The organism is Mycobacterium sp. AZCC_0083 (assembly GCF_014202335.1).
Lineage (GTDB): Bacteria > Actinomycetota > Actinomycetes > Mycobacteriales > Mycobacteriaceae > Mycobacterium.
Genome location: NZ_JACHGP010000003.1, coordinates 509603 through 624945 on the forward strand (window position 1 = coordinate 509603; position 115343 = coordinate 624945).

The 115343-nt window shown below is 66.4% G+C and carries 105 protein-coding genes, 1 tRNA gene and 5 pseudogenes (2 of these 111 running past the window's edge); 45 read left to right on the forward strand and 66 right to left on the reverse strand.

What is annotated here, in order from left to right:
* From HNP02_RS09655 to HNP02_RS09675, 5 genes are all read right to left on the reverse strand, one after another.
* Positions 1-303: the 5' portion of an Hsp70 family protein gene (locus HNP02_RS09655; RefSeq protein ID WP_184437490.1), read on the reverse strand. Its footprint begins 1419 nt before the window's first position; only the first 303 of its 1722 coding nucleotides appear in the window; the start codon lies at positions 301-303; the stop codon falls past the left edge of the window.
* A gap of 41 nt (positions 304-344) precedes the next feature.
* Complete coding sequence (locus tag HNP02_RS09660) at positions 345-1850, reverse strand: dynamin-like GTPase family protein (protein ID WP_184437492.1); 1506 nt, start codon at positions 1848-1850, stop codon at positions 345-347.
* A gap of 33 nt (positions 1851-1883) precedes the next feature.
* Positions 1884-3737: an isoniazid-induced dynamin-like GTPase IniA gene (gene iniA / locus HNP02_RS09665; protein ID WP_184437494.1), complete on the reverse strand. Its 1854-nt coding sequence runs from the start codon at positions 3735-3737 to the stop codon at positions 1884-1886.
* Positions 3738-3849: 112 nt separating this feature from the next.
* Positions 3850-4851 (reverse strand): IniB N-terminal domain-containing protein, encoded by a 1002-nt coding sequence (locus HNP02_RS09670; protein ID WP_184437496.1) that lies wholly within the window; start codon positions 4849-4851, stop codon positions 3850-3852.
* Positions 4852-5115: 264 nt separating this feature from the next.
* On the reverse strand, positions 5116-5667 hold the full coding sequence (locus HNP02_RS09675) for an IniB N-terminal domain-containing protein (RefSeq protein ID WP_184437498.1): 552 nt from the start codon (positions 5665-5667) through the stop codon (positions 5116-5118).
* A 263-nt stretch (positions 5668-5930) separates the two neighbouring features.
* On the opposite strand from HNP02_RS09675, the gene HNP02_RS09680 reads away from it, so the two are divergent.
* The 3 genes from HNP02_RS09680 to HNP02_RS09690 all read left to right on the forward strand — a co-directional run bounded on the left by HNP02_RS09680 (position 5931) and on the right by HNP02_RS09690 (position 10881).
* Positions 5931-7790, forward strand: a complete 1860-nt coding sequence (locus HNP02_RS09680) for an Hsp70 family protein (protein WP_184437500.1) — start codon at positions 5931-5933, stop codon at positions 7788-7790.
* Complete coding sequence (gene iniR / locus HNP02_RS09685) at positions 7787-10282, forward strand: isoniazid response ATPase/transcriptional regulator IniR (protein ID WP_184437502.1); 2496 nt, start codon at positions 7787-7789, stop codon at positions 10280-10282. The genes HNP02_RS09680 and iniR overlap by 4 nt, the downstream gene beginning before the upstream one ends.
* Before the next feature lie 137 nt (positions 10283-10419).
* A complete protein-coding gene (locus tag HNP02_RS09690; protein WP_184437503.1) occupies positions 10420-10881 on the forward strand; it encodes a hypothetical protein in 462 nt (153 codons plus the stop codon).
* Here the strand turns inward: HNP02_RS09690 and HNP02_RS09695 are convergent.
* The 3 genes and pseudogenes from HNP02_RS09695 to HNP02_RS09705 form a co-directional block, all read right to left on the reverse strand.
* Positions 10878-12764 carry a bifunctional diguanylate cyclase/phosphodiesterase gene (locus HNP02_RS09695; protein WP_184437505.1) on the reverse strand — a complete coding sequence of 629 codons (1887 nt, stop codon included), beginning with the start codon at positions 12762-12764 and terminating at the stop codon, positions 10878-10880. The genes HNP02_RS09690 and HNP02_RS09695 overlap by 4 nt on opposite strands.
* A 4-nt stretch (positions 12765-12768) precedes the next feature.
* On the reverse strand, positions 12769-14916 hold the full coding sequence (locus tag HNP02_RS09700) for an Rv1355c family protein (RefSeq protein WP_184437814.1): 2148 nt from the start codon (positions 14914-14916) through the stop codon (positions 12769-12771).
* A 46-nt stretch (positions 14917-14962) separates the two neighbouring features.
* Positions 14963-16316: pseudogene (locus HNP02_RS09705) on the reverse strand (cytochrome P450); the annotation flags it as partial.
* A gap of 186 nt (positions 16317-16502) precedes the next feature.
* On the opposite strand from HNP02_RS09705, the gene HNP02_RS09710 reads away from it, so the two are divergent.
* The 3 genes from HNP02_RS09710 (at position 16503) to HNP02_RS09720 (ending at position 22533) form a co-directional block, all read left to right on the forward strand.
* Complete coding sequence (locus HNP02_RS09710; RefSeq protein ID WP_184437507.1) at positions 16503-18143, forward strand: Hsp70 family protein; 1641 nt, start codon at positions 16503-16505, stop codon at positions 18141-18143.
* A 129-nt stretch (positions 18144-18272) separates the two neighbouring features.
* Entirely contained in the window at positions 18273-21224 is a 2952-nt protein-coding gene (locus HNP02_RS09715; RefSeq protein ID WP_184437509.1) for a (Fe-S)-binding protein, read from the forward strand.
* A 37-nt stretch (positions 21225-21261) separates the two neighbouring features.
* Entirely contained in the window at positions 21262-22533 is a 1272-nt protein-coding gene (locus HNP02_RS09720; protein ID WP_375373649.1) for a pyridoxal phosphate-dependent aminotransferase, read from the forward strand.
* 5 nt (positions 22534-22538) lie between these two features.
* On the opposite strand, the gene HNP02_RS09725 is transcribed toward HNP02_RS09720, so the two are convergent.
* Entirely contained in the window at positions 22539-23213 is a 675-nt protein-coding gene (locus HNP02_RS09725; RefSeq protein WP_309241487.1) for a DUF4304 domain-containing protein, read from the reverse strand.
* Positions 23214-23308: 95 nt separating this feature from the next.
* Between HNP02_RS09725 and HNP02_RS09730 the strand changes: the two genes are divergently transcribed.
* Positions 23309-24544 (forward strand): YibE/F family protein, encoded by a 1236-nt coding sequence (locus HNP02_RS09730; RefSeq protein WP_184437511.1) that lies wholly within the window; start codon positions 23309-23311, stop codon positions 24542-24544.
* Here the strand turns inward: HNP02_RS09730 and HNP02_RS09735 are convergent.
* From HNP02_RS09735 to dcd, 11 genes and pseudogenes are all read right to left on the reverse strand, one after another.
* Positions 24541-25290 carry a maleylpyruvate isomerase family mycothiol-dependent enzyme gene (locus tag HNP02_RS09735; protein WP_184437513.1) on the reverse strand — a complete coding sequence of 250 codons (750 nt, stop codon included), beginning with the start codon at positions 25288-25290 and terminating at the stop codon, positions 24541-24543. The genes HNP02_RS09730 and HNP02_RS09735 overlap by 4 nt on opposite strands.
* Before the next feature lies 1 nt (position 25291).
* Entirely contained in the window at positions 25292-26608 is a 1317-nt protein-coding gene (locus tag HNP02_RS09740; RefSeq protein WP_184437515.1) for a cytochrome P450, read from the reverse strand.
* Positions 26605-26931 carry a DUF1330 domain-containing protein gene (locus HNP02_RS09745; protein WP_184437517.1) on the reverse strand — a complete coding sequence of 109 codons (327 nt, stop codon included), beginning with the start codon at positions 26929-26931 and terminating at the stop codon, positions 26605-26607. Before HNP02_RS09745 ends, HNP02_RS09740 begins: the two co-directional genes overlap by 4 nt.
* Positions 26932-26961: 30 nt before the next feature.
* Complete coding sequence (locus tag HNP02_RS09750) at positions 26962-34752, reverse strand: AAA family ATPase (protein ID WP_375373655.1); 7791 nt, start codon at positions 34750-34752, stop codon at positions 26962-26964.
* Positions 34725-34811, reverse strand: a pseudogene (locus HNP02_RS44005) (hypothetical protein); the annotation flags it as partial. The pseudogene HNP02_RS44005 and the gene HNP02_RS09750, both read right to left, overlap by 28 nt.
* Positions 34812-34929: 118 nt before the next feature.
* Positions 34930-36099 (reverse strand): annotated as a pseudogene (locus HNP02_RS44010) (BTAD domain-containing putative transcriptional regulator); the annotation flags it as partial.
* A gap of 80 nt (positions 36100-36179) precedes the next feature.
* The gene (locus HNP02_RS09755) at positions 36180-37529 is read right to left on the reverse strand and encodes a UDP-glucose/GDP-mannose dehydrogenase family protein (RefSeq protein WP_184437519.1); all 1350 of its coding nucleotides are present in this window, start codon (positions 37527-37529) and stop codon (positions 36180-36182) included.
* A 73-nt stretch (positions 37530-37602) separates the two neighbouring features.
* Positions 37603-39237 (reverse strand): hypothetical protein, encoded by a 1635-nt coding sequence (locus tag HNP02_RS09760; protein WP_184437521.1) that lies wholly within the window; start codon positions 39235-39237, stop codon positions 37603-37605.
* A 205-nt stretch (positions 39238-39442) separates the two neighbouring features.
* Positions 39443-39889 (reverse strand): annotated as a pseudogene (locus HNP02_RS09765) (ammonia channel protein); the annotation flags it as partial.
* A 312-nt stretch (positions 39890-40201) separates the two neighbouring features.
* Positions 40202-40354, reverse strand: a complete 153-nt coding sequence (locus tag HNP02_RS09770; protein ID WP_221317450.1) for a hypothetical protein — start codon at positions 40352-40354, stop codon at positions 40202-40204.
* Between the two features lie 11 nt (positions 40355-40365).
* Positions 40366-40938: a dCTP deaminase gene (gene dcd, locus HNP02_RS09775; protein ID WP_184437523.1), complete on the reverse strand. Its 573-nt coding sequence runs from the start codon at positions 40936-40938 to the stop codon at positions 40366-40368.
* Positions 40939-41026: 88 nt separating this feature from the next.
* On the opposite strand from dcd, the gene HNP02_RS09780 reads away from it, so the two are divergent.
* Both HNP02_RS09780 and HNP02_RS09785 read left to right on the forward strand, forming a co-directional pair.
* Complete coding sequence (locus HNP02_RS09780) at positions 41027-41377, forward strand: hypothetical protein (RefSeq protein WP_184437525.1); 351 nt, start codon at positions 41027-41029, stop codon at positions 41375-41377.
* 64 nt (positions 41378-41441) lie between these two features.
* Positions 41442-41515, forward strand: a tRNA-Gly gene (locus tag HNP02_RS09785).
* Positions 41516-41541: 26 nt separating this feature from the next.
* Here HNP02_RS09785 and HNP02_RS09790 read toward each other — a convergent pair.
* Positions 41542-43020 (reverse strand): NAD(P)/FAD-dependent oxidoreductase, encoded by a 1479-nt coding sequence (locus tag HNP02_RS09790; RefSeq protein WP_184437527.1) that lies wholly within the window; start codon positions 43018-43020, stop codon positions 41542-41544.
* Positions 43021-43038: 18 nt separating this feature from the next.
* Entirely contained in the window at positions 43039-43374 is a 336-nt protein-coding gene (locus HNP02_RS09795) for an SDR family NAD(P)-dependent oxidoreductase (protein WP_184437529.1), read from the reverse strand.
* A gap of 167 nt (positions 43375-43541) precedes the next feature.
* Here HNP02_RS09795 and HNP02_RS09800 point away from each other — a divergent pair, with 167 nt between their 5' ends.
* Complete coding sequence (locus HNP02_RS09800) at positions 43542-44009, forward strand: hypothetical protein (RefSeq protein WP_184437531.1); 468 nt, start codon at positions 43542-43544, stop codon at positions 44007-44009.
* Positions 44010-44275: 266 nt separating this feature from the next.
* On the opposite strand, the gene HNP02_RS09810 is transcribed toward HNP02_RS09800, so the two are convergent.
* Complete coding sequence (locus HNP02_RS09810; RefSeq protein WP_184437535.1) at positions 44276-44884, reverse strand: DUF1942 domain-containing protein; 609 nt, start codon at positions 44882-44884, stop codon at positions 44276-44278.
* 544 nt (positions 44885-45428) lie between these two features.
* On the opposite strand from HNP02_RS09810, the gene HNP02_RS09815 reads away from it, so the two are divergent.
* Positions 45429-47408 carry an OPT family oligopeptide transporter gene (locus HNP02_RS09815; RefSeq protein WP_184437537.1) on the forward strand — a complete coding sequence of 660 codons (1980 nt, stop codon included), beginning with the start codon at positions 45429-45431 and terminating at the stop codon, positions 47406-47408.
* Positions 47409-47518: 110 nt separating this feature from the next.
* Here the strand turns inward: HNP02_RS09815 and HNP02_RS09820 are convergent, their stop codons facing one another.
* The 5 genes from HNP02_RS09820 to HNP02_RS09840 are packed head-to-tail and all read right to left on the reverse strand — an operon-like array spanning position 47519 to position 52289.
* Entirely contained in the window at positions 47519-48382 is an 864-nt protein-coding gene (locus HNP02_RS09820) for a polysaccharide deacetylase (protein ID WP_184437539.1), read from the reverse strand.
* The gene (speB, locus tag HNP02_RS09825; RefSeq protein WP_184437541.1) at positions 48379-49365 is read right to left on the reverse strand and encodes an agmatinase; all 987 of its coding nucleotides are present in this window, start codon (positions 49363-49365) and stop codon (positions 48379-48381) included. The genes HNP02_RS09820 and speB overlap by 4 nt, the downstream gene beginning before the upstream one ends.
* Complete coding sequence (locus HNP02_RS09830) at positions 49362-50126, reverse strand: SDR family NAD(P)-dependent oxidoreductase (protein WP_184437543.1); 765 nt, start codon at positions 50124-50126, stop codon at positions 49362-49364. The genes speB and HNP02_RS09830 overlap by 4 nt, the downstream gene beginning before the upstream one ends.
* The gene (locus tag HNP02_RS09835) at positions 50123-50815 is read right to left on the reverse strand and encodes an SDR family NAD(P)-dependent oxidoreductase (RefSeq protein WP_184437545.1); all 693 of its coding nucleotides are present in this window, start codon (positions 50813-50815) and stop codon (positions 50123-50125) included. Before HNP02_RS09835 ends, HNP02_RS09830 begins: the two co-directional genes overlap by 4 nt.
* Positions 50808-52289, reverse strand: coding sequence for an APC family permease (locus HNP02_RS09840; RefSeq protein WP_184437547.1), 1482 nt, complete (start codon positions 52287-52289; stop codon positions 50808-50810). Before HNP02_RS09840 ends, HNP02_RS09835 begins: the two co-directional genes overlap by 8 nt.
* A 239-nt stretch (positions 52290-52528) precedes the next feature.
* Between HNP02_RS09840 and HNP02_RS09845 the strand changes: the two genes are divergently transcribed.
* Entirely contained in the window at positions 52529-53860 is a 1332-nt protein-coding gene (locus HNP02_RS09845; protein ID WP_255506406.1) for a PucR family transcriptional regulator, read from the forward strand.
* 24 nt (positions 53861-53884) lie between these two features.
* On the opposite strand, the gene HNP02_RS09850 is transcribed toward HNP02_RS09845, so the two are convergent.
* The 3 genes from HNP02_RS09850 to HNP02_RS09860 are packed head-to-tail and all read right to left on the reverse strand — an operon-like array spanning position 53885 to position 55334.
* On the reverse strand, positions 53885-54526 hold the full coding sequence (locus tag HNP02_RS09850; RefSeq protein ID WP_184437551.1) for a maleylpyruvate isomerase family mycothiol-dependent enzyme: 642 nt from the start codon (positions 54524-54526) through the stop codon (positions 53885-53887).
* The gene (locus HNP02_RS09855) at positions 54523-55011 is read right to left on the reverse strand and encodes an SRPBCC family protein (protein ID WP_184437553.1); all 489 of its coding nucleotides are present in this window, start codon (positions 55009-55011) and stop codon (positions 54523-54525) included. The genes HNP02_RS09850 and HNP02_RS09855 overlap by 4 nt, the downstream gene beginning before the upstream one ends.
* Positions 55008-55334: a helix-turn-helix transcriptional regulator gene (locus tag HNP02_RS09860; protein WP_184437555.1), complete on the reverse strand. Its 327-nt coding sequence runs from the start codon at positions 55332-55334 to the stop codon at positions 55008-55010. The genes HNP02_RS09855 and HNP02_RS09860 overlap by 4 nt, the downstream gene beginning before the upstream one ends.
* Before the next feature lie 162 nt (positions 55335-55496).
* Here HNP02_RS09860 and HNP02_RS09865 point away from each other — a divergent pair, with 162 nt between their 5' ends.
* Positions 55497-55772, forward strand: coding sequence for a hypothetical protein (locus HNP02_RS09865; RefSeq protein WP_184437840.1), 276 nt, complete (start codon positions 55497-55499; stop codon positions 55770-55772).
* 3 nt (positions 55773-55775) lie between these two features.
* Here HNP02_RS09865 and HNP02_RS09870 read toward each other — a convergent pair whose 3' ends face one another.
* Complete coding sequence (locus HNP02_RS09870) at positions 55776-56093, reverse strand: nuclear transport factor 2 family protein (protein ID WP_184437557.1); 318 nt, start codon at positions 56091-56093, stop codon at positions 55776-55778.
* A 38-nt stretch (positions 56094-56131) separates the two neighbouring features.
* Positions 56132-57124, reverse strand: a complete 993-nt coding sequence (locus HNP02_RS09875; protein ID WP_184437559.1) for an LLM class flavin-dependent oxidoreductase — start codon at positions 57122-57124, stop codon at positions 56132-56134.
* A 60-nt stretch (positions 57125-57184) separates the two neighbouring features.
* On the opposite strand from HNP02_RS09875, the gene HNP02_RS09880 reads away from it, so the two are divergent.
* Both HNP02_RS09880 and HNP02_RS09885 read left to right on the forward strand, forming a co-directional pair.
* Positions 57185-57703, forward strand: coding sequence for a PE-PPE domain-containing protein (locus tag HNP02_RS09880; protein ID WP_184437561.1), 519 nt, complete (start codon positions 57185-57187; stop codon positions 57701-57703).
* Positions 57676-58290: a hypothetical protein gene (locus HNP02_RS09885; protein ID WP_184437563.1), complete on the forward strand. Its 615-nt coding sequence runs from the start codon at positions 57676-57678 to the stop codon at positions 58288-58290. The genes HNP02_RS09880 and HNP02_RS09885 overlap by 28 nt, the downstream gene beginning before the upstream one ends.
* A gap of 63 nt (positions 58291-58353) precedes the next feature.
* On the opposite strand, the gene HNP02_RS09890 is transcribed toward HNP02_RS09885, so the two are convergent.
* Positions 58354-59367, reverse strand: coding sequence for a glycosyltransferase family 2 protein (locus HNP02_RS09890; protein ID WP_184437822.1), 1014 nt, complete (start codon positions 59365-59367; stop codon positions 58354-58356).
* Between the two features lie 24 nt (positions 59368-59391).
* The gene (locus tag HNP02_RS09895) at positions 59392-60168 is read right to left on the reverse strand and encodes a GAP family protein (protein ID WP_309241488.1); all 777 of its coding nucleotides are present in this window, start codon (positions 60166-60168) and stop codon (positions 59392-59394) included.
* 704 nt (positions 60169-60872) lie between these two features.
* Between HNP02_RS09895 and HNP02_RS09900 the strand changes: the two genes are divergently transcribed.
* Positions 60873-61553, forward strand: a complete 681-nt coding sequence (locus tag HNP02_RS09900; protein ID WP_309241489.1) for a class I SAM-dependent methyltransferase — start codon at positions 60873-60875, stop codon at positions 61551-61553.
* Positions 61554-62104: 551 nt separating this feature from the next.
* Positions 62105-63160, forward strand: coding sequence for a glycosyltransferase family 2 protein (locus HNP02_RS09905; protein WP_309241490.1), 1056 nt, complete (start codon positions 62105-62107; stop codon positions 63158-63160).
* A 44-nt stretch (positions 63161-63204) separates the two neighbouring features.
* On the opposite strand, the gene rfbA is transcribed toward HNP02_RS09905, so the two are convergent.
* From rfbA to HNP02_RS09940, 7 genes are all read right to left on the reverse strand, one after another.
* On the reverse strand, positions 63205-64068 hold the full coding sequence (rfbA, locus tag HNP02_RS09910; protein WP_184437567.1) for a glucose-1-phosphate thymidylyltransferase RfbA: 864 nt from the start codon (positions 64066-64068) through the stop codon (positions 63205-63207).
* A 31-nt stretch (positions 64069-64099) separates the two neighbouring features.
* Entirely contained in the window at positions 64100-64972 is an 873-nt protein-coding gene (locus HNP02_RS09915) for a glycosyltransferase family 2 protein (protein WP_184437569.1), read from the reverse strand.
* Between the two features lie 62 nt (positions 64973-65034).
* Positions 65035-65424, reverse strand: coding sequence for a hypothetical protein (locus HNP02_RS09920; RefSeq protein WP_184437572.1), 390 nt, complete (start codon positions 65422-65424; stop codon positions 65035-65037).
* Positions 65425-65535: 111 nt separating this feature from the next.
* Positions 65536-67218: a zinc ribbon domain-containing protein gene (locus HNP02_RS09925; RefSeq protein WP_255506347.1), complete on the reverse strand. Its 1683-nt coding sequence runs from the start codon at positions 67216-67218 to the stop codon at positions 65536-65538.
* A 143-nt stretch (positions 67219-67361) separates the two neighbouring features.
* Positions 67362-68972, reverse strand: coding sequence for a S8 family serine peptidase (locus HNP02_RS09930; RefSeq protein ID WP_184437576.1), 1611 nt, complete (start codon positions 68970-68972; stop codon positions 67362-67364).
* 73 nt (positions 68973-69045) lie between these two features.
* Entirely contained in the window at positions 69046-69324 is a 279-nt protein-coding gene (locus HNP02_RS09935) for a hypothetical protein (protein WP_184437577.1), read from the reverse strand.
* A 17-nt stretch (positions 69325-69341) separates the two neighbouring features.
* Positions 69342-69617, reverse strand: coding sequence for a hypothetical protein (locus HNP02_RS09940; RefSeq protein ID WP_184437580.1), 276 nt, complete (start codon positions 69615-69617; stop codon positions 69342-69344).
* Positions 69618-69904: 287 nt separating this feature from the next.
* Here HNP02_RS09940 and HNP02_RS09945 point away from each other — a divergent pair, with 287 nt between their 5' ends.
* Positions 69905-70252, forward strand: a complete 348-nt coding sequence (locus tag HNP02_RS09945; protein ID WP_184437581.1) for a DUF1330 domain-containing protein — start codon at positions 69905-69907, stop codon at positions 70250-70252.
* A 7-nt stretch (positions 70253-70259) separates the two neighbouring features.
* Here the strand turns inward: HNP02_RS09945 and HNP02_RS09950 are convergent, their stop codons facing one another.
* Positions 70260-70583, reverse strand: a complete 324-nt coding sequence (locus HNP02_RS09950) for an RNA polymerase sigma factor (protein WP_184437582.1) — start codon at positions 70581-70583, stop codon at positions 70260-70262.
* Positions 70584-71138: 555 nt separating this feature from the next.
* Here HNP02_RS09950 and HNP02_RS09955 point away from each other — a divergent pair.
* The 5 genes from HNP02_RS09955 to HNP02_RS09975 are packed head-to-tail and all read left to right on the forward strand — an operon-like array spanning position 71139 to position 76783.
* On the forward strand, positions 71139-72788 hold the full coding sequence (locus HNP02_RS09955) for an ABC transporter substrate-binding protein (protein ID WP_184437583.1): 1650 nt from the start codon (positions 71139-71141) through the stop codon (positions 72786-72788).
* Complete coding sequence (locus tag HNP02_RS09960; protein ID WP_184437584.1) at positions 72788-73825, forward strand: ABC transporter permease; 1038 nt, start codon at positions 72788-72790, stop codon at positions 73823-73825. The genes HNP02_RS09955 and HNP02_RS09960 overlap by 1 nt, the downstream gene beginning before the upstream one ends.
* Before the next feature lie 2 nt (positions 73826-73827).
* Complete coding sequence (locus HNP02_RS09965; RefSeq protein WP_184437585.1) at positions 73828-74790, forward strand: ABC transporter permease; 963 nt, start codon at positions 73828-73830, stop codon at positions 74788-74790.
* On the forward strand, positions 74787-75788 hold the full coding sequence (locus HNP02_RS09970; protein ID WP_184437587.1) for an ABC transporter ATP-binding protein: 1002 nt from the start codon (positions 74787-74789) through the stop codon (positions 75786-75788). The genes HNP02_RS09965 and HNP02_RS09970 overlap by 4 nt, the downstream gene beginning before the upstream one ends.
* On the forward strand, positions 75785-76783 hold the full coding sequence (locus tag HNP02_RS09975; RefSeq protein ID WP_184437589.1) for an ABC transporter ATP-binding protein: 999 nt from the start codon (positions 75785-75787) through the stop codon (positions 76781-76783). Before HNP02_RS09970 ends, HNP02_RS09975 begins: the two co-directional genes overlap by 4 nt.
* Here HNP02_RS09975 and HNP02_RS09980 read toward each other — a convergent pair whose 3' ends face one another.
* The 3 genes from HNP02_RS09980 to HNP02_RS09990 form a co-directional block, all read right to left on the reverse strand.
* Entirely contained in the window at positions 76784-77179 is a 396-nt protein-coding gene (locus tag HNP02_RS09980; RefSeq protein ID WP_184437591.1) for a hypothetical protein, read from the reverse strand.
* Between the two features lies 1 nt (position 77180).
* The gene (locus HNP02_RS09985; protein ID WP_184437593.1) at positions 77181-77462 is read right to left on the reverse strand and encodes a hypothetical protein; all 282 of its coding nucleotides are present in this window, start codon (positions 77460-77462) and stop codon (positions 77181-77183) included.
* A gap of 72 nt (positions 77463-77534) precedes the next feature.
* Positions 77535-79355 carry an Hsp70 family protein gene (locus HNP02_RS09990; RefSeq protein ID WP_184437595.1) on the reverse strand — a complete coding sequence of 607 codons (1821 nt, stop codon included), beginning with the start codon at positions 79353-79355 and terminating at the stop codon, positions 77535-77537.
* Positions 79356-79574: 219 nt separating this feature from the next.
* Here HNP02_RS09990 and HNP02_RS09995 point away from each other — a divergent pair, with 219 nt between their 5' ends.
* The gene (locus HNP02_RS09995; RefSeq protein WP_184437597.1) at positions 79575-80033 is read left to right on the forward strand and encodes a nuclear transport factor 2 family protein; all 459 of its coding nucleotides are present in this window, start codon (positions 79575-79577) and stop codon (positions 80031-80033) included.
* Positions 80034-80051: 18 nt separating this feature from the next.
* Here the strand turns inward: HNP02_RS09995 and HNP02_RS10000 are convergent, their stop codons facing one another.
* Positions 80052-80705, reverse strand: a complete 654-nt coding sequence (locus HNP02_RS10000) for a L,D-transpeptidase (protein ID WP_184437599.1) — start codon at positions 80703-80705, stop codon at positions 80052-80054.
* Positions 80706-80794: 89 nt separating this feature from the next.
* Between HNP02_RS10000 and HNP02_RS10005 the strand changes: the two genes are divergently transcribed.
* Positions 80795-82279: a bifunctional phosphatase PAP2/diacylglycerol kinase family protein gene (locus tag HNP02_RS10005; protein WP_184437601.1), complete on the forward strand. Its 1485-nt coding sequence runs from the start codon at positions 80795-80797 to the stop codon at positions 82277-82279.
* Here the strand turns inward: HNP02_RS10005 and HNP02_RS10010 are convergent.
* A complete protein-coding gene (locus tag HNP02_RS10010) occupies positions 82233-82901 on the reverse strand; it encodes a phosphatase PAP2 family protein (protein ID WP_184437604.1) in 669 nt (222 codons plus the stop codon). The two genes, HNP02_RS10005 and HNP02_RS10010, sit on opposite strands and share 47 nt — an antisense overlap.
* A gap of 106 nt (positions 82902-83007) precedes the next feature.
* Between HNP02_RS10010 and HNP02_RS10015 the strand changes: the two genes are divergently transcribed.
* The 3 genes from HNP02_RS10015 (at position 83008) to HNP02_RS10025 (ending at position 85581) form a co-directional block, all read left to right on the forward strand.
* A complete protein-coding gene (locus HNP02_RS10015) occupies positions 83008-84681 on the forward strand; it encodes a cytosine permease (RefSeq protein WP_184437606.1) in 1674 nt (557 codons plus the stop codon).
* A gap of 35 nt (positions 84682-84716) precedes the next feature.
* Positions 84717-85199 carry a hypothetical protein gene (locus HNP02_RS10020; RefSeq protein ID WP_184437608.1) on the forward strand — a complete coding sequence of 161 codons (483 nt, stop codon included), beginning with the start codon at positions 84717-84719 and terminating at the stop codon, positions 85197-85199.
* A 112-nt stretch (positions 85200-85311) separates the two neighbouring features.
* Entirely contained in the window at positions 85312-85581 is a 270-nt protein-coding gene (locus tag HNP02_RS10025) for a hypothetical protein (RefSeq protein WP_184437610.1), read from the forward strand.
* 10 nt (positions 85582-85591) lie between these two features.
* Here the strand turns inward: HNP02_RS10025 and HNP02_RS10030 are convergent, their stop codons facing one another.
* Positions 85592-86191, reverse strand: coding sequence for a YchJ family metal-binding protein (locus HNP02_RS10030; RefSeq protein WP_309241491.1), 600 nt, complete (start codon positions 86189-86191; stop codon positions 85592-85594).
* Here HNP02_RS10030 and HNP02_RS10035 point away from each other — a divergent pair.
* The 5 genes from HNP02_RS10035 (at position 86109) to cysC (ending at position 91735) form a co-directional block, all read left to right on the forward strand.
* Positions 86109-86486 carry a PH domain-containing protein gene (locus tag HNP02_RS10035; protein ID WP_184437614.1) on the forward strand — a complete coding sequence of 126 codons (378 nt, stop codon included), beginning with the start codon at positions 86109-86111 and terminating at the stop codon, positions 86484-86486. The genes HNP02_RS10030 and HNP02_RS10035 overlap by 83 nt on opposite strands.
* A gap of 160 nt (positions 86487-86646) precedes the next feature.
* Positions 86647-88026 (forward strand): sulfatase, encoded by a 1380-nt coding sequence (locus HNP02_RS10040; RefSeq protein ID WP_184437616.1) that lies wholly within the window; start codon positions 86647-86649, stop codon positions 88024-88026.
* A gap of 76 nt (positions 88027-88102) precedes the next feature.
* Complete coding sequence (locus HNP02_RS10045; RefSeq protein ID WP_184437618.1) at positions 88103-88906, forward strand: Stf0 family sulfotransferase; 804 nt, start codon at positions 88103-88105, stop codon at positions 88904-88906.
* Entirely contained in the window at positions 88903-89823 is a 921-nt protein-coding gene (gene cysD / locus HNP02_RS10050; RefSeq protein ID WP_184437620.1) for a sulfate adenylyltransferase subunit CysD, read from the forward strand. Before HNP02_RS10045 ends, cysD begins: the two co-directional genes overlap by 4 nt.
* A gap of 37 nt (positions 89824-89860) precedes the next feature.
* Complete coding sequence (gene cysC / locus HNP02_RS10055) at positions 89861-91735, forward strand: adenylyl-sulfate kinase (RefSeq protein ID WP_309241492.1); 1875 nt, start codon at positions 89861-89863, stop codon at positions 91733-91735.
* Here cysC and HNP02_RS10060 read toward each other — a convergent pair.
* Complete coding sequence (locus tag HNP02_RS10060) at positions 91732-92496, reverse strand: trans-aconitate 2-methyltransferase (protein WP_184437624.1); 765 nt, start codon at positions 92494-92496, stop codon at positions 91732-91734. The genes cysC and HNP02_RS10060 overlap by 4 nt on opposite strands.
* Positions 92497-92505: 9 nt before the next feature.
* Here HNP02_RS10060 and HNP02_RS10065 point away from each other — a divergent pair.
* From HNP02_RS10065 to HNP02_RS10075, 3 genes and pseudogenes are all read left to right on the forward strand, one after another.
* Positions 92506-93403 (forward strand): annotated as a pseudogene (locus HNP02_RS10065) (amidohydrolase family protein).
* Between the two features lie 31 nt (positions 93404-93434).
* A complete protein-coding gene (locus tag HNP02_RS10070) occupies positions 93435-95288 on the forward strand; it encodes a glycosyltransferase family 39 protein (RefSeq protein WP_309241493.1) in 1854 nt (617 codons plus the stop codon).
* Positions 95289-95348: 60 nt separating this feature from the next.
* On the forward strand, positions 95349-96554 hold the full coding sequence (locus HNP02_RS10075; protein WP_184437628.1) for a S9 family peptidase: 1206 nt from the start codon (positions 95349-95351) through the stop codon (positions 96552-96554).
* A 70-nt stretch (positions 96555-96624) separates the two neighbouring features.
* Here the strand turns inward: HNP02_RS10075 and HNP02_RS10080 are convergent, their stop codons facing one another.
* The 4 genes from HNP02_RS10080 to HNP02_RS10090 all read right to left on the reverse strand — a co-directional run bounded on the left by HNP02_RS10080 (position 96625) and on the right by HNP02_RS10090 (position 99524).
* On the reverse strand, positions 96625-97167 hold the full coding sequence (locus HNP02_RS10080; RefSeq protein WP_184437630.1) for a hypothetical protein: 543 nt from the start codon (positions 97165-97167) through the stop codon (positions 96625-96627).
* Between the two features lie 277 nt (positions 97168-97444).
* Positions 97445-97579 carry a hypothetical protein gene (locus tag HNP02_RS42600; RefSeq protein ID WP_255506351.1) on the reverse strand — a complete coding sequence of 45 codons (135 nt, stop codon included), beginning with the start codon at positions 97577-97579 and terminating at the stop codon, positions 97445-97447.
* 135 nt (positions 97580-97714) lie between these two features.
* Positions 97715-98632 carry an SAM-dependent methyltransferase gene (locus HNP02_RS10085; protein ID WP_184437632.1) on the reverse strand — a complete coding sequence of 306 codons (918 nt, stop codon included), beginning with the start codon at positions 98630-98632 and terminating at the stop codon, positions 97715-97717.
* A gap of 40 nt (positions 98633-98672) precedes the next feature.
* Positions 98673-99524, reverse strand: coding sequence for an oxygenase MpaB family protein (locus tag HNP02_RS10090; protein WP_184437633.1), 852 nt, complete (start codon positions 99522-99524; stop codon positions 98673-98675).
* 75 nt (positions 99525-99599) lie between these two features.
* Between HNP02_RS10090 and HNP02_RS10095 the strand changes: the two genes are divergently transcribed.
* Positions 99600-100232 (forward strand): TetR/AcrR family transcriptional regulator, encoded by a 633-nt coding sequence (locus HNP02_RS10095; RefSeq protein ID WP_375373650.1) that lies wholly within the window; start codon positions 99600-99602, stop codon positions 100230-100232.
* Between the two features lie 16 nt (positions 100233-100248).
* Here the strand turns inward: HNP02_RS10095 and HNP02_RS10100 are convergent, their stop codons facing one another.
* Both HNP02_RS10100 and HNP02_RS10105 read right to left on the reverse strand, forming a co-directional pair.
* A complete protein-coding gene (locus tag HNP02_RS10100; protein ID WP_184437637.1) occupies positions 100249-100797 on the reverse strand; it encodes a hypothetical protein in 549 nt (182 codons plus the stop codon).
* A gap of 8 nt (positions 100798-100805) precedes the next feature.
* Positions 100806-101387 carry a VOC family protein gene (locus HNP02_RS10105; RefSeq protein WP_184437639.1) on the reverse strand — a complete coding sequence of 194 codons (582 nt, stop codon included), beginning with the start codon at positions 101385-101387 and terminating at the stop codon, positions 100806-100808.
* Positions 101388-101489: 102 nt separating this feature from the next.
* Between HNP02_RS10105 and HNP02_RS10110 the strand changes: the two genes are divergently transcribed.
* Positions 101490-102119 (forward strand): TetR/AcrR family transcriptional regulator, encoded by a 630-nt coding sequence (locus tag HNP02_RS10110; RefSeq protein WP_184437641.1) that lies wholly within the window; start codon positions 101490-101492, stop codon positions 102117-102119.
* Complete coding sequence (locus tag HNP02_RS10115) at positions 102116-103258, forward strand: alpha/beta hydrolase (protein ID WP_184437643.1); 1143 nt, start codon at positions 102116-102118, stop codon at positions 103256-103258. The genes HNP02_RS10110 and HNP02_RS10115 overlap by 4 nt, the downstream gene beginning before the upstream one ends.
* A gap of 37 nt (positions 103259-103295) precedes the next feature.
* Here HNP02_RS10115 and HNP02_RS10120 read toward each other — a convergent pair whose 3' ends face one another.
* Complete coding sequence (locus HNP02_RS10120) at positions 103296-103628, reverse strand: zinc-binding dehydrogenase (RefSeq protein ID WP_309241494.1); 333 nt, start codon at positions 103626-103628, stop codon at positions 103296-103298.
* Here HNP02_RS10120 and HNP02_RS10125 point away from each other — a divergent pair.
* Both HNP02_RS10125 and HNP02_RS10130 read left to right on the forward strand, forming a co-directional pair.
* Positions 103522-104109, forward strand: a complete 588-nt coding sequence (locus HNP02_RS10125; RefSeq protein WP_184437647.1) for a TetR/AcrR family transcriptional regulator C-terminal domain-containing protein — start codon at positions 103522-103524, stop codon at positions 104107-104109. The two genes, HNP02_RS10120 and HNP02_RS10125, sit on opposite strands and share 107 nt — an antisense overlap.
* Before the next feature lie 13 nt (positions 104110-104122).
* A complete protein-coding gene (locus HNP02_RS10130) occupies positions 104123-105067 on the forward strand; it encodes a 2-hydroxyacid dehydrogenase (protein ID WP_184437828.1) in 945 nt (314 codons plus the stop codon).
* A gap of 122 nt (positions 105068-105189) precedes the next feature.
* Here the strand turns inward: HNP02_RS10130 and HNP02_RS10135 are convergent, their stop codons facing one another.
* Entirely contained in the window at positions 105190-105858 is a 669-nt protein-coding gene (locus tag HNP02_RS10135) for a TetR/AcrR family transcriptional regulator (RefSeq protein WP_184437650.1), read from the reverse strand.
* Positions 105859-105894: 36 nt separating this feature from the next.
* On the reverse strand, positions 105895-106137 hold the full coding sequence (locus HNP02_RS10140; protein WP_221317347.1) for a fumarylacetoacetate hydrolase family protein: 243 nt from the start codon (positions 106135-106137) through the stop codon (positions 105895-105897).
* A 183-nt stretch (positions 106138-106320) separates the two neighbouring features.
* Here HNP02_RS10140 and HNP02_RS10145 point away from each other — a divergent pair, with 183 nt between their 5' ends.
* Positions 106321-107286, forward strand: a complete 966-nt coding sequence (locus tag HNP02_RS10145; protein ID WP_184437652.1) for an amidohydrolase family protein — start codon at positions 106321-106323, stop codon at positions 107284-107286.
* 295 nt (positions 107287-107581) lie between these two features.
* Here HNP02_RS10145 and HNP02_RS10150 read toward each other — a convergent pair whose 3' ends face one another.
* The 6 genes from HNP02_RS10150 to HNP02_RS10175 are packed head-to-tail and all read right to left on the reverse strand — an operon-like array spanning position 107582 to position 110891.
* A complete protein-coding gene (locus HNP02_RS10150) occupies positions 107582-107785 on the reverse strand; it encodes a hypothetical protein (RefSeq protein WP_184437654.1) in 204 nt (67 codons plus the stop codon).
* Positions 107782-107907: a helix-turn-helix domain-containing protein gene (locus HNP02_RS44015; protein WP_184437832.1), complete on the reverse strand. Its 126-nt coding sequence runs from the start codon at positions 107905-107907 to the stop codon at positions 107782-107784. The genes HNP02_RS10150 and HNP02_RS44015 overlap by 4 nt, the downstream gene beginning before the upstream one ends.
* Positions 107908-107964: 57 nt before the next feature.
* Positions 107965-108915 carry a fumarylacetoacetate hydrolase family protein gene (locus tag HNP02_RS10160; RefSeq protein ID WP_184437656.1) on the reverse strand — a complete coding sequence of 317 codons (951 nt, stop codon included), beginning with the start codon at positions 108913-108915 and terminating at the stop codon, positions 107965-107967.
* A gap of 13 nt (positions 108916-108928) precedes the next feature.
* Positions 108929-109594, reverse strand: coding sequence for a VOC family protein (locus tag HNP02_RS10165; protein WP_184437658.1), 666 nt, complete (start codon positions 109592-109594; stop codon positions 108929-108931).
* Positions 109591-110031, reverse strand: coding sequence for a hypothetical protein (locus tag HNP02_RS10170; RefSeq protein WP_184437660.1), 441 nt, complete (start codon positions 110029-110031; stop codon positions 109591-109593). Before HNP02_RS10170 ends, HNP02_RS10165 begins: the two co-directional genes overlap by 4 nt.
* Positions 110028-110891 carry an SDR family NAD(P)-dependent oxidoreductase gene (locus HNP02_RS10175; protein ID WP_309241496.1) on the reverse strand — a complete coding sequence of 288 codons (864 nt, stop codon included), beginning with the start codon at positions 110889-110891 and terminating at the stop codon, positions 110028-110030. Before HNP02_RS10175 ends, HNP02_RS10170 begins: the two co-directional genes overlap by 4 nt.
* Positions 110892-111188: 297 nt before the next feature.
* Between HNP02_RS10175 and HNP02_RS10180 the strand changes: the two genes are divergently transcribed.
* Positions 111189-113360 carry an acyl-CoA dehydrogenase gene (locus HNP02_RS10180; protein WP_184437662.1) on the forward strand — a complete coding sequence of 724 codons (2172 nt, stop codon included), beginning with the start codon at positions 111189-111191 and terminating at the stop codon, positions 113358-113360.
* A gap of 12 nt (positions 113361-113372) precedes the next feature.
* Here the strand turns inward: HNP02_RS10180 and HNP02_RS10185 are convergent, their stop codons facing one another.
* A complete protein-coding gene (locus tag HNP02_RS10185) occupies positions 113373-113858 on the reverse strand; it encodes a MarR family winged helix-turn-helix transcriptional regulator (protein ID WP_184437664.1) in 486 nt (161 codons plus the stop codon).
* An 82-nt stretch (positions 113859-113940) separates the two neighbouring features.
* On the opposite strand from HNP02_RS10185, the gene HNP02_RS10190 reads away from it, so the two are divergent.
* The gene (locus tag HNP02_RS10190; protein WP_184437666.1) at positions 113941-114585 is read left to right on the forward strand and encodes an FMN-dependent NADH-azoreductase; all 645 of its coding nucleotides are present in this window, start codon (positions 113941-113943) and stop codon (positions 114583-114585) included.
* Positions 114586-114653: 68 nt separating this feature from the next.
* Positions 114654-115343: the 5' portion of a LysR family transcriptional regulator gene (locus tag HNP02_RS10195; protein WP_255506353.1), read on the forward strand. It continues 213 nt past the right edge of the window; 690 of the gene's 903 nt are visible here — the first part of the coding sequence; its start codon is at positions 114654-114656; its stop codon lies off the right edge, out of view.

Below are 115343 nucleotides of genomic sequence, written 5' to 3' on the forward strand. Positions count from 1 at the left end.
AAGCAGCGCGCGCATTCGATCGACGAGGGTTGCTCCCCAGTGCGCAGGCACCGCCACACACGTCGCACCGGTGCGGCCGTGAGCGCGGCTGAGGTCGGCCAGTGCCTCGACCACCAGACGGTCGGCGGGGTGCGCCGAACCGTCGGCGGCGACGATCGGCACCGGGTCGCCGAATCGCTCGACGAAGCCGGTCAGGACGGTGCCACGCCAGGTCACCGCCGCCTGCCGGACGGTCGCGCCGCCGTCGGCGCGGGCGGCAACCAGATTCGTCGCGCCGACCGACAACCCCACACAATCACGCATGTCCGGTATGTCGTCGAACGGACCCGAATCGTTAGCCGGCGTCAGCGACCCCGGGCGGCGTAATCGGCCACCATCGCCTCCGCGCTGCGCACCGCGGCCCGGCAGGCACGTGTGGTGAACGGATCGTTGAGCGGGTGGTCGGCCCTGCGCCGCCAGCGCTGCGCCGCCGCGAACGCCGCTCGGGGCCCGTCGTAGGGCGCGTCGGGCTGCAGGCCCAGCCTGCTGGCCGCGTCGGTGCCGGAGCCGCCGATGATGCGCCTCAACGAGGTGATCTCGTCGTCATTCAACGTCGTTGCCCGCGAACGCAACTGGCTCAACAGCCGCAGTTCCTCGAACGCGTGGGTGTCGGCGAGCAGCGGATCGATGTCGGCCAGGATGTAGGGCGTGGCGTAGATCGGATTGGCCTCGACGAAGCGGCGCAGCGACAGCAGCGCCGTGTGGGCCTTGAGCAGGTCGGAGCGCTGCGCGAACTGCTGGTCGATCACGTCGCGCAGGGCGATCAGGCCGCTGCGTTCCAGCAGCTCGTCGGCCAGAGCCACCGAGTCGCTGATGCCCGCCCGCAGCACCGCGATCGAGATCCTGATGCCGAACATGCCGAACCGGTCAAGCAGCGCGGTGCGGGTGGCGGCGTCGACCGGCAGTGCCGGGCCTTCCGTACTGTCCTCGCGGACGAAACGGTCGACCGAGAGCATCGCCTTGGTGAGCTCGGCGGCGTCCACCCCTGCGAGTTTCTCCAGCGCGACGAACTCGCTCTGCCGCAACGTGCGCGCGGTCAGCGCAAGCAGGCCCGATACCGGGACGACAGCCTGGCAGATGCCGGTCTTGTCCATCTCTGCGGTGAATCTGGTGGCGACGTCCTTGGCCGACAGCATCGCGTCGATCCGGCCCGCGCCGATCTCGTCGGCCCGCGATGCCACCCCGATGACGCCGAGCGCACCGGCCGAGCCGCCGACGAGGGTGCCGATCTGCTTGAGCAGCGCGATGTCTGCCGCGTTCAGCGTGCGCAGCAGGAACACCACCGCGTCGACCCGAGGCACGCCGTCTTCGGGGACGAGCAGCCGCAGCGTGCGCTCGGAGACGTCGCGGGACAGCGACGACGTGCCGGGGGTGTCGATGATCGTGGTGTCGATCAGCTCGGCGGCGGGCCACTCGACGTCGAGGTCGACGACGTCCTCGGGGTCGAGGCTGGCGAAGTCGAACGTCAACGCCCGGTCGCCGGGATCCCTGGCGATGGGCACGTTGGAGCGGCGCCCGCCGCGGTGATTCGCCGTCACCTTGGGGGTGGGCCCGTTGCGGAACCACGTCACGATGCGGGTGGCCTCGGTGGCGTCGGTGGGCGCGATGTCCTCGCCGACGAGCGCGTTGACCAGCGTCGACTTGCCCGCCTTCAGCGTGCCCGCCAGGGCGATCCGGATGGGCTGGTTCAGCCGCTTGCCGATCCACTCCAGTTCGTTGTGCACGTCGGGACGTTCGCGGTACGCCGGATCACCACGGTAGGCCTGAATGGTCCCCCCGAGGATCCCGCGCACTCGATCGCTGGTGCTCATCGGGTAACCAGCTTAAGCACTACGGCTGCGAGGTCACCTGGCGACGGGCTCCGGCTGGGCTTCCGGCTGGGGCGACAGGTTCACGGCGTGCTCGGTGACCTGGCGCAGGATGTTGAGTTGACGCTCGAGTTCCTTGACCCGCGTGGCGCGTTCGTTCTCCTCGAGTTTCGCCGCAGCGAGCGAGGCCTGCAGCGATTCGTTCAGTGAGCGGGTGGTCTGGTTGGCGATGCCACGGTAGTGGTCACGCAGCTGGCGTTGAATCCCCTTGAGCCGGTCGCGCGACTCCTTGCTGACGATGAAGGAGACGTCGTCGACGAAGCGGCGCATGTTGCCCTTGGCCTCGTTGCGCACCCGCGCCATCCGGTTCTCCATGTCCTCCTTGTAGGCCTTGCGGCCCATCACCAGACCGGCGCCGAGCGACAGCGGGTTGAACATGCCAAGCCCCGCGAAGGACGTGATCATGCCGAACATCAGCACGCCGCCGTAGGACCCGCGCATGCCGGTAACCACCTTGTGGCCCTTACCGATCGGCTTGGCCTCCAGTTTGGCCACGGACTTCATCTCACCGAAGCCCGCGCCCATCTCCCGCGCGTCGATCTGGGGCATGTCGACGGCGTCGATGCCTGCTTCCTGGAAATTGTGCGCCACCTCTTCGGCGAGTGCCCCCGCACGCTGGTAGGCCCAGACGAAGTTGTCGCCGACGGCGGTGGCGATAGCGTTCTCGAGTTCGGCGCCGATCTCGGCCCAGTGTTGCGTCGGGTCGCATCCGTCGATGACCTTCTCGGTGTGCTGGGTGATCGCCCGGAACCGGCCCCGCAGGTCGTGGTCCACGTCGGCGGTCAGGTCGGTGATGCCGTCGTTGAGCACCTGCTGCCACAGCGCGGTCTGCGCGAGCGCATCCATGGCTTCCTGCTTGCGCCGCTCCAGGTCGGCGGTCAGCCGGTCACGGGCCTCGGGGTCGTTGATCGCCGAAAGCTCAGTGGTGACGGCGAGGGTCAAATGCTCGGCGGCGGAACGCACTTCGGCAAGCACCTGGTCGCGTACCCGGTCGTTCTCCCTTGACAGCACCTTCTCGCTGAGGAACTTGACGATGGCGGGGAAGTTCGACTCCTCGTTGAGTTCCTTGTCGTTCATCTGGATGGCGTGGCTGCGCAGTACCGAAGAAACTGGAGTGACCGGAACACTCACGCCCACCCGCTGCAGATGCGCCTGATTGGCCGCGACGATCTCGCGCCAGTGCGGGTAGAGATCGGTCTTGGTCGCCAGAATGGTTGCCAGCGGGCAGATTTCGAGCGCCTGCCGGATGAAGATCATCTCCGGTTCGGTGAACTCCTGGCTGGTATCGCTGATCATCAGCATCGCGTCGGCGTCGGGCAGCAGGCCCAGGGTCGACGAGAGGTGCGGTTGGCCGTGACCGCCGACCCCTGGGGTGTCGACGAATGCGAGGCCGTTCTTCAATAACGGGCTTGGCGCGGTGATCTCGACGCGCAGCACCTCGCGGCCACCGGCCTGGGGTGCGCGCCGCAGATCGGTCTGCACCTCACTCGGCGGGATCTCGATGACCTCGGGCTCGGCGCCGTCGCCCCGCGACACGATCAGCCGCGCCGATGCCTTCTCGCCGTAGGACACGACCGTGGCCAGCGCCGTGGTCTCGTCGTCGCCGACGCGGGCGACGGGCACGTTCAGCAGCGAGTTCAGCAGCTGACTCTTGCCCTGCTTGAGCTGGCCTGCGATCACCACCCGGATCTGCGGGTCGGAGATCCGCTCCTTGGCCTTGCCGAGGCGTTCCACCAGGTCGCCGCGATCGTAGGTGGCCGCGATCTTGGTGCTGTGGTCGATCAACTCGACGATGACCTTGACCTTGCGGGGATCGTTCGGTTGCGTCATTTCCGTCCTTCTTCTTCCCGCTGGGTTGTCTCAACGGTAGGCGCGCGAACTGGCGGGGACCACCCCGATCAGAGGGAGTCCCCGCCAGTTGGTGTTATTCGGTTGTCTCGGACTAGAACAGGCCCACGTCGTTGCTGACGTCGACGTGCGTCTCGACGGTGGCGTCGTGGCTGTCGTGCGTCGAGTTGTCGTCGTGGCTGTCGTGCGTCGAGTTGTCGGAGTTGTCGACCGAGTTGTCGTCGTGGCTGGCGTCGACACCGCCGGACACGTCGTGACCCGCATTGACCGTGGTCTGATCGCCACCGACGGTGGTGCTGCTGTCGTGCGAGGAGGCGTCGGTCAGGATGATCGACCCGCCGCCACCGCCGCCGCCGGCGTTGGCCTCGGAGTCGTTGCCGATGCCGAGCAGGCCGCCACCACCGCTGGAGCTGGCGCTGCCGCCGTGTCCGCCGGACATGTCGTTGTCCTTGATGATGTTGCCCTCGTTGCCGGTGATGATGTCGCCACCGGAGTGCTGCGAGCTGTCCGAGACCTCGGTGTCGTTGCCTTCGCCGACGATGACCGGCGAATGGTCGCCTGCCTCGATGACGCCGGTGTTGGCGTTGTTGTCGTCACCGACGACGTTCCCGTCGCCCTCGACGTTGGTGGTGTCGATGTCGCCGGCGTTGCCGGTGTTCACCACGCCGCCATCGGTGGCGGTGTTGGTGGTCTTGTCACCGAACGTGATGTCGCCGAAGCCCAGGTTGAAGGCGCCGTTCTGGGCGTTGGCCCCTGCCGCCTGATCCGGGCTCATGAAGTCGTTGTTGCTGGCGACCTGAGTGGCGTTGTGGCTGGCGAAGTCGGTCTGGGTCTGCGGCGCGAACGTCGTCTGCGGGGAGAACGGCGAGGCGATGCTGTGGTAGTCGGACACTGCGCGCTGCAGGCCGTGTACCGGATCGCCGCCGCCGAGGGCGAGACCCGCAGGAGCCGCGGTGGCTGCCACGGAGGCGAACTGCGCCGCGCTGACGTTCGGCAGGCCGGCGTCACGCATGGCGCCTTCCGGGTCCTGGACGAAGGACGCTGCCACGTCCGGGCTACGGAACAGGTCGAGGATGTAGTCGAGCAGAGTGGTCATCGGAGTGCCTTTCGGTTGTCTGGTTCTTGAGTCTGTCGCTGGAGTGTCCGGCGAACTGATGACTACGTTATGGACCCGCGAACCCCGGTGAAACGGGGCCGACGCCCCTCACTCCACCCCCCGATGCAGGGGTATAGGGGGATCCCCCATTAGGGGGTTAGGGGATGACTTGGGGCATGGGCAAAATTCGGGTTCTACCTGCACAGATACGATAACAGCGCGGCCCGTGTCGGGCCGCGCTGTTCATCGATGCAGAGCTCGGAGCTAACTGAAGATGTCGAATCCCGGGTCGTCGTGCTGCGGGAGGTGATCGTCGACCACCGCATGGCCCCAATCGTCCTGCGGGCCGTCGTCCGGCACGGGTGCGTCGTCGATGACGGGGCCATCGAAATGCAACGACGGATCGTCGGCAAGGGCGACCGCAGGCACGGCGCCGTCCCCTGACGGGTCGTCACCGCCGTCGATACCGGTCGTCAACAGATCGTCATGGGTGTCCACGACGTCGGTCGCGATGGTGTGCGCGTCGTCGACGCCCTGCAGCGGCAGATGGTCGCCGAACGCGTCGAACGCGGCCGTTGCCGCACCGCTGGCCCACACGTTGCTTCCGGCATCGGTGTCGAACGAGTCGAACCCCGTCGATGGCACGGCCGCGGACAGCGACTCGGCGACGACGGGGATCAGATGGTTGACGTCAGCACTGGTGACGTCGGTGAGATTCGCGTCGGCAATGGCCTGAGCGGGGTTCGCCGCATAGTGAGCGGCCGCGTCGGGATCACGCACGACCGACATGACGAAGTCGAGGAGCGAGTTTGCCATGACACACCTCCCTTTCGAATCGGCGATACGTGGATGAAGCGTCTTTGGTTCGACTTGAATGGTATCGACGCAGGACGCCGACGAGATCGGTGTCGAGCCCACCCCCGTGAGGACGCCGTTAGGGGATAGTCCATTAGGGGATACACGCCGTTAGGGGGAATGCCGGTGCGGCCCACCACGGGCGGTTAAGGTGAGCACTTGCCTTCTCGACCCAATGCGGTCCAATTCGCAGTATCCGATACGAGCATGGGATGTGGGTGTCAATGAGCGACGCACTGGGGTTGTCCGTCGGGACCACCAATCTGGTGGCGGCCCCGGGCAATAACCCCCCGCTCACACGTCGGTCGGTGCTGACGCTGTTCAACGACCGCGGTCCGGAGGTTGGCGATTACGCCGGTCCGAACCCGCCGCGTCTGGTGTTGACCGGATTCGTCGAGCGCGTTGGCGATCCAGTGCCCCTGGTCGCCTCGGACGGCTCGTCGCATCGTGGCGAGATCGTCCTCGTCGAGGCGCTCGACGGCTTGGCCCGTGCCGTCGGCGGCGGCTCGCCCGTCACGATCGCCGTGCCCGCGCACTGGGGACCCGGAGCGGTCGGAGCGCTGCGCAGCGCATTGCGCGCCAAGCCCGGTCTGTCGCCCGGCGGTGTTCCGCCCATCCTGATCCCCGATTCGGGGGCCGCGCTTGCAGGCCTGCGTGCGGCGCCGGGGCTGCCGAACGAGGGCGTTGTGGTGTTGTGCGACTTCGGCGCAAGCGGCACGAGCATCACCCTGGCCGACGCCGCCGCGGGTCTGGCGATCATCGGCGAGACGGTCCGTTCGGTCGACTTCTCCGGTGACCTGATCGACCAGTCACTGCTCAACCACGTCGTCGCGGGCATTGCCGACGCCCGGAGCGCCGACCCCGCGGCAACGGCGGCGGTCGGATCGCTGACCCACCTTCGCGACCAATGCAGGCAGGCCAAGGAACGGCTCTCTGCCGACGCCGCGACGGTCATCCCCGTCGAAATGCCCGGCTTCGCCTCGGACTTCCGGGTCACCAGGGCCGAACTGGAAAGGCTCATCGAACAACCGCTCGCGGGTCTGGTCGCCGCGGTCGACGACACGTTGCAGCGTCACCGCATTCCGATGGCGAGCATCACCGCGGTGGCGACCGTCGGTGGCGGCGCCGCGGTACCGCTTGTCACGCAGAGCCTTTCGGAGCGGTTGCGGGCTCCGGTGGTGACCACTCCCCAGCCGCAGCTCGTCATCGCCGCGGGCGCGACGGCCGCCGCCGCAACGGGTTTCGCCGCAGAGGCTCCCACCGGCATGGGGCCGGTCGCCGACGCACCGACGGGCCTTACCCCGACGATGGGTTGGGTCGCGGGCGCACAACCGCCGCCGCAGGACGCGCCGCCGCAGGATGCGACGGCGCTCGCCAACCAGCTGGCGTGGTCGCAGGATCAGCCCGGCGGTGGTGAGCCGGTGCCCTACGCAGGCGCGGAGTACCAGTCCGAGTACGTCGGTCCCACCGACGCTCGCCCAGAGGTCGCGTTCGCCCACGAGGAAGAGGACGATCGCCCCGACAACGAGCCACTGCCCTGGTACAAGCGGCCGCCCATCCTGTTCGGCGCTGCCGCGGCGGCGGTCCTGCTGTCCATCGGCGGGTACGCCGCCGTCACGCTCACCAGCTCGGACAGCCCGTCCACCCCGGTCACCGAGAACGTCACGCTCACCAAGACCGGATCCGACGGCTTGATCACCACGACGGTGGTCCCGGCGTCGTCGTCGACCCAACAGAACACCGGAGGGTCGGCCACCACCACCACCACCACCACGGCGTCGAACTCGGATTCACCGACCAGCACGACGACCACCACCTCGCCCACCACGACGACAACGACGACGACGACCACCACCACCACCACCACCACCACGACTACGACGACGACCACCACCACCACCACCACGCCGACGACGACCACCACGACAACGACGGTGCCCGTCACCATCACCACCACGACGGTCGTGCCGCCGCCCACGTCGCAGGCGATGATTACCGGGCAGACGGCGCCGGCGTCCCTACCGTCTTCGGCGGCATCGGTTCCGTCGGTGCCGGTAGCCGAAGTGGTGCCCGTCAGTCCGTGACCGTGCATGACGTCGTCGCGGCGTTGACGGCTCGGGATCCGACGAAGCCGGGAGAACCAGCCAAGGTGCTGGTGTCCGGAGGGATCGGCACGGGGAAGACGTCTGCGCTCGGTGACATCCGCTCGGCGCTGCGGGATGCGGGCATCACCGTGATCGCGCGACCACCGCGGGATGGCGATCCGGCCGGCGCCGCGGTCGTCATCGATGACGCACACCTCCTCGGTGGGTCCGATCTCGACGAATTGGCCGACCTGGTAAGCGATCCCGTCACCACGGTGGTGATCGCGGCCGAACCGCTTGCACATCATCCGGCGCTTGCGGCGCTGTCCACCGCGCTGGCGCGGCAGAACCCCGTCGTGACGCTTGGCGCGTTGGCGCCCGCCGAGGTGAACCGATCGCTTGCCGAGACCCTCGGTGCGCCACCGCCTGTCGAGCTCGTTCGGGCGGTGATGTCGACGACGGCGGGGCTGCCCTTCCTGGTGCGCCCGGCCGTCGCGGCGCTCGGATCGCCGGATGGCGACTCGCAGGCGGGAGCGGTCGCTCAGGCGGCCCGCGTAGCCCTCATCGAACGGTTGCGCCGCGTCGATGAGGCGGTCCTCGACACGCTGTTGGTGTCATCGCTCAATCCCGAGCTCGGGCCCGACGACGTCGCCGCCGCGCTGCGCACCGACGTCGAGCGCGCCCACACGCTGGTGGACCGGGCGCGGGCCAGTGGCCTCATCGCGCCGTCGCACAGCCAGACCTTCCTTGGTTCGCTGCACGAGTGTCTGTCGCAGATCATCGGCGCGACCCGGCACTACGACATCGAGGTTGCACTACTCCGCACACAGGTCGAGAAGTCCACGCTGTCAATGGATCTCGCACTCAAGCTGGCCGACCATGGTATGCGTCATCCCCAACTCGCCGATGCGCTCACCGACCTCGCCGCACGTAATCAGGGCCATCCGGGGCGGTCCGCCCGGCTCTACCGCGCAGCCACCGAAGTCGGCGCGACCGCTCTGACCGCGCGACTCGCCGATTCGCTTGCTCTGACTGGAGACTGTGGCACTGCTGGACGGCTGGCCGACGAACTCCTGACCTCCGAGGACCCGGCGGAGCGGGCCGCCGCGGTGCGGATCGCGGCCAGCGTTTCGGCGCACGACGGCGGCGCGGCACAGGCCGCCGAGCTGTTTCGCTGGCTGGGCTCCTACCCCGACGCCGTCGTCGGCGCGGCAGGGGCGATCGTCGCCGTCGGTGTCGGTGACGCCGCAGCGGCACGCACGGCGGTCGACATCGAGAATGCGGGGCCGCCGACCTCGACCGCACGCGCCGCACGCAGTCTGGCGGAGGGCCTGATCCAGACTCTCGACTCGCCGTATCCGACCGCGATTGCCCGTCTGGCCCAGTCGATTACGACCGATCAGTCGGCTATCGGCGTCTCCCCCGACACGCCGGCCGCACTGGTGACACTGGCGGCGTTGCACGGCGGCGACCCCGTCCGCGCCCGCAGCGTCATCGCCCGCGCGGTCCGCGCCGCAGGTGACGACGAGGGCTTCGTCGCACCCCGGCATCGACTGCTGCTCGGGTGGGTCCGGATGCAGGAGGGGCAACTGGCCGCGGCGGCCGCCGACGTCACGATGGCGAGCACCGGGGCCGAGCTGCACCGCAGGGATGCGCTGTGGGCCGCGGCCCTGGAGACCGCCATCGCCAGGCGCGGCGGTGACAGTGGGTTGGTGCAGAAGCATTGGTACACCGCGATGGAGGTGCTGACCGAGTACTCGCTGGATCTGTACTCGCTGCTACCGCTGGGCGAGCTGTGGGTTTCGGCCGCCCGGCTCCGACAGGTCGACCGGTTGCAGCACACCATCGACGAGGCGTTCAATCTGCTGGGCGCCCTTGGCAATCCGTTGTTGTGGTCGTTGCCGCTGCATTGGTCGGGCGTGCATGCGGGCATCCTGGCGAACTCGCCGGAGGATGTGGCACCGCACGGTCAGGCGCTGACCGCGGCCGCCGGTCACAGCGCGTTCGCGAAGGCGCTGGCCATCGCGGGACGCACGTGGCTGCGGGTGCTCGCCAACCACGTCGACGTCGATGAGGTGACCGTCGCCGCGCGGGCGTTGGCGCAGTACGGGCTGGGCTGGGATGCGACGCGGCTGGCCAGTCAGGCTGCCCTGCACACCCCCGACGGGCGGATCTCGGGGGCGATGCTGCAGTTGGCCCGCGACCTCAAGCTCGCCACGACGGGTCAGGACGACGTCGACGTACCGGCCGCGGTGGCCTCGACGCGTCAGCCAGGATCGTCGATGCCGCCATCGTCGCGGCTGTCCGACCGGGAGCGCGAGGTCGCCGAACTGCTGCTGCAGGGTCTGCCCTACCGCGACATCGGTAGCCAACTCTTCATCTCGGCCAAGACCGTCGAGCACCACGTCGCGAGGATCCGCCGCCGGTTGGGCGCCGAATCGCGGTCCGATCTGCTGTCGATGCTGCGGGCGATCCTGGGCTCACCGGCCTGAGCGATCCCCGCCGCCGGCGTCGAGATTGCGTCCACGGTCGTGAATCCGCGACCCGCACAGCCCTCAACGCAATATGAGCGGCTCCGCACACCGCGGCGGTCACAGGTAGTGTCCATTCACATGCCTGACGTGATGGATTGGGATGCGGCCTATCGCAACGAGATCTTCGCGGGTCCACCGCGGAGCGTGGGCTCGGTACGGTCGAGTTCCTCGAGCGCGACGTCACCAAGCTGGCTTACGACGCAACGTTGAACACGGTGCTGGACCGCACGCTGTTTCACTCGCTACCACTCGAGGCGCGCGATGAGTACCTTCGCGTGATTCACCGCAGCGCCGCACCGGGCGCGTCGCTGTACATGCTAGTCTTCACGACCGACGCGCTACCGGCCGACTCGCCGTTCCCCGTGCCGAACCTGGTGACCAAGGACGAACTGCAGCAAGCGGTTTCGGCTCATTCGGACATCGATTCCATCAACCCGGCGTTCGTCTCCGTCCAGCTGCCCGACGTGCCGAACCTGCCTGCCCACGATTTCGAGGTGGACCCGCGTGGCCGGGTGAAGCTGCCCGCGTTCCTGCTCGCCGCCCACAAGCGCGGTTAGGAGCGATCCGCCACGGGTCGCTCGCCGTTGACCGCAAGTGTGTCATCGGGCCCACCCAGCGAGAACGGGATGAACCCTCGCGCGAGTAGGTCTCCCATCGCGGTTCCGTCGAGCGGGTGTGACAGCAAGAAACCCTGTGCGCGAACGCAACCCAGGCTCAGCAGCGTTCTGGCGGCTTCCTCGGTTTCGACGCCTTCGGCCACCACCTCCAACTCGAAGGCGTCGGCCAGGGCGACGATCGCGCGCGCGATCGCCAAGTCCCCTGCGTTGTTGCCGAGCTCGCTGACGAAGCTGCGGTCGATCTTGATGGTGTCGACCGGGAGTGACTTCAGGTGGGTCAGCACGCTGTGCCCGGTGCCGAAGTCATCGACGGCCACCTTCACCCCGACGGCCTTCAGCCCCGCGAGCGTGACGCGGGCCGCCTCGATGTCCTTGACGACAACGCTCTCGGTGATCTCAAGGCACACCGAACCCGGGTCGAGGCCGAACTCGTCGATGGTGCGGGCGACGCTGTCGACGAATCCCTCCGCGACGAGTTGCACGGGTGACACGTTGACGCGCAACACGATGTCCTTGGCCAGCCCGGCTAACCGCCATCTGCTCAACTGCGCGCACGCCATCTTCAGCACGAGCCGTCCCAGTTCGCCTGCGAGGTTGGTGGATTCGGCGACGGCGATGAACGAGTCGGGTAGGAGCAGTCCCCGCGTCGGATGATTCCAGCGGACCAGCGCCTCGGTCGCCACCACCGCCCCGGTCCGCAGGTCGACCTCGGGTAGGTAGTGCAGAACCAAACCGCCGCTTTCGATTCCGCCGCGCAAGTGCAACTCGATGTCGTTGCGGAACTCGCTCTTCAGGGCCAGGTCTTCGGTGAACACGGCGACGGCGTCACCGCCGGCACTCTTGGCCGACATCAGCGCCTGGTCGACTTGGCGCATCAGATCCGACGCAGCGTCGCGACCGGGAACACCCACCGCCACGCCGATGCTGACGGTGCGGTTCAGGATCTCGTCGTTGATCGTGACCCGCCCGCGCAGACCCGCCTGCACCCTGTGGGCGTAGGACTCGGCCTCGGCCAGCCCCATCGGTGCGGCGGGGATGACCATGAATTCGTCGCCACCAAGTCGTGCGATCAGATCGGGCTCGCCGACGGGTTCGCGCAGTCGGCCTGCAAAGAACGCGATGAACCGATCCCCCGCGTGATGGCCGAGGAAGTCGTTGATGGCCTTGAGCCGGTCCAGGTCGAGGAACAGCGCCGCAACCGGACCCGGCTGACCGGCCGCGAGGCGGCGTTCAAGGTGGGCGATCAGTGCCCTGCGACTGTAGAGACCGGTCAGGTCGTCGTGCTCCGCCAGGTACTTGAGCCGGTTCTCAGCGAAGATGCGCGCCTGCAACTGCGCGAACAGGGTTGCGATCATCTGCAACGCGTTCAGTTCGTCGACGGTCCATTCACGGTCACCGAACTTGACGAAACCCAGTACACCCGTGGTGACGTCGCCTGAGAGCAGTGGCACGCACGCCAGCGAGATCGACGGGACGGTAGTGCCCTCTTCGATGCGGCGCTGGTATCCGTCGGTCGCCGGCTCCGGCCGGATCACCAGGGGCGCCTTGAGGTGTTCGGCCGCCGCGAAGACCGGATCTGCGTCGGCGAAGTACACCACTCCGATGGGGTCGGGGTCGGGAACGTACGCCCGTACCGGCCCCTCTGCGATCAGCTTGGTGGCATGGAGCTCATGATCGTTGTGACGCAGGAAGCAAGTGTCGAGTACGAGATAATCGGCCAGGTCGGTCAGCACGTGCTCACTGATCGCGATCGCGGTGTCGACGTTCGCCGCCATCAGTTCTGACGCGACCTTGGTGACGACCTCTTCGAGGCTGCGCGGCATGCCCTTACGGTAACCAAGGTGAATTTTTACGCAAACGCAAACGATTCGTGTCTCTGCGGCTCTTCACCGATGTCGGCGCGCTGCTGGCCAGGCGCAACACCAAGATCTGAGCAGCGCCGGGCTCGGTACCGACGAGTGCACGGAACTGCGATTGCAGTGTCGCCAACTCGTCGCAGAAGGCGCCCGACAGCTCCTTGAGCTCCTCGGGCGTGCGGGCGTAGAGGAAAACCGGTGATACGGGTTGGACCGCCAGGCCGTGTTGTTGCGCGGTGATCCACACCGCCTCCATGGCCGATCCGCCGCGTACGAAGTCGGCCAATTCGTGGCCGGTCACCGACACGACGGCGAGCCCAGAGCTGGCCTGCACCCGATCCCTGGTGTCGTCGCCGAGCGCCGAGCCTGCGTTCCATTCGGCGAGGTGGGCCATCACTTCCGGACGACGAAGGATGCCCATGACGGCGTAGTCGCCCGGATCGAGTTCGAGGCTGCGCACGTCGATACCGGCGTCCGGGTCAGGGTCTCCCGGCCAACGAAGCTCGGAGAACATCTCCGCGTGCAGCCGAGGGGTCAAATACCGGGTCCGGTCTGCGGCGGCGAGGATCGTGGCGGCGGCGTCGATGTCTGACCGGTCGGTCACCACACTGAGCCGGGCCCCGTGCCGGTCGGCGACCGCGTGCATAGCCGCGACGGTCTCCGCGCTCAGTGCCCCCGGTTCGCCGTGGCGCCGGTTGGTTTCGCGCTCCAGCATGGGCTGGTACAGCGCGGCGAGTTCGGGGGCGGCGTCGTGACCGAAGCGCAGCGTCGCGGCCAGTCTTCCACCGTCCTCGCCCACGCTCACCGGTCCGAGACGGCCGTACGCGGCCGCGGCGACAGTGGCGTTGAACAACGCGGCGCCGACGGCGACGGCGCTGCCCCTCAGCTCGACGTTCATGGCCGAGGTGAACTCGGGAGCCACGCGGATCGTTACCGATTCCTCGTCTACGTCGACGTACCAAGGCTGCACGTTTCCCCCGGATGGGGCGCGGATCGCTGCCGCCGCAACGACTTCCGGCAAGTCGCTGGGCGCATGCTCGGCCTGCGACTCCGCGTCGGCCGGGGTACCCGCACCAGCCATCTCTGGCACGCGGAGGTTGTCCAGCGCCCATCTCACATCGATCCGGGTCCGGCCCGACCCGAGGGGCTCACCAAGCCCGATGCGGCGCACGGCCTCGGCCAGCGCGGTGGCACCGAGCGTGACGTCGCCGGCCAGTTGGGGCCAGGTCGACAGGGAATGGTCGACCTCGACCAGCGATGCCGCCATCCGTGGGGACAGACGTTCGGCGTCCAGGTAGCGCAGGATGTGCGGGATCTTGTCCCGGTTGCTCATCCCCGGAAGCAATGCGAGGTCGATCTCGCCGAGCAAGCCGTGCAGGATGGGTCGCTGCGGGTCCAGGTCGAAGCGTTCGACGTCGACCAGGCCGCGGTCACTGGTCGCCATCAACACCGGAATTCCGCGGGCCTTTGCTCCTTGGCGCACCAGAGCCTTCATGTCCAGCGAGTCGCACTCTTCGACGACGATGTCGAGTCCGTCGAGGAACTCGTCGACGGTGTCGTGGGTCAGTCCGGCGTCGAGCACCCGAACCGGAAGGTAGGGGTCCAGTTCGGCGATGCGCCGAGACGTGACCGTCGCCTTGTTCACCCCGAGATCGAACAGCGTGGCCGGGACCCGGTTCAGGTTGGACAGTTCAAGGCCGTCGAAGTCGGCGAGCCGCAGCTCGCCGCACAGCCCTTGCGCGGCCAGGGTGTGCGCGATGACGTGACCGACACTCAGTCCGGCGACGCCGATCCGCAGGGTAGCGAGGCGGGCTTGTTCTGCCGCGGTGATCATGTTGCGGTTGCGGTCGAGGCGGAGCGCGCGGAATCCCCGCGGCCCGAGCACCGCGACGACGGCTCGCCGCCACGGGTAGTAGGCCCACCGAATGCCCTCTACGAGCAATGCGTCATCGGGCTCTGGCGGCAGCCGGCGCAGGGCGTTCTCCTGTGCCTCGTGTTCGTCGAGGAACGCCACCCGCTGGTCGGCGCGCAGCTCGTAGATCATGTCCTGGTCGGACGCGTCGCGTGGGTCCAGCAGCACCGCCGCATGGGCTCCTGCGTCGGTCCCGGCTCGGTCGATGCTCACGTCGCTGTCTCCAAGTCGTTGGCACCCAACGGGTTCCGGTCCGGATGCGGGCCCGAATCGGGCCGCCCGCGACCATCCTGAACGGAACGGCGAGCGGGAATTCGTCGTCGAGTGAACATATCCCGACTCGGCGGATGAACTGGCCAGGCCCAAAGGTCGCTTCGAGCATCGCGAAGTGATCGCCGATGCAAGCCCGGGGTCCACCCCCGAACGGGATGTACTGCCAGAGGTCTCGACTCTTCATGTTGTCCGCGCTGAACCGGTCGGGGTCGAAGGCCAACGGCCGGTCCAGAGTGTGGGATCGAGCTGCACTGCCAGCCTGCGAAGATCAGCAACGTGCCTGCGGGGACCCGGTATCCACCGACCTCGACGTCGCGGGTGGCCAGCCGGGTTCCCGTCGGCCCAGGGGGACACAGCCGCAACGCCTCTCGCAGCACCTGCACCGTGTAACCCAGGTGAGCGACGTCATCGGGTTCCAGTTCGCGGTCGGGCAGGGCGGCGACTTCGGCGGCCACCCGGTCCTGAATCTCGGGGTGACGCCCCAATTCCCACATCGCGTAGGTGAGCGTGGTCGCCGTGGTGTCGTGCCCTGCGAAGAGGAACACGATCAGCTCGTCGGCAATCTCGCTGTCGGACAGGCTATTTCCCGACTCCGGATCGGTCGCCGCGATCAGCGCCTGAACCAACGGGGCGTCCGTGGTCGGGTCGGCGCGACACCGGGCCAGGATGTCGCCTGCGAGGCGATGCAGCGCGTCGCTCCCGGCGAACGCGCGCCGCCGAGCCGGTGTCGGCAGCCAGCGGGGCGCACGCACGGGGCGCAGCGATCGATCGGCGACGTAGGTCAGCGCGGTGCGCAACGGCTCGGCGATGTCGTCGACATGATCGGTGAGGTCCAGTCCGAGGACCGAGCGGCCAAGCGCCCTCAAGGTCAGGGTTCGGCATTCGGCATCGAGGTCGACGACGTCGCCGTCCACCCAGCCCGCGGACACCTTCTCCGCGGCTTCGGCCATGTGGCCGCCGAATTGCCGCACGTGTTGTTTGGTGAAGACCGGTTGCAGCGTTCGCTTGCGCGGCAGCCACTGCTCATAGGGGAGGTTGAACAGGTTTCCGCCGAGCACCCTGCGCAGCTCGGAGAGGATCAGCGACGTCTTGTCGACGGCACCGTCCTTGACGGAGAGGATGTCGCGGATCGCCTGCGGGGACGTGGCCACGACGATCGGGGGCATCAGCCAGTTTGGGCCAAGCCGGAACCGGGTCACTGGCCCGCCTGCGTCGCGGAGCTCGTCCATCCCAGTGTGGAACGACCGCAGCGCGCGGGCCCGCTGCCGGTAGGGCAAGGGGTTCTTCGGTGGTAACGGCAGCGATGCCAGATCGGCGGATGCAGTGTCAGTCACCGGGCCCCCTTCCGGATTGGTTAGTCAATGCAAGGACTCTATGCCAGCGTGCGCAGCGGCCGCCGGATGGAGATGTGCCGTCCCCTAAACAACCCCCATCCCCTAATCGAAATCCCCTACGGGGGTCGCGATCGCGACGGGTCGGGCACCGATCCGCGTGGCGCTGAATCGCCTTAGCGTCGATTCATGATCACGAACCGACACGCCGCGGCACACACGCTGGGCATCTCCATCGGCGCCACCAACCTGGTGGCTACCTCGGGATCGCAGGCCGTCGTGCACCCCGCCGTACTTCGCACCGCACAGGGCGGCTGGCTCAGCGGCTTCGTCGACCGCATCGGCGATCCGGTGCCGCTGGTCGCCTCCGACGGCTCCACCCACCGCCCCGAAGCGCTGCTGACCGAGGCCTTGGAAGTCGTGACCAGCGCGCTGCCCAACGCCGAAATGGTGTCCGCCGTGGCGGTGACGGTGCCTGCGCACTGGCCGTCATCCGTCGTCGATGTGCTGCGGACGAGCCTGCCGCGCACCACGCGATTGGTCCCCGACACCACGGCGGCGTTGCGGGCGCTGCGGGCAAACCCCGGCCTGCCGTCGCGCGGTGTCGTCGCGGTCTGCGACTTCGGTGGCAGCGGAACCAGCATCACGCTGGTCGACGCGACCGCAAACTACGCCCGCATCGGCGACACGGTCCGGCTCGGCGACTTCTCCGGCGATCTCATCGATGGGGCGATTCTGCGCAAGGTGGTGGCCGAGCTCGGCGACGCCGCGCAGACGGACCCGTCCGGCACTGCCATGGTGGGATCGCTGACCCGGTTGCGCGAGGCGTGCAAGCTGGCCAAGCACCGGCTTTCGGCCGACACGGCGGCGGCGATCGCCGTCGACCTGCCGGGCCAGCGCACCAGCATCCGGTTGACCAGGACCGAACTCGAGCAACTCCTCGACGAGCCGCTGGACGGTTTCCTCGCCGCTCTCGACGACACGCTGGACCGCAACGGCGTCCAGCCTGCGCACGTCAGCGCGGTCGCGACCATCGGCGGTGGCGCGCGCATTCCGCTTCTCACCCAACGGCTCTCACAGCATCTGCGCACCCAGGTCGTGACCACGCCACATCCCCAGCTGACGGCGGCCGCGGGCGCGTCGCTACTGGCGACCAGCTCGCAGTCCGACGAAACGGCGACCACGCTGACGCCGACCGCACCAGCCGTGGCTGCGGCGCCGCCCACCGTGGCCGCCGCCTTGGCACCGGCCGCGCTGGCCTGGTCAGAGGATTCCGGTGACGTGACGGATGTCGTCGCGCCGCCCGCACCCGTGGAGCTCAGCCGGCCGGCCGTCGAGTTCGGCGAGCACGATTGGGACGACGTCGCCCCGCGCAGGCGCGGGCCGCTGGTCGCCTTCGGGGCGTCCGCAGCAGCGGCGATCGCCGCACTGGCGGTCTTCGGCATGACCCAGTTCGACGGTGAAACGGCTCCGGCGAGTTCGGCGAGCAGCATCGCCGTGTCCTCAGCACCGGTAGCGCCGGCCACCTCGCAGCCGGTGGTGGCGCCCGTCGCCGAGACGTCCACAGTCGTCGTGACGCCGCAGCCCCGGCTGATCCCCGTTGGGGGTCCCCGCCCCCAGCAGCCGCCGCCCCAGACCGTCACGGTCACTCCGGTCACCACCTCAGCAACGCCGACCACCACGACGCCGACGACCCCCGCAACAACGTCGAAGACCACCCCAACTACGACGTCTCCGACGAGTACCACGACCCCTTCGCCGCCGACGTCGACACCGGAGATGACGATCAAGACGATTCCGATCGATCCGGGCCCGGGGAACGGAAAGTAGTGACTTAGGTCAGCCTTCGTAGCGTGGCTCAACCCCTAGATGCAACTATGAGCAGGCATCTAGCATAAGTTACCCGTCAGTAACCACGATCAAGTTACTGGCTGGTAACTTGGAACGGGGAGGCCCGCGGTGGATACGCAGACGTTGATCAGGCTGGTCATCGGCCTACTGATGACGGCCGTCGTACTGGTCTTCGCCGCGAAGCGCGTGCTCTGGCTGACGAACCTGATCCGGTCGGGGCAGCCCACCCTTGACGAGGACGCACGCAAGGACAACATCCCCACCCGCTTCCTCACGCAGATGAAGGAGGTGTTCGGGCAAACCCGGCTGCTGCGCTGGTCGATCCCCGGCATCGCCCACTTCTTCACCATGTGGGGCTTCTTCATCCTGGCGAGCGTCTACCTCGAGGCCTACGGCGTCCTGTTCGACCCGAGGTTCGCCATTCCGTTCGTCGGCCATTGGGACGCGCTGGGCTTCCTGCAGGACTTCTTCGCGCTCGCCGTGCTGCTCGGCATCACCACGTTCGCCATCATCCGGCTGCGCTCGGAGCCCAAGGAGTACGGCCGTGACTCGCGGTTCTACGGCTCGCACACCGGTGGCGCGTGGCTGATCCTCTTCATGATCTTCAACGTCATCTGGACCTACGCGCTGTTCCGCGGCGCGGCGGTGGCGACCGGAAACTTACCGTACGGCTGGGGAGCGTTCTTCTCACACGGCATCGGCACGCTGCTGGCACCGCTCGGGCACAACGTCAACGAGATCATCGAGACGGTCGCCCTCATGCTGCACATCGGCGTGATGCTGGTGTTCCTGCTGATCGTGCTGCACTCCAAGCACCTACACATCGGTCTTGCGCCCGTCAACGTCACCTTCAAGCGGCTACCCAACGCGCTTGGCCCGCTGCTGCCGATGGAGTCGGGCGGCCAGCTGATCGACTTCGAGGATCCCGCCGAGGACGCGGTGTTCGGCCGCGGCAAGATCGAGGACTTCACCTGGAAGGGCTATCTCGACCTCACCACGTGCACGGAGTGCGGCCGTTGCCAGTCGCAGTGCCCGGCGTGGAACACCGGAAAGCCCTTGTCTCCCAAGCTCGTCATCATGGACCTGCGCGATCACCTGATGGCCAAGGCGCCCTACATCCTCGGCGAGAAGCCGCGTGCGCTCGAAGGCATGGACCTGGAGACCCCGCACGAAGAGGGCCACCACGTCCCGGAATCCGGCTTCGGCCGCGTGCCCGGCTCGGGTCCGGCACAGGACCTCCGCCCGCTCGTCGGCACCCTCGAGCAGGGCGGCGTCATCGACCCCGACGTGCTGTGGTCCTGCACGAACTGCGGCGCGTGCGTCGAACAGTGCCCGGTCGACATCGAGCACATCGACCACATCGTGGACATGCGCCGCTACCAGGTGATGGTGGAATCCGAGTTCCCCGGCGAGCTCGGCGTGCTGTTCAAGAACCTCGAGAACAAGGGCAACCCGTGGGGTCAGAACGCCAAGGACCGCACCAACTGGATCGACGAGGTCGACTTCGACGTCCCGGTCTACGGCGAGGACGTCGACAGCTTCGAGGGCTACGAGTACCTGTTCTGGGTCGGTTGCGCCGGCGCCTATGAGGACCGCGCCAAGAAGACCACCAAGGCCGTCGCCGAACTGCTGGCCACCGCAGGGGTGAAGTTCCTGGTGCTTGGCACCGGGGAGACCTGCACCGGCGACTCGGCCCGTCGTGCGGGCAACGAGTTCCTGTTCCAGCAGCTCGCCGCCCAGAACGTGGAGACCATCAACGAGCTGTTCGAGGGCGTCGAGACGGTCGACCGCAAGATCATCGCGACCTGCCCGCACTGCTTCAACACGATCGGGCGCGAGTACCCGCAGCTCGGCACCAACTACACCGTGCTGCACCACACTCAGCTCCTGAACCGGCTGATCCGCGACAAGAAATTGGTCCCCGTCACTCCGGTTTCTCAAGACGTCACCTACCACGACCCCTGCTTCCTCGGCAGGCACAACAAGGTCTACGAGCCGCCGCGTGAGCTGGTCGAAGCCTCGGGCGCCACGCTCAAGGAGATGCCGCGGCACGCCGACCGCGGCCTGTGCTGCGGCGCGGGCGGTGCGCGGATGTGGATGGAAGAGCACATCGGCAAGCGCGTCAACCACGAACGCGTCGAGGAGGCGCTGGACACCGGCGCATCGAAGATCGCCACCGGGTGCCCGTTCTGCCGCGTGATGATGACCGATGGCGTCGACGACGTCGCCGCCGCAAGGGACGTCGAGAAGACCGAGGTCCTCGACGTCGCCCAGCTGCTGCTTGCCTCGCTCGACAAGAGCGCCGTCACGCTGCCCGCCAAGGGCGCCGCCGCAGAGGCTGCGGCAGCGCGGGCGGAAGTAGCCGCCGCCAAGGCTGAGACCGCTCCCGCCGAGGCGAAGCCCTCCACGGACGACGAAGACCACGAGGCCAAACCCGCTGCAGCGGGCGACGCCGCGGCAGATGCCAAGCCGGTCACCGGCCTCGGCTTGGCGGGCGGCGCCAAGCGCCCAGGAGCCAAGAAAGCCGCAGCTCCTGCCGCCGAGACTACGTCGGCCGCGCCGGCGCCGGTGAAGGGCCTCGGCATCGCAGGTGGCGCCAAGCGTCCCGGCGCCAAGAAGGCCGTCGCTCCGGCGGCTGCCGAGACCGCGTCGGCCGCACCTGCCGAGGCGACGCCCGCGGCGCCTGCCAAGCCAGAACCCGAGGTCAAGGGCCTCGGCATCGCCTCAGGCGCACGCCGGCCCGGTGCCAAGAAGGCCGCTCCGGCCGCCGCGCCCGCTGCGGAATCCGCTCCCGCGGCACCCGCCGAGACTGCTCCTGCGGCGCCCGCCAAACCCGAACCGGAGGTCAAGGGCCTCGGAATCGCTGCGGGCGCGCGCCGTCCCGGCGCCAAGAAGGCACCCGCTGCGACGCCTGCCGCGAAACCAGCTGAGCCGGAAGCGGAACCGGAACCAATCGAAACCGCTTCTGCCAACGGCGAATCCGCTGAGCCTGCCAAGCCGGAGCCACCGGTGGTGGGCCTGGGCATCAAGCCGGGTACCCGGCGCCCCGGCAAGCGGTAACGGCGGAATTACTAATTCGCTGGACGGTAATGGGACGATGAAGCACGTGAGCACCCAACAGGTTCCGTGGCACACCGGCCACCAGCCGCGACAGCGCACGTTCACGCAGTCGACCAAGTTGCAGGACGTCCTGTACGAGATCCGCGGTCCGGTGCACGATCACGCCGCCCGGCTCGAGGCCGAGGGGCATCGCATCCTCAAGCTGAACATCGGCAATCCCGCGCCGTTCGGGTTCGAGGCGCCGGACGTCATCATGCGCGACATGATCCAGGCGCTGCCGTACGCCCAGGGGTACTCCGACTCCAAGGGCATTCCGAGCGCGCGCCGCGCAGTGTTCACTCGCTACGAATTGGTCGACGGTTTCCCACGTTTCGACATCGACGACGTCTACCTCGGCAACGGGGTGTCCGAGCTCATCACGATGACGCTGCAGGCGCTGCTCGACAACGGCGACCAAGTCCTGATCCCCGCACCCGACTACCCGCTGTGGACCGCATCGACGGCGCTCGCCGGTGGCACCCCCGTGCACTACCTGTGCGACGAGACGCAGGGCTGGATGCCGGACATCGCCGACCTCGAGTCGAAGATCACCGACCGCACCAAGGCGCTCGTCGTGATCAACCCGAACAACCCGACCGGCGCGGTGTACAGCCGCGAGGTGCTTGAGCAGATGGCCGACCTGGCCCGCAAGCACCAGCTGCTGATCCTGGCCGACGAGATCTACGACAAGATCCTGTACGACGAGGCCAAGCACATCGCCATGGCGTCGGTCGCGCCCGATCAGCTGTGCCTGACGTTCAACGGGCTGTCGAAGGCCTACCGGGTCGCCGGTTACCGGGCGGGCTGGCTGGTGATCACCGGCCCGAAGGAACACGCCACCAGCTTCATTGAGGGCATCAGCCTGCTGTCGAACATGCGGTTGTGCCCGAACGTGCCCGCGCAGCACGCCATTCAGGTGGCACTCGGCGGGCATCAGAGCATCGACGACCTGGTGCTGCCCGGCGGCAGGCTGCTGGAGCAGCGCGACGTTGCCTGGAGCAAGCTCAACGACATCCCGGGGGTGTCGTGCGTCAAGCCCGAGGGTGCGCTCTACGCGTTCCCGCGGCTCGATCCCGAGGTGCACGACATCCACGATGACGAGCAGTTGGTGCTCGATCTGCTGCTGCAGGAGAAGATCCTGGTCACCCAAGGCACCGGATTCAATTGGCCCGCACCGGATCACCTGCGCATCGTGACGCTGCCGTGGGCCCGCGACCTGGCCAACGCCATCGAACGGCTCGGCAACTTCCTGGCGTCCTACCGCCAGTAGTTCGTTCAGCCTTGCGTTTCGTCGACGAGGTCGAGCAGGCCGAGACGTACCAAGGTCGACGTCCACGCGCCCGTCACCTGGCTAATCCGGCGGTTGAAGATCGACCACCGCTCCTGGTGTCCAAAGTTGTCATGCAACAACCCGACATAGGCGATCAACGAGTCTCCGTCGTCGACGGCTGCCAGATAACAGCACGTCCGCTCGTACTGAATGAGCAGATTGTTCTCGACTGCGTAGCGCACCAGCGTTGACGTGCAATCGAATTCGTCGAAGACGGCGACCACGTGACCAAGGCCCTCGCAGAGGGCGTCGGCGAACGCGACCATGTCGGTGGCATGACCGAAGCGAATCTCGTGCGGAAGATCAGGCACCACCGACTCCCAACGTCTGTCGAATAGGCAACCAAAGAGCGGCCAGCCGCCAAGGTTCTCGTGCGGCCACGTCGAATCAACCTCGGTGGACCCAATGCCCACGTTGATGAAGTAGCCGTGTGACGGGGTGTTGCCGTTGTGCCAATTCTCTTGGAATCCGATCACGTCGTACAGAGGCCCGCGGCTCCGACGAAAGGCACTGTCGCGCTGAGTGAAACCGCGCGTCCCGAGAAACGGACGAACATCCGTTGACAGCATGAGCTCGAACGCCCGCTTCAAGGGCGACTGCTCGATTTCGCGTTCATCCACGCCGTTTTCCTCCCCACGACCCCGTTCAGAAAAGACTAAGCCGCCCGGACGCGTGCTCCGCGCGGCAATTCAGCGTCGCCCTCTACCCTGTCCGGGTGGCGCATTCACACTCGCACTCGCAGCCGTCCGGACCTGCGCCGCTTGGCCCGCTGGCCGCCAAGATCGTCGTCGGCCTGCTGATCGCCATCGGTGTCGCGGTCATCGCAGGAGCCGCGCTGCTGTGGCCCCACCAACAGAGCGTCGACATCCCGCTGCCGTTCCAGAACGCGGCGGGTGGAGCCGTCACCACCGAATCCGCCCACGTCATCTCGAGCGGGTTCGCGGACTGCGGAAGCACCTCGGTGGGCACGGTCCTCACCGCTCCGCCCGTCGCGGCGCCGCCCGGCGGCGGTCAGTGCGTGCAGTCACTGGTCACCATCGACTCGGGGCCGAACGACGGCGCCAACACCCTGCTGGAGTTCAGCCCGGGACCCGGGCAGCCCAGCCTGGCAGTCGGCGACGACATCCGGGTCAGCAGGCAGGTGGATCAGAACGGCGCCACCAGCTACGCGTTCTTCGACTTCGAGCGGACGTGGGCACTCGTCGGGTTGGCCGCCGTGTTCGCGGTGGTGATCGTGGCCGTCGCGCGGTGGCGTGGGTTGCGGGCGATGGTCGGCATCGTCGTCGCGTTCGGAGTTCTGACGGTCTTCCTGCTGCCCGCCCTTCGCGACGGCGCACCGGCGGTTCCCGTCTCTCTGGTGGCATCGGCGGCGATCCTCTATGCGGTGATCTATCTGGCGCACGGGGTGAGCCTGCGGACCAGCGCGGCACTGCTTGGCACGCTGGCCTCGCTGCTGCTTGCAGGCGTGTTGTCCTGGGGTGCAATCGAACTGGCGCATCTGACCGGGTTATCGGAGGATCAGAACAACGAGGTCGCTGCCTACCTCGGCAACGTGTCGATCACCGGGCTGCTGCTCGCCGGTTTCATCGTCGGCTCGCTGGGCGTGCTCAACGATGTCACCGTCACGCAGGCGTCGACGGCGTTCGAACTCGCCGAGCACGGGGCGTCGCGCACGGCGATCTTCCTTGGCGCGATGCGGGTGGGCCGCGACCACATCGCGAGCACCGTCTACACGCTGGTGCTGGCCTACGCGGGTAGTGCGTTGCCGCTGCTGCTGTTGTTCAGCGTGGCCAACCGCTCCCTTGGCGACGTGCTGACCAGCGAGAGCGTGGCCATCGAGATCGCACGGTCGGCGGTTGGTGGCATCGCGTTGGCGTTGTCGGTGCCGTTGACGACGGCCATTGCCGCCATTCTGGCGACGCCCGCCAACGTTCCCGGGGATGCCCGCTAGAACGGTGTGTGGCTGAGCCAGCCGTCCCAGACGGTGGCGTCGCCGAACACCTCGATGCCCGCCTCGGCGGACGTGCGCCGCCGCGTGATGGTCAGCAGCAGATCCACCGCCCTGCCGCGCACGGCCGTCTCGCCCTTGACGTGGTCGTGCGACCAGTTCACGCCGTCCTCGTCGTTGGTGATCGTCCATTCCCCCGTCGGGCCAAGGCCGTCGTCGGTGGCGTGCAGGTGCAGCGACGAACCGCGGGGCAGCGGGGACGCGTGCGGGTCGGCCTGGAGGGTGCACCGGTCGATCCACTCGGTGACGCCGTCGGCGGCCAGTTCGGGTGACAGCTCGAAGTCGGCACCGAGGGCCAGCGCCGCATCGGCGCGGTGCACGGTCGCCTCGTGCAGGCGGCGCCGGATCCACCACCCCGCGGGCCGCGAGCCGAGAAACGTCCACACCCTGGCTTCCGGACCGACCTGGTCGACCGCGGACAGCAGCAGTTGGACGCCGCCGTCGAGCCACTCGATCGCGGCGTCGGGGTCGTCGGGGGGCTTGCCGTCGGTAACCGTGCGGGGGTCCAGCTCCTCCTGGCGTCGTTCTGCGACGATCTGGGCGCTCCACCGGTTACCGCGGCCGACGTGCTTGAACAGCTGGTTGAGCGTCCAGCCCGGACAGGTAGGCACCGGTATCGCAGGATCACCGGCACGAATCTGGGCGCCGAACGCCTTGGTCTCCTCGATCAGGGCTGACCTGAAATCCACCCTACGAACGTACCTCGCTGCGCGCCTTGCCAAGTGCGATCGGCAGGGACGACCAACCGCGCAACACCCTGGTGTCGCGACGGCTCCCCGCGCCTGCCAGCGCGGCGTCGGGGTAGCGCTCGAAGAACGTGCGAAGGCCGACCTCGCCCTCGGCGCGGGCCAGTGCGGCGCCGAGGCAGAAGTGCCTGCCTCCGGAGAACGACAGGTGCTTGCCTGCGTTCTCGCGGGTGATGTCGAAGCGGTGCGGGTCGGGGAACACCTTGGGATCGCGGTTGGCCCCAGCGAGGTAGAGGATGACGAGCTCGCCGCGTTCGACGGTCCGGCCCGCCACCTCAGTGTCCTCGCGGGCGACCCTGGCGCTCAGCTGCACCGGTGATTCGAGCCGCAGGATCTCCTCGACCGCGCCTGGCCACAGATCGGGGTCGTCGAGCAGCATCGCGAGCTGGTCGGGATGCTCGAGCAGGATCCGGATGCCGCTGCCGAGCAGGTTCACCGTGGTCTCGAAGCCCGCGGCGAGCACCAGTCCGGCCGTGGCGCGCAGTTCGTCGTCGTTGAGCCGTGCGCCGCCGTCGCTCGCCGCGATGAGCTGGCTCATCAGGTCGTCACCTGGGGCGCGCCGCAGGCGGCTGATGTGGTTGGCCAGCCATTCGTTGAAGCCGTCGAGGCCAGCCTCGACGCGCAGGTACTGCTCGAACGGCAGGCCGATGTCGAGGCTAGGCGCAGCGAGCTCGCCGAACTCGAGGATGCGAGGCCGTTCGTCGTCCGGCACGCCGATGATGTCGCCGATGACGGTGACCGGCAGCTGCGAGCAGTACCGATCGACGACATCGACGGTGCCGTCACCCAAGTCGTCGATCAGCGCGGCTGCGGCCTGCTGTACGCGTTCCCGCAGTGCGGCAACGGCTCTGGTGGTGAACACCGACGACACCGTCTTGCGGTAGCGGGTGTGTTCGGGGGGTTCGACGGATAGCAGCGACGGAGGAAGCAGTGGATGCAGCCGACCCTTGACCGCGGTCTTGCCTTCGAGCCAGCCCAACGGGCCCGGCAGCGTCTTGCCTATTGCCGTCACGGCGAAGTCATCGGAACGCAGCAGCTGATGCGCGAGCGCGTGATCGGTGGTGAGCCACGCGGCACGGCCGCGGACCAGCTCGCCTTGCGCCCGCAGTTCGTCGGCGAAGCCACCGGGGTCGGCCCGCACCGTCAGATCGGCGATCAGCCGGCCTTGCATCTCGCCGCGCTTGGCGCCGTAGGACGCCAGCCCCCGGATCACCCCGTGCAGGGCCAGCCAGTGCAGACGCTGTCGAACGGTAGCCCTCATCTTTCGAGCTTAAGCACCGGACGCAGATCGTCCAACCGGTCGAACAGCTGCCACACATACGCCGACGATCCGTTCTCGCGGTGGGCGTGCAGGTCGGCCAGATCGGGGTCGTTGCAATAACCGTCGAAGGCGTCCTTGGAGTCCCACTCGACCAGGATCAGCACCTGACGGGCCGCGACGTCGCCGAGGATGGCCTCGCGGAACTTGCCGAGCGCCACCACGCGGCCGCCGTGCCTGGCGACCTCGGCCGCCGACCGCTTGGAGTAGGCCAGGTATTCGTCCCGGTCGGCGACGTCGAACAGGTTCAGGGCGTAGACAGTCATGGCCGTGACGTTACGACGCGAGCGGCTCCGCTACGGTGCGGGCCGGCTGAGCTCGTCGAACCTGGCGAGCGCGGCGTCGAGGTCCGTCTCGTCGAACACCTCGCACCGGTTGAACTGGTCGCCTTCGATCGACATGAGAACGACGTCGCGCCACTCGGCCTCGAAACCCTCGTGCGAGATCCCGCGCCCCGCTTGGGTGAAGACCGCGCCGAGGTCGGTTAGACGGTGCACCGCCTCGATGTAGAACCTGATGTCCGGCGCAACGCCAAACGTGGCGCGCATGTACGCGGTCATATCGCCGGGCGCGAACGCTGTCACTTTGCGGTGGTCGACGTTGATCCAGTCCGACGTCGTCGGGGGCATCACGTGCCGGTTGAACGCGGCGGAGGCGCGCGAAATGAGCGACCACGTGTGGGAATGCTCGACCGCTTCGCCTGCGAGGTAGCGGGCTTCGAGTTCCTCGAACGCGGCATCGATGTCATCGGGGTCGTACTGGATGCCCGACGAAATCCGGTTGTCGCTGTCGATTTCGATGATGGTCAACAACTCGAGGCCGAACGCCTCGGGCAGCTGCCCGCCCGATACACAGGTCCGCATGAGCGCGACGCGCTCTCCGCGGGTCGCGATGACGACAGATTCCAAGTTCTTGACCCCGACGTCGACCACGGCCCGCAAATTCGCGGTCTGGGCATCACGCCCGCGTAGGACTCCGCTGCTTACCACCCGCCGACGATCGTCATTGCAAATGTCGTCGGCGACCATCTCCGCCATGGCGTCCCAGTCGCGAGCCATGAGGTACCCGTTGAAGCGGTAGTACATTCGGCTCGCCGCGTTTTCCAGCCGATGCGCTGGTCGATTGCGCTCGTCGAACCGCGCGAGCGCGGCGTCGATGTCCTCCTCTTCGAACATCTCGATGCGGTTGATCAAGTCGCCTTCAACGGTCGCAAGGCAGATTTCCCGCCATTCGGCGTCGAAACCGTCGGGCGAGATCCCACGCCCCCGCTGGGTGAAGACCGCCCCGAGGTTGTTTAGTCGGTGCACTGCCTCGATGTAGAACTTGATGTCCGGCGCAACGTCAATGGTGACACGCATGTATGGAGACATGTCGCCGGGAGCGAACGCTGTCACCTTGCGGTGGTCGATGTTGACCCAGTCCGGCGTCGTCGGGGGCATCACATGTCGGTTGAACGCGGCGGAGGCGCGCGCAATGAGCGACCACGTGTGGGAATGCTCGGCTGCTTCGCCCGCAATGTATCGAGCTTCGAGTTCCTCGAACGCAGCATCGATGTCGTCGAGGTCGAACGCCACATGTGATGCGATTCGCCCATCCGCATCGATCTCGACAATGTCGAGGGCATCGACGCGGAACGACTCCGGCCGCTCGCTGCCCGCAGATCGGGTACGGCCAAGGACGAGGCGCTCGCCACGGATCGCAATCACTTCTGACGTGACGTGCTTGACTCCGACCTCGGCCATTGCGGACATTGCGGCAATCACGGAATCCCGACCATCTAGGGCACCGGAGTTCACCACCCGACGACGATCGTCCGTAGCAACGTTCTGCGCTAGTAGCCGCACGATCGCGTCCCACTCGCGGCCCATGAAATGCGCCCAAAAGCGTTCGGTAACTTGGCTTGCCGCGTTCTCGAGCGGCGGCGCCGGCCGACTGAGCTCGTCGAACCGCGCGAGCGCGGCGGCGACGTCCTCCTCTTCGAACATCTCGATGCGGTTGATCAGGTCGCCTTCAACGGTCGCAAGGCAGATTTCCCGCCATTCGGCGTCGAAACCGTCTTGCGAAGTCCCGCTGACTGCGTGGGTCCAGACCGCTCCAAGGTTGCTCAGCCGATGCACGGCCTCGGCGTAGACGCTGATGTCCGGTGCGAGATCCCACGTGGCGCCTATGTATGCGGTCAGGTCGCCGGGTGGGAACCCTCTCGCTCGACGGTGATCGATGTTCACCGAATCGGGCGTGAACCCGGGCAGTTCGCGCCTGTTGAATGCGGCAAGGCCCCGCGCGATGACCGACCACGTGTGCGCATAGGGCGCCGCTTCGCCGGCGAGGTACCGGGCATCGAGTTCGGTGAAGGCGGCGTCGATGTCGTCGAGGTCGAACGTGATGGACGCCGACATCCGTTCGTCGGCCCCGACTTCGACGATGTGGAGCATATCCATATTGAACGCGTCGGGTGGCTGGTCTCGACCTGACCAACGCGCGCGGATGAAGGTGAGGCGCGCACCTCGGGTGGCAATGACGGTCGGTGCCACGTTCGTGAACCCGACGTCGGAGCCCTCGATGACCTGCAGGTTGATGATCTCTGCATCTCGACCGTGTCGGACTCCCGCGTTCACCACCCGACGGCGATCGTCACTGGAATAGTCGTCGGCCAATATCTCCGCCATGGTGTCCCAGTCGCGCGCCGCGAATTGATCTAGAAAGCGTTCGGCCACTTGGCTCGCCGCGTTTTCCAGCCGCTGTGCCAGCCGGCTCAGTTCGTCGAATCTAACGAGCGCGGCATCGAGGTCTGTCTCATCGAACAGCTCGCAGCGGCTGAACGTTTGACGTTCGACCGTCAGAATGTGAATGTCCCGCCACTCCGCGCCGAAGCCCTCTTGCGAGCTCCCATGCGCGACATGTGTGACGACACCTCCGAGGTTGCTCAGTCGATGCACCGCCGCGATGTAGATCTTGGTGTCAGGCGAGTCGTCCCAGGCAGCGTGGATGTACGCGATCATGTCGCCGGGCGCGAAAGCTGCTCCACGACGATGGTCAACGTTTTCCCATTCCGGCGTCGTCGCGAGGAGCTCGCGCCGGTTGAACGCGCCGTAGCCCTTGGCGATCACCGACCAGGCGTGCGCGTGCGGCGCCGCTTCGCCGACGAGGTAGCGCGCGTCGAGCTCCTCGATGGCGGATTCGAGGTCGTCGGCGTCGAAAAGGATGTGCGCCGTGACCCTCTCGTCAGCGTTGATCTCGACGATGTCGAGCGTGTCGATGTGGAAAGCCGTTGGCCGCTGGTCCGTGCCGGAGTAGCGGGTGCGATTGAGAACAAGCCGCCCGCCGCGGGTCGCGATCACGTCTGGAATTGCCGTTGTCACTCCAAGGTCATGGAAGGCCCGCATATTTGTGATCTCGACATCCCGACCGCGAAGGAGGTCGGCGCTCACGACTCGACGGCGATCTTCGACGAAAACGTCGGCGTCCAGCATCTCGGCCGTCGCGCCCCAGTCCTGGGCCGCGAAGCACGCCTGGACGCGCGCCGCCACTCGGCTTGCCGCGTTTTCCAGCTTCCGCGCTCGTGAACGCAGCTCCCCAAACCGGGCGAGCGCGGCGTCCACGTCGTCGTCTTCGTACACGTCCATCCGCAGTTCGTCGGGAACAAGCGAAACGATGCGAGACCACTCCAGTTTGTTCCCATGCGAGTCGGTGCCTTCGATGACGAGGCTGGCGACTGTGCCGTGGGCGTCAAGCGCTTGTACTGCCGTCGCCCGATAGCGGGCATCGGGCACGAGGGCCCACAGCTCCTCGACCGCCCGCCCGAAGTCCCCCGACCCGAACGAGACTCGTCGATGATCGACGTATGTAAGTCCCGTGATGATCGGCCCTGGCTCATGACGGTTCGCTTCGCCGAGAGTGTCCATCGCGCTCTGCCACACGTGCGCGTACGGTGCCGCCTCGCCCGCGAGGTAGCGGGCGTCGAGCTCCTCGAAGGCGGCGTCGAAGTCATCGGGGTCGAACACGACGAGCGACGAGATTCGATCGTCGGTGTTGATCGCGATGACGCCGAGTATCTCCGTGCGGTAGACCTCCGGCCCTTGATCGCGGCCTGAGTAGCGGGCACGCATGAGGGTGAGGTGTCCCCCACGGGTCGCGATGACGTTCGTCGACACGTTCGTGATCCAGAGGTCGTCGATTGCCTGCATGTTCAGGATCTCTGCGTCTCGACCCTGCTGAACGCCCGAATTGACTACCCGACGGCGATCGTCGCTGGAATATCCGTCGGCCAGGACTTCCGCCATGGCGTCCCAGTCGCTAGCCGCGAAGAACGCCAGGAAGCGTTCGCCTGCCTTGCTTGCGGCGTTTTCCAGCCGCGGCGTCGGACGGCTGAGCTCATCGAACTTCGCGAGTACGGCGTCGATGTCTGCCTCGTCGAATAGCTCGCAGCGGCTGAGCCGGTCGTCTTCAACCGTGTAGACAGCGCTTTCGTGCCACTCGGCGTGAAATCCCTCCTGCGAGGTCCCGCTTGCCATTTGGGTAACGACTGCGCCAAAGTCGGTCAGTCGATGCACGGCCTCGACGTAGACCATGACGTCCGGCAGTTGTTCCCAGGTGGCACGGGTGTATGCGGCCAATTCACCCGGCGCGAACGATGCCGCCCGTCGGTGATCTACGTTCACCCAGTCCGACGTCAACTCTGGGAGATCGTGCCGGTTCACCGCAGCGAATGCCCCCGTGATGACCGACCAAGCCTGCGCGTGGTCCGCGGCTTCGTCGGCCACGTAGCGGGCGTCGAGCTCCTCGACCGCGGCGTCGATGTCGTCGGGATCGAAATGTGTCCTGGCGACTGTCAGCCCATCGGTGTCGACCTCAGTGATCGATAATGCGTCGACTACCAGCCGCTCGGTGTCGGATGGCTCTCGCCGCGCGTCGCGTCCCTCGAACCGTAAACGGCTCAGGCAGAGGCGTTCGCCCCGCACCGCGAGCGGCGTCGCAGTGACCTTTTCGGCGCCGAGGGCCGCGATGACACTGACATTGGCGACCTCTGCCGCGCGGTCGTTGCTCTCTCGGCTGAAACCTCGCCGACGGTCCTCGACCCGGATGTTGTCGGTGAGCAGCGCACCGATCTCATCGAAGCGCCTATCCGCGAACAGCGCGCTACACCGACCATCGGCTCGGCTTGCAGCGTTCTCGAGCGGTGCTCGCGGATGTCGCTCCTCGAGCCGGGCACAAGCGGCGTTCAGTTCGGCCATTGCGGCGTCGAGGTCTTCGACGTCGAACCACAACTGATGCGCGACTCGGCCGTCTTCGTTGAGGCCGACCAATTGGAGACTCTCATCACGCGGGGCTCCGGGGCTTACGTCTGCCGTCCGAACTTCCAATCGAATGAGAGCGACGCGCTCGCCTCGGACAGCGACGGCGGTGTTGCGATGCCGAGCGCCCAACTCGCGAATGAGTCTTATTTCGTGTACCCACTCGCTCGACGTGAAAGTGCGCGGAGGAAAGCCGACTATTTTCCGCCGGTTCTCCATCGAGATTTCAGACGCAAACTGCTGTTCGAACTCTTCCCACCCGTGGCGTTCGAGAAGGTCTTCCATCCGTCGGATCGCTCGCAGGCACGCGTTGTTCGGCTCCACCGCTGGCAGTCCGTGTGCAGCCGGGCCGGCCGGTAGTTCGACGCCGAGTATGCTGCGTGCCTTCTCCGCAAGTGCCGCAGCTCCTTTCAGGTCATACAGTTCGACCGCTCGACTGGCGGCCGCCCGTGCACCCATGGTGTCGCCGGCGGCGCCCAAAACAGTCGCGAGCGCCAGACACGCGTCGCCGTGATCGACCAAGGCGTCCGTGCGCTCAGCCAGGGCGACGCCTTCCTCGGCCACCCGGCGGGCCTCGTCGTGAGCGCCGCCGCGCGCCAGTAGCTGAGCCCGAACCGTGCGCCACGCAATCGACGCTTTCAACGCGTGGCCGGCGAGACGCTCACTCTCCGAGCATAATTCGTCGGCTTCGGCGTCTCTGTCGAGCGCCAGACAGGCTCGAGCCAGCAATGCGGCGGTCTCGGCCGTGTCAACGTCGAGTCCCATGCGACGAAAGCCGTTGTACGCCCGCCGCAAATGCGGCTCGGCGGCTGCGGGATCATCGGCGACCAACTCGACGATGCCTGCGAACTGGTCGACCTCGAGCCGAGCGTGCCGCATGCCGAGCTCGGTGAGTGTGCGTCGGGCAGAGTCGATCAGCTGCCGGCCCGCCGCGGCGCGTCCGCGAAACGCATCCAGCACGCCCTGACACCTCGTCGACGTTGCCTCCACCACAGGTGATCCAGTGGTGATGCGCAGCAGTCGCACGACGTCGAGACACCGTCCGCCCGCTCGCGGAACCGGATTGGGGCCCCACAGTGCGGCAAGTGGCGCCTGCGCCAGCACGGCGTTCACTCGGCGGTGTTCACCCGCACGTCGCGCCGCGGTCAGCGCTTGGTCCAACGCGGTTTCGCAATCGCCGATGCGCCCGAGGCGGGCCAGGCACCCGGCCCGCACGGTGTGCGCCTTGGCCTCCCCCGCGGCGTCGTCCAGTCCGGCCAGCTTTTCGGCGGCCGCGCCCACCGCGGATTCGATTTCGTCCAAGCGCTCGGGATCGGTGAGCATCGAGAGCTGGCCGTCGAAACACGTGCCCCACGCCGCGAGGCGGCCGGAATCGCCCGCGGCTTCTTGCAACTGCGAGACTGCGCCCCTTGCCGGAACCACGTCACCCGCGGCCAGCAGCGCCTCACAGCGAGCGACCAGCAGCTCGGCTTGTTGATCGCCGCGATCGGGCAGCTCGTCGTCAATCTCCTCGAGTGCGTGCCACGCCCTGTCGTAGAGGTCCGCGGCGCCTTCGTACGCCAGTCGTGCCATTGCCTGGTCCGCGGCACGCCTGCAGTACTCGACGGCCTTGGCCGCATTTCCCGCCCAAGCACATTCGAAGTAGTGGTAGGCCAATTCGGCCAGGAGCTCGTCATCCGCGCCCAGTTGTGTCTCGAGTGTCGCGGCGATCTTCTGATGCAGCCGCATACGCCGCACGGACGCCAGCTCGGCGAGCAGCGACTGTCGGACGATGGCGTGGTTGAACCGGTAACGACCGCCAGGTTCTTCGATCACGATGCCCGCCTTGGACGCTTCGTCGAACGCGTCGATGAGGTCTTCGCCAACCACACTTTCGACCAACGCCAGCGCAAAGTGGCTGCCGACGACGGCGGCCGCCGCAAGTGCCTTGTTCGTCTCCGTCGGAAGCCGAGAAAGCCTGCGGCTCACGGCTTCCCGAACTCCCTGAGGCAGGGTGCTCGGATCCCAGCGGCCACCGCTTTCATCCACGTGGCGCAGCGCCTCGATGAGGAAGAACGGATTGCCACCCGTGACCGTCGCCAGTGCCCGGGCCAGCTCTTCGTCGTCGTAGCCGGCCTCGGCGAGGTATGCACTCACGTCGACCTGGTCGAGGCCGCTGAGCTGAAGGCGCGTGGCGGAGCCGTCGCGGTTGAGGTCGGCGAGCATCGCCGCCAGAGGGTGCGAGCGATCGAGGTCGGTGCTGCGATAGGTGCCGACGACTTGCACGCGGGCGTGCTCGCCGAAGCGCAGGAGATGGCGCAGGAGAAGCAACGTCGGCTTCGCCGCCCAGTGCAGGTCGTCGAGAATCAGGACAACGGGTGCGTTGGTGGAGGCGACTCCGAGCACCGCGACGACGGCATCGAAAAGTGCATAGCGCTCGGTATCCGGGTCGGCGCGCGTCGGCGCGGCGAGGTCCGGTAGGACGTCGGTGAGTCCGGGAACCAATGAGAGGAGCGCTTCGACGCCGCGCAGCCCTCGCAGCCGACTCGCACCGAGGCTGGGAAGGAGCGCACGCAGGGCTTCCGCGAATGGCTGGTAGGGCGCACCAAGGTCCTCGTCGCAACGACCGTAGAGGACGATCGCGCCTTGGTCGTAGGCGTGTCGGGACCATTCACCGGCTAGGCGCGTCTTGCCGACGCCGGGTTCTCCCGCGATCAGCACCGCATGCGCGCCGCCGTCAAGCGCGGTGTGCCATGTGGACAGAAGTCGCTCGAGTTCGCGACCACGCCCAACGAAGGGTCCAGGCCCCGCCAGCACCGCCGGCAGGGCAGGCCGTTCGATCGGTGCGTCGGGGGTGACGGCTTGGAGCTCGTCACCGGTCTCCAAGCGGAGCTCGAACACGTGCTCCGGGCGCGGGAGGTTTTTCAGCTGCCGCATCCCGAGGTCGACCAGCACGACATCGTCGGGAAGTGTGTCGATGACGAGCTCGGCCGTCGCGCCCGAGCAGAGGATCTGGCCACCGGCCGCCAGCGATCGCAGGCGGGCGGCGCGGTTGACCGCCCGGCCGAAATAGTCGCCGTCGCGAAGCTCGACCTCGCCGGTGTGCAGCGCCACGCGGATGCGCATGGGCGCCAACAGTTCCCATGGCTCATGACGGATCGCTTCCTGCAGCTCGATGGCGCTGGCGGCCGCTGCCGACGGCCGGTCGAAGACCGAGAACGTCGCGTCACCCTCGCCGCGAGTCTTGATGAGCCGCCCGCCGCGAGACGTGACGACCTGTTCGACGATTTCGTCGTGTCTGGCCAGCGCCATCGCCATGGCGTCGGCCTGCGCCTCCCACACGGCGGTTGAGCCTTCGATGTCGGTGAGTAGGAAGGTCACCGCCCGGGTCACGGATTGAAGTTGCGGCGACACAGGCATTTCCAGCGCATCGTCCTGCGCAACGATAGCGGCCTCGAGCCGGCGAAGGTCCGGCCCGGGATCGACGCCCAGCTCGTCGGCCAGCAGTGACCGGGCACGCCGGAACGCGCCCAGGGCTTCACCTTGTCTGCCTGCGCGATAGAGGGCGAGCATCAACTGCCCCCAACGCCTCTCGCGCAATGGCGCGTCGCCCACCGCGGACTCCAACTCGCCGATGATCTCGGCAGCGCGGCCCGTCGCGAGCAGGGCGTCGGCGCGGTCCTCCACCAACGCGGCGTGGCCTTCGATCCAGCGCGTTTTCTCGGACGTGCCTCGCGAGCCCTCGGGAAGCTCGGGGACCCCACGCCAGAGCGCCAACGCCTCGTTGAATCGGGCCACCGCTTGGCTGGTGTCCCCAGCGGCGATCGCGTCGCGACCCAGCCCCGCGGCCACCCTGTAGCGAGTGGCATCGATCTCGGTCGTCGTCAGGGTCCAGCCCGTCCCCGCCGTCAACACGAAGCCGTCACCCAGGGTGCGACGCAGAGACGAGACGTGAGTCTGGAGTGCCTTGGCCGCGGTCCGCGGCGGATCATCGCCCCACAGGAGTTCCACGAGCGCGTCAGCCGACACGACCGAACCCGCATGCAGCCCGAGCATCGTGAGGAGGGCGCGCGGTTTGGCGCCGGGGATCGCGACCGGCAGGCCGTACTGCCGGACCTGAAGCGGCCCCAGAACCCCCAACTCCACCTGTTGAAGCGTAATCACCTAGCCATCGTCCGGAAGGCGATTCAACGGGTGGTCAAGGTTTGGTAAAGGGTCCGCGCTCAGGCGGGGCCATTACCAAACTACGTCGAGACGGTCGTGACCAGGTTTTCGATCCGGCGCCCCAGGGCATGGACTTGCCAGCCGGCGGTCTGCCATTTCGCGACATCCAGGCAATTGCGCCCGTCGACAACGACTTTCGCGCGCACGGTCTCGGCGAGCTGGTGGGGATCGAGGTCGACGAACTCCTGCCACTCGGTGAGCACCAGCACGGCGTCGGCGCGCTCGCAGGCGTCGATCGCCGATGTCGAGTAGTTCAGCGTGGGAAAGACCCGCTGCGAATTCTCCATGGCCTTGGGGTCGAACACGTTGACGGTGGCACCGTTGAGTTGCAGCAGGCCCGCCACGTTGAGTGCGGGTGAGTCGCGGACGTCGTCGGATTCGGGTTTGAACGCCGCACCGAGAACGGCGATGTTGGCACCGAGCAGCGAGCCGCCGCACGCCTTCATGGCCAACTCCACCATGCGGGTGCGCCTGCGCATGTTGATGCTGTCCACCTCGCGCAGGAACGTCAGTGCGTGGTTGGCTCCCAGTTCGCCCGCGCGGGCCATGAACGCGCGGATGTCCTTCGGTAGGCAGCCCCCGCCGAATCCCAGTCCGGCGTTGAGAAATCGCCTCCCGATGCGAGGGTCGTACCCGAGCGCGTCGGCGAGCAGCGTGACGTCGGCGTCGACGGCCTCGCACACCTCCGAGATCGCGTTGATGAAGGAGATCTTGGTGGCCAGGAAGGCGTTCGCCGACACCTTCACCAACTCCGCGGTCTGAAGATCGGTGACCAGGAACGGCACCTCCTCGCCGAGCAGCGGCGCGTACAGTTCGCGCACCGCTGGCTCGGCGCGCACTGAATCCCGTTGCACGCCAAGCACGATGCGGTCGGGGTGCAGGGTGTCGTGTACCGCGAAGCCCTCGCGGAGGAACTCCGGATTCCAGGCCACCTCGACGTCGACTCCCGACGGCGCGAGAGCGCGGGCCCGCTCGGCCAATTCGGCCGCGGTGCCCACCGGCACGGTCGACTTGCCGACGATCACCGCCGAGCGGCGCAACCGCGGCACCAACGTGTCGATCACCGCGTGGACGTGACGCAGGTCGGCGCCGTATTCGCCCTTCTTCTGCGGGGTTCCGACGCCGAGGAAGTGCACGTCGGCGAACTCGGCGGCCTCTTCGTAGTCCGTGGTGAAACGCAGTCGTCCGGCATCCAGGTTGTCGCGCAGGACTTTTCGCAGGCCTGGCTCGTAGAAGGGGATGTCGCCCGACGCCAACTTGGCGATCTTGCCGGGGTCGATGTCGACGCCGACGACCTCATGGCCCAGTTCAGCCATCCCGGCGGCGTGTGTCGCTCCGAGGTAGCCCGTGCCGAACACTGTGCATCGCATACTGCCTTGATAGGCCGCCCCGATGTTCTAACTGCTACGGGACACTTAGCGCCAGACCAACGGCAGGTGTCCGCTAATGGCGGCCGCCGCCCCCGCCGCCGCCTCCTGGAGCGCAGAAGATCAGGAAGCAGCCGCCTCCGCCACCCCCGCCGCTACTGCCCGGCGACCCGTCCGAGCCGTGCGACCCGCCCGAGCCGCCGCCGTAGCCACCCGAGCCGCCCGAACCGCCACCACTGCCAGGCCACGGGAACTGCGGTTGTTGAGGCTCCTGCGGTTGTTGAGGTTGCTGTGGGTAGTTCGGGTACTGGGGCGACTGGGGCCAGTCGCCGCCGTCATCGTGCGACGGTCGCTGCGGCCACTGTTGCTGCCAGGGCGGCCGCTGTTGCGGGTACTGCGGGTACTGCGGATATTGGGGGTACTGCGGGTACTGGGGGTACTGCGGCTGTTGCTGCCAGGGCGGGATGAACACCGGTACCGGTGGGACCGCTGGTGGCGGTGCGGCAGGCGGATCCGGCGGGGGCGCGGCCGGCGCAGGCGGCGGCGCCTCGGGGGCGGGTGCCGGTGCGGCCTGCGGCGGTGCGACGTACACCGTGCGCGGCGGGGCGGCCGGAGCCTCCTGCACCACGGGGATCGGGGCCTGGATGGTCTCCGCCGGCGGTGGTGGAGCCGCGGGTTGCGCCTGCTCGACGGCCGCGGGAGGCGGTGGGACGGCGCTCGGGACTATCGCGGCCTGCCCTGCGTCAGGCCGCGAATCGACCGTGGGCCGGATGTTCACGGCCAACGAGATGACCAGGCCGACGACACCGAGGACGAAGATCGCCGTCAGCGCACTGCCCACGAGCATGAACGGCTTGCGGCCCTCCTCGGCGGGCTCCGGCAGGTCGAACTCGAGGTCGTCGGCCCAGGCCAGCGGTGCGGGCGCCCCGACCGCGGCCATCTCGGTCTCGGCGTTGGCGAGGACCACGTTCTGATTACCGGCCGTCGCGCCGTCCGGGTCCAGTGAATAGGCCAGGCCCGCGGTGGTCGCGTCGTACACCGGCGCGCTGGCCGCAGCGAGTGCGGCGCCGCGCGCAAGCGCCAGGCCCGATTCCTCGGGGGCGTTGACCGGCATTGCGACGAGATCGGCGAGATGCGCCTTCACCGACGCGATGTCGACGCCCGAGCCGACCACGAACATGCCCTCCGGCGGGGAGTCCTGCGCTTCCACCGCCGCGACCATGTCAGCGAGGACCGCCATGGCGTCGGTGCTGTGCAGGCTGCGACTGAGCACCTTGACGATCGAGCCGTCGTCGCTGCGGACCACCGACAGGGTCGCGGTATCGCGGTCGATGAACAGCAGCCCGGTGCTCTCGTATCCGACCGCGCGACCCGCGGCCTGCGCCAGCGCGCCCGCCGCGTGCAGTTCGGACACCAACATGACGTCCTTGATGCCGCGGGCGGCCAAGGTGTCGCGCAGCGCCGCGGCCTCGACGCGGTCACTCCACGTGACGCCGATCGCCTTGAGGACGTGTCCGCCCTCGGCGGCACTCTCCTGGGTGCCGAGCACCGCCGCGACGACCTGATCGGCCGCCGCTGACGTTGCTGAACCCTCGGTGGACGATACGTCGAAGTCATCGTGGTCAACGATCGCGCCGTCGCCCTTTTCGCCTTCGACCAGCACCATCCGCACCGTCTTTGGTGTCAACGACACACCAAGCACGATGTCCACTCGACCCCTCCAAAGTGTTTGCTACGCTACCTATGTCGACATTCCGACCCATCAACCGCGAGTCGACGACTATGTGTTTCATCGTCGCTACCAGGGCAGTCGTTACGTCCGGCGGCGTTAGCTGATGCACCGGCCGACGACCCGCGTTTCGACCCTACTCGGCTTGGCGACGAACGTCTTCCGCGATTCCCTTCGCCGCTGGTCGTCAGCCTTGTTCGGGGCGTGGGCGGCGCGACGGCATGTGCCCGTGCACTCCCTCGGCGTACGCGGTCTCGGCGTGTTGGGTGACGTCGACGCCGGTCGTCTCGTCCTCGGCGCTGACCCGGAAGCCCATCACGCGGTCGATCACCTTGGCCAACACGTACGACACGGTGAAGGCGTACACCGCGACGACGACCGCCCCGAGTGCCTGCTTCGCCAGGCCGCCGCCGTAGAAGAGGCCTTGGGGACCTGCCGTCATGACCTCGGTGGCCAGCAGGCCGATCAGCATGACGCCGACGACCCCGCCGACGAAGTGCACCCCGACCACGTCGAGCGAGTCGTCGAACCCGAACCGGAACTTCAGCCCGATCGCGAACGAGCAGACGATTCCGGCCAGCAGGCCGACGATGACGGCGCCAAGGGTTGCCAACTGGTGCCGCTTTGGGCTTATTTGGGTGCACTTCGGTGTGCTCTAGCGTCGCTTGTCGGAGGGCGACGATAGGCTGGCGGCACAAGTTAATCCCCGTGACTGGCCGGGATGCGCCAGTTGTGGTCCAGTCGGGACCACGGCGCCGCGCGTCAGAAGTTCCAGCGGTAGCGCTGGAGACGGCGGGCCAGACCTGCGGATACGGCCAGCCTGGCGAGCCCGCGTAAGACCGACCCGTGCAGAGCGGCGGCCGTGGGCGGTGAAGCCAGAACCCAAACCCCGCAAGGGGACGCCCGCACGAGCGTGTCACTAGAACACACTCGGCGGCAACGGTGTTCACGGTGCCGCAGGCGGCGGCGGCGTGATGGCGACCGCGCTGGCGACCACACCCGACGCGGCGCCGAACGTCGTCGGCCAGCCATTCCGGATCTGCTCGACCGTCAGCCAGCCCGATTCCACTTCGGGCTCCCTTCGGATCCCGAAGAGCATATGTTCAGGGTTCAGCTGGACTTGATGAAGTTCAGATACGAGCGTGACGGAGTAGGCCCTCGCTGGCCCTGATACTTCGATCCGGCCTGCGAGCTGCCGTACGGGTGCTCGGCGGGGCTGGTCAGTCGCAGCAAGCAGAGCTGGCCGATCTTCATGCCCGTCCACAACGTGATCGGCAGGTTGGCGACGTTCGACAACTCCAGGGTGATGTGACCGCTGAAGCCCGGGTCGATGAAGCCGGCGGTGGAGTGCGTCAGCAGGCCAAGCCGGCCCAGCGACGACTTGCCTTCGAGCCTGCCCGCGAGGTCGTCGGGCAGCGTGCAGCGTTCGTAGGTCGACCCGAGGACGAACTCGCCGGGATGCAACACGAACGGCTCACCCTCCTTCGGCTCGACCAGGGTGGTGAGTTCGTCCTGACGTATCGACGGGTCGATGTGCGTGTAGCGGGTGTTGTTGAAGACCCGGAACAGGTTGTCGAGTCGGACGTCGACGCTGGACGGCTGGACCAGGCCGTCGTCGAACGGATCGATCCCCAGCCTGCCGGCGGCGATCTCGGCCCGAATGTCGCGATCGGAGAGCAGCACGCGACGAGCGTATCGGGTGCCTTGGTCTCACAGCGGTTGCTTACCCCACCGCTAGTCCCCGCAAGGCAGGCGCAGCCACACTCACTGCATGCAGGGGCTATCGATGCGAGTGGCGGAGCTGCTCGCCGTCGCCGCCACACTCACCTTGTTCGCGTTCGTCGTCGCGACCCCTAGGCAGCAGGACGTGCAGATCGGGGTGACCGCGTCGGCCGGGGACGTGCAGTTGGTGGACGACACCGGCGATGCCCCCGACACCGATACCACCGACGCCGATGACGACGACTCCGCCATGCTCGAACAGGAAGAAGAAGACGAGCAGAACCGGCAGCAAGAACAACAGGACTTGCAGAACATGCTGCAGTCCGAGCAGGAAGCCGAGCAGCAGAACGAGGCTGCCCAGCAACAGGTGCAACTCGACGAGCAGCTGGCCAGCCAGTAGCCGGGTCTCACCGCTGCCGTCGGCGGGAATGTTAGCCTTTGTACTCGCCAGCCCTGCTGGTCAGGCCGATGTAGTTCAATGGCAGAACATCAGCTTCCCAAGCTGAATACGCGGGTTCGATTCCCGTCATCGGCTCCACGAAGATCGACGAGCCGTCGGATCGATCAGCTCCCTGGTCCGCGAGTCGCCGCCTCACGGACCAGGTTCCAGTAGCGCTCCTCCCGCTCGGTCAAACGCTCGTCGGTGATCGCCCCGAAAGCCGCCGCATCCCGCGCGAAGCGCTCGGCTGCGTCGGGCAGTGCGTCCGGCCCTTCGAGCCGAAAACAGCTCGGCGCCAGCGGTCCGAACAGGAGCGATCGACGCAATTCCGGCCAGCGGGCGAGCGACGGCTCGACGCCGGCCAAGCGGGCGAAAGCCAGTGCTATCACGTTCATTCGCGTCTTCTGCGGTAGCCCGCGTCGCTCCCGGTAGGTCGCCACGGCCGCACGCTGAACATCGGGAGCGAGCGACGGGATCACCCCTCCCCAGGTGTACGCGATCCAGCGGGCCTGCAATTCCAGCGGCACGAAGTAGCCACCGGACTGGTCCCACATGCCGACGAACGCCAAGCCGGGCAGGTCGGGATGGAACGTGTGCAGATCCGAGTCAAGGTGGACGGCATCGAGATCGACTGTGGCCCTGATGCCCTCATCGAGGAAGGGGATGTGCTGTCGGAATCCGGTACCAAAGAGGATCGCGTCGAAGGTCTCCGTAGCACCGTCGGCGAACGAGACGGCGCGTTCGGCCACGGACGACATCCACGGGCGCACCCGGATCCGGCCCTCCGCGACCAGCGGCAGGTAGTCCTGACTGAGGGTGACGCCGGCGGCGAACAGCGACGGGGCGGGCGCCGGCGCGCCGTACTGTTCGGGGCTGCCGCCCGCCTCGACGACGATTTCCTTGAGCTGCCGGTCGATTTCGGCGGCGGGCAGCGTCTCGGCGGCCAACACTCCGTAGCGGGTGAAGATGCGGTGGTCCGACGGAACCCCGGCCGCGAATTTCGGCAGCACGTAGCGCTGCCGGCGCTGCGTGACGACCACGTCAGCACCCGCGTGGGAGACCGCCGTCGCGATCTCGAGCGCGCTCACCGCGCAGCCGGCCACCAGCACCCGCTTACCGCGATACCGGCCGGGATCGCGGAACGCGAACGTCGAACCGACCTCGCCGGCGAAGGTGTCCAAGCCGGGAACAGCTGGAATGGCCGGGCTCTGGAATCGCCCGCTGGCGACCACCACCCGGTCGAATTGCTCTGAGCCATCGGAGGTCTCAACGATCCAACCCCGACTGAGACGCAGCACCTCGGCCCCGAACCGCGGCACCAGATCGAACATCTCCGCGTACCGGCGCAGGTAGTCGTGCACGTCGCGATTCGACGGGAAGGTCGCGGTGCCGTCGTGCGACAGGTCGCTGAATGCGGTCAGAATCCGACTGGTGTTGGCGTGCATGTCCGGCCACACGCCGCTGCGGCCGGGCGCGCCCGTCCACTGACCGCCGAGTTCGGTACCCGACTCGAAGATCGTGACCTCGAAGCCCTGAGCCGACAGCCAGCGCGCGGTGATTAGCCCACCGGGGCCGGCGCCGATCACCGCGACGCTGTCAGTCATGCGAAAACCATCGCACGATTAGGACGCGGCGCCGGCCAGCCATTCCGTGACGAAGGCGTTGAGGTCCTCGCTGCGTCCGCTGAGCAGTGCCTTGATCTGTCGGCTCTCGTCATCGGCGAGCACCTCGAAGTCGCCACGCGCCACGCCGTCGTAGGACACTGCGACGACACTGGCCGGACTCACCTTCGGAAAGTCCCAGGCTGCCGACATCGCGGTGTCGATCAGGCCGACGATCACCCCCGTGACGCCGGTGCCCTGCGGCGCCAGTTCGCCGCGCAGTGCGTTGGTCGCCGACCACGCCGCGGCCTTCGATCCGGCGTACACCGAGTTGATCGGCGTCCAGACCGAGAGCACGTTGAGGACGAACTCTTCGAGCTCGTCACTGCGCTGTCCTGGGCCGTTGATCGCTTCGGCGACGACGTAGAGCGCGCCCGCCGCCGGGTGGCGCCAGCGACTCCAGGGGTGTTCCCGCCTTGATCAATGTGACTACGCTCACACTGATCGACCGATGAGGAGCACCCATGACCGCTACAGCAGACGTCGTACCCGTATTGGACAAGCGCCGGAGCAAGTGGCTGGCGCGCGTTCAGGCCACGATCGCCGCGGAAGCCGCGCTGGCCGTGCTGGACAAGGATCTCGAAGCGAACGCCCTGCAGTGCGAGGCCAATAAGGCCGCGCTTGCGGCGGCGATCACGCGCACCGCGGAGTTGGAGAAGGAGATCAAAGCGCTGGCGAAGCAGCGCAAGCAACTGCGCGCCGACCGGACGGGCGCCAAGCGCGTCGTGAAGGATGCCCGCAGTCGAGCGAAGGTCACCGAGAAGAAGTTCGATAAGGCGCTCATTGCCGACTTGCTGCAGAAGGCCAAGACCGCAGCGTTGGCTACGAACGGCGCGCCACCCGCGAGCCGAACCCGCGCTCGCACCCCTGCCAAAGCTGCGGCGCGGCGGCGCGCCCCTGCTTCGGCGAACGGTCGCAGCGCGCGGGCCTAACGCATGCATGAGGGTGGCGCAGGTATGTCGCGCTGCGTGGAGCTTGATGTGGCGTGGTTGGCTTCGGTTCCACAGGTGTTCAGCACCCACATCACGACGGGCCGCTACAGCGTTTATGCGTTAGTGATAGCTGCCGACGAACGGTCGGTCGCTCGACTCTTGGTCGACGAGCTTCCCCGCGTTGCGGAGATACGTGCCGTACAGACCGCTGAGTCAGGGCTTACCCAACCCGAGGCCACAGTGATCGTCCGTAGGTTACGGAACAATCAGCGACGCCCGCCGGGAGTTGAATTGAACCCTGGCTGAGCCACATCCGGTTCGGTGAGCTGGAACGGGGGTGGCGCGACGACATCGGGGGCGGCCGGTGCGCTCGCTACTTCACCACCGCCGCCGTCGGTGGGGGCACCGCTGATGATCTCGCTGGAATCTCCAGGCGCTTCCGGGCCGATTCCCTCGTTTACACCGCTCGTTGGGACCCACACCATCAAGTCCTGGACACCATCGTTGTAGACGACGCTGTTGGGAGTGTCACCAATGACATCGAAGTAGATCTTGCCCGGGATTCCGCCGCCAATGATCCGATAGTTCTGCCCGCTCTCAGCGCGGGCGTTGAACAGCGCAGCTATGGGGACGCCCCCGTCGTTGGTCACGGTTGCTTCATACAACCGGCCGTTGTGAAACACGGCGTCCGAACTCGGTCTCAGCCCTTTCACCGTGTAAGTGATCATTGGGTTGCCGTAGACATCCTCGAGTGACTCCGGCACGCCGTATGGCTTGATGTTGTTGGCCGCTGAAGCCGGGACCGCCACACCGGTGGCCACGACGATCGCGACCGCAGCGATGCCGACAGGTGCCACAAGTTTCCGAATCTTCATACTTACCCCTCTGTGTCAGACGCTTCGGGGCCGAACATTACCTCGCCGTATCAGCGTGAAAGGGCTATTTGGCGCAGCAGGCCTCAGGGTCCGCGCTTGGCAAGCGCGACCCGGTGACCGCCAACACGGCGATCATCAGCTTCTTCATGATTGGTTGCCCCTCAGCTCTGCCTCGTTGGAGTTCCCCCTGGCATGTCCCCCGCACCATTCGTGCATCCTGCGACGCCCTTCCGGCGTGTCCCGTCGTCAGATTCACACAAGCCCCGCAGCGCAGCGCGCGCTTGCCAGGATCACCACCATTCAACACGTTTCTCTGATCACCGATTGAAATTGGTGCCAAGACAACGGCTTTCACCGGACTGGTCCCGCCCACTTCCTTACCGGCAACCGTTGCCCCGGAATGCAAGCGGGTCCGAAGCCCGGATTTCCGTGCACGAACGTCAGATTCGTAGGCGGGAGCCAACACCCTGAAATGCGTCGCCTCACGGATTAACATCCCCCGAGCACGGGTTCACCGCGGGGTCTGAATGGGTGGGAGACATTGATGACGCAGGTCGACAACACGGAGGCAACCACTCCGTCGGTTCGCGAACTCACCCTTCGAGGGGTGGTGCTGGGCGCTGCCATCACGCTCATCTTCACCGCAGCCAACGTCTATCTGGGACTCAAGGTCGGCCTGACGTTTGCCACCGCGATTCCGGCGGCAGTCATCTCGATGGCGATCCTGCGCTACTGCCGTGGCCACACGATCGTCGAGAACAACATCGTGCAGACCATTGCCTCGGCAGCAGGGACCCTTTCCGCGATCATCTTCGTCCTCCCCGGATTGATCATGATCGGGTGGTGGACGGGCTTTCCGTACTGGATCACGGTGGCCGTGTGCATCGTGGGCGGCGTCCTCGGCGTGATGTACTCCGTGCCTCTGCGGCGCGCTCTGGTCACCGGTTCGGACCTGCCCTACCCAGAGGGTGTCGCCGCGGCCGAGGTCCTCGAGGTCGGCGAGGCCGCCGTGGACGGCGGCGAGGGCAACAAGCGAAGCCTGCGCGCGATCGTGGTGGGTTCGCTGGTGGCAGCCGGGTTTTCACTCCTCGCCGCGACGAAGGTCATTCTCAGCGACATCGCCGTCTACTTCCGCCTTGGCGCCGGCGGTTCGACGATCGGCGCGAGCCTCTCGCTGGCACTTATCGGCGTCGGCCATCTCGTGGGTGTCACTGTCGGCTTCGCCATGATCGTCGGTTTGGTGATCTCCTACTTCGTGTTGCTGCCGACACTGACGTGGGGTGACATCGCCGCCGGCGATGTCGTGAAGACCGTCGTGTCCAGCACGTTCTCCCATGACGTCCGGTTCGTCGGCGCTGGTGCCATCGCCATCGCGGCCATCTGGACGCTCCTCAAGATCCTCGGCCCGATCGTTCGGGGAATCCGCGCGGCCGCCGCCTCAACGCGCCTGCGCCGCAGCGGAACCGAGGTGGAGCTGACCGAACGGGACCTGCCCATCTGGATCGTCGGCGGTACGATCGCGGCGTCGCTGATCCCCATCGGGCTGCTGCTCTGGTGGTTCCTCGCGAGCACGCAGATCGGCGGCAATACGCCGCTCATCATCGCGGTGACGCTGCTGTTCGTCGTCGTGCTCGGCGCGATTCTCGCGTCCGTCGCCGGTTACATGGCCGGCCTGATCGGTTCGTCCAACAGCCCGATATCGGGGCTCGGCATTCTGGTCGTCGTCGCCGCGTCGCTGACGTTGGTGCTGGTGCACGGGCGCAGCGACGACGCCAAACAGACGTTGGGATTGGTGGCCTACGCGTTGTTCGCCACGGCGATCGTGTTCGGCATCGCCACCATTTCCAACGACAACCTTCAGGACCTCAAGACCGGCCAGCTCGTCGGCGCAACACCGTGGCGGCAGCAGGTCGCGCTGGTGATCGGCGTCGTCTTCGGCGGGCTGGTGATTCCCCCCGTGCTCACCCTGCTGAACACCGCGTTCGGTTTCGCCGGCGCACCGGGCGCCGGTGAGAACGCGCTTTCCGCACCGCAAGCGGCGTTGATCTCCTCGCTCGCCAAGGGCGTCTTCGGCGGCGACTTGGATTGGGGCCTCTTGGGTCTCGGCGTCGCCATCGGTGCCGTCGTGATCGCGATCGACGAGGTGCTGAAGCGGACGACGAAGTTCGCCCTGCCGCCGCTGGCCGTCGGGATGGGCATGTACCTCCCGATGTCGCTGACCTTGATCATTCCGCTCGGCGCGCTGCTGGGCCGCTTCTACGACAAGTGGGCGGACCGCACGGGCGGCGACGTCGAGCAGAAGAAGCGCCTCGGCGTGCTGATGGCAACGGGCCTGATCGTCGGCGAGAGCTTGTTCGGTGTGGTGTTCGCGGGCATCGTCGCGGGTTCCGGCAGCGATTCCCCGCTCGCGATCGTTGGTGACGGATTCGAGAACTGGGCCGAGATCCTGGGCGTGGTCCTGTTCGTGGCCGTTCTAGCCGGTCTGTACAAGTGGACTCGGCGATTGTCGGGCGCTGAATGCTAGGGGCGCTGCCTTCTAGCCTGCCGATTTGTCGCTGGGCCCCCGTGCAAATCGATCCCTACGAGACGCCCGAGCAGCACAACCGGGGCCATTGAGATCTCTTGCGCCGTACGTTAGCGCGGCACGTCGGGTGGCGTGATCGACCGCGGTGAAAGCTGCAGTGTCCGCACGTGTTCGGCGATGGCGGCGAGGTTGGTGGTCCAGACGTCGTCGTGCTCGAGGACGTAGCGCATCAGGTCGTCGAGTTCGGCGGCGCGTGACGGCCGCCCGGTCAGGAACGGATGGTTGGTGAGCACCCAGCAGCCGCCGACCCTTCGCAGGCCGTCGAATTCGAGCTGCCAGATCTCGCGCGCCTTCCGCGGGCTCTCGATCAGCCCGCTGCCGGAGACGTCGGGCAGATAGCAGTACTGCTCCCAGTCGTCGAGCGCCCACTGGATCGGGATCTCGACGAGCGACCGGTCGGCGCCGGGGGTGATCGCCAGCTCGTAGGGGTGATCGGAGTCCATCAGGCTCGAGTCGTAGAGGAAGCCGCGCTCGGCCAGCAGCGCCGGGGTGCGCCACGACAAGTCCCACATCGGCGCCCGGTACCCCGACGGCCGCACTCCCGCGACGTCGGCGAGGGCAGCCAGACCCCGGTCGAGCACGTCGATCTCCTGCTCGAGGGTCAGTTTGGTGGGCTGCTCGTGCAGATAACCGTGGTGGGCGATTTCGTGCCCGGCGGCCACGATGCTGCGGATCGCCTCCGGATAGCGATCGGCGGTATGGCCTGGCACGAAGAACGTCGAGGCGATCTGGTGTCGCTCCAACAGATCCAGGATGCGCGGTACCCCGACGAGCGGACCGTAGGCCTGATGGCTCATCACGCTCATCCGTGCGCCGACAGCCTCGTTGTCCCACAACACGGCCGACTCGGCATCGACGTCGAAGGTGAAGGCCGCCGCCGCGGTTTTACCGTCCGGCCAACGTATTTGACTCATGCGTCGACCATAAGCGTGATCAGCTCGTAAGCAAGGTTGGCTCCTGCGACGGCAGTGATCTCGGCCTGGTCGTAGGCCGGCGCCACCTCCACCACGTCCGCACCGACGATGTCGAGTGCACGCATCGCCCGAAGCACCGCCACCAGTTCACGGCTGGTCATCCCGCCGATCTCGGGCGTCCCGGTCCCCGGCGCGAACGCCGGATCCAGCACGTCGACGTCGATGGACACGTACACCGGGTGCTCACCCACCCGGGCCAGCACCCGCTCGATCACGCCGTCGACCCCGATGCGATCGATGTCGCGGCAATGCACTGCGGTGAAACCGAGTTCGGCGTCCTCGAGCAGATCCGCCCGGTCATACAGCGAGCCGCGGATACCGACGTGCGCGGAGTGGTCCTTGACCAACAGGCCCTGTTCCGACGCGCGCCGGAACGGCGAGCCGTGAGTACAGGGCGCGCCGAAGTAGGTATCCCAGGTGTCGAGGTGAGCGTCGAAGTGCACCAGCGCTACCGGGCCATGGACCTCGTTCATGGCCTGCAGGGCGGGCAGCGCGATGGTGTGGTCCCCGCCGAGCAGGACCACTCGCTGCTCGGGTCTGGTGAGCAGACCAAGGATGCCTGCGCGGATCTCGTCGACGGCTGCGTCGATGTCGAACGGGTTGGCCGCGATGTCACCGGCGTCGACGACCTGCGCGGTGGCGAAGGGAGCCACGTCCAGCGCGGGGTGATAGGGCTTCAGTAACCGCGAGGCCTGGCGGATCGCGGCAGGTCCGAACCGGGCACCAGGGCGATAGGTCACTCCGCTGTCGAACGGCACGCCCACCACGGCGATGTCGTAGTCGCCGACTTCGTGGCGCTGCGGCAATCGCGCGAACGTTCCGATGCCCGCGTAGCGCGGCACAGCCCGCGCGTCGACCTGCCCCACGATTCCCGTCGCCGTCTGGACATGCGGTTGGTTGTGCACCTCTGCTGCCTCCCTCATGCTCTCGACCGTGTCGAGCCGCCGTTACACGAAATCACCTGACCGACCACCGCTTCCACGTCGAAGTCGGACAACAACTCGACCGCGGCGGCCACCTCATCGGGAAATCCGATCCGCCCCAAGGGGATCGACGACGCGTAGTGCCTGTGTATCGCTTCCAGTTCCACTCCGGCGGCGTCGGCGTCCACCTGCAACTGCGGGGTGTCGGTGACTCCGGGTGCGACGGCGTTCACGATGATGTGATCGGGCGCCAGCTCACGGCCCAGTGTCTTGACCAACGAGATGAGCCCGGACTTCGACGCTGCGTACGCGGTCGCCTCCGGCCACCCGGTGATTCCCCACTCGCTGCTGACCACCACGATCCGCCCGGCTCCCGCGTCACGCATGTGCGGAAGTACCGCCTGAACCAGATAGAACGTGCCACTCAGGTTGGTGTCCACCACTTTCCACCAGTCGGCGTCGTCGTGGTCGAGCAGCGGCGCCATCGTCATGTAGGCGTGGTTGGCCACCAGGACGTCGAGACGACCCGCCGCCTGCACGACGCCCGCGACCATGCGCACGCATTCGGCCGGATCGGATACATCACCGGCAGCAGTTAGCCCACCGATCTCGTCGGCAAGGGCAGCCAGCTCAGCACTGTCGCGGATGTCGTTGACCGCCACCGTCGCTCCCGCGGCCGCCAAGCGCCGGGCGTGTGCAGCGCCCATCCCCCGAGCGGCGCCGGTGACCAGAGCCACCCGGCCATCCAGCTTGGTACTCATATGACGGCTCCAGAGTTGACGTTGACGACCTCGCCGACGCTGAACGTCGCATCACAGACCAGATATTCGACGCAGCGCGCCACTTCCTGCGGGGTGGCCAGCCGTCGCAGCGGCAGCGTTCTCAGGTAATCGTCTGCGCGCCAAGGAGAATCGGTGGCCAGCAGCGGTGTGTCCGTCGGCCCGGGGGCGACGCAGTTGACTCGCACGCCGTGTCCTGCCACCTCGGCGGCGAGGCTGCGGACGAACCCGAGAATCGCACCCTTGGCAGCGGCGTAGTGCGCATCCTGATCGCCGCCGCCAACGGCGAGCTCGCTCGCCACCGCCACAAGTGCGCCACGCTGCTCGACCAGGTCGGGCAGCGTCGCCCGCGCCACGTTCACCAGACCGCCCAGGTGGACGCGCAGCATCCGTCGCCACGCATCGGCACTGATCTCGGCGACCGGCGCCATCTCGTAGTAGCCCGCCGACGTCACCACCGCACTGATGGGACCGAGCCGGTCGCGAATCTGGGATACCGCGGCAGCGACCGCGGTCGAATCCGAAACATCAACCGCAACAGCATGGTCCGAGCCAGCAGGATTGAGGTCGAGACAGCCCACGACGAAGCCGCGCCCGGCCAGTGCCTCGACGGCGGCGGCGCCGATACCGCTCGCCCCGCCGGTGACCAGCGCCACCGGACGATCACTCACCGGAGAACGCCCGATCGTCGGCCTGTTCGTCACTGGCTTCGATGTCGTCGATCACCGACGTGCCCAGGATCCGGGCTCGCACGCTCGCCAGGATGGCGGCGCCGATCACCCCAAGCACCACAACGCCGATCCACACCGACCAGTCCAGGTAACGCTGCTCGAAAGTTGGTCGCGGCCAAGCGATGTTGAGGAACTGCAGCACCGCCCACACCGCAGCAACCACCGCTACCGGCAGTGCCGCGCGACCCAGCGAGAACGTGGCGGACGTCCATGCTCCGCGCAGCAGCACCACCAGGAACCCGATCAGAGGGAAGAGGAACGCCAGGTAGAAACCGCCCGCGGTGAAGTTGACCATCAGCGTGTAGACGTCGCTGGCGACGATGCTCAACAGGAACAGAGCCGCGCCGATCACCGTGGTGACCAGGACCGCCATCACGGGGATGCGCGCCTGGCCCCGCAGCTGCGCCAACGCACGGGCCGCGGGCAACGCGCCGTCGCGGGCATAGGCCCAGATGACCCGCGATGCCGAGGTCTGCAGGGCAAGGAAACTGGCAAGGAAGCCGATGACGAACAGCACCTCAACGGGTTTGGCGATGCCTGCACCCAGCGCCGCGGTCAAGGTGTCGTACACCGGGTCGGCCACCGTACCGTCGGCCACCGCGCCCAGATCCGGGATGGCCAGGATGATCGCGAGGCTGGAGTACACCACCACCACGGCGATGAACACCAGTGAGAACAGCACAGCCTTCGGCAGGTCTCGGCGCGGTTCGTGCACCTCTTCGGCGATGGCACCGGCACTTTCGAAGCCGACGAAGGACCAGCCGATGAACGCGACCGCCATCAGGAACGGGCCGCTCAGGTACGTCCATGGGCTCACCTGTGGACCACCGCCCTCGAACAGCACCGACAGTGAGTTGTGTCGATGGAACAGCAGCAGCCAGGTACCCAGCCCGACCGAGCCGATCACCTCGGCGATGATGCTGCCGACCATGAAGATCTTCAGTGCGCGCCGCCCAATCAGGTTGACCGCAGTACCTGCCAGCAGAATCACCAACGCGATCAGCGCGAGTGTCCCCCCGGACGGCGCCTCCACCCCGACGATGTTGGCGATGAAGCCGGCCGCTCCGATCGCCACGGTCGCCATCGCGATCACCAGCGTCCACATGTAGACCCAGCCGGCGAACCAGCCGTACGTCGTGCCGAGCAGGCGGCGCGACCACTGGTAGATCGACCCCTCCAGCGGCCAGCGCGACACCAGCACGGCGAAGACCAGCGCGACGAGGAGCTGCCCTCCGAACACCAGAAGGAAGCCCCACCAGAAGCTGGGGCCCGCGGCGGAGATCGCCAAGGCGAAGATGCCGTAGAGCGCCACGATCGGCGAGATGAATGCGAAGGCGAAGGCGAACGCCGACCACAACGAGAACTCTCTGCGCAACAGCTGGGGCTGCTCGGCGGGGATGATCGATGACGACATGTCTGCTCCCACTTCTCGACACTGGTGGCAGGAACTATCACGCCCGGTCAGCGCCAGCGCCAGCTGATCTGCCGAAGACGCAGTGATCGCACCTCGTCGGTGTCCCGCATTGGAGGATCACACAACGGCATCGGGTGCGGATGTGACGGCGGCGTTACGCTCGTCCAATGGATCGGTCGTCCGGTGGGGCCCCGGCGGAGCCTGCGGCAACCGAGGACCGCGCGCCGGGCGCCCCCACCCTGCGCGACCTGCTCGACGCTTCTGGGCTGGGGCTCGCCGTGCCCGACGGCCCGGCACAGGACCTCGACCGCGCGATCAGCTGGGCCCACACCACCGAGATGCGGGATCCGGCGAAGTATCTGCGCGGCGGTGAGTTGGTCTGCACTGTGGGGATCAGCCTGCAGACACCATTGGACTGCCAGACGTTCGCCGACTCGTTGGCGCGAGCCGGCGTGGCGGGCGTGTGCTTCGGCATCGGCGACGGCCACGACGTCGTGCCGTCCGCCTTGCTGGCCCAGTGCAGGCGCCGCGGCCTTCCGGTGCTGATCGCGGCGCCGAGCGTGCCCTTCACCACGGTGAGCCGCTTCGTCGCCGAGTACGAACTCGGCGCGGAGATCGCCACCGCCCGGGCGACCAATGCGCTAGTCCCGGAGCTACTTTCGTCCCTGCGCCGACACGAATCTGCTCGTGAACTGCTGGATACAGCAGGCCAGCTCCTGGAGTGCTACTTCCTGCTCGATTCGGACGGCCAGTCGGCGGGTGAGTCGCAGGCGGTCGGGGTCGAGGTTCCCGGGCTGGGCACTCTCGGATGGGTGGGCAGTGGCGCTCCCCCGGAACCGGCGCTGCTCGAGCTGATCGCCAGGTTCGTGCGAGCGACCCAGGCCCAACGAGACGTCGAAACCGCGCTTGCCCGTGAACGCGTCGGCCAGCTGCTGTCCCTGGTCGAACGGCGGATGTTGTTGCCCGACGCGCTCAGCCAGTTGCTTCCGTGGCCCGGCTTTGCGGCAGGAAGGCTGACCTGCTCGGCATGGCCGGCGGGAGCCGGTGCGCTGCTGTCGATGGCCATCCCCGACGCGCTCGTCGGCGCTGCCCCCGACCTATGCCTGATGCTGACCACGGAATCGTTGGAGGTGGCGGACGACCTGGCCGTGCCTTCTGGACACTCGGCGCCGGTGCCGCTGACGGAGATCGGGTCGGCGATCAGTCAAGCGCGCATCGCACTGGATCTGGCCCAACGCCGGGGAAGCAGTGTCGGACCGGATCAGTTGAGCACTCTGGAAAGCCTTCTGGAGCAACTCCCCCTCGCTCAGCTCGCTCCCTTCAAGCAGCAGCTGATCGATCCGCTCGCCGAGATGGACCGCGTGCGCGGCACTCAACACGTGCGCACTCTGCGCACGTTCCTGACCGCGAACGGCTCGTTGAGCGAGACCGCTCGCGTCCTCTATCTGCACACCAATACCGTGCGGCACCGGCTTGCTCGAATCAACGAGCTCACCGGCCGAGATCCGTTGAACCACAACGATCAGGCAGCGTTCCTGATAGGCCTGCGCACGTTGGACCGGGGTGATTGAGTCCACCGAAGCGGTGATCGATTCTTAGCCGCCGGGGTTCGCGACGCGGCTCGCCAGGGTCGCCTGTCCCGGTCCCACGAGCTCGTCGACGGCTTCGTGCCGACCCGTCATGGCCATCAGCAGCGCTTCTCCGGTGCCACGGACTTCGGGACCGTTGCCGTGCGTCCAAGCTACGTCGGTCGCCGTGAGTCGTAGTCCTCGAATGCGACGCCCTGCACCCAACCGCGGATTTCCAGGCACCAGCGGCAGAATCCGTTCCAGACGATCAACGGGCACCGTGCGCGGATGGCCGAGGGCCCGACGGATGTCCTGGTGGTGGACCGTTCCATCAACGAGCGCAATCATCCCGCCGAAGCCAGCCGTCAGTCCCCGTGGACGGAGATGGCGGCCGAGGAACTCCATCAACTCTTGCGGTGACATCGGTGCGAACTCCTCGACGCCAATCTCGTTGGCACGTAAGACCCAGCCCTTCGCAAAACGCCTTGCCAAACCGGCTGGAGACAACTCCTCGTAGCTGACCACGTGCGCCACAACGTCTTTGACCGTCCATTTCGTGCAGAGACTCGGCGCGCCCCACTCCTGCGGCGTCAGTGTCTCAAGGAACGTGGCTAGGTCGACCCGCTCGTCGTATGCCATGTCCATGAGCGGTTTCTCATCGGTGCTCATCGTGACACCTCCGTCGCCGCCAGCTCGAGGTAGCGGTGAAGGTAGAGCGGCCAACCCGCCTCACCGTCGACGCCATCAGCGACGCCACGCCAGTCGGTGCCATGCCGCTCGAGGTTTCGGTGCTCCAACTCCACCCGAGTGCGGTCATCGGACTCGGCGATGAAGCGCACCTCGACCTCGCTCGTCTTGGCGGGATCGGATTCGAGTTGCCAGGTTGGTCCGATGTCCCAGGAGAACACGACGCGGTGCGGCGGCTCGAAGACGAGAACACGCGCCCATTCGCACCGACTGCCGTCAGTCCCTAGGTCGTAGATGTGTCCGCCCACTCGCGGCTCGAAGACCGTCTCGGCGATCGGAACCGCCAGCAAATTGTGTTCGCGTGGCTTGATCGCATCGAACCTGTTGGTGAACAACGCGAACGCCTGCTCAACTCCAGTACCGACCACGACGCTCTTGCGCACCGGATCAACCGCGGATGGCCTCATTGGCCTCGTCCTCCCTCGTTTTCGTCGACGACCTTCTCGAATGCAGCGAGAGCCCTCTCCCAGAACACGTCCAACTCCGACCTGAGTGCCTCGATGCCCTCCGGGTTCACCTGATAGACCCGCCGCGTGCCGACGGCGCGGTCGGCAACCAGCCCGGCGCACTTCAACACCCTGAGATGTTGAGATACGGCGGGCCTGCTGACGGGTAACCCACGTGCTAGCTCGCCAACTGCCATCGGCCCACTGGCGAGGCGTTTGAATATCGCTCGACGGGTCCCGTCGGCGAGTGCCGCCCATGCGTCGGTCGCTTCACGAGTGACCACAAACGGTAAGTCTATACTTACCGAGTCGGCCTGTACCAACGCCGACGTCAGGCAAGGGGTGCGGTCCGCCCCTGCCGATTCAGAGCAAAATCGCCCACGCGGGATTAAATTAGCTCACCTAACGTTGTAGGTCTCGTAGGAGGATTCGAAAGGAGTCTGGAAATGAACTTGAAGAAGTTTGCGGCCGGAGCCGCGATGGTCGGCGCACTGGGGTTCGGCGCCGTTGGTCTGGGTGCGGGCACCGCGAGTGCCACCCCACCTGCACCCGCCAACACCGGGTGGGCGCTAGACCATGGTTGGGGCCATGACGGCGACGGAGGCTGGGACAACCGTGGAGGCTGGGACAACCACGGCGGCTGGGACAACCGTGGATGGGACAACGGGCCCGGGTGGGGCTGCGTCACGGGTCCGTTCGGGCACATCACCTGGTGCCCCTAGCCGCTAGGCCCTGATCGCCAAGGACTCGATCCGGCCATCGTCGGTGAAGGTGAAGTGGAAGTCGAGTTCCACGGGACTTCCGGGAAAGTCCCCGGCGATCAGGGCACGCGCGACGTGCTCTCCGCCGTCGCTCCTGACATCGCGGACCTCGTAGCTGACCGTGGGAACCTCACTGCGCCAGGCGCGGATCGCGTCCACCCCATGGTGTTCGTGGCCCTCGTCTTCGACGGTGGCGTCCGCGGTGAACTGCGCGAAGTAGGCGTCGGTGTCGGATAGCGGGGCGAGCTGAAAGTAGCGATCGATGACGGACTGTGTGTGCATGCCACCAGCCTGCAACCTCCTGCAAGGGGAGAGTCAAACTAGCCGGAAAGGCCTGCGGCGGCGGCAAAGACGCGGAGCTCGCGCTCGATGTCGGACCCGGCCGGCTGGTACACGAGCTCGGTGACTCCCACCGCGGCGAGACCCGTGATCTTCTCGGGCAACTCCGCGGCCGTGCCAGTCAGGGCCATCGAACTCGCGAATGGGACGAGTTCGGCGACGTGCGGTTCGTCACGAGGGTTGGCCTTGACCAGATGCCCGGCATGGATCGCCAGATGCCGCTCGTGCTCGGGGGATGCCTCGATCGCCTCACGCCAACGCTGTCCGCCCGGTAGCGCGTCGACCGCTGCCCCGCCGCGCTCGTACATGGCGTGATAGAGCACGACCGCCGCGGGACCGGCAGCATCGATCACGCGCGGCGACGTCAAGTCCTCACCGTCGTCGAGCACCGTGCCGAACGTCAAAAGTGCTCGCCAGTCGGCGATCTGGGCGGCGTCGGGTTGCGGTACCGCGGCGGAGAACACGCCGTCGCCGAGCTCGGCCGCAACGGCCAGTCCCTTTGGCCCGTCGGCGCCGATCAGGATCGGCACTTCGATGGGTCGCTCGGCCCCGAAGCCCGGCAGGTGCAACATGCGGATCGTCGCGCCTTCCCATACCGCCGTTTCGCCGGCAAGTAGTGCCTTCAGGCATCGGACGTAGTCGGCGACCTGCCGCCACGGCATCGGTCGGGTGCCCAGCGCCAGCCGTCCAGAGAATCCCGAGCCGATCGCCACCGCGACCCGACCAGGCGCTTGGCCCGCGAGTTCGGCGATGGCGGCGGCGTTCACCATGGGATGACGCAGGCTGGGAACCAGGACGCCAGGCCCGAGGCCTATCCGCGACGTGCGCTCAGCGCACCGGCTGAGCACCATCCAGACATCGGGATAGATCGCCGGCGAGTCGTACAGCCATGCTCGCTGGTAGCCGAGTTCCTCGGCGATCTCCACATGCGCTGGAGTGTCGGATGACGTTGCGAAGGCACACGAGACGTCCATCCTCGCGACGCTACTCGGGCTTCAGCTGCGGCGAACGACGGTTCTCTGACGATCCTGCCCATGCTCCTGCTGCGCAATCCCGGTCGCGCCAACGGCGGGCTGTTCGCGCGGGCCTATCCGTTCGCGCGGATGTTCGGCATCGACACCGTCACTCCGGATACCGAGGTGACGAGCAGCGGCGGAATCCCGATTCTCGGCACCGGGCTCTCGCTCGGCGGCACCAACCTCGTCCCGATCAAGGTCGACGCGACCGTCGAGTACGACATGCTCTCGGACTTCGCGGCGTGGCCAAACCCGTTCTCGCTCGCCAACAACCTGATGGGATTCCTGCTCCCGACTTACATCCTGCGGGGCGTCGATACCTCCCGTCTCACCCCGCAGCTCACGACGCAGCTCAAGGACATCCTCGCTAGGATCGGCACCGACCCGTTGGCGCTGAACCTGTACCTCACGCTGCCGGCCGACAGCCTGCCTCTGCTCGAACCCCTGTATCTGCTCACCGACCTGACGAACATGCTGACCTTGGGGCGTTCCCGAACCCGTTGGGCACGTTGGCCAATGCGCTCGCGCCCGCGCTGACCAGCCTCGTCAACCTTGGCTACACCGACGTCGTGAGAATGCCCGACGGTACGTACGTCAGGACACGCGATCAGGCAGGCGATCCCACCGCCTTCATGTCGTTCTCCGACGTCGACTGGGCGCAGGTATCCGGCGACATCGTCAACCTGTTCGTCAGGGGATTCCAGAAGGAGTTGTTCAGCGGGAGTCCCACGCCTGGCACCCCGAATGTCCTCACCGGAGTGTTCAAGTTGCTTTCCAGCATCCTGGGCGGAGACGGCCTCGGCGGAATCGACGGCCTCATCAACGCGGCGCTGGGAGGACTGAACCCTTTGGCGGCCACCGCATTACCGGCCATCGAGGCCAAGTCGGCCACCGTGGCGCCCGATCCGGGTACATCTACTGGCAACAACGCCGCACCCGTCAGTACGCCGATCGTGGTGGATACGAGCAACGATGCCAAGGCCGACGAGGAGTCGAAGGACGCCGACGCCGACCAGGAAGCCCAGCCCACGAAGCCCGAGAAGAAGCCGTCCGGCTCGACCTCGACGACGAAGGCGGCGGGACCGTCGGCGTCGGGGGTGTCACCGGCGTCGTCGGCGGTGTGACGAGTGGCGTCGGCGGTATCACCGGCGGTGTGACCCATGCCGTCGGCGGCCTCACCGGTGGGCTCAGCGGTGCGCTTGGCGGTGGGTAGCGATCCGGTCCGGCAGGGTAGAAGCCGGCGACCTGACCTCGGTTACGCGATCATCGCGTAACCGCCGCGCGCGAGCGATCTCGTCGACGGGGGCTATGGCCCAGATCTTCAACCGTGACCACCGCTGCGGACCAAACACCGCCGTCTCCAAGAAGACCTTCAGCCATGCCGGTAACCACCACACACCTGCGATGATCCGAGTGGCGGTTGGCGAGGCGGGATCCATGACCAGCCAGGTGAGAATGCGCAGTTGGTCGAGCCAGAAACGCCGCGTGTTCATGACCCGCGTCGTCTCCGTCGCCGTCGTGTGGCTACGCACCGACAGCTCTTGGGGAACGAAACAGACCGTGGAGCGCAGCATCAAGCGGTCCCAGAGGTCCAAGTCGACCAGTTGATAGATGTCGTTGCGGAAGCCCCCCACATCCAACGCCAGTCGGTGCCGAAACATCACGCAGGTGGGCTCACCGATCCAGTTGCCGTTCGCGCCCGACAACGCCATCTGCCTGACCAACGACGGTCCATGGTTGCGTGCTCGAAGCCCACGAAAGCGGGTTTGGAGATTTCCGTAGCGTCGCTTCCACCTGCGGTCGTCGGTCATCACTCGCCGTGGCGCGAAGGCCAGGCCGACACTCGGATCGTCGAAACATCCAGACATCGTCCGCAAGGCTCCTGGAAGCAGCCAATCGTCGCCATGCACGAACTGGATGCACCTGCCGCGCGCGTGTTCCAAGCACTTGTTGTGGTTTTGGTTGAGGCCGACCCGAGTTTCATTGCATATCAACCGGTCTCCGGGCCTGAGCATCCTCGCGGCGACCGCGACACTGTCGTCCGACGAGCCGTCGTCAACGACCACGACCTCGAACTCGACGCCCTCCTGATCCAGGACGCTCCGCAGACAACGTTCAATGGTGGCGCTGTTGTTGTACATCGGTAGACACACCGAGACGGGCAGGGTCGTCGGCGATTCGTTCGCATCGCTCGGATTCATCGACGAATAGACCATCAACGGGACCTAGAGGCTGCCTACACCTTGGACCAGGAGCACCACCCCGGTGATGGCGAGCGAGATTTCGAAGATTCGCCGACGATGCGCGCGCAACCAACCGTCCAGTCGCAGCATGAACGTTTCGGTCTTCTTCGGCATCAGCAGGTACATGAGCAGCGGAAGCTCGAGGAGCGCAAGAACCAAGACGATGAAGACGGTGAATGCCACCAACTGCGTCTCGATGGCGTGTCCGGACGCCATGATGATGGTCAGGATCATGACGCACTCGACGGGCGGCGTTGCCGATCCGAGGCCCACCAGGAACGCCGGCCAAGCCCCGCCGCGCTCCAATAGGTTCTGGCTGAAGGCGGCCATTCGCGCGAATATGTTCCGCGGGCGCTCCGCCACCAAGACTGAGGACCCCAAGGACTCGTCGCCGCTGCCCATCGCTACCGGCACTCGTTGCCGTGCCCGTCGACGAGTCACAAGGACCGCCAGGAGCGTCAGGAAGATCACACCGAGGGTGATCTTGAATCCCCCACCGTCGAGGATCACGACCGCAGATCGCACTTCGTTCATCGCCGAGACCACATTTTCGATGGCCGTTAGCGCGGCTTCCCGGAAAACGATCAGAACTACCAATCCAAAGGCGATTCCAGCAAACATTCCACCGAGCCAGAAAGCCGCCAAATTCTGGATAGGCCTACGTTGCGATAGCAATACAGCGACGAGTCCTAGCCGTAGAGGGTCCAGCGCCATGCCGAACCCGACGAAAACCACGGCGGTCCACATTCCTCGAAACATTACTAGGGTGCGGCGAATCTCGTGCCCCAGGTAGCGAATTGACGTCGGGAGCCCGGCCAGCTACGGCAGCCCGGCACGGTCGGATCGCGGCTACCAGGGGCGCGAGTGCTGAGGTGGCACAGGTACGGATGGAGCGGAGTCACGCCCTCGTTGGAAAGTTTGGCCAGCTAGCTATTCCTCGCGATGATCCCCGCACCACGTTCTCATCCAGAAAAGTCAGTGTTCGGTACGCTCGGCGCGCACTCACAAGAGAGCAATGCCTACCAAATGCATGTGCCAGTAGCTACTTTGGCGGATGACGTATGCGGCGGCGGGCGCGGACTAGCCTAGCGAACTCAGCCAGACCGAGGCGACCGGCCCCATCCGCACGTGCTCGTACGCACGCCGAGCCCGGCTCCGTGCGAGCAGACGCAAACATGTTCGTCGCGCCGACGGATTCGGCACCTCTACGTCTGCTCGCTAGGCGGTGTTCACCCCGGCTGGCCGCGGTGCGTGGGCTAAATTGACCCCACCGTTGTAAAGGGGAGGAATCGTTGAATCTTTGGGTACTGTTCCGGAATTCGCCGATCAGGACGACCAGTCGGGCGCCATTCCTGACACGACGCTACCGCTACCGGCAGAAGCGACTACTCGCTGCGCTCGGACCTGAACTTTCTGCTGCCACGACAGTTCACGCGTCAGACGCGCCGCGCGCTGATGGTCCGGTGGCCGAAGCGTTCAACCAGGCGGCCGATGTTCACAAGCTGCGCCACTACCTTCCCGTATACGAATCGGCGCTGCCGACCGATCGACCGATCCGGATGCTCGAGATTGGTGTCTTCCACGGCGGGTCTCTGCGGATGTGGCGGAACTACCTGCACTCGGCGTCGGTCATCGTCGGCATCGACATCGACCCCGAGACGAAGCAGTTCGACGACCCTCTACAACAGATCCACGTAAGGATCGGCGGCCAGCAAGACGTCGCGTTCCTGCGATCGGTGGTCGACGAATTCGGGCCATTCGACGTCATCCTCGATGACGGCTCTCATGTGCCGTCCCACATGGTCGCCTCCTTCCGGTACCTGTTTCCCGAGGGGCTGAAGCCCGGCGGCGTCTACCTCGTCGAGGACATCCATACCAACTACTGGACCGTCTATCGCGACCAACCGATGTCGTTCATCGATTTCTCGAAGTGGCTGATCGACGCGATGCACGCCCACTACCTCCCGATGATCGACGAACCGAACTTCCGCGAAGGTCACCCCGACCGGCTGCAGCGGGTAAGGGTGCCGTTGGCTGCCGCGATCCTCGAAAAGCTCGAGTTCTACGATTCGATCGCGGTCTTCCACCGTGCCCCCGAAGCCAAGGCGTTGCCGCGCAGTGTCTACAAGGGCAAGGCCGTATAGCCGCCGTTGCGTGATGCCGCCGGGCCTGCCCAACCTACGCGGTGGGTCGAATTGATCTTGGAATGCTGCCGGCGCTTCGGACTCGCCATCGATTACGCCGGCAGACGTTCAGCAACTTTGAGCGATGACAGAGGTCACCGAGCGGGACCGGGGACCGGCAGCCACGGCGTAGCGACGCCGTTATTGTGATTCAGCTGTGCCGACCTCGGCCGTTTGCACTCATCCCGAGCCGTGTCCCATGGGTGCGCTCAGCGCGGCTTGCATGTGCGTCAATTCCAATGACGCACCAATTGCAAATTCGAGCAAACATCAATATCAATTCGCGACTGTCGTGCGAAGGGTATGAATAACAACTCTGCCAACCACAGGACAAGTCGTTCGAGTTGAGCTAGCGTATGGCCGTAGTAAATCGTCTAGTGGAGTAGTTTCCGGGGGAAGTAGCCATGGTCCACCGTGCACATTCTCAACACTCTGAGCTGCGCTTTGTGCCATGGGAGTTCCCTCAGCAAGATAATTAGACCGTAGTAGCACAGTGAATCGGGGAGGATTCGGTGTCTATTCAAAACAATGGCGCGCCTGGCGCAAGGCCCACGATTTCGGTCTGTGTGCCCATGTTCAACAATTCGGCAACGATTGCTCGTTGTCTTTGGAGCATCCTCGACCAGAATGGCGTCGACTTCGAGATCATCGTCGTCGATGACGACTCCTCGGATGACTGCGCCGCCATTGCCCGGCAGATGTTGCGCCCCGGCGATCGATTGGTTCGCAATACACCACGCCTCGGACTCAACGGCAACCACAACAAATGTCTACAACTAGCACGTGGCAAGTGCGTTCAGTTCGTGCACGGCGACGACTGGCTGCTACCTGATGCGTTGCAGACGTTGGCGCGATACTTCGACGATCCGGCCGTGGGGCTGGCCTTTGCACCGAGGGAAGTCGAGAGTGACGACCCCACGTGGACGAAGTGGAACGAAAGCCTGCACACCGGTTTTCGGCACCTCAGGGCTTACAACAATGGTCCAGACCTGGTATCGCAGGTCGCATCTCGCGGCGTACACCGCAACTGGGTCGGCGAGCCCAGCTGTGTGATGTTCAGGCGCCAACTTGCACTCGACGCGGGGCAGTGCAGGTCGGATGTTCACCAGTTAGTGGATTTGGATCTCTGGCTGAGACTGATGCTGCGATCGAATGTGTGCTTTCACCCGCGCGAACTCTCGGTGCATTCATACACGGCGCACACCGCCACCGCCCATATCGTGGGGGCCCGGAAGGATTGGCTCGATCGGCTTCGAATCCTGATGTGGCTGGCGATGGATCCGGCGTCCCCAAGGACCGTTCGGTCACGCGCCCGAATTTGGTGGAGACTCATCTGGTTGCGAACCATGTTGGAGTGCGCTGTTTTGGGACCGTCGCGGTGGACGCGCGTGAAATACCTCGGCTCCGCACGGATTCACGAATCTGAAGGTGCCAAGCGATTTCTATTGAGTGAAGTACATGCGACTGAGATGGTGGCTTCGATTCCCCGGGAGTCGTTGAAGGACCGTCACATCGGGCGCCCTGACTTCGACCAGCTTGCTCGCGGTGGCAGTCGCCTCTCCAGCTAAGAGCGGCCGTGCTCGGCCGATGAGTCCAACCGCGAATTCGACGGTTAGGGCTCCAGCAGTTGCAGTAGGTAGGCGCCGTATCCCGACTTCACCAGGGTGTGCGCGCGACTGGCGAGCTGTTCGTCGTCGATGAAGCCCAGCCGCCAAGCAACCTCCTCTGGCACACCGACCTTCAGGCCCTGCCGTCGCTCGATGGTGCGCACGTAGTCGCTGGCGTCCAGCAGCGAATCGAAGGTGCCGGTGTCAAGCCACGCCGTTCCGCGGGCCAGCACTTCGACAGCCAACCGGCCCTGGTTGAGGTAGGTCTGGTTGATCTCGGTGATCTCGTACTCACCTCGGGGCGAGGGGCGCAACGACTTGGCGATCTCGACGACGTCGTTGTCGTAGAAGTAGAGCCCCGGCACGGCATAGTGCGATTTCGGGGTCTCCGGCTTCTCCTCCAACGACAGCGCCGTGCCGTCGTCGGCGAACTCGACGACACCGTAGGCCGACGGGTTGGCCACCCGGTAGGCGAAGATCGCTCCACCGCTCACGTCCCGGAACCGACTCAGGCTGGTGCCCAGGCTGGGGCCGTAGAAGATGTTGTCGCCCAAGATCAATGCCGCCGAATCGTTGCCGATGTGGTTGGCACCGACGACGAAGGCCTGGGCCACCCCGTCGGGGCGATCCTGGATCGCGTAGGTGATGTTGGTGCCGAACATCGACCCATCGCCGAGCAGGCGATGGAACGCGGCGACGTCACCGGCGGTGGTGATCACCTGGATGTCGCGAATCCCCGCCATGATCAACGTGGAAAGCGAGTAGTAGATCAGCGGCTTGTCGTATACGGGCAGCAGCTGCTTGCACACGCCCATCGTGATCGGGTACAGACGAGTGCCCGAGCCACCGGCCAGGATGATTCCCCGCATGGAAGCAGACTAGCGGTCCCGGCCTGCCCTCTCAGCCGTTGGCCCGCAAATCGGGACGGCGTTCCAACAACTCTTGCCTATCGAATTGTTGTGGCGCTCTCACCGTCCGGAATTGGTGCAACTCCTGCTTGATGGAATCCCGGAAACCCAATCCATGGGAATGATGCACCGTCAACGCAGGTTCGAGCACGATTCCATAGCCATTCTTCAGCATCAATTTCGCCAACGCCGTGTCCTCGCCGCCTGTTTCATATCGTTGATCGAAGCGACCGAGTTCCTCCCATACTGATTTGGAGAGCATCGCACCGGTCCCGGCCAGAGCGCCCATACCGGCGTTGCTTATCCGCTGGGCAGGCTTGGCAAGGCCCAAGTTGTTGTCGATCGTCGCGACCCATCGTTCGAGGTACGAGGCACCTTCATTCGGCAGCACCTTGCCGAACACTCCCGCTACGCGGGCATCCTTGGCGAAGTGCCGCGCACCGGCGTGCAGGCTGTGGACGTTCGACAGCCGGGCGTGGGCGACCGTAAGGAACACCACGTCGTTGCTGGCAGACTCCATGGCTAAGTTCATCGACTTCGGATAGGTGAACTCACCCTTCGGGAGCGTCACGAGCCTCGCGCCGAACTGCTCGACGACTTCAGCCGTTCGATCGCTTGACGCGTTGTCGACGACGACCACTTCGAGATCGCTCTTGAATAACTGGCGCTGAACGTCGGCGAGGAGTTTCTCCAATTTGGCCGCCTCGTTGTAGGCGCGCACCACAAAGCTGACACTCGGATCATTGATTGGATCATCGACCAACGATTCATCAACGCGCTTATTGAGCAACCTGGCCGTCACGGAATTACCGAATGGCGCCGATTCAATGAAAGCCGGATGCAATAAATAGCCGTCTATAGCCATGGCGACGACTATATGTTGACCCGTTGGCGCCAAGCAATCGGAGCAGCCTCAGACGTCGACGCTCAGTATGCCGGGAACCACAGCGGCCCCCAGAAGAACCCCCAGGCCTGGCGCGTTGGGTCCCAGAACACCTGCGCGGTGGGCGCCCAGAACGGCGGTGCCGGACGGTAGCCCCCTGGGCCGTTGTCGTTCCAGCGCCCATTGTTGTTGTTCCAGTTGTTGTTCCAGTTGTTGTTCCAGTTGCCGTTGTTGTTGTTCCAGTTGCCGTTGTTGTTGTTCCAGTCGTTGTTCCAGCGACCGTCGTTGTCGCGTCCGTATCCACCGTCGTGTCCGTTTCCCGGCGCCCACGGCGGCGGATCCGCACTTGCAGTTCCCGCTCCGAGTCCCATCGCACCAGCGGTCAGGCTGCCCGCGATGGCGACGCCGGCGACGAGCTTTGTAAATCGCTTCATTGTTGTGTTGCCTCCGAATCAGGTCCCCCGACCCGACCGCACTCTCTGCGCGGCAACTGCTTATACGAGCTTACTAACACGCACGGCGCGGGTTCTATGCCCCGTCCGGAGTCAGCGGGGAGGATCGCCCCGCCACGCGAAGCTGTTCACGTACTTGGCCATGTCCATCGCGAGTTGCAGGTTGGCGCCCGAGGGGTGCCCCGTCCCGAAACTGGGGCTGAATTCGTGGTAAGGACCGGCGGCCGCCGCGATCAGTGCCACGTCGTTCTTGACCGCGACCATGACCAGCAGGCGAAGCCGGGTGTACGTGCCCGTGGAGTCCTGGGGGTACTCGTCGGCGACGACGCCGTATCCCGGCTGGTATCCGACTGACGCATTGGGGATCTCGTAGTCGACTTCTGCGTCGGGATAGTTCTCCTGGATCAGATCCTCGGTGATCTGTTTCGGCGTGCGGTTGCGCGCGGGTTCGCCGAACAAGACGAGGGTGCCGGTGTCACCGGCGATGAAGTTCAGCACCACTCCTTTCTCGTCCACCGTCGCTTCGTAGGCCGTGCCCGGACCGGGATACGAGAAGGAGTAGGAGCCGTCGGGCGACGTGAACCGCGGATTGGTGGTGACCGGCGAGCCAAGAGGCGGACGTCCACAGTCGGGCGGGCATACGTAACGCGGCAGGTTCGGTGTGATCACCATTGACAGCACGACCGCGCCCACTGCCGCCGCGGTCAGCACACCGAAAAGGGGCAACAGGACCCGGCGGGGCGTGGTCTGGTGCACGCGCGCCGCCTCGTCCGACCCCGGCGGCACCACGGATGCGGCCCGCGACGTTCGCGATGACGAACGGGCGGCGGCCCCACAGTTCGGGCAGAACGCCATGTCGGGAACCACGTGCTCGCAGCGTGGGCACAGCATTTGCCCGGCCGGGCCGGTGACGTCGTGCTCCTCGTGCAGCAGCGCCACCTGAAGCCCAATCCTCAACGCCAACAACGCCAAGGCCGCGCACACTAAGTGCACCCCCACGTGCAGCACATGGGGAATCGGCGCCAATTCCGCCAATCCCAGTCCGGTGTACAGCACGACCACGGCCAGAACACTCGCGAGAAGTACGGGTGTTCTGCCGAGCCACAACGCCGTACCGACCAGGCCACCCACCGCAAGTGCCATCACGGGCACCGCGATGCCTTGGATACCCGCCTCGACGAGAAGGTCACCGACCGACCTCTCTTGGGTCGTCGGCCCGGTCGCCAGCTGTGGGGCCAAGCGAGCCACGGTCGCAGCGACGGTGAAGCTGATCGCACCCAGCGACCCGATCACGAACCCGTCCAACGCCTCCCGGTCGGGCCGACGAAGCAGCCGAACCAGTACCGCAGGCGCGAGCATGACGAGCGCACCGCCCACCGGGATGCTCAGGCCCTCCAGCAGTGTGTGACCCAGGTCCTCCTCGGAACCCATTGCGACGTCATAGGAATGGGAGACGATCACGCCGGTGACCAGCGCCCAGCCTGCACCGGATGCGATGCCGAGGACCGTCGCCAAGGTCAGCGTACGGATCGGCAGGTCGCGGTCGGCGTCGGTTTCGCGCATGTAGAGGGCGAACAGGAGTGGCAGCCCGAGAGCGGCGGTCGCGATCAGCGGCGCCTGCCAACGGAGCGCGGCGAACACGGACAAGACGATGACTAGTACGACCAGACCGATGCGGAACGGGGGGCGCGACCGGTCCGGCAGCTGCGGGAAGATCGAACTGGCCACGGACATTCGCAGCACGTGTTCGTTGGAGGCGGCCGCGAACGAGCCCATGCGCAACCGTTCGCGTCGACTGCCTTGCCCGGCAGAGAGATTCGCCCCACAGGAGCCACAGAACGCTCCGCTGGGAACATCCCTTCCGCACGCCTGGCATACCGTGGTTGGCACTGCCTCTCCGGCGGGTGGATCGGCTGAGGTCATCTGCGAGCCGACCCCTTTTGAAGATCGAGAAGGTTGTGGGCGAGGTTGGCGACGTTCGGGCTACCGAACCCGGTCAACAGGTCGTAGCCGGGTACCGAAACGTCGACGGCGTTCGCTCCGAGGCTCACATCACGAAAGCCGGGCTGGTCCGCACCGGCCGCAACCCGGTACAGGAGCGGGTGCAGATCACCGAGCGCCGTCCCACCGTTCGCCTGCAGATATTGGTTCATCAGGACCGTCATGGCAGCCCAGATCGGTGCCGACTGTGACGTTCCCGCACCGATTCTCGGCTGGCCGTCGAACACGATCCGCACGCCGGTGAACGGATCTGCGACGGCGGAGACGTCGGGCGTGAGTCGGTGGTCGGAATCCCGCTGCACGGAAATTCCAGACTGATACGCCGGCCGCGGGAACAGGTTGGACACGCCGCCGCTGGTGCCCTGCGACAGCGGGCCGTCTTCCCATGCTTGCTCCGCCAGCCACTTCCCCTGGGCATCGGTCGACAGCGTGGTACCACCGACCGACACGATCTCCGGCACCGACGCGACCGCGTCCAACCCGATGTCGTCGGGTCCCGGCGGCGACGCCCAATCCTCGCCGCCCTTGCACTCCAGACCGCCCGTATCGCCGCTCGCGTCGAAGATCGTCGTACCGTGCTTCTGCGCATTCGCCATGGCAGCCCGCACCGGGACGAGGTCGGCCGCACGGATCAGCTTGTCGCAACCCCATCCGATCGACAGGCTCCACACCGCGCCGGGGAACTGACGATCGGCATCGTCGAACATCTTCGCGATCTTCTCGTAGGCGCCGTCCCCTTCGACGGTGGGGCGGGCGTTCACCACCACCATTTGCGCATCGGGCGCGATGGCATGTGCGACCTCGAGGTCCATCACCGTTTCACCGTGCGACGGTCCTGGCTGGCCACCGATCAAAACGGGGGTGAACTTCGGCAGCCCCGACATCTCGGAGAAGGCGTCCAGATCGCCTTGGTCGTAACCGTCGAATTCGAAGAACACGATGGTGGCGCCCTTGCCGGTGAAGCCGGCGTCGGCGAGCGGTTTCGCGTTGTAGGTGGTCAACAAGGCATCCGGCGTCAGCCCCTGCTTCGGCACGTCCGTTGGCAGCATTCCCGGCGTCGCCATGTGGTGCGGTGTGTACCCGAGGACGCGGCCCAGCGAATTCACGCCGTCGCGCAGCGCTGTCGGCACGTCTGGTTGCTGCGGCGAGGCATAGAACACCTGGCCCTTGCGGCCCCGATAGTCGCGTACGGGTACGTCGAACGCCTCGGAGACGTCGGCGGCGGCGCCTTCGACGATCGCCCACGCCTCGCGCGGTCGCCATCGCACCGAAAGACCGTGCGCATCAGACCATTCGAGAAGCCGAACGGGCCGGGCTGGGCCGGGCAGGGTGACGGTGAGCTGCGCATCACCAGCGCGTGACGGTCCGAGGTCACTCGAACTGGCAAGCAATGAGGCATAGGGACCGGTGATGTCCGCCGGGCCACGCGGAGTCGACGTGCGCGGCAGGCCTGATGACGACAGCAGAAGCAGAGCGCAGACCACGGCCGTCAAAGCCATCGGGGCCGACGGCCAGTAACGCGCGCTCATCGCTGAAGTTGCTCGAGTCCACCGGACCGCGCGCCGTGGGCGCCCCTACCGGAGCGCCCACGGACACACGGATCTAGCCGACGCCGTTGATGCCGGGGTGTTGTCCGGGGGGAACCCCCGGCGCGGGCGTGGCCGTCACCGGCGGCGTGAAGAGGTTGCCACCGGTGGGGTTGATGCTCTTCTCGGTCGGCGATGGCGCGGGCGCCGATGTGGTCGTCGTGGTGGTGGTTGTCGTCGTGCTCGACGGAGTTTCCTTGCCACCGCCGCCGCACGCGGTGAGCGTGCCCATCGCGACGATCGCGGCTCCGCCGGCAATCAGTGCGAGGCGACGACCGAAACGCTGTGAGTTCATGTATGCAGTCCTTGCTTCTAGTTGTTGCGGTGAACGCCGGGAGGCTCGGTCGGCGCCGGGGGAGCGTAGACCGGCGGCGTGAACAGGTTGCCACCCGTCGGATTGATGCTCTTCTCGGTCGGCGATGGCGCGACACTGCTCGACGGCGTCGTCGTGGTGGTCGTGGTGGTGGTCGTGCTCGACGGGCCTCCGCCGCCGCCGCCACCGCACGCTGCGGTAAGCCCGACCATCGCGATGATCGCTGCCCCACCGGCAGCGGCCGCGAGGCGACGGCTCAAACGACGTGATGTCATGTTCCAAGTCCTAACTGGTATCCCCCGACTAGGCTCGTTCGGCCGACGGGCAGGCGCTGCTGATCTTAACTGGGACTAGGCCCACCGTACAGATAAACCGGCAGTCGTGCCGGAATTTGTCGCAGACGACAGTATTTGCTGGATCGGAGTCGCCCTGCGGGGTTCATGTCATGCCGACGCGGTTTCAGCAACGGGTGTCACTCGGCGGGGGCCAGTCCCTGCCGTCATCGTTTCCACTACCCATCAGGTAATCGACACGCCGCACCGCGTGGAGGACGATTCGAATCATGACCGAACCAGCTCCCGCCTATGCCATTGCCTACCTGCGTGACGTCACCTTCGGCGACGACGTCATCCGCTACCTGCGCGAGATCGATGACACCCTCAAGCCCTACGGCGGCGAGTACCTGGTGCACGGCGGCAAGATCGACCCTCGCGAGGGCGAGTGGGACGGGGATCTGGTGATCCTCCGCTTCCCGGACGCGAATTCGGCCGCTCGCTGGTACGAGTCCGCCGACTACCAACGCATCCTTCCGCTGCGGCTGAACAACTCCACCTCGATGGTCGCCATCGTCCAAGGCGTGAAGCCCGGCCACGTCGGCAGCGACAAGATCGACGAGATGCTGGGGAAGTAGCCGGAGATCACTCGTTGGGGGCGGTCACCGTCGCCCAGCGACGGTCGCGGATGCGCGCCAGCGCCTCGTGCCTGGCAATCGCATACAGCCACGCCCGCAACCGATTCGGATCTTGCAGCTGCACCAGTTTGGCTGCGGCGGTGACGAACACGTCCTGCGCGCAGTCGGCTGCGGCATCGCCGTCGCGCAGCATTCCGACGCAGAAGTCGTACAGCCGGTCGGCGTACCGGTCGTAGATCGCCGAGAACGCGAGCTGGTTGCCGCCGGCCGCGGCAACGGCGAGTTCGGCGTCGTCGAGCGCGTCAGCGGGCTCGAACGGGGCGATCGTCATGCGTCACTTTCCGGTTGTCCACATCGATCAAGGCGAGCCGAGGCACTCAAATGACGCGTCGGCGCACCATCCATGAAGACGGTGAGCCGACGGGTTTGGTTCACTTCACGCGGTCATGTCGAGCTCCTTCGAGGCGTTCGCAGCCCCCCGATGGACCGCGTTCACGGGCTGGGAGCAACTTCCGACCCCGACACGCACACCTTTTCTGAAAACTTTTTTCAGGCGGCGCCGCGGCCGCGCGGCCCGCTACCCTCGCCCGGCCGTCTGCGCATGTGTCAATTTTCCGACGAATCAGGCCCGTAACAGTAAGAATTCCGGTGAGGCCCGCGCCTGTGATGCCCCTCACTTGCAATGACAGCAACCGTTCAGAAGCGGAAATCAGGCCCTGAGCGGACGCTCGTGAGCTAAGAATCCGCAGGTCACGGGGCACGGCATCCTGCCGGATCCTGTGACCTCGACTTGCCATCTGCGGTATTTCGGAAAAGATGCAATGCGGACCCGACAGGTGGCGTACAGGTTATGGACATCGCCGGGACACAAATTCGAGGGAGCCAGATGAGTATGTTGCGCAAGGCGGTGACCGTTGCCGCCGTCACCACATTGACCGCGTTCGGAGTGGCTGCGTGTGGCGGCGGGTCCAACGGCGGCGGCGGCGGTGGAAGCGGCGGCGAACTCAACGTCACGATGACGTCGTTCCCCGACTACGTCGATCCCCAGCTGTCGTACACGACCGAGGGCTGGGAGGTGTTGTACAACGTCTACACCCCGCTGCTCACCTACAAGCACGCGAAGGAGAATGCGGGCGCCGAAATCGTCCCTGGCCTGGCCAAGGACTTGCCCCAGGTCTCGCAGGATGGCAAGACGTACAAGCTGACCCTTCGGTCGAACATGAAGTACTCCGACGGCACGCCGATCAAGGCGTCCGACTTCACCTATGCGATCCAGCGGCTCTTCAAGGCCGACTCCGGTGGCTCGGTGTTCTTCGAGCCCATCGTGGGCGCCACGGACTACGCCGACGGCAAGGCCGACAAGATCGCCGGTATCACCACCGACGACAACACCGGTGACATCACGATCCAGTTGACCGAACCCAATGGAACGTTCAACGACCTGCTTGCGCTGCCGTTCTCCGCGCCCGTTCCCCCGACCACGCCGCTCGACAAGGACGCGACCAACTCGCCGCCGCCGTCCAGCGGGGCCTTCAGGATCTCGACCGTCGACGCGCCCCGCAGCCTGACCATGGAGCGCAACCCTCAGTTCAAGACCCTCACCGATGCCGGCGCAAGCAATCTGCCCGACGCTCAGGTCGACAAGATCACCGTCACCCAGAACAAGAGCAACAGCGCCCAGGTGACCGGCATCGAACAGAACACCATCGACTTCATGCATGATCCGCCGGACGCCGACCGGCTGCCCGAGGTCAAGGCGAAGTTTGGCGAACGCTTCCGCACGGAGGAGTCGATCAACACCTACTACTTCTTCATGAACACCCAGACGGCACCGTTCAACGACCTCAGGGTCCGCCAGGCGGTCAACTACGCGATCGACCCCGAGGCGCTCAACCGGGTGTTCGGCGGCCGCCTGCACCCGACGCAGCAGATCCTGCCACCGGGCATGCCGGGCTACGAGGAGTACAAGCTCTACCCGGGACCCGACATGAACAAGGCGAAAGCGCTGATCGCCGAAGCCAATCCGACGGACAAGGACATCACGGTCTGGACCGACGACGAGCCGGACCGCAAGCGGATCGGTGAGTACTACCACGACCTGCTCACCCAGCTGGGCTTCAACGCCACGCTGAAGGTGATCGCCGGCGACGTGTACTGGACGACGATCGGCAACCTGTCGACGCCGGATCTGGACACCGGTTTCGCGGACTGGTTCCAGGACTTCCCGCACCCCGACGACTTCTTCCGTCCGCTGCTGAACGGCAAGAACATCCTGCCGACCAACGGGAACAACTTCTCGAAGGTCGCCATCCCCGCCCTCGACGCCAAGCAGAACGACTTGCTCAAGCAGCTCATCGGCGACGGCGGTGTCGCCGAACAGTATGCGGCGCTTGACAAGTCGTACATGGAGCAGGCGGTCTGGGCGCCGTACGGCAACGAGCAATTCACGACGTTCACGTCGGATCGCGTGGACTTCAGCAAGGCGTATCGCCATATCTTGTTCAGCCAGGACTACTCGGCCTTGTCGCTCAAGTAATGGTCGCATCGATCGGGGAACTGGAAGCCCCCGGCGAACCACCACTGCCCACCGGCGTTTCCGCCGAGGAGATTCGGGGACGTAGCCCCTGGTATCTCGCCTGGTTGCGGATGCGCCGCAACCGGGTTGGGCTCGCGTTCGGCGTGCTCTTCCTGCTGATCGTGCTCGCCTGCCTGGCGGCACCACTGTGGGCGGATCACGTCGCACACACCGGACCCAACGAGAACCACATCACCGACAAGATCCTCATCGACGGGCAGGAGACGTACGTCGTCTCCCCCGACGGCACCCCGGTGGGGCCTGGCCTGCACGGTCGCTATCTGCTCGGCGCCGACCAGAACGGCCGCGACGTGATGGTGCGGTTGCTCTACGGCGGACGCACCTCGATCTACATCGGGGTGGTCGCAGCGCTCGTCACCACCGTGTTCGCGGTGATCGTCGGCCTGCTGTGCGGCTACTACCGCGGCTGGATCGACGCGATCTTGTCGCGCGTGATGGACGTGGTGTGGGCCTTCCCCGTGCTGCTGCTCGGCATCGCATTGGGCACCGCCCTCGCGCTGGGCGGGCTCAAGATCGGTGCGCTCGTCGTCGCCGGTGACTCGCTGTGGATCCCCATCCTGATCATCGGTTTGGTGTACGTGCCGTACATGGCCCGCCCGATCCGAGGTGAGATCCTTGCGCTGCGCGAGAAGGAGTTCGTCGAGGCCGCCGTCGCCCAGGGCAAGGGATCGCTGCGGATCATGTTCTCCGAACTGCTGCCCAACGTGGTGTCGACGATCATCGTGTTCTTCACGCTCAACATCGCCAACAACATGCTGCTGGAGTCGTCGCTGTCATTCCTCGGTGCCGGCGTGCGGGCACCCAACGCGTCGTGGGGCACGATGATCGCCGATGGTTACCAAACCATCTACACCGCACCACATCTGACGATCGTGCCCGGCCTGCTGATCGTGCTGACCGTGTTGTCCCTCAACGTGTTCGGCGACGGGCTGCGCGATGCGCTCGACCCACGAGCCAAGATCCGGCTGGAGCACTAGGCATGTTGCGCTTCGCCGCCCGGCGAATACTCGGAATGATCGCGGTCCTGTTCGCGATATCGGTCGTCGTCTTCCTGATCTTCAACGTGATCCCGAACTCGGATCCCGCCCAGCGAATCGCGGGCAAGAACGCCAACCCGGCGCTCATCGCCAGGGTGACCGCCGATCTCGGTCTGGATCAACCGCTGCCGGTGCAGTACCTGACCATGATGAGGAAGATCCTCACCGGCGAGCTCACCTCCTACGCCAGCTCTCAGAACGTCGTCGAGCAGATCTGGAAGGGGTTGCCCGCGACGCTGTCACTGTGCATCGGCGCCGCGGTGCTGTGGATGACCTTGGCCATCATCTTCGGCTACCTCAGCGCCGTGCACTCCGGCAAGTTCACCGATCGTGCGCTGACGATCCTGTCGTTGACCGGAATCTCGATGCCGGTGTTCTGGCTTGCCGCGATCCTGCTGTACTACCTGAGCTACAAGGCCCAGCTGTTCCCGACGAGCAGCTACGTGCCGTTGACCAAGGATCCCCTGGATTGGCTGTATCACCTGATATTGCCGTGGATCACGCTGGCGGTGCTGTTCGTCGGCTTCTACAGCCGCGTGCTGCGCTCCAACATGCTCGACGTGATGAACGAGGACTACGTCCGGACCGCGCGGGCCAAAGGCATCGGCGAGCGTCAGGTGCGGTTGCGCCACGTGCTGCGCAACTCGCTGATCCCCATCGTGACGCTCTTCGGACTCGACTTCGGTGCGGTGGTCGGCGGTGGAGCCATCCTGACCGAAACGGTGTTCAACCTCAACGGGGTTGGGCTCTACGCCGGCCAGGCCATCGGCAGCCTCGACCTGCCGCCGCTGATGGGCGTGACCATGTTCGGCGCATTCTTTATCGTGCTGTTCAACACGATCGTCGACGTCCTCTACGCATTCCTCGATCCGCGGATCCGACTTGGAGAGGCGGCACCGGCATGATTCTGGAGGTCAAGGATCTGACCGTCAGCTTCGCCACCGACGGCGGACTGGTCCGCGCCGTCGAGGGCGTCTCGTTCGGGCTCGCCGCGGGCGAGATCCTGGCGATCGTCGGCGAATCGGGCTCTGGCAAGAGCGTGACCGCTCAGACGTTGATCGGTCTGACGCGCGCTCCGAACACGACCATCTCCGGCTCCGTGCGATTCGACGGCGTCGAACTCACCGATCTCGACGACGAAGGTTTGCGGGGTGTGCGGGGCGAGCGGATCGCGATGATCTTCCAGGACCCGATGACCTCGCTGAATCCGGTCTACCGGGTCGGCGACCAGATGATCGAGATGATCCGGGCGCACCGCGAGGTGTCCAAGCGCGAGGCCCGCGAACGCGCCGTCGACCTGCTCCGGCAGGTGGGGATCCCCAATCCCGAACGCCGAGTGCACGATTACCCGCACGAGTTCTCTGGCGGCATGCGGCAGCGCGTGATGATCGCGATGGCCCTGTCCCTGGATCCGGACGTGCTGATCGCCGACGAGCCGACCACCGCGCTCGACGTCACCGTCCAGGCGCAAATTCTGCGGTTGCTCGACCAACTGAACCGGGAGCGGGGCCTCGCGGTGGTGTTGATCACCCACGATCTCGGCGTCGTCGCCGAGATCGCCGACCGGGTTGCGGTGATGTACGCGGGCCAGATCGTCGAGGAAGCCACGCTCGACGAGTTGTTCTACGACCCTCTGCACCCCTACACCTGGGGGCTGCTGGGTTCGCTGGCCCGGCTGGATACGCCGAATCCCGAACGCCTGGCCCAGATTCCGGGTCAACCGCCGTCGCTGCTACGCCCTCCGACCGGCTGCCGGTTCGCCCCGCGCTGCCCGCACGAGTTTGGCGAGTGCGCGCAGCCGCCACCGCTGGAGCACGACCGCTGTTGGCTGCAACCCGACGACCAACGTCGCCTCCGTGTCGTCGACGGCCGGATCGGCCTGCGCAAGCCGGTGGTGACGTGAAGGGCGACACGCTGCTGGAGGTCACCGACCTCGTCAAGCACTTCCCGATCAAATCGGGCATCCTCATCGACCGCGAGGTCGGGCGGGTCCGCGCCGTGGACGGCGTGAGTCTCACTCTCGCCGAAGGCGAGACACTCGGCCTGGTAGGCGAATCCGGGTGCGGGAAGTCGACGCTGTGCCGGACCATCCTGCAGCTGACGACGCCCACGTCGGGTTCGGTGCGCTTCAACGGCGAGGAACTCGTCGGACGGAATCGGCGCCAACTCCGGCCGGTCCGGAGTCAGATGCAGATGATCTTCCAGGATCCGTACGCGTCGTTGAATCCGCGCAAGCGGGTGAGCCAGATCATCGGCGAGCCGATGGAGTTGCACGGCATGTCCAGCGGACGCGATACCAACAAGCACGTAAAGGACCTGCTCGACCGGGTCGGACTTCCCCCCGAGCACGCCGACCGCTTCCCGCACGAGTTCTCCGGCGGTCAGCGCCAACGCATCGGCATCGCGAGGGCACTTGCGCTGCGGCCCAAGCTGATCATCGCAGACGAGCCCGTCTCCGCGCTCGACGTGTCCGTGCAGGCGCAGATCGTCAACCTGCTCAAGGACGTTCAGGACGAGTTCGGGCTGTCCTACCTGTTCGTCGCACACGACCTCGGTGTGGTCAGGCACGTGTCGGATCGGGTCGCGGTGATGTATCTCGGCAAGATCGTCGAAAGTGCCCGTGCCGCGGCTCTTTACGAGCGGCCACTGCACCCGTACTCAACCGCACTGCTGTCCGCGGTTCCGATCCCCGATCCGAAGCTCAACGCCAGCCGCGAACGCCTCATCCTCGAGGGCGACCCGCCCAGCCCCATCGATCCACCCCCTGGCTGCCACTTCCACACCCGCTGCCCGTGGATGACCGACGTGTGCCGCACCGACGATCCAGACCTACTCGAACTCTTGCCAGGACACATCGCCGCCTGTCATCACCCGCGGCACCTCGCCGAGCAGACCTGATCAGCCCGACGAGTTGGCCGTCTTCGCGGCCGCCGCGATCGCCTTCGCCTCTGGGCTGGCCGCCGAATACCCCGGGGACTTCACAGATGCGGCAGCCGCATCACAGTTGAGCGAGACGAGCACCTCGTTGGTCGCCGAACCGCTGCTGTTCTCCGGCGGAGCCACGGTCCTGGCCACCTGATTGGCGACGAGGCAATCCGGCCAGGACTTCTGATCGCCGACGACCGTCGACACCACCGCAGTCATGCCTGCACCGCTGATCGCCGAGCTGGCGTCGCTGTACTTCTGACCCACCACGTTCGGTGATGATCCAGCCTGCGCGATACCGCCGCTGAGCACCACCATCGCCGATGAAGCCGATACGACGAGCGCCGTGCCGAGACTCCGACACCGCATGTCAGCCCCCGGCCTTGAGCGCCGGGACGGCCTTCCCCGTGGGTACTGTCAGCGACGGTGTCGTCCACGTGGCCGTGGCCCCCATCGTGACGCCGGTGACCGTAGGTTGGACATAGGTCGTGTTCGCCGGTGCATCACCCGAACCCGCCAGTGCGCTTCCTGCGCCGAAATGGCTTCCACCATAAGCAATGCCGAGCACCGCCAGTGCGGCAAATGCGCCGATGCCGATGACCGCGAGCAATTGCACGCGTATGCGATCGAATCGCGTGTTCTTCTCTTCCATTGTCCGATCGTGGCCCGCCTGGTCTACGAAACGCTGGAACAGACCTGTGACATTGCTGGCGCTCGTGAACTCTTAGTACGGGAACTGGGGCTGCTGCGGGTACTGCGGAACCTGTTGATACTCCGGGGGCTGCTGATACTGCGGTGTCGGGGTGGCCGGCACCTGAATCGGGATGGGCACCGGAACGAACGGCACCGTGATGTAACTCGTCGTCATCGTCGGTGACGGGGTGGTCGTAGTCGTCGTGGTGGTGGTCGTCGTCGTAGTCGTGGTCGGTGACGTCGTCGTGGTAGTCGTCGTGGTGGTGGTCGGCTGCGTCGTCCTGGTGGTCGTCACCGTCCGCTCCACTGTGATGGTCTCGGGGGGCGGTGGCGGCGGTGCTTCGCTCGTCACGGTCACGATGCTCTGCGGCACCTCGGTGGAGGGCGGTGGCGGCGGTGGCGCCACGCTCGACGACAGAGGCGTCGCGGTCGCGGGCGCCGTCTTCGGCGTGGGGGTTGGGGTGGGGGTCGAGTCGCCCGTCGCGCTCGTCAGCGCGATCGCCACCCCGCCGAAGGCGACCAGCGCCACCACGGCGGCGACACCGAACACCAACTGCGGCAAGCGTTGCCACGCCCGCGGCTCGTCGACGTCGATGGGACCCGTTCGCGGGACGTACTGCGATACGGCACGCGTGATGCTGGTGTCCGCGGAGTAATCCTCGCCCATGTAGGGCACCGGCTCCCCCGACGCGTCATCGTCCTGCGACCACGCCAGCTGGCGGAATGTCGAAGAGCCAGGCGCATTCCCAGTGACGACGGGAGTAGTGGGTGCGATCGACTCGGCGGGCTCCCCTGGGTTCAACGGGGCAGGGATCAACGCGGCAGGCGCCGTCCCGGTCAACGCAACAGGCGCCATCCCGGTCGCCGCGTCGGACTCCGCGCCGTAGGCCGCGAAGAGCACCGCGCCCGCTGCGGCGTCGAGGGATGGCTGCGGGGTGGTCACCACCGGTGCCTGACCGTGGTCGGACAGCGTCTGAGCGATCAACGGGATGCGGGCACCACCGCCGACTGCTGCCACCGTCGACACGTCAGCCGCCGCAATCCGGTTGCGCAACAACAGATCATCCAACTCGGCCAACACCGCGGCGAGCGGTGTCTCCATCAGCGCGTCGAGTTCGGCTCGGGTGACGCGCACCGTCGAGCGGTGGCCAGGCAACTCGACCGACACCTCGGCGTCCGTCTGCTCGGAGAGCGCCTCCTTGGCCCGTCGGCACTCGTTGCGCAACGCCGTCAGTGACCCCACCGCGGCCGTACCCGCCGGGTCGACCCCGTCGGCGTCGGCGATGCCGTCGAGCACGTGAGCTAGCAGCGCCTGGTCGATCTGGTCACCCGAGAATTCCGTCAACCGCGACGTCTCGATGGGTTCGAAACTCGACGCGGCATCGGCAAGCGTGATGCTGGTGCCACCGCCACCGAAGTCCAGCAACGCGACGACACCGCGTCCCGGCAGTCCAGGATTGGCGTGCATCGCGGTCAGGGCGGCGACAGCGTCGGAGACCAGGCGCGCGGGCACGCCGTTGGGCGAGAGCCTCGGTTTGGCCCGCATGGCGGCTCGTAGCCCGCGCAACGTGGCTCCGGTCCAGTGGGCGGGGACGGCCACCGCGATCTGCGACGACGAAGTTTCGCCCGCGAGTTCGACCATTCCGTCGAGTGCATCGACCAACAGCTCTTCGGCAGGGTGCGACGAACCGTCGGCGGTCACCAGCGGCACTGGATCTCCGACGCGTTCGACGAAACCGCTCAACACCTGGCCGGACAGGGTCAGCATGGATCGCCGTGTGAGGGGTGGATCGCCGATTCGTACCGCAACCAGGTTGGTCGTCCCGATCGACAACCCCAACGGGGCGCTCATATCGGAACACACCATAACCGCAACAACCCAGGATGCGGCTCAGACACTCCGCGGCAAACGCGACGAACAGCGTTCTCGCAGCTAGGTTTTGGCTGTGCGTAGCGTAAGCAACACCTTGGAACCGATCGCCGCGACGGTGATCCTGGCGATTTCAGCAAAGCCGGGAGTTCCGGACACCCACCGGCCTACGCGAGCGACCGGTTGTGTTGCAATGTCGGGATGAGTGATATTGACGACATTCAGCGACTCAAGTACCGCTACCTGCGTGCGCTCGACACCAAGCACTGGGACGAGTTCGCCGACACGCTGACCGAGGACGTCGTCGGTGACTACGGCGAGTCACTCGGCGAGGAACACCACTTCACCGACCGCACATCGCTGGTCGAGTTCATGCGCAAGTCGATGCCGTCCGACATGATCACCGAGCACCGGGTGACGCACCCCGAGATCGACGTCGACGGCGACGAAGCCACCGGCATCTGGTACTTGCAGGACAAGGTCATCGTCCCGAAGTTCGACTTCATGTTGATCGGCGCGGGTTTCTATCACGACAGCTACCGGCGGACCGCTGACGGCTGGAAGATCAGCGTCACCGGCTACGACCGCACCTACGACGCCTCGCTGTCCACCAAGTCCCTCGACTTCAAGGCGAAAGCCGGTCGCGCCGTTAATCTTTGAGTCATTTAGAAGCCGTGCTCATTTAGAAACGGCGATCAGCGCGCCGGGCCGCAGCCACTTGATGATCTCGACCATGGTGGCGTCGTCGACCGACACGCATCCCGCCGTGGGGCCACCGTCGCTGGTGTGAAGGAAGAATGCGCCGCCGTTGCCGGGGACGCGTTCCTTGTTGACGCCCATCACCACGGCGTGCCGGTACTGCGGGATCTCGAGATTCTCCGTGCCGCTGCTCGGATCGGTGTTGAACGGGCACTGCGACTTCTCGCAGATCTGCATCGTGTTGTAGGTCGGGCTCTTCATGTCGCCGTCCCACCAGTGGTTCTTTCCCACCTGGACGTACTGCAATCCTCCGCCGGGGTTGGGCGCCGTGCCGAACGCGAAGTCGAGCGAGAAGATGCCCATCGGCGTCAGCATCTGGCCGTCGTGGGTCTCTGGCGACATGCCCGCCGAGCCGATGTGGGCAGGAATCCCGACGCCGATCGGCTCCCACCCCGCCCCGTTGCGCTGATAGACGTCGACCTTCGCGGTCGTCTCACCCACTCCGACAACGGAAATCACCTGTGTGGCGTTGCCGACGGACTGCGCGAACCACGGCGTCACCTCGGCGCTCGCAACGGCCGCCGTCGCGAACCAGACCAGCGTCGCGCATAGCAGAACCAGCAGTCGGCGCACCCATCAATGGTCGACAGGTCACGTGCTCCGGGTCAAGTAAAGGTTTAGACACGGTTTGGGCACGTCGCACCGCGGATACGTTGGGGACCATGCAACTGTTGCGCCGTCGCCGGGGTATCCGACAGATCGGTGAGGGCCTCGGCACGCTCGACCGTGAGATCTTCGAGGCGATCGCAGAGTCCCCCAGCCCGCTGCTTGACGCCGTCATGCCGCGCCTGACCTCGGCAGCGGACCATTCGAGGCTGTGGTTCGTGATCGCGATCCTGCTCGGCGCGACGAGGCGCCGGTCCGCGGTACGGGGCGCCAGCCGCGGTGTCGCGTCCCTCGCGGTGACGAGCCTGCTCACCAACCAGGTGGCCAAGCGCATTTGGCGACGACCGCGGCCCAATTGGGCGACGGTGCCGATCGTGCGGCGCTCGCTGCGGATGCCGACGTCGAACTCCCTGCCCTCGGGCCACTCGGCCAGTGCAGCCGCCTTCGCCGTTGGCGTCGGGCTGGAGAACCCGCCTCTGGGACTGGGCCTGGCCCTGCTCGCTGGCCTGGTCGGGATGTCCAGGGTGGCCACGGGCGCGCACTACCCCGGCGACGTGCTGGCCGGATTCGGTATCGGCGCGGCGGTCGCGGTCGTTGGCGGCCGGATCGTGCCGCCGATCATCGAGCCCCGGTTGCGCGCTGCCGCACCGCTGCGGGTGGACACCCCGGCCCGGCCGGACGGTGCCGGGGTCGTGCTCGTCGTCAACCCCGCGTCGGGCAGCGGTACCGGCGCACGGGTCCTCGACGAGGTGAAGGCTTCGCTGCCGAAGGCAGAGATCGTCGAACTCGGCGAATCCGACGACGTGTTGGAGGTGCTGCGCTCGGCGGCGGGCCGCGCCGAGGTGCTGGCCGTCGCAGGCGGTGACGGAACGACATCCGGCGCGGCGGGTGTGGCGGTCGGCGCGGGTGTCCCGCTGGCGGTCTTCCCCGGCGGGACGTTCAACCACTTCGCCAAGGACGTCGGCTGCGACACGGTGGCCAAGACCGTCGACGCGATCAAGCGAGGGCACGTGACGTGCATCGACGTCGTGTCGCTCAACGACACCGACACCGTGATCAACACGGCGAGCATCGGTGCGTATCCGACGTTCGTCAGGACTCGCCAGAAGCTCGAGCACAAGATCGGCAAGCCGCTGGCAGGCGTCTACGCGATGTTCCACACCCTGCGCCGCGACCAACCCGTACGCATCTCCTACGACAACGTCACGCTGCAGACGTCGATGTTCTTCCTCGGCAACTCGGTCTACCTGCCGTCCGGCTTCGCCCCGTCGCAGCGGACCAGGATGGACGACGGGTTGATCGACGTCCGCATCCTGGAGACCGGACGCAGATTCAGCACGTTCCGGATCCTGGTGTCCCTCGGGCTTGGCCGGCTGGAACGCAGCCCGCTCTACCACGAACTCCAGGTGCCCGAGTTCAGCTTCACCGCGGTGGACGGGCCGACGGCGCTCGCCCACGACGGCGAGGTGGGACGCGACTACCGCGACGTCACATTCAAGGCCCACTACCGTGCGCTACCGGTGTTTCGACCAATGAGCTGACCGGCCTGCGGATCAGCACCAGCAGGCTCGCCGCGAACCACAGGTAGCCCGCCGCCCAGCCCGCCAGCACGTCAGTCGGGTTGTGCACGTTGAGCACCACGCGACCGAACCCGATCACCAGCACGGTCAGCACCCCAGCCGCGATCACCCAGCCCCACCGGTCGCGGCGAACGCGCGGCAACAGAACCACGGTGAGCGCCAGCACCGCGGCCGAGACGCCGAGCGCATGACCCGACGGGAACGACCACGACGGTGCGTATACCAACGCGGTCGTCGGGCGGGGGCGGTGCGCTGCGGCCTTCAGCGCTTCGGTCACCAGCCCACTGAGTTCGACGCTGAGCACCAAAAACAACGCAAGACGGAATTGTCGGTGCCGCAGCGCGACGATGATCACGACGAGGCCGACGATGCGGAACGCGTTGGGGCCAAGCACCGTGCAGAGCACCTGCCAGAACGTCACCCACGCCGGGTGATGGACACCGAACCGGTAGAGCGCGCCCAAACCCCAGGCATCGACGGCTTCCAGCCAGGCCCACTGCATCGACCAGCCGAACCACAGGGTCACGTAAACCGCCGTGGCGAGGACGACCAGCCCCATGAGCCACGGTTTGCGGAACGTCATCAGTCCACGTGTACCAGGCGGGTCGCTCGCGGCATTCGTATTTCTGCCATCGCCGGGAACATGGTTGTCACGAGCTGGAAACAACGCCGATTTAGCTTTGCTAACCATGACTCAAGAGCTCAGCAAGGAGCCGGAGGCCCCAGACGAATCTGCGGTCTCAGAGGCCGACCTGGACACGATGACCGCCACCAAGGAGACCTTGGAGGACTACACGCTGCGCTTCGCTCCGCGTAGCTACCGCAAGTGGTCGACGCGGGTGGTCGGCATCTCGGCGCTGGGTGGCATCGCCTACCTGGCCGACTTCGCCATCGGCGCCAACATCGGCATCTCCTACGGGACGACCAACGCGTTGTGGGGCATCCTCATCTTCGCCGTGGTCGTCATGCTGACCGGTTTTCCCGTTGCCTACTACTCGGCGCGGTACAACATCGACCTCGACCTGGTCACCCGTGGCAGCGGCTTCGGCTACTACGGCTCGGTGGTCACCAACGTCATCTTCGCGACGTTCACCTTCATCTTCTTCGCGCTCGAGGGCTCGATCATGGCCCAGGGCCTCCAACTCGGCCTCGGCATACCGCTGTGGGTCGGCTACGCGGCGTCGACGCTGATCATCTTCCCTCTGGTGATCTATGGCATGAAAGTGCTTTCGACACTTCAGGTCTGGACCACCCCGCTGTGGCTGATCCTGATGGTCGCACCTTTCATCTACCTCGTCGTCACCCATCCGGAGTCGGTCAGCTCGTTCTTCGCCTACCAGGGCGAGAAGGGCGTACATGGCTTCGACTTCGGCTCGACGCTGCTGGCCGCCGGTGTCTGTCTGTCGCTCATCGCCCAGATCGCCGAGCAGAACGACTACCTGCGTTTCATGCCTCCGCGCACCCCGGAGAACAGCCGCAGCTGGTGGACCTGGCTGTTCCTCGCCGGTCCCGGCTGGGTCATCTTCGGCGCGATCAAGCAGATCGTCGGCCTGTTCCTCGCCGTCTACCTGATCGCCAACGTCGCCGACGGTGCGGGCATCGCCAACCAGCCGGTGCACCAATTCCTGGAGATCTACAAGAACTTCCTGCCGAACTGGCTGGCCTTGACGCTGGCCGTCGTACTGGTGGTGATCAGCCAGATCAAGATCAACGTGACGAACGCCTACTCGGGTTCGCTGGCGTGGACCAACTCGTTCACCCGCGTCACGAAGACCTACCCCGGCCGCCTGGTGTTCTTGGGCTTCAACCTGCTGATCGCGCTGGTCCTGATGGAAGCGAACATGTTCGACTTCCTCAACACCATCCTGGGCTTCTACGCCAACTGCGGTATGGCGTGGGTCGTCGTGGTCGCCAGCGACATCGTGTTCAACAAGTACCTGTTGAAGCTGTCTCCGAAGGTGCCGGAGTTCCGGCGCGGCATGCTGTACTCGTTCAACCCGGTGGGCTTCGGCTCGATGCTGCTGGCGGCGGGTCTGTCGATCATCGCGTTCTTCGGCGGTCTCGGCCCGGCCATCACGCCGTACTCGCCGCTGGTCGCCATCGGCCTCGGTGTGGTGCTTCCGCCGATCATCGCCATCGCCACGAAGGGCAAGTACTACTTGCGGCGCACCGATGACGGCATCGACCTGCCGATGTTCGACGAGTACGGCAACCCGGCGGACGACCACCTGAGATGCCATGTCTGCCATCACGAGTACGAGCGGCCCGACATGATCAAGTCCGCAAGCAACGACGGATACATCTGCTCGCTGTGCCTGTCGACTGACAAGACCGGCGAGGAAATACTCCCCGCACAAACCTGATCGGGGGACGGGCATAGCCACTATTCTGCGTGGCTATGCCCGTCTTTCTGCGCAAGTGGCTCGGCATCGGCAAGCTGCCCGACGACATGCAGGCCGCGGTCGAAGCCGAGGGGGTGATCCACTTGGCCGAGTTCGTCCCAGTGACGTTCCGGTTCTCCGGTCACGTACCCGGCAAGACCGCAAAGGGCAACATCCGCAGCTACGTCGGCGCGCTGGCGCTGACCAACCAGCGGGTGCTCGGCACGCTGTCGTCGGTTCCCAAGAAGGCCGGCCGGGCGGTCGACCACCAATGGACCGACGCGGCGGGCTCGATGGTGAAGGCCACGCTCGACGAGGACGGGCTGACGCTCGACGTCCCCGACATCTCGGTAGTCGAACCGACGTTCTCCGGATCCCTCTCGCTTCACTACAAGACCCCGCTCTCGGCCGAGGTGCTAACGCGGGTGCCGCAGCGATCGTTCGCGTTCGATGTGCCACCCAAGTTCGTCTACTCCGCGTGCGGGGTGCCGCGCAGTTAGCCACTCGGGAACGCCGCCGAGGGATGTCCACGACATTGGCCGAAGCGGCACCACGGGTCTACGCACGGGTCAATAATGACGGTGGGTCGGGGCTAGCAAAGGAATGCATGTGATGAAGAAGCTAGCAGCAGCACTGTTCACGATGGCGGCGATGGCGGCGATGGCGGCCGCGCCGCTCGCCGTCGCACCGGTCGCGAACGCGGACGTATGCGCCGGCGCAACGGGACGCCACGTCGCGGTGGGTGGCTGCACCGACGTCGCAGGCCGCGTGGCAAACGGCGTGGCCATCGCGTCGGCCGTCAACCCCTACGTTGCTGGCGAGATACCGTGCTACACGGTGGAGGGCGTGCCGTACTACACGCCTCCTGGTGACCCTTGCTAATTGGTGCGGATCACTCGACCACACCGTCGACGTAGAACCAGCGACCGGCGCGCCGCTCGAAACTGCTGCGCTCGTACATCGAGTCGGCTCGGCCTGCGACCTCGAAATGAGCCGTGAACTCCACTTCTCCGTGTTCGTCATCGATGCCTCCTGCCGCGAGGTCGGTGACGTCGAGGGCTTTCCAGATGACGTTTGTGTCGATCGTGACGTCGGCGGGGCGCGTTCGCGGATGCCAGGTACGAAAGAGGTAGTCGGCATCACCGCACGCGAAGGCCGAATATCTCGACCTCATCAACTCCTCGGCCGTTCCGGCCTGCCGCTCGCCTCGGAGCAGCGTTCCGCAGCATGCGTCGTAGCCGGCGCCGGTGCCGCAGGGGCATTGCCGGTTACTTGGTAAAGGCATGGGAGACATGGATTTTCCAGCATACTGCCGTACACCTTCGCCAGATCGACGGACAGCCGTCGGATCTGGTGGACGAAAGGCCAACTCGCTGTCGCTACGCTGCCTCAATGATTGAATTCCAAAAATGATCGACTTCCAAAGTGGTGGCGTGTTCGCGAGACTCGGCCCGAGCGACCCGAGTGCAATCGCCGCTGAGCTGGCACCCATCCTCGTCAACGGCGAGGCGGTTCACCTCAGCTTCAAGGGCATGCGCGACTCGGTGGTCTTCACCAACAAACGCCTCATCGCGATCAACGTCCAAGGCCTCACCGGGAAGAAGCGCGACTACACGTCTCTCCCGTACAGCAAGATCCAGGCCTGGAGCATCGAAACCGCGGGACGGTTCGATCTCGACGCCGAGCTCGAACTGTGGTTCTCGGGCCTGGGAAGGGTTCGGCTGGACTTCAAGGGCCAGGTCGACATTCGCTCCATCGGGCAGCTCATCGGAGACCACGTCCTCTGACGCCCAGATCCCTCCGCGAGCAGACACAAATAGCCCTGAATCGGCCCAAATGAGGGCATTTTGCGTCTGCTCGCGAGAGATAGGGTCACGTCGCGATGAATGAAAGGGTTGCCGACATCCGGGGAAGCCTGTTTGGTGTGCTGACGATGAAGGACGCGACGTGACCATCCCGCAGCGCGACAACGTGCTGATCGTGCACTGGCATGACCTCGGCCGCTATCTCGGCGCCTACGGCCACACCGACGTGTCCAGCCCACGCCTGGACCAACTGGCCGCCGAGGGCATCCTGTTCACCCGCGCCCATGCCACCGCGCCGCTGTGCTCACCGTCGCGCGGCTCGCTGTTCACCGGGCGCTACCCACAGAGCAACGGCCTGGTCGGGCTGGCCCACCACGGCTGGGAGTACCGCGCGGGCGTCCGCACCATGCCGCAGCTGCTGTCCGAATCAGGCTGGCACACAGCGTTGTTCGGAATGCAGCACGAGACATCGTTCCCTGCGCGGCTCGGGTTCGACGAGTATGACGTGTCGAACTCGTTCTGCGAGTACGTGGTCGACCGCGCCACCGGATGGCTGCGGGACGCGCCGCAACAGCCCTTCCTACTCACCGCCGGGTTCTTCGAAACACACCGGCCCTACCCGCGAGACCGCTACGAACCGGCCGATCCCGACACGGTCCGCTTGCCCGACTATCTGCCCGATCTGCCCGACGTGCGCGAGGACATGGGTGACTTCTACGGTTCGATCTCGGTGGCCGACGCCGCGGTGGGCCAGTTGCTCGACACCCTCGCCGAGACCGGGTTGGACCGCTCCACCTGGGTCGTGTTCCTCACCGACCACGGCCCGGCGCTGCCGCGGGCCAAGTCGACGCTGTACGACGCGGGTACGGGCATCGCGATGATCGTGCGGCCGCCGACGCGGCACCAGACGCCGGGCAGGACGTACGACGACCTGTTCAGCGGCGTCGACTTGGTGCCCACGGTGCTGGGCCTGCTCGGGCTGCCGATTCCCGATGACGTCGACGGACTTTCCCACGCTCCGAATGTGCTCGATGCGATTTCGGATTCGGTGCCGGTTCGGGGCGAGGTTTATACGACGAAGACGTATCACGACTCGTTCGATCCGATTCGGGCGATCAGAACGAAGGAATTCAGCTACATCGAGAATTACGCGACGCGCCCACTCCTGGATTTGCCGCTGGACATCGAGGAGAGCGCGCCGGGCAGGGCAGTCGCCGCACTGAGTGCCACGATCCGCCCGGCTCGGGAGTTGTACGATCTGCGCAACGATCCGACCGAGCGGAACAACCTGTTGACCGGCGCCGTGAACAGCGAGGTGGAGGCCATCGCGAACGAACTGGCACTTCTGCTCAACGATTGGCGGCAGAAGACCAACGACGTGATTCCGTCGGAGTTCGCCGGTACTCGCATATCGGCCAGGTACACCGAAACCTATATGCAGATCAACGAGATTCAGCTGCCGAGTCGCTCGGCAATTGCCGCTGAGCGCGGTATCGAAGATGACGTCGGAACCCGGCAATAGTTCGGCTCATCGCGAATGTAATTGAGCACCGTATGCGGATCTGCATCGCATTTTCGCAGCGGTTACGCTCTCGCCCATGGCAGCCCGCTCGTCGGCATATTTGGTGCTCGCATCTCAGCGCAGTGGCAGCACCCTGCTGGTCGAATCGCTCCGGGCGACCGGTGTCGCCGGTGAGCCGCAGGAGTTCTTCCAGTACCTGCCGACCACCAGCCAGTCGCCACAACCGCGGCAATGGTTCTCCGACGCTGACGACGAGTCGATTCTGCGGCTGCTCGACCCGCTCGACGAGGGCAAGCCGGACTTGGCGCCGCCCGAGATCTGGCGGGACTACATCCGCACCGTCGGGCGCACGCCGAACGGGGTGTGGGGCGGCAAGCTGATGTGGAACCAGACGCCGCTGCTGCTGCAGCGTGCCGCGGGTCTGCCGGACCGTTCTGGCGCTGGCCTACTTTCGGCGATCCGCGACGTCGTCGGCTCCGACCCGGTCCTGGTGCACGTCTATCGCCCCGACGTGGTTTCACAGGCGGTGTCGTTCTGGCGCGCCGTGCAGACCCGGGTGTGGCGCGGCAGGCCCGATCCCGTCCGCGATGCCCGCGCCGAGTACCACGCGGGCGCCATCGCGCACGTCATCACCATGCTCCGGGCGCAAGAAGTGGGCTGGCGCAACTGGTTCGCCGAGGAACAAATCGACCCCATCGACGTGTCATACCCAGTGTTGTGGCGCAACCTCACCCAGGTGGTCGGTACGGTCCTCGACGCGCTCGGGCTGGATCCGCGGCTGGCGCCGGACCCGGTGCTGCAACGCCAGGCCGATCAACGGTCCGACGAATGGGTGGACCGGTACCGCGCCGAGGCCGAACGAGAAGGATTGCCGCTATGACGACCGTCGCCGAGGACACCCGTCGCGTCGAGGAGCTGCGGCTGCTGGAGGCCGAGTCGGTGCACATCATCCGGGAGGTCGTTGCCGAGTTGCAGCGACCGGTGTTGCTGTTCTCCGCGGGCAAGGACTCCATCGTTCTGCTTCGGCTGGCGGAAAAGGCGTTTCGGCCGTTCCCGTTGCCATTCCCGGTGCTGCACGTCGACACCGGTCACAACTTCGACGAAGTGATCGAGTTCCGGGATCGCAGGCTCGGCGAGCACGGCCATCGGTTGATCGTCGGGTCGGTGCAGGAGTCCATCGACTCAGGCCGGGTGCCCGATCCAGGGCCGGGCGCCTCCCGCAATAGACAGCAGACCCGCACCCTCCTCGACGCGCTCGACGCAGGCGAGTTCGACGCGGCATTCGGCGGGGCGCGCCGCGACGAGGAGCGGGCCAGGGCCAAGGAACGCATCCTGAGCTTCCGCGACGAGTTCGGCCAGTGGGACCCACGCGCCCAGCGGCCCGAGCCGTGGTCGCTCTACAACGGCCGGATCAAGAAGGGCGAACAGGTCCGGGTGTTCCCGCTGTCCAACTGGACCGAGTTGGACGTATGGCGCTACATCGAACTCGAGAATCTCGAACTGCCGTCGATCTACTTCGCCCACGAGCGCGAGGTCGTCGAACGGGACGGCATCCTGCTCGCCGTGTCCGAATACGTGCAGCCGCAGGACGATGAGACGTCGGCCGTCGAATGGGTGCGCTACCGCACCGTCGGCGACCTCACCATCACCGGAGCGGTGCGCTCACGCGCCACCGACATCACGGGCGTCATCACCGAGATCTCCGCGGCAACGGTGTCCGAGCGCGGTGAGACCCGCGCCGACGACCGAACGTCGGTGGCGGCCATGGAGGATCGCAAGCGGGAAGGCTATTTCTAGTGGGGCGAGCGAAGCGACGGGATGAATGATGGCTGATGTGAAGACGCAGACCCGACAGCTGCTCCGGTTGGCCACCGCCGGATCCGTCGATGACGGCAAGAGCACCCTGATCGGCCGGTTGATGCACGACACCGACAGCCTGCCGCTCGACCACCTCGAAGCCGTCACGGATGAGGAGGGCGTCGCCGACCTGGCTGCCCTCTCCGACGGGCTGCGCGCAGAACGCGAGCAGGGCATCACCATCGACGTCGCCTACCGGTTCTTCTCCACCGAGCGGCGCAGCTACATCCTGGCCGACACCCCAGGCCACGAGCGCTATACCCGCAACATGTTCACCGGTGCGTCCAACGCGCACGTCGCGGTGCTGCTGGTGGACGCCCGCGCCGGCGTGCTGCGCCAGACCAGAAGGCATGCGCGCATCGCGAAACTGCTTGGCGTCCAACACTTCGTGGCCACCGTCAACAAGATCGACCTCGTCGAATTCGACTCGGGCCGGTTCGCCGAGGTCGAGGCGGAGCTGGCGCAGATGGCCGCCCGGCTCGGCGGCGCGGAGCTATCCGTCATCCCCATCGCCGCCAAACACGGTGACAACGTGGTGCATCGCTCGGACAACACCGCCTGGTACACCGGGCCGACCCTGCTCGAGTACCTCGAGGGCGTCGAACTGTCCGCGCCCGACCCCGAGGCCGCCAAGCTGCGGCTGCCCATCCAGTGGGTGTCCCGCCCGACCACCGATGAACGCCGCCGCTACACCGGGCGCCTGGCGGCAGGGACGCTGAGCGTCGGCGACGCCGTCATCTCACTGCCTGCTGGCACCCGCTCCACCGTCACCGCCGTCGACACCCTCGACGACTCTCGGGCCACTGCCGTTGCGCCGCTGTCGATCTCGGTCGAGCTCGCCGACGACATCGACGTCGCCCGCGGTGACGTACTGGTCAGCGGCGACGAGAACGCGACGCTGCCGACACTGGCCCGTGAGCTCGACGCGACGGTGTGCTGGTTCGTCGAGACCCCGCTGCGTGCCGGTGACCGGGTCGCATTGAAGCAGACCTCCAAGACGGTGCGAGCGACGGTGCAGGCGCTGCACACCCGGCTGGACCCCGAGACGCTCGACGAGCTGGACAACCCGGTCGAGTTGTTGCTCAACGACATTGGCGAGGTGACGCTGCGCACCAGCTCGATCGTCGTCGCAGACCCCTACACCGACAACCGGGACAGCGGCGCCTTCATCCTGATCGACGAGAGCTCCAACGAAACCGTCGGTGCAGGCACGATCGTCGAGCCGCGTGAGGTCAAGCCGGGAGCGCAGACCCGCAACGACATTCGTTGGCACCCGTCCTCACTCGATCGCGACTACCGGTGGTCGTCCACCACCCAGCGCGGCGCCACCATCTGGTTCACCGGCCTTCCCGCATCGGGCAAGTCGACCGTCGCCGTCGCCGTCGAACGCGCGCTCGTCGAATCCGGTGACGTCGCATACCTGTTGGACGGCGACAACATCCGGCACGGCCTGTCCGACGATCTCGGCTTCTCCCCCGGGGATCGCGCCGAGAACATCAGGCGGGTAGGACATCTCACCCGGTTGTTCGCCGACGCCGGGGTGGTCGCGCTGGCCTCGCTGGTGTCGCCGCTGAAGTCCGATCGCGAGATTGCAAGGGCCCTCAACGACGCCGCCAAGTTGCCGTTCATCGAGGTGCACATCTCGACGTCGGTGGCGGAGTGCGAGAAGCGGGACCCGAAGGGTCTCTACGCCCGCGCCAGGGCCGGCGAGCTGAAGGGGCTCACCGGTGTCGACGCGCCCTACGAAGCCCCCGAGAATCCGGATCTGGTGCTCGACACCACCGGCGCCGACATCGATGAGCTGGTGGCCAAGGTGCTCGAGGTGCTCAAGGCCAAGCGGGACGGCGTTTAACCGACCCTGGCGACGACGAACACCCTGCGGAACGGGAAGAACGTCGTGCCGTCCGGCCGAACGGGATATGCCTCGGCGAGCAGCGGAATGATCGCCTGACGGTACTGCTGCCACGCCTCTTCCGACAGCCTCTCCTTCACCTGGGTCAGCGCGGTGCCCGTGATCCAGTCCAATACCGGTGTCTTACCGGTCAATTGGTGGACGTAGGTGGTCTCCCACGCGTCCACCGTGCAACCGGCGTCGGTGAGCAGTCCCGCGTACCAACTGGGTGTCTGGACGACGTGCTCGTCTCGCCACGGCATGTCCCGCAACGGATTCGAGAACGGCACGCTGTGAGCCACCTCGCGCACGGCCTGATGCGACGGAGCGTCGAAGTTTCCCGGCACCTGCATGGCGATCCACGCACCGGCGGACAGCTGGCCCACCCAGCGGACCAGCAGCTCGGCATGCTCGGGCACCCACTGCAGCGCGGCGTTGGAGACCACGACGTCGGTATCGGGCTTGGGTGACCAGTCTGCGATCACACCGACGACGGCGTCGAGCCCCCGCTCGCGTGCCGCCTCGACCATCTCCGGCGAGCTGTCGACGGCTTCGATGACGGCGTCGGGCCACCGCTGCACGAGCGTCGCGGTGAGGTTGCCGGGACCGCAACCGAGATCGACGACACGGCGTGGTGCCTCCGCACCCACCCGTGACAGCAGGTCGAAGAACGGTCGCCCGCGGTGGTCGGCGAAGGCCAGGTAGACGTCGGGATTCCACATGCTGCCATCATCACTGACGTGATCGAAGAGTCAACGGCCGTACGTCGGCTGTGGGAGTCCCTCGGGCTGCCCGGCATCATCGACGTCCACACGCACTTCATGCCCAAACAGGTGATGGACAAGGTGTGGCAGTACTTCGACACCGCAGGGCCGCTGGTTGGGCGGGCGTGGCCGATCGCGTACCGCACCGACGAGGCCCAACGGCTCGAGACGTTGCGGGGCTTCGGCGTCCGCGGCTTCACGTCGCTGGTGTATCCGCACAAGCCGCAGATGGCGGCGTGGCTGAACCAGTGGGCGGTCCAGTTCGCGTCGACCTCCCCGGATTGTCTGTCCACCGCGACGTTCTACCCGGAACCCGACGCGGCGGGGGTACGTCGGCGCGGCGATCGAGAACGGCGCGCGGGTCTTCAAGGCGCACGTCCAGGTCGGCGGCTACGACCCCACCGATCCACTGCTGGACGACGTCTGGGGCGCCATCGATGACGCGCGCATACCGGTCGTGATCCACTGCGGGTCGGGTCCACAGCCGGGCGAGCACACCGGGCCGGAGCCGATCCGCGCGGTGCTGTCCCGACACCCTGGGCTGCGCCTGATCATCGCGCACATGGGCATGCCCGAGTACACCGATTTCCTGGACCTCTGCGAGCAGTACGACGAGGTGCGGCTCGACACCACGATGACGTTCACCCCATTCATCGAGGAGACCATGCCGTTCCCGTCGGCAGAGCACGCGCGACTGCGCGCGCTCGGTGATCGCATCCTGTTCGGCAGCGACTTCCCCAACATCCCCCACGGTTACCTCGAGGCCTTGGCGCCGCTGACCCGGCTGGACGGCGTCGACGACGCCTGGTTGCGCGGCGTCCTGCACGACAACGCGGCCGCCCTCTTCGGGCTCGTCCACAGCTGACTGGCAGGCAGACCGACAAAACTTGACCGCCGTGACCACACGGTGGCCCCGCCTCGCCCTGGCTGCCCTCATCGCCTGGACTGCTGCGCTGTACCTGTGGAACCTCTCGGCAACCGGCTACGGCAATGCCTTCTACGCGGCCGCCGCCCAGGCCGGTGCGCAGAGCTGGTCGGCGTGGTTCTTCGGCGCGCTGGACGCCCGCGGCTTCATCACCGTCGACAAGCCGCCGGGTGCGCTCTGGGTGACTGGTCTTTCGGTGCGGCTCTTCGGCATGAACAGTTGGGCGGTGCTCGTCCCGCAGGCCCTGATGGGCGTCGCTGCGGTCGCGGTGCTGTTCGCCACCGTGCGCCGTACGATCCCTGATCGAACGCAGGGCACCGTCGCCGGGATCGTGGCCGGTGCGGTGCTGGCGTGCACCCCCGCGGCGGCGCTGATGTTCCGCTTCAACAATCCCGACGCGTTCCTCGTGCTGCTCCTGGTGACCGCGGCCTACTGTCTGACCCGTGCGGTGGCCACGGCGTCGTGGCGGTGGCTTGCGCTCGTCGGCGCGGTGATGGGTACGGCGTTCCTGACCAAGATGCTGCAGGGCTTCCTGGTGTTGCCCGGCTTCGCGGCGGCGTATCTGCTTGCCGCCCCGACGAGTTGGCGCAACCGCGGGCTGCACCTCGCCGCGGCAACCGGCGTGCTGGTCGCGGCCGCCGGATGGTGGGTGGCCATCGTGCAGGCGATCCCCGCCGGGTCCAGGCCCTACGTCGGCGGCTCGAAGGACGACACCGTGCTCGATCTCGCGTTCGGCTACAACGGGCTCAGCCGCATCCTCGGCGACGACCCTGGCGCCGAGTCGCACTGGGGTGGCGCGATGTTCCGGTCCGCGAGTTCCGCTACCGGCCTGCATCGGTTGTTCACGGGAGAGTTCGGCAACGAGATCTCCTGGCTGCTGCCCGTCACGCTCTTCGTCGTCGTTTTCGGCGGATACCTTTGGGCGCGTGGCCAACTCAGTCTTGACGAACGAGCTGCCTACGTGGCATGGAGCGGCTGGCTACTGGTGACGGGCCTGGTGTTCACCTTCATGAACGGCACCGTGCACCCCTACTACACCGTCGCGCTGGCACCCGCCATCGCCGCGCTGGTCGGATTGGGGACGACGTGGGCGTGGCGCACGCGCTCGGGCTGGGACGGCCGCATCGCGCTCGCGACGATGCTCGGGCTGGCCGGGTGGTGGTCGGTGAACTTGTTGAACCTCAACCACTTCGGCCCGACCTGGGCCCCGACGCTGGTCACGGCCCTCAGCGTCGTCGGGATCGCGGCAGCGCTGATCGGCAGGCGGCGGTGGTCGGCCGCAGGTGCCCTGGCCGGCGCGTTGGGTGCCGCTGCGGGAACGGTCGCGTTCTCCATCGCGACGGCGATGACACCGCATCATGGGGCGATTCCGAACGCGGTGGGCCCGGTGCACCGAATCACGGAACGCAGCGTCGAGGCGCAGAGCCTGGCGGAGGAGTTCGCAGTCGGCGGCTGGATGGGTGACGAGGCAACCAACCGTGACCTCGCCGACCTGCTCCGCACCACGCGCACGCCATGGTCTGCCGCGACGAACGGATCGCAGTCGGCCGCCGCGCTCGAGATTGCGTCGGGCACATCGGTGATGGCGATCGGTGGGTGGGCCGGCGACCCGGCGCCCACTCTTGAGCAGTTCATCGCCGATGTCCGCGCCGGGAAGATCGCCTATTACGTCGAGGCGGGCAAGGGCGGCGCCGCCGAGCCAGAGGGCAGGGTCATCCGGTCGGAGAACCACTCGGCGTCCCACACCCGCGAAATCGCCGACTGGGTGGCCGCGCACTATCCGGCCACGACGCTCGGTGAATCGCTGGTTTACCGCCTCGCGTGACCGGAAATATCCCCTGTCGCTTCGCTCCTGGCCGCCGGCTGCCCGGGATACAGTCGCCACGTGCCCAGTTCACCGTCGAACACAGCTCCGATCGACCCACCGATCCCCGTTCCGGACGTCTCCGGGGCCGACGCCACCCCCAGCGGCCTGCCCCGACGGGCAGATCTCAGCCTCCGGCAGAAGCTCATCGTCGACTCCTCGGCGATCGCCGACGTCGGCCTGCGCACCGCGATCGCCTCCCTCGTCAGCACCGCGATGTTGCCGAAGATCGCGACGGCTGCCCTCCGACCGATGAGCGCCAGGGCAGAGCGCGAAGCGCTGCGGTTCTACGCCGACCTCGGCGCCGCGCACGACCCAGAATTGTCCTTCCCAGCACCTCCGGAGCCGCCCCGGGTGTCGTCGAGGCCGGCCAACCCCATCGCCGAATGGATCGCGAAGGGCCACGTCCAGAACATCAAGTTCAAGAGCAGCTTCTCGGCCATCAACCCCGCCGTGCGCGAGCAGCGGGCCGGATACGAGCGCAACAACGTCGTCCGCGCGCAACACTGGGTACACGACGACGGACCACACCCGACGCTGTGCGTGATCCACGGCTTCATGGGATCGGCGTATCTGGCGAACGGCCTGTTCTTCGCGCTGCCGTGGTTCTACCGGTCGGGCTACGACGTCCTGCTCTACACACTGCCGTTCCACGGCGGGCGCGCCCAGAAGTTCTCGCCCTTCAGCGGCTACGGCTACTTCGCGGACGGTTTCGCCGGATTCGCCGAGGCGATGGCCCAGGCGGTGCACGACTTCCGTTCGGTCCTGGACTATCTCGAGTACACCGGAGTGGACCGGGTCGCACTGACCGGCATCTCGCTTGGCGGCTACACCTCCGCGTTGGTGGCAAGCGTGGACGACCGCGTGCAAGCCGTGATCCCCAACGTCCCGGTGGTCAGCGTCGAAGACTTGATCGACGACTGGTTCCCGGCCAACCGAGTGTTCCAGCTTGCGAATCGGGTGACGGGCACCGACCGGGAGCTGTCGGCGGCGGCGTCGATGTATCACTCACCACTCAACTACGCGCCGTTGGTGCCCAAAGACCGTCGCCTCATCATCACCGGACTCGGTGATCGGCTGGCTCCACCCGAACAGGCCGAAAAGCTCTGGGAGCACTGGGATCGTTGTGCGATGCACTGGTTCCCCGGCAACCACGTCCTGCACGTCAGCCAGCCGGATTACCTGCGCCGCATGACGCGGTTCATGAGCGGGTTCATGTTCTCTTGACCGCACGGTCGGATTCCTGTCGCCGTGTGTGAATCGGGCGACGGCTCAGCGGCGTGTCCCGTCGTCAGATTCACAAACCAAGTCGGCCCAGCAAGCCGCCCCGGCCTCCGTCGTTGCCGTTGTCGTTGTCGGGCAGATGCTGGTTGGGAAACGCGGGGCGCGGTTCGGGGCTGACGCTGATCGGCGCACGCAGGGTCGGCGTCGTCGCCTGATCGGTCTCGGGCCTGCTGGACGGCGACGGTGGCGCTGACTGTTGAGGCGGCGGGGGCGGGGCCACTGATACGGGCGCGGGTTCCAGCATGACGTTCGCCGTCACCTTGGGCGGGGCGACGAACTCCGCTGGCGCCTCGACGACCGGAATGGTCGTCACGATCGGGGTCGGCACGAGGTGAGTGGTTGACCCGCTCTGACCGGGCGCAACGTCGCCGGGACCTGGCCACGACTGGATCACCACGACGGCGCCGGCAAGTCCCACCATGACCGCCACTATGGGTACTGGCCACCACCTGCGCCTGTGCGGCACGTTTTCGGCGACCGGAGTCTCGGCCGTCGGCTCAGCGTCGACCGGCTCGAACAGGTAGGCGAACCGATCAGTCGTGTCCTGGACCCCCACACGGCGATCCTACAAGTGTGTTTGCTCCACTAACAACGAGTTAGCTATGAAGACCTGCCACCGGACGTGATCGAGCACTCCGGTAGGCAGTGGAATGCCGTCCAGCTCGAGCCGGTCGACCGACCTGCGGTCCAGCGCCATCAGCAGCGGTCGCTGCTGGCCACGCTGGATTTGAAGACACGGTAGCGGAGCCTTCGCCGGGGCATCGTCGGTCCGGAATGCGCACACCACGGCAACTGTTGAAGCATTTGCCGTACCGCCCAGCTCGAGTGCTGGGTCAGGTTTCTCGAGCGGTGAGCGACCACACCTCTGCGAGCCGATCGCCGAGCCGTTCGTCGATGGGTATGCGGTAGGCGGCCAAATCGGCGGGCCGCCTCCGGTCGTGAACCGTCAGACCAAGTGCCGGCAGCACGTGGCAAACCTACTAAGGACATCGCGATCGACGGCCGCAAGAGTGTCACTACCCATATTCGTCACGGAGGCGCACGGCGCCCCGCCATAACTCAACTGTCGAGACGCACGTCGAGTAATTGACGCGTGAGCCGGATCACCTCTTCGTGGCGCTGACCAAACTGATCGAGCCGACCATCGGGGAGACGTCGGGATCGTCCTCGGGCGCGGGTCGCCCCAGCTCGCGGAGATATGAGGTGAGCTGGGTGGCTTCGGCCGTCCACCCACGAGCGGCGAACCACTCGTCGGCCGGTGCGTGCTGCTCGTTGTAGACCAGCGTGAAGAACGTGCCCTCCGCACCAGCGGTCCGCTCCTCTGCCCGCTTGGCCTCGAAGGCCGCCTTTGGCATGGGCCTGCCCTCCTCGACCGCGACCCAGCTGCCGGGACTCGACAGCGCGTCGATGCCTGCGAATAGTTGCTCCTGCGCGCTGGCCGGCAGATAGATGAGCAGACCCTCGGCGATCCACGCCGACGGTCGCGACGGGTCGAAGCCGCTCACCTTCAGCGCCGCGGGCCAGTCGTCGCGAAGGTCGACGGCAACCTCGCGGCGTTCGGCGCGCGGAGCGTCCCCGTGGTCGTTGAGCGCCTTGCGCTTGAACGCCAACACCTCGGGTCGATCGAGCTCGTAGACGACGGTGCCGTCGGGCCATGGCAGCCGGTACGCGCGCGAGTCGAGGCCGGCGGCGAGGATGACGATCTGCCGGACGCCGGCGTCCGCGGCCGCGGCGAAGTAGGCGTCGAAGTACTTGGTGCGTGCGCCCTGGAACGACACGAAGTGCCCGCCGAAGTCGGACCGCAGGCGGGAGTAGGCCGGTGCTTCCTCATAGACGTCGCTGTCGACTCCGTCCAGCACGTCGGCCCAGCCGCCCCCGACGGCGCGGCAGAACACGTCGGCATACGGGTCGACCGCGAGGGGTTCGGGCTTCTGCCCCTCCAAAGCCCTTGCCGCGGCGACGAACAGGGCCGTCGAGCCCACGCTGGTGGTGATGTCCCAGGTGTCGTTGTCAGTGCGCATTGGCGCGAGCGTACGCCCGGAATCTGGCAGCAGGCTTACGTCAAACCAGCGGTCGTCCGGTCCGGATCCGCCGGTCGAGGTCTCTGAGCAACACGTTGAACGGGAACTGCCTGACGAAGCGCGGCATCAGGTGGTTGACGGTGCGCAGCACGCTCATCAGGCGGTCGAACCGGCGCTGCCGCTTCGCGTCCCATGGCAGGCGCATCTCATCGCGGAACCTCTGTGGCAGGAACCCCGTCGTGATCAGGAGAGCGGAGCCGTCCGACCACCGTTGCAGCGGCCCCGGCAACTTCACGCCACGGACCCGGCTCGCCGCGATCGGGACCAGGTAGTCGCGCACGGTGTCGTCGATGTGCACCAGGTCCAGCGACTCCTGCCAGTAGCGGTCGAACGCGGCCCGGTCAGCCGGCCACATCGCCGCGGGCACCTGCAGCGTGGTGCCCAGCGCCATCCCCTCGGCGTAATGCCGATCAGCGGTCTCGTCGTCCATCTCGCCGATGAAGGTCCGGTAGACGTCGACCGCGCCCTTGTACAGGCACGCGGCCACCCACATCTGGAGGTCCTTGTCGAAGGCGTTGTACTTCACCCGGCTCTCGTCGGTCGAGTACACCTGCGCATGGGCCCCGTTCACGGCCTTGCGGAAGGCCGCCTTCTGGGCGTCGCTGCCGTTGGTGGCGACGGCCAGGTAGGTGAACGTGGTGCGTGCCCGCTTGATCGGATGCCGGTCGACGCGGCCGCTCTCCACCCGACTCTCCAGGACTCCATAGCCGACTCCCGGCCTGGCCAGCTGCATGATCACGTTGGCAGGGCCTGCCAGCAGCGCCACTCCCATCAGGCCGTCGTCGATTCCCGCCCGACGTGTCCGGACGACGGTGCTCTCCGTGACCGACATTGGCCATCCCCTCCGATAGCAAATCTGAGAACGCGTGTTTCCTGATATTGCCCTGCGCCCGGGGCGGGTGTCAAGATGGTGGGCATGGCTCAGGTCCGGCCCTACGGCGGTGTCGAGGCACGCGAGCGGATCGCTCAGCGTCGACACCGATTGCTCGAGGCGGGACTCGAGTTGCTCGGCGGCACCGACGATGCCGCCGAACTCGCCGTGCGGGCGATCTGCCGTGAGGCAGGCGTCTCCGCGCGGTACTTCTACGAGAGCTTCACCGACAAGGACGAATTGGTCGGCGCGGTCTTCGACTGGGTGATCGCCGACATCGCCGCCACCACCCAGGCCGCCGTGGCCAGCGCGCCGCCGAAGGAACAGAGCCGGGCGGGCATGGCCAACATCGTTAGGACCATTGCCGGCGACCCCCGCATTGGTCGACTGCTGTTCAGTGCGCAGCTGTCCAATGCGGTGCTGGTCCGCAAGCGCGCGGAGTCCGAGGCCTTGTTCGCGATGCTGTCCGGCCAGCACGTGGGCAGCGCGCTGCGCGTGCAGCAGAACGATCGCATCATGGCCACCGCGCATTTCGTGGTCGGCGGCGTCGGACAGACCATCAGTGCGTGGCTTGCCGGTGACGTCGACCTCGAGCCCGATCAGTTCGTCGAGCAGCTGGCGTCCGTCCTCGATGCACTCGCCGACCCGGCGCTCTACAGGCCATCGTAGCCGAACACCGAATCCATCACGGCAGCAAGGGGACTCGCCACAGCGGCATTCCCGGATCGAGCAGGTACAGCCGCGTCACGATGAGCCGCAGGATGCGCAGAGAACCGGTGATCAGAAGAAAGGCCAGCGGCAGTTCGCCGAGCACGGCCGTCAGCCCCGACAGCCACCTCTCCCCCGGCCCTGCCGTAAGGACGTCGAACCAGGCGTCGCAGATCAGCAACACGCCGCTGGTGAAGGCCGTCAGGACGAGCAGTTGGCGGCGCATGAGGCCGAGCCACACCGTGGCGCCCAAGAATCCCAGCAACAGAACGTCGAAGCCCACCCAGGTGGCGGTCCAGTTGTGGGCGACGTACTTCTCGGGCAGCGTGAGCGACAGGTAGACGATCCATGGGATCAACCCGATCGTGGCACTGACCATCAGCACCAGCCGTATCCGTCGGGATCTTTCCAGGACCAACGGGGACAGCAGTTCGCCGAGGGGCCGTTCCAGCCGTTGAATCAGATCTCGGCGCTCATCGGCGGACATCGCGGCGATCTGAGCGTCGGATACCTCGCCGTCACCCATGATCGGGGCTAGTGCGCAGCAGCCACCGGTGGCCGCCGATCGGCTTCGGTCTTCGGCGTCGTCACCGTGTCGATTTCGGTGAACTGCTTGGTCCAGCAGGCGAACTCGAGGGTGGTGCCGTCGGGGTCCTGGAAGTAGAACGAGCGCACGTACACGCCGGGATGCAGCGTCATCGACACCTGGGCCGGGCTCTCGTCGTGGTTGAGCACGGGCCCCACCCGTACGCCCTTCTCCTTGAGTCGCTTGCGGTACTCGTCGAATTTCTCTGCGGGAACGTGGAACGCGAGATGGTTCATTGAGCCGACCGCGCTGACGATCTCGCCGATGCCGGGAATGGCCGCGGGTGCGGATATCCCTGGCACGCCGTCGGGCGCTTCGGCGAACCAGAAGAACGCCACGCAGTCGCCGTTGCCTGCGTCGAAGAAGAAGTGCTGCCCCATGCCGCCGGGCAGGTCAAGCGACTTGACCAGCGGCATGCCGAGCACGCCCGAGTAGAACTCGACCGTCTTCGCCATGTCCGCGCATACCAACGCCACGTGGTTGATGCCGCCCAGTTCGAACTCGGAGTTGGTGTTCTCAGGCTTGATCACGTTGCCGCTCCTCGAGATGCCCGACCCAAGTGGGTCTAGTCAAGGTGTCAATCTGAATCTAACATCAGATTCAGGTTGGATCAATCACTAGGAGAGACTCGAGTGACCGTCGCGCCGCGTGAACAGTTGCCGACCCTTCGGGGCAGGCAGACGCAGGCGGCGATCGACGTCGCGGCGCGGGCGGTCATCGCGCGCAAGGGAATTCTGGCGACGACGATCTCCGACATCGCCGCAGAGGCGGGCCGGTCGACGGCATCGTTCTACAACTACTACGACTCCAAGGAGGCGATGGTCCGCGAATGGGCGCTTCGCTTCCGCGACGAGGCGCGTGACCGAGCCCGTGCGGCCTCCGAGCCGGAGTTGAGCAACCGGGAGCGCGCCTACCGTGCGGCCGCCGCGCACTGGACCACCTACCGGCACCGTCTTGCCGAGATCATCAGCGTCTCTCAGTTGGCAATGGTCAACGACGACTTCGCGCAATATTGGGCCGACATCTGCGAGCTGCCGATCTCGCTCGTCACGACGATGGTGAAACAGGCTCAACAACAAGGGTTCTGTATCGGCGACGACCCCCACCTGACCGCGGTGGCTCTGGTCTCGATGCTGAACCAATTCTGCTACGTACAGTTGAGCGGCGACGGCGCAGGGAACGCCGACGACGAGGCATGCGTCAAGACGTTGGCCAACGTGTTCTACCGAACCATCTACTTCGAGGAGACCTCGCCGACATGACGAAGAATCCGGGAGGATCGGGGACGCCGGGCGTCACCAGGGAGTTCATCGGCGTCGACGCCCCCACCGCCCGCCGTGCCGGCTCGGGCGGGCACCCATGCCAAGGCATCTACTACCGGGGCGTCGGCCGCAAGCCGAAGGTGGCGATGATCGCCGCGCATTATCAGATCGACTTCTCCGAGCACTACCTCGCGGACTACATGGCCACCCGCGGTGTCGGCTTCCTCGGCTGGAACACCCGGTTCCGCGGCTTCGAGAGCACCTTCCTGCTCGACCACGCGCTGGTGGACATCGGGGTGGGCGTGCGCTGGCTGCGTGAGGTTCAGGGCGTGGAAACTGTTGTGCTGCTCGGTAACTCAGGTGGCGGGTCGCTCATGGCGGCCTATCAGGCCCAGGCCGTCGACCCACACGTGACACCGCTGGACGGCATGCGACCGGCGGCAGGTCTCAACGACCTCTTGCCCGCCGACGGTTACGTGGCGAGCGCCGCCCATCCGGGCCGCCCCGACGTGCTGACGACGTGGATGGACGGCTCCGTCGTCGACGAGACCGACCCCGTCGCCAGCGATCGCGCACTCGACCCGTTCGACGAGCGCAACGGCCCGCCGTTCTCGGCCGACTTCATCGAGCGGTACCGGGCCGCGCAGGTCGCCCGCAACCATGCGATCACCGAGTGGGCCGAGACCGAGCTGAAAAGGGTTCGGAAAGCCGGCTTCTCGGACCGGCCCTTCACGGTGTTGCGCACCTGGGCCGATCTGCGCATGGTCGATCCGACCATCGAGCCCACCAAGCGCCCGGCCAACACCTGCTATGCGGGCGTCCCGGTGAAGGCCAACCGGTCCGCGCACGGCATCGCCGCGGCGTGCACCTTGCGCGGCTGGCTGGGCATGTGGAGCCTGCAGCATTCGCAGACCCGCGCCGAACCCCATCTGGCCCGTATCAGCTGCCCGGCGGTGGTGATCAATGCCGAGCAGGACACCGGCGTGTATCCGTCCGACGCACAACGCATTCACGATGCGCTGGCCAGCAAAGACAAGGCGCTGCACTCGATCGACTCCGACCACTACTTCACCACCCCGGGTGCGCGCAGCGAGCAGGCCGACCTGATCACGAAATGGATCGCCAAGCGATGGCGCTGACTCAGAGCGCCTCTCCAATTCAGAGGACCTCTCCAATTCACGAGACGATGACGAGCTTGCCCCTGACCCGGCCGTCGACCAGATAGCGGACGGCGGCCGCCGCCTCGTCCAGGCTGAACGTCCGGTCAACGGCTGGCGTGATCACGCCCTCGGCGATCAATGCCCCAACGGTGGCGAGGTCCTCGGCGCTGTTGCGGACCACGAACGCACGCAGGCGCTGCGTGCCGAATGGGGACAGCAGGTGCGCCGCCAAATTGCGTTCGATGCCGCCGAGCACCGGCCCGCCGTTCTCCCCGCCGGTCACCACCAGCCTGCCGTTGCGGGTCAGCGGGGCCCGCGTGCTGCGTGCCGCCGTCGACCTCGCCAACACCGCAGGGATCGATGCGCTGAGCATGCGCAAGCTGGGCGATGCGCTCGGCGTCGAGGCGATGTCGCTGTACAACCACGTGTCCAACAAGTCCGAGTTGCTCGACGGCATGGTCGACGTCGTGTTCGCAGAGATCGACCTTCCGCCGGCCGACGTGGACTGGCGCGCCGCCATGCGCACCCGCGCGCTGTCGGCCCGCCGCGTGCTGACTCGCCACCGGTGGGCGATCGGATTGATGGAGTCGCGATCTGCGCCTGGACCGGCGACGCTGCGCCACCAGGAGACGAGCCTGCCGTTCGACTCCCCGAAGGATGCGGCGCAGGTCGCCCACGACATACTCAGACAGTCCCCAGCCGGAGAGTATCCCTACCTTGCGGAGCTAGCCGCCGAGCGAGTCATGCAAGCCGACTACGACTTTGGAGACGAGTTCGAGGTCGGCCTCGACCTGCTGCTGGACAGCCTGGAGCGTGCGATCGAAAGGTAATGGCGTGACACCAATCAGAGTCTTGGCCCACTTCGTGCCCGGCGACAAGGCGCGGGCATTGATTGCGCCACACGCCGATTGGCTCGACGTGCGCTACGTCGCCGAGGACGACGACGACACCTTCTATCGCGAGCTGCCCGAGGCGGAGGTGATCTGGCACGTGCTGCGACCTTTGTCGGGCAAAGACCTCGAGGGGGCAACGCGGTGCCGACTGGTGCACAAGCTGGGCGCTGGGGTGAACACCATCGACGTCGACACCGCGACGCAACGAGGCATCGCCGTGGCCAACATGCCCGGCGCCAACGCCCCGTCGGTGGCCGAGGGTGCGGTGCTGTTGATGCTCGCCGCGCTGCGCAGGCTGCCCGCCCTCGATGCGGCCACCAGGGCGGGCACGGGCTGGCCATCGGATCCGACGCTCGGCGAGACGGTCCGCGACATCGGCAGCTGCACCGTCGGACTGGTCGGCTACGGCAATGTCGCCAAACGCGTCGAGACCATCGTGTCGGCGATGGGGGCCGACGTACTTCACACCAGCACCCGCGACGACGGCCACACCGGGTGGCGGCCGCTGCCCGAATTACTCGCCGCAAGCGACGTCGTCTCGCTGCACCTGCCGCTCACCGACCAGACGACCGGGCTGCTCGATGCCACGGGCCTGGCGTTGATGAAGCCCGGCGGCGTGCTGGTCAACACTTCGCGCGGGCCGATCGTCGACGAGGCCGCGCTTGTCGACGCGCTAACTTCGGGACGGCTGACGGCTGCGGGCCTCGACGTGTTCTCCGCCGAGCCGGTCGCCGCGGACAACCCGCTGCTGACCCTCGACAACGTCGTGCTCACCCCGCACGTCACCTGGTACACAGCCGACACCATGCGCCGCTACCTTGGCGAGGCGGTGGACAACTGCGAGCGGTTGCGCGACGGCCGGGACCTGGTAAACCTGGTGAACCACGTCCGGTGAGATCGGCGTCGGCCCGGCTGAGTGAGGCCGGTGCTGCGGTGTGACCACGGGCCCGAATTAGCTTGCAGTGCAGCGGCGTCGGACGAGGAAACGTCGCGTTCTGGTGGGGCTGGACGTCTGGGCTAAGACACGGTGGGGTCCTGGTTGACCCGGAAGGTGTTGAGCGCATTGATGATCGGTGGCGCCAGCTCGATCGACGGGTCCAGTGTCCGGGCTGACTGCAGGGTCACCGCCAGCGCGGCGGCAGCCAGCTCGACGAGGACCTCGCGGTCGACGTCGCCGGTGTTGATGCGGTCGATCATCATCTCGTCGAGGTAACCGACCCAGCCGTGCATCGCGGTGCGCAGGACGGGGGAGATCGGTTCGGTAATGCCGACGGCCAGCAGGGTTCGTTGGGCTCCCCGCCAGCGCAGCTCGTCGACGATGTTTTGTTGATTTGAATCCGAGCCGAGCTGGCCGCGCACCAATGCGACGAAGCTCTCGGCGTAGTCGTCGATATAGGAGATGTGGCTGCGCAGCGCGTGACGCAACTGGTCGGCGAGGTTGGCACCTGCCGGCGGCGGGCTGAGTTGCACCGCAGAGATCTCGCTGGCGATGTCGTTCATGACGGCCAGATACAGGCCACGTTTGTTGTCGAAGTGGTGGGCGATCAGGCCGTAGGCGACGCCGGCTTTCTTGGCGATTTCGGAGGTGGTTACCTGGTCGTAGGGTCGCTGGGCGAACAGCGTGCGGGCGGTGTCGATCAGTTGCTGTCGCCGGTCAGCGACCTCGCGAACACGTCTGGCGCACATGGCGTCAGACTATCCAACCGCAACCGGGGTAGCGCACTAACGCGCCAACGCCCGTGCGCTGTAGGCGACCACGGCGTTGGACAGCTCACCGAGCCCGTCGATTTCGATACGCACCACATGGCCGGGCCGCAGGAAGCGCCCCGTCGGCCATCCGGTGCCGACAAAGGTGCCACACGCGACGATGTCGCCAGGCTGCAGCACGCAGAACTGGCTGAGCGTCGCCGCCGCGGTAGCGTTGACTGTCGCCAGTTCTGGGGTGATCTCACCGCGACAGAACAACTGACCATGATCTCGACACGTGCGCGGCTGTCGATGAATCGCGGCACTGATCGCACTGAAGGTGCCAGCTTCTGTCGAACAAATCACCCCGCGCCCAACTATGCATGCCGCCGACCACTACAGCCTCGCTCTAACGTGCGCAGCGCTCCGCACCGCGGCTTGGGCTCGCATTAGTCTGTCGTCATGGGCGTCACCGGCACCGACCAGCAGCTCATCGATGTGCACGCCCACTTCCTCAACGACGGCTACGTAGTCGCAGCGCGCGCCGCCGGCCACCTTCACCCGGACGGGATGGCGGGCTGGCCGAGCTGGTCGGCCGAGGAGCATCTGCGGCTGATGGACCGCTGGGGCGTGGCAACGGCGATGCTGTCGATTTCTTCACCCGGTACCCACTTTGGTGATGATGCCGCCGCGCGCCGCCTCACCCGGGAAGTCAACGAGTCCGGTGCGGCTATCTCTCGGGCTAACCCCGGGCGGTTCGGTCACTTCGCCTCGCTGCCGCTACCCGACGTGCCTGGCGCGCTCGACGCGCTCGGCTACGCACTCGATGAACTCGACAGTGACGGGTTCACCATCGAAACCAACAGCGCCGGCGTGTATCTCGGCGACGACCGCTACGAACCGCTCTATCGCGAACTGAATCGGCGTCGCGCTGTTGTGTTCGTGCATCCCACGTCACCGCCGTGCGCCGAGGCGATCGCCCTCGGCCGGCCCCGGCCGATGCTGGAGTTCATTTTTGACACCACCCGCACGGTCAGCGACCTTGTCTTCACCGGCACGCTTGCCCGCTACCCCGACATCGAATGGGTCTTCACCCATGGTGGGGGCGCTCTACCACTGCTCGCCGATCGGATGGAACTCTTCCGCACTGTGTTTATCGGCGACGATGACCCGGACAGCGCAGTGCCCCGCCAACTGAGACGGTTGTGGTTCGACATCGCCGGCACGCCATTTCCGCACCAATTGCCCGCCGCTGTCGCGGCGTTCGGCACCGAGCGCCTGCTCTACGGCAGCGACTACTGCTGGACCCCGGCCCACGCAGTCGACGCCCAGCTGGCATCCATCGACCAAGCCGATCAGCCTGCCGACGACAGCTGGCGGGCACTCACCACCCGCAACGCCACCCGGCTGCTGCGTCCCGACAAGTAGCTGCCTGTCACGCCAAACGGCCGCGACGATCGTCAACGCCCCTGCCGCCGCCAGTAGTCAAGTGATCCCTCTGAATCCCAAGACCACGCGCAATCATCAGCTGGATGGAAAACCGTGACCGCAGAACGGGATTGATGTCGAGCACCTTCCCGACATGCCATCGGTTAGCCCGGCCGAACACCGCCATCTCATTTAGTGTCAAACGATTTCGGTGATACCTCGCCAGAATGTCTGCGGGTTCCCAGCGCGCCCTTACGTTGGTTGAACCTCAACGGGAGTGACGCATTTCGGTGTGTCACGCGAATCTGAACGGAATCGTGACGAGAAGAGGCGTGCCATTGCCAGCGACGCCGGAGATCTGCACCCTTCCGCCGAGGGCTTCGACGCGGTCATGGAGTCCGACGAGCCCTGAGCCCTTCGTGAAATCGGCTCCGCCGATTCCGTCGTCTCGGATCGAGAGCCGCAGGGTCGCACCGTCGGTATCTGCGCTGACGTTCACCTCCTACGCCTGAGTGGCGCGCACAGACCGGAGGCCATGCCGGCGTTGTTGGCGATCTCGCTGGTCGTGACTTGGTCAAAGGCGTGCTTTGCGAACAGTTCGCGGGCGGCATCGATGAGCAGGCTTGACGTCGGTCGGTGTCACCTTTGCGGACAGGGGTCGCGAGCATGGCACTGAGGCTAGCCAATGCGGCCGAGTTCGCGGTCGCGTCCGGCCGTGGCAGCGTGCTGGCTGGACACCACGGGATTGGCGATATGCCCGATGCCGTCGATTTCCACCCGGACGGTGTCGCCCGGCTGCAGGAACCGCCCGGCCGGCCAGCCTGTTCCGGCGAACGTTCCACAGGCGACGACGTCGCCGGGTTCCAGGGCGCAGAACTTGCTGAGTTGGCTGATCACCTCGGCGGGGGTGAGGATCAGGTCTGCGATCCGGCCGCGCTGGCGCAGTTCGCCATTGAGGTAGGTGCGTAGCTCAACGGCGTTCACGTCGAGTTCGTCGGCGGTGACCAGCCACGGGCCGAGGGGTCCGTGGCTCGGATAACTCTTGGCCAACGCCGCCGACGTCGGGTTGTCGCATTGCCAGTCACGAACCGTGATGTCGTCAGCGACGGTGTATCCGGCGATGGCTGCGGTTGCGACCGCGGGGGTCACGTCGTGGATTCGTGTGCCGATCACCACGGCGAGTTCGCCTTCCCAGTCGACCTGCGAGGCCCCCTTGGGGAGCACGATCGGGTCGAATGGTCCGGCGATCGACGAGGTTGCCTTGGCGAAGAAGAACGGATACTTCGACTTTGGGTGCGCGAGCACGTATCCGGCGGCGATCCGAATGAGCTTGGGTTCCCGTAGCAGCCATCGCGCGTTGACGTCCTTGCGGTGATCACGCGCGTTGAGCCCGATCGCCATGTACTTGGGCGGGTTCGGCACGGGCGCGTGCAGCCTGATGGAATCGAGCGGCCGCCGCGGCGCGCGGTGCAATAGTGACTGGGCCTGCTCGCGCCAGTCGGGCCGATTCAGCAGTGCCACAATGGATGCCGGTCCGTCCTCGACGGCGCTGAGGTCGGCCACCGTGTCGTCGATGACGACACCGGCGTGGGTCTGCTCGGTGCCAGCGCTAAAGGTGGCCAGTTTCATGCCGTTCCGCCTCTCATAGGGTCTTCCAGCGCAGCGTGCGCATCCCGGCGCGGGCCCGGCGCCCGTCGGGGGGAGCTGAACCTCGTTTGACGAGGCTGGCCACCGGCGTGCCGGCGATGAGGAGCCGCTCGAGAACGTTCGGGTCGAATTCGACGCCGATCGGGTTGTCGTCGAACTCTCCGCTGCCCAGCCAGTCCAACAGGTCCTCGTTGGTGGCGAAGTTGTCCACCTGCAGTTCGATGCGGTTGCCATCGGGGTCTTCGTAGTACAAGGAGGTGGTCGGGCCGTGGTTGATACACCACACCGGATCGATACCCGCGTTGGCCAGACGACGGTAGGTGTCGACCAGGTTCTCGAGGTGGTCGTAGCTGAACGCGACGTGGTCGACGCCGAAGAACTTGCGGCGGACCTTCCACACGGTCGCGGGGATCCTGAGCAATCGGGGCACCCTGACCAATGCGATGCGATGATGCTCCTCGTCGTAGGTCAAGAAGGCGATCCTCTTGTCCTGGAACACCAGGATCGCATCCAGTACCTGCGCGTACCAGCCCGCCATCGCCTCGGGGCGTGGGGTCTTGAACACGATGTGTGCAAGCTTGCTCGGCGCCCCCGGCCGTGGGACCTGCTCGAGATCCTCGGGGCGCACCCGGACACCGGGGGGAGTCGTCGCTGACGTCATGGAAGGACCTCCTCTAGGTCACGGCTACGGTGCATTGGCGGGCATCGTTGTGCGAGCGCGGGGTTGAATCCCGGCGGCCATGCGGCCGGGTAATTGCGGTCGAATTGCCGAGGCTCCAGTCCGCCGATGCCCAGCAGCAGGTCGCTACCGATCACGACCGCGCGGACAGTGGCCATCAGCAGACCGCTGATCGCGGTGGCCCGAAGAAATGTCGGGTCGCGCCGCCCCCGCGCCAACTGGAGCAGTCCATCGGCGAAACCGGCGTTCACCGTGCCCGTTTCGCGGCGGAACCACGGATCGGCGACCAGACCCAGCCGAGGGGCCAGTGACACCGGCACGGCATAGTGTGCGGCCGGGGCAATCGCCACATGGGCGATGCCCGCGGTGGCACCGATGCGGATCTGGTCGTCGGTCAGCCGACGTGTCGGTCGGCTCACCGGACCGGCTTCCAATGGGGATCGCTGATCGCGCCGAGCGCAGTGCTGGTGTCGATCCGTCTGCCGGCCAGGGTCGCGATCAGCCGCCCGACCGCGGGCAATTCCAGCGGCACCAGCGCGTAGGTGGGATAGACCAGTCGGTCGTCGCCGCGTTGGAGGGCCCGCACCATCGCAGCCGCCATCGCCTGCGCCGATACCGCTGGCAGCGTGGTGGGGGGCCCGGACTTCCACGGGAGTTCGTCGATATCGCGCAGCGCAGTCTCGGTGGATCCGGGGATGACCTCCATGACGCGGATCGGTGTGTCGACGAGTTCGAACCGAAGTGACCGAGTCGCCTGCGCCAGAGCAGCTTTCGAAGCCGCGTAATAGCCGAGCAGCGGCAGCGGCACCGATTGAACGGTGGAGGTGACGTTGACGATGGTGCCCGAGCCCGCCGCACGCATGTGCGGCAGCAACGCGGCGGTGAGCGCCAGCGGGGACCACACGTTGAGTTCGAATACGGCCCGCGCGCGGTCGGAGTCGGCGATGACGCCCTGGGCTCCGGTCAGGTTGGTTCCGGCGTTGTTGATCAGTACATCGATGCGGCCCAGCGCGTCCATGGCGTCGCTGGCCAGCTGCTTGGCTGCCCCGCGTTCGGACAAGTCGGTGCTCATCAGCGCCGGCCGCGCGGCGCCGGTGTCCGCGATCTCATCGGCGACCTCGTCGAGAAGGGCGGCCCGGCGCGCCGCCAGCGCCAGCACCGCACCGCTGTCGGCCAGTTGAACGGCCAGGGCCCGGCCGATGCCGCTGGAGGCTCCGGTGAGCAGGACCCGTCGACCTGCCAGAGCGGTCTTGTGGGGGTGGCGCCCGACGGTAGTCACAGTGGGCGCGCTGTTCGAGCAGGGCGCATCGAAGTCTCCTCGAGGGTGACGGTGGTGGGCGGTGGACGATCTACACCTACCATACTGATTGATTATCAGTCAATTATGAGTCGATGGGATCCTCGAAGAAACCGCCGCTGTTCCGGCGTCTGGCGGGCGGCGAAGTTGCACTCGGGGCAGGGACTGGGGCTGAGGCGTTGGCGGCAGTCTCTCGCCACTATCAACTGAAACGGACAGCCCAGGTACCCTCGGTCCCAACCCACCGGTTGATTCAAGGCTGGCCCCAAAGGAGTAGGCATGCCCATCGCGATCACTTCTGAGCACAACGACCTTGCCGATTCGGCTCGGTCCTTCGTGGCGCGGGTGGCGCCGTCGGAGGTTCTGCACGCGGCGCTCGAGACGCCCATCGCCAACCCGCCGACCTATTGGAAGGCCGCTGCCGAACAGGGTCTGCAAGGCCTACACCTGTCGGAATCGGTTGGCGGACAGGGTTTCGGCATCCTCGAGCTGGCGATCGTGCTCGCCGAGTTCGGTTACGGCGCGGTGCCGGGCCCGTTCGTCCCATCGGCAATCGCCAGCGCGCTGATCTCCGCGAACGACCCCGACGACAAGCGACTGGAAGCCCTGGCTTCCGGTGACGCCATCGCCGCGTACGCCATCGACTCCGGGCTGACCGCAACCCGTCAGGGTGACGGCCTGGTCATCCGCGGCGAGGTCCGCGCGGTCCCCGGTGCGGCACAGGCCTCGATCCTGGTGCTGCCGGTCGCGATCGACAGCGGCGAGGAGTGGGTCGTCCTCGATGCCGACCAAGTGGAGATCGAGCCGGTCGCCAGCGTCGACCCGCTGCGCCCCCTCGCGCATGTGCGCGCCAACGCCGTCGAGGTCGGCGACGACCGCGTGCTGGCGAACCTGAGCCGCACGCGTGCCCGCGCCCTGATGTCGACCCTGCTCTCCGCCGAGTGCATCGGCGTCGCCCGCTGGGCCACCGACACCGCATCCGAGTACGCCAAGATCCGCGAGCAGTTCGGCAGGCCGATCGGTCAGTTCCAGGCCATCAAGCACAAGTGCGCGGGCATGATCGCCGAGACCGAGCGCGCCACGGCTGCCGTGTGGGACGCCGCACGCGCCATCGACGAGGACGAGTCGTACGAGTTCGCCGCCGCCGTCGCCGCCACCCTGGCTCCGATCGCCGCACAGCACACCACTCAGGACTGCATCCAGGTGCACGGCGGCATCGGCTTCACCTGGGAGCACGACACCAACGTCTACTACCGGCGGGCGATCGTGCTGGCCGCCTGCTTCGGGCGTGCCGCCGACTACCCGCAACAGGTGGTGGACGTCGCCACCACGACCGGGCTCCGCTCGATCGACATCGACCTCGACCCCGACACCGAGAAGGTCCGCGACGAGATTCGTGCGGAAGTGGCTGGGCTGAAGGAGATTCCGCGCGAGGAGCGCAACGTCGCGATCGCCGAGGGCGGCTGGGTGCAGCCGCACCTGCCCAAGCCGTGGGGCAGGGCGGCCACGCCGATCGAGCAGATCATCATCGCGCAGGAGTTCGCCACCGGCGCCGTGAAGCGCCCGCAGATGGGCATCGCCGCCTGGATCATCCCGTCGATCGTCGCCTACGGCACCGACGTCCAGCAGCAGCGCTTCCTTCCGCCGACCTTCCGCGGCGAAATGATCTGGTGCCAGCTGTTTTCCGAGCCGGGTGCCGGCTCCGACCTGGCCAGCCTGACCACCAAGGCCACCAAGGTCGACGGCGGCTGGCGGATCACCGGCCAGAAGATCTGGACCACCGGCGCGCAGTACTCGAAGTGGGGCGCGCTGCTAGCTCGGACGAACCCGAGCGCGCCGAAACACAATGGCATCACCTATTTCCTTCTCGACATGGAGAGCGAGGGCGTCGAGGTCAAGCCGTTGCGGGAACTGACCGGCAACGCGATGTTCAACACCGTCTTCATCGACGACGTCTTCGTGCCCGACGAGATGGTGCTCGGCGAGGTGGACCGCGGCTGGGAGGTCAGCCGCAACACCTTGACCAACGAACGCGTGTCGATCGGCAGCAGTGAGCCGCCGTTCCTGGCCACCCTCGACCAGTTCGTGACGTTCTTGAAGGACGGCCAGTTCGACCAGATCGAGCAGAACCACGCAGGCCGGTTGATCGCCGAGGGTTACGCAGCCAAGGTGCTCAACTTGCGTTCGACGCTGCTGACGCTGGCCGGCGGCGACCCCATGCCCGCGGCGGCGATCTCCAAGCTGCTCGCCATGAAGACCGGCCAGGGCTACGCCGAGTTCGGGGTGTCGTCGTTCGGCACCGATGCAGCCATCGGCGACCGCGAGCAGCCGTCCGGCAAGTGGGCCGAGTACCTCCTCGCGGGCCGGGCCACCACGATCTACGGCGGAACGACCGAAGTGCAGCTGAACATCATCGCCGAGCGCCTGCTCGGCCTGCCGCGCGATCCGTAGGCGCTGACGCCGCTAGGAATCGCCTGCGCACTCCGAGGGCACCGCCGCCGAGCATTCGCCGCCGGCTTCCTCGGTCGCCGCCCGAAGCAGCGTGTGCAGTGCTGCCCGCTGGTCGTCGTCGAGCCCCGAAAGCACGCGTCGCTCCACCGTGATGAGGACGTCCTCGATGGCAGCCAGCCGATCGTGGCCTGCCGCGGTCAGTGCCACGGTGTGGCGACGCCGGTCCAGAGGCGATCGCCGCCGTTCGACGAGGCCCGCCGTCTCGAGCTCGTTGAGCAGGCCGACGACGTTCGTCGGGTCGATCCTGAGCACGTGGGCGAGGTCGGCCTGGGGGCGTTCGCCGGAATCGCGGAGCAGCGTCAGCGCGATGACGTGACGCGCGCGCAGGTCGAACCGCTCGATCTCGGACTCCGATTCCGCGCGCAGGCGTCGCGCGAGATGCTCCAGAAGCGGCCCCGACAACTGCCGACTCGGCGAGACGATCGGGAGCTCGGGCATGCCTCCAGCCTAGGGGAATGAATCAACGATGGATCTGGTATAGATAGTTTGTACTACATCAACTATCTATGAAGGACATTCCATGGCGCATCTTCTTCACATCGACACCTCCATCCAAGGAGACCAGTCCACCAGTCGCCGGTTGAGCGCCAGGGCGGCCGACCGTTGGCGTGCCGCGCACCCGGACGGCACCGTGACCTACCGGGACTTCGCCGTCGACCCCATTCCGCACCTCGACGCCGCGGGCGGGTTGGCCAGACTGGTCCCGCCTGAGAACCACACGCCCGCCCAGGCCGCGTCGTTCGCGCGCAGCGTCGAGCTGATCGACGAGATCGAGAGGGCAGACACCGTGCTCCTTGGGCTGCCGCTCTACAACTTCGGGCCACCGAGCACGGTGAAGTCCTGGGTCGATCACCTGGTCGCGCCGGGGTTGACGTTCGACGCGGAGACCCACGAGGGCCTGCTGGGAGACACCGAGTTCATCGTGTTGGCCGCCCGCGGTGGCGGTTACGGACCCGGCACCCCGCGCCACGGATGGGACCACGCGGAGACCTGGCTGCCACACGCGGTGTCGTTGACGGGACTGTCGCCTCGATTCATCACGGCGGAGTTGACGATGGCAGACAGCAACCCCGCCATGGCCGAACTGCGACCGCTGGCCGCCGCCAGCCTGACCTCCGCCGAACGGGACATCGACGACTTGTGGGCGAGGTCGAAAGTGGCGTGACACGCTTGGGTGACATCGCGGCTTAGGAGGATGTCACGAGCGGCAAGGACGGCATCACGCTGCGCCAGTTGCGGTACTTCACCGTGCTCGGCGAGGAGCTGAACTACCGTCGCGCCGCCGAGCGCCTGTTCATCACCCAGCCGGCGCTGTCCACTGCCATCAAGCAGCTCGAGCATCAGCTCGGCGTCCTTCTGTTCACCCGCAGCACCAGGGAAGTCGCGCTGACCGACCTCGGCGCCGCATGGCTGCCCAAGGTGCACGACGCACTTCGCGGTGTCGACGCCGCCGTCGACGACCTCGTCTCGGCGTCCCGGCGCGACCGGCGAATCCGGTTGGGCTATCTGATCGGTACCGGGGCTGACGTGCTGTTCCGGCTGGTCCGCCACTTCGAGACGGCCTATCCCGAGATCAGCGTGGAGCCAAGGGAATTCGATTTCTCCGACCCCACTGCCGGACTGGCCGATGGCACCACGGAGGTGGCCATCATCCGGCCACCGGTGGATCTGCCGGATCATCGGATGCTGATCCTCGACGCCGAGGACTGGGTAGCCTGCCTACCCAGGGATCACCGACTCGCACAGCGGGACGAGCTGTCGATCACCGAATTGCTGGACGATCCCATCGTGGTGGCACCGGGCAGCGCAGGGCGATGGCGCGACTACTGGATGGCAATGGATGCGCGCGACGGGCGGCCGCCGACGATCGCGGCCGTCGCCGCCACCTACGAGGAGGAGACGACGACCATCGCGCGGGGCCTC

Coding starts and splice junctions, on each gene's coding strand:
- HNP02_RS10060 (WP_184437624.1), bottom strand. CDS start 92,496: ATGTGGAATCCCGACGTCTACCTGGCCTTCGCCGACCACCGCGGGCGA.
- HNP02_RS10010 (WP_184437604.1), bottom strand. CDS start 82,901: ATGACGTTCCGCAAACCGTGGCTCATGGGGCTGGTCGTCCTCGCCACG.
- HNP02_RS09980 (WP_184437591.1), bottom strand. CDS start 77,179: ATGCGGTGTCGGAGTCTCGGCACGGCGCTCGTCGTATCGGCTTCATCG.
- HNP02_RS10165 (WP_184437658.1), bottom strand. CDS start 109,594: ATGACGTCAGCGACGACTCCCCCCGGTGTCCGGGTGCGCCCCGAGGAT.
- HNP02_RS10030 (WP_309241491.1), bottom strand. CDS start 86,191: ATGGGTGCCAGCTCAGCGGCGATTGCACTCGGGTCGCTCGGGCCGAGT.
- HNP02_RS09780 (WP_184437525.1), top strand. CDS start 41,027: ATGCAGGGGCTATCGATGCGAGTGGCGGAGCTGCTCGCCGTCGCCGCC.
- HNP02_RS09745 (WP_184437517.1), bottom strand. CDS start 26,931: ATGACTGTCTACGCCCTGAACCTGTTCGACGTCGCCGACCGGGACGAA.
- HNP02_RS09695 (WP_184437505.1), bottom strand. CDS start 12,764: ATGCCGCGCAGCCTCGAAGAGGTCGTCACCAAGGTCGCGTCAGAACTG.
- HNP02_RS09875 (WP_184437559.1), bottom strand. CDS start 57,124: ATGGACGTCTCGTGTGCCTTCGCAACGTCATCCGACACTCCAGCGCAT.
- HNP02_RS09720 (WP_375373649.1), top strand. CDS start 21,262: ATGAAGCACGTGAGCACCCAACAGGTTCCGTGGCACACCGGCCACCAG.
- HNP02_RS09895 (WP_309241488.1), bottom strand. CDS start 60,168: ATGTTTCGAGGAATGTGGACCGCCGTGGTTTTCGTCGGGTTCGGCATG.
- HNP02_RS09820 (WP_184437539.1), bottom strand. CDS start 48,382: ATGAGTCAAATACGTTGGCCGGACGGTAAAACCGCGGCGGCGGCCTTC.
- HNP02_RS10005 (WP_184437601.1), top strand. CDS start 80,795: ATGCAACTGTTGCGCCGTCGCCGGGGTATCCGACAGATCGGTGAGGGC.
- HNP02_RS09945 (WP_184437581.1), top strand. CDS start 69,905: ATGACCGAACCAGCTCCCGCCTATGCCATTGCCTACCTGCGTGACGTC.
- HNP02_RS09675 (WP_184437498.1), bottom strand. CDS start 5,667: ATGGCAAACTCGCTCCTCGACTTCGTCATGTCGGTCGTGCGTGATCCC.
- HNP02_RS10095 (WP_375373650.1), top strand. CDS start 99,600: ATGGTGGGCATGGCTCAGGTCCGGCCCTACGGCGGTGTCGAGGCACGC.
- HNP02_RS10160 (WP_184437656.1), bottom strand. CDS start 108,915: ATGAAACTGGCCACCTTTAGCGCTGGCACCGAGCAGACCCACGCCGGT.
- HNP02_RS09955 (WP_184437583.1), top strand. CDS start 71,139: ATGAGTATGTTGCGCAAGGCGGTGACCGTTGCCGCCGTCACCACATTG.
- HNP02_RS09920 (WP_184437572.1), bottom strand. CDS start 65,424: ATGAAGCGATTTACAAAGCTCGTCGCCGGCGTCGCCATCGCGGGCAGC.
- HNP02_RS09930 (WP_184437576.1), bottom strand. CDS start 68,972: ATGAGCGCGCGTTACTGGCCGTCGGCCCCGATGGCTTTGACGGCCGTG.
- HNP02_RS09935 (WP_184437577.1), bottom strand. CDS start 69,324: ATGAACTCACAGCGTTTCGGTCGTCGCCTCGCACTGATTGCCGGCGGA.
- HNP02_RS09855 (WP_184437553.1), bottom strand. CDS start 55,011: ATGAGGCCATCCGCGGTTGATCCGGTGCGCAAGAGCGTCGTGGTCGGT.
- HNP02_RS10135 (WP_184437650.1), bottom strand. CDS start 105,858: ATGTGCGCCAGACGTGTTCGCGAGGTCGCTGACCGGCGACAGCAACTG.
- HNP02_RS09880 (WP_184437561.1), top strand. CDS start 57,185: ATGCTCCTGCTGCGCAATCCCGGTCGCGCCAACGGCGGGCTGTTCGCG.
- iniA (WP_184437494.1), bottom strand. CDS start 3,737: ATGACGCAACCGAACGATCCCCGCAAGGTCAAGGTCATCGTCGAGTTG.
- HNP02_RS10020 (WP_184437608.1), top strand. CDS start 84,717: ATGCCCGTCTTTCTGCGCAAGTGGCTCGGCATCGGCAAGCTGCCCGAC.
- speB (WP_184437541.1), bottom strand. CDS start 49,365: ATGAGGGAGGCAGCAGAGGTGCACAACCAACCGCATGTCCAGACGGCG.
- HNP02_RS09865 (WP_184437840.1), top strand. CDS start 55,497: ATGAACTTGAAGAAGTTTGCGGCCGGAGCCGCGATGGTCGGCGCACTG.
- HNP02_RS09830 (WP_184437543.1), bottom strand. CDS start 50,126: ATGAGTACCAAGCTGGATGGCCGGGTGGCTCTGGTCACCGGCGCCGCT.
- HNP02_RS09810 (WP_184437535.1), bottom strand. CDS start 44,884: ATGAAGATTCGGAAACTTGTGGCACCTGTCGGCATCGCTGCGGTCGCG.
- HNP02_RS09985 (WP_184437593.1), bottom strand. CDS start 77,462: ATGGAAGAGAAGAACACGCGATTCGATCGCATACGCGTGCAATTGCTC.
- HNP02_RS09890 (WP_184437822.1), bottom strand. CDS start 59,367: ATGAATCCGAGCGATGCGAACGAATCGCCGACGACCCTGCCCGTCTCG.
- HNP02_RS09680 (WP_184437500.1), top strand. CDS start 5,931: ATGAGCGACGCACTGGGGTTGTCCGTCGGGACCACCAATCTGGTGGCG.
- HNP02_RS10115 (WP_184437643.1), top strand. CDS start 102,116: ATGACGAAGAATCCGGGAGGATCGGGGACGCCGGGCGTCACCAGGGAG.
- HNP02_RS10015 (WP_184437606.1), top strand. CDS start 83,008: ATGACTCAAGAGCTCAGCAAGGAGCCGGAGGCCCCAGACGAATCTGCG.
- HNP02_RS09965 (WP_184437585.1), top strand. CDS start 73,828: ATGTTGCGCTTCGCCGCCCGGCGAATACTCGGAATGATCGCGGTCCTG.
- HNP02_RS10045 (WP_184437618.1), top strand. CDS start 88,103: ATGGCAGCCCGCTCGTCGGCATATTTGGTGCTCGCATCTCAGCGCAGT.
- HNP02_RS09670 (WP_184437496.1), bottom strand. CDS start 4,851: ATGACCACTCTGCTCGACTACATCCTCGACCTGTTCCGTAGCCCGGAC.
- HNP02_RS09970 (WP_184437587.1), top strand. CDS start 74,787: ATGATTCTGGAGGTCAAGGATCTGACCGTCAGCTTCGCCACCGACGGC.
- HNP02_RS09755 (WP_184437519.1), bottom strand. CDS start 37,529: ATGCGATGCACAGTGTTCGGCACGGGCTACCTCGGAGCGACACACGCC.
- HNP02_RS09995 (WP_184437597.1), top strand. CDS start 79,575: ATGAGTGATATTGACGACATTCAGCGACTCAAGTACCGCTACCTGCGT.
- HNP02_RS09960 (WP_184437584.1), top strand. CDS start 72,788: ATGGTCGCATCGATCGGGGAACTGGAAGCCCCCGGCGAACCACCACTG.
- HNP02_RS09940 (WP_184437580.1), bottom strand. CDS start 69,617: ATGACATCACGTCGTTTGAGCCGTCGCCTCGCGGCCGCTGCCGGTGGG.
- HNP02_RS09770 (WP_221317450.1), bottom strand. CDS start 40,354: ATGCTCTTCGGGATCCGAAGGGAGCCCGAAGTGGAATCGGGCTGGCTG.
- HNP02_RS10190 (WP_184437666.1), top strand. CDS start 113,941: ATGGCGCATCTTCTTCACATCGACACCTCCATCCAAGGAGACCAGTCC.
- HNP02_RS09800 (WP_184437531.1), top strand. CDS start 43,542: ATGACCGCTACAGCAGACGTCGTACCCGTATTGGACAAGCGCCGGAGC.
- HNP02_RS10090 (WP_184437633.1), bottom strand. CDS start 99,524: ATGTCGGTCACGGAGAGCACCGTCGTCCGGACACGTCGGGCGGGAATC.
- HNP02_RS09950 (WP_184437582.1), bottom strand. CDS start 70,583: ATGACGATCGCCCCGTTCGAGCCCGCTGACGCGCTCGACGACGCCGAA.
- cysD (WP_184437620.1), top strand. CDS start 88,903: ATGACGACCGTCGCCGAGGACACCCGTCGCGTCGAGGAGCTGCGGCTG.
- HNP02_RS09790 (WP_184437527.1), bottom strand. CDS start 43,020: ATGACTGACAGCGTCGCGGTGATCGGCGCCGGCCCCGGTGGGCTAATC.
- HNP02_RS10025 (WP_184437610.1), top strand. CDS start 85,312: ATGAAGAAGCTAGCAGCAGCACTGTTCACGATGGCGGCGATGGCGGCG.
- HNP02_RS09990 (WP_184437595.1), bottom strand. CDS start 79,355: ATGAGCGCCCCGTTGGGGTTGTCGATCGGGACGACCAACCTGGTTGCG.
- HNP02_RS10125 (WP_184437647.1), top strand. CDS start 103,522: ATGCCGCCGAGCACCGGCCCGCCGTTCTCCCCGCCGGTCACCACCAGC.
- HNP02_RS10085 (WP_184437632.1), bottom strand. CDS start 98,632: ATGCGCACTGACAACGACACCTGGGACATCACCACCAGCGTGGGCTCG.
- HNP02_RS10145 (WP_184437652.1), top strand. CDS start 106,321: ATGGGCGTCACCGGCACCGACCAGCAGCTCATCGATGTGCACGCCCAC.
- HNP02_RS10185 (WP_184437664.1), bottom strand. CDS start 113,858: ATGCCCGAGCTCCCGATCGTCTCGCCGAGTCGGCAGTTGTCGGGGCCG.
- HNP02_RS09740 (WP_184437515.1), bottom strand. CDS start 26,608: ATGAGGGCTACCGTTCGACAGCGTCTGCACTGGCTGGCCCTGCACGGG.
- HNP02_RS09915 (WP_184437569.1), bottom strand. CDS start 64,972: ATGGCTATAGACGGCTATTTATTGCATCCGGCTTTCATTGAATCGGCG.
- HNP02_RS09850 (WP_184437551.1), bottom strand. CDS start 54,526: ATGAGCACCGATGAGAAACCGCTCATGGACATGGCATACGACGAGCGG.
- rfbA (WP_184437567.1), bottom strand. CDS start 64,068: ATGCGGGGAATCATCCTGGCCGGTGGCTCGGGCACTCGTCTGTACCCG.
- HNP02_RS09710 (WP_184437507.1), top strand. CDS start 16,503: ATGATCACGAACCGACACGCCGCGGCACACACGCTGGGCATCTCCATC.
- HNP02_RS10035 (WP_184437614.1), top strand. CDS start 86,109: ATGATCGACTTCCAAAGTGGTGGCGTGTTCGCGAGACTCGGCCCGAGC.
- HNP02_RS10180 (WP_184437662.1), top strand. CDS start 111,189: ATGCCCATCGCGATCACTTCTGAGCACAACGACCTTGCCGATTCGGCT.
- HNP02_RS09840 (WP_184437547.1), bottom strand. CDS start 52,289: ATGTCGTCATCGATCATCCCCGCCGAGCAGCCCCAGCTGTTGCGCAGA.
- HNP02_RS09925 (WP_255506347.1), bottom strand. CDS start 67,218: ATGGGCTCGTTCGCGGCCGCCTCCAACGAACACGTGCTGCGAATGTCC.
- HNP02_RS09815 (WP_184437537.1), top strand. CDS start 45,429: ATGACGCAGGTCGACAACACGGAGGCAACCACTCCGTCGGTTCGCGAA.
- HNP02_RS09870 (WP_184437557.1), bottom strand. CDS start 56,093: ATGCACACACAGTCCGTCATCGATCGCTACTTTCAGCTCGCCCCGCTA.
- HNP02_RS10100 (WP_184437637.1), bottom strand. CDS start 100,797: ATGGGTGACGGCGAGGTATCCGACGCTCAGATCGCCGCGATGTCCGCC.
- HNP02_RS09660 (WP_184437492.1), bottom strand. CDS start 1,850: ATGAGCACCAGCGATCGAGTGCGCGGGATCCTCGGGGGGACCATTCAG.